The sequence below is a fragment of the Brachybacterium sp. GCM10030267 genome (assembly GCF_042666875.1).
In the GTDB taxonomy this organism is placed as follows: Bacteria; Actinomycetota; Actinomycetes; order Actinomycetales; family Dermabacteraceae; genus Brachybacterium.
The window spans coordinates 56,332-158,081 of the sequence record NZ_JBHTCX010000005.1; the positions used below are offsets into that span (position 1 = coordinate 56,332).

General features: G+C 70.0%; 98 protein-coding genes, 6 tRNA genes, 1 other RNA gene and 2 pseudogenes (1 of these 107 running past the window's edge). 61 read left to right on the plus strand and 46 right to left on the minus strand.

Going from position 1 to position 101,750, the window contains the following annotated elements; genetic code table 11:
• From ACFQS2_RS04310 to ACFQS2_RS04365, 12 genes are all read left to right on the plus strand, one after another.
• Positions 1 to 412, plus strand: the 3' end of a protein-coding gene (locus tag ACFQS2_RS04310) for a type II secretion system F family protein (protein ID WP_377792845.1). The gene continues 533 nt to the left of window position 1, outside the view; only the last 412 of its 945 coding nucleotides appear in the window; its start codon lies off the left edge, out of view; the stop codon is at positions 410 to 412.
• 121 nt (positions 413 to 533) lie between these two features.
• Positions 534 to 818: a hypothetical protein gene (locus ACFQS2_RS04315; RefSeq protein WP_377792898.1), complete on the plus strand. Its 285-nt coding sequence runs from the start codon at positions 534 to 536 to the stop codon at positions 816 to 818.
• Positions 819 to 957: 139 nt separating this feature from the next.
• Complete coding sequence (locus tag ACFQS2_RS04320; protein WP_377017416.1) at positions 958 to 1,302, plus strand: TadE family protein; 345 nt, start codon at positions 958 to 960, stop codon at positions 1,300 to 1,302.
• Complete coding sequence (locus tag ACFQS2_RS04325) at positions 1,299 to 1,733, plus strand: hypothetical protein (protein WP_377017418.1); 435 nt, start codon at positions 1,299 to 1,301, stop codon at positions 1,731 to 1,733. Before ACFQS2_RS04320 ends, ACFQS2_RS04325 begins: the two co-directional genes overlap by 4 nt.
• A 68-nt stretch (positions 1,734 to 1,801) precedes the next feature.
• A complete protein-coding gene (locus tag ACFQS2_RS04330; RefSeq protein WP_377017420.1) occupies positions 1,802 to 2,209 on the plus strand; it encodes a pilus assembly protein TadG-related protein in 408 nt (135 codons plus the stop codon).
• Positions 2,206 to 3,411 (plus strand): glycerate kinase, encoded by a 1,206-nt coding sequence (locus tag ACFQS2_RS04335; RefSeq protein WP_377017422.1) that lies wholly within the window; start codon positions 2,206 to 2,208, stop codon positions 3,409 to 3,411. The genes ACFQS2_RS04330 and ACFQS2_RS04335 overlap by 4 nt, the downstream gene beginning before the upstream one ends.
• A gap of 72 nt (positions 3,412 to 3,483) precedes the next feature.
• Entirely contained in the window at positions 3,484 to 4,599 is a 1,116-nt protein-coding gene (gene prfB / locus ACFQS2_RS04340) for a peptide chain release factor 2 (RefSeq protein WP_377017424.1), read from the plus strand.
• Positions 4,600 to 4,847: 248 nt separating this feature from the next.
• On the plus strand, positions 4,848 to 5,756 hold the full coding sequence (gene ftsE, locus ACFQS2_RS04345) for a cell division ATP-binding protein FtsE (RefSeq protein WP_377792846.1): 909 nt from the start codon (positions 4,848 to 4,850) through the stop codon (positions 5,754 to 5,756).
• Positions 5,753 to 6,670, plus strand: a complete 918-nt coding sequence (gene ftsX, locus ACFQS2_RS04350; RefSeq protein WP_377017428.1) for a permease-like cell division protein FtsX — start codon at positions 5,753 to 5,755, stop codon at positions 6,668 to 6,670. Before ftsE ends, ftsX begins: the two co-directional genes overlap by 4 nt.
• A gap of 2 nt (positions 6,671 to 6,672) precedes the next feature.
• Complete coding sequence (locus ACFQS2_RS04355; RefSeq protein ID WP_377017430.1) at positions 6,673 to 7,980, plus strand: murein hydrolase activator EnvC family protein; 1,308 nt, start codon at positions 6,673 to 6,675, stop codon at positions 7,978 to 7,980.
• A gap of 189 nt (positions 7,981 to 8,169) precedes the next feature.
• Complete coding sequence (smpB, locus tag ACFQS2_RS04360) at positions 8,170 to 8,676, plus strand: SsrA-binding protein SmpB (RefSeq protein ID WP_377017615.1); 507 nt, start codon at positions 8,170 to 8,172, stop codon at positions 8,674 to 8,676.
• A gap of 70 nt (positions 8,677 to 8,746) precedes the next feature.
• Positions 8,747 to 9,721, plus strand: coding sequence for a hypothetical protein (locus ACFQS2_RS04365; RefSeq protein WP_377017432.1), 975 nt, complete (start codon positions 8,747 to 8,749; stop codon positions 9,719 to 9,721).
• A 12-nt stretch (positions 9,722 to 9,733) separates the two neighbouring features.
• Here the strand turns inward: ACFQS2_RS04365 and ACFQS2_RS04370 are convergent, their stop codons facing one another.
• Complete coding sequence (locus ACFQS2_RS04370; RefSeq protein ID WP_377017435.1) at positions 9,734 to 10,297, minus strand: hypothetical protein; 564 nt, start codon at positions 10,295 to 10,297, stop codon at positions 9,734 to 9,736.
• Positions 10,298 to 10,509: 212 nt separating this feature from the next.
• Between ACFQS2_RS04370 and ssrA the strand changes: the two genes are divergently transcribed.
• Positions 10,510 to 10,880, plus strand: a transfer-messenger RNA (tmRNA) gene (ssrA, locus tag ACFQS2_RS04375).
• Between the two features lie 110 nt (positions 10,881 to 10,990).
• Here the strand turns inward: ssrA and ACFQS2_RS04380 are convergent.
• Positions 10,991 to 11,860 carry a sugar phosphate isomerase/epimerase family protein gene (locus tag ACFQS2_RS04380; RefSeq protein WP_377017437.1) on the minus strand — a complete coding sequence of 290 codons (870 nt, stop codon included), beginning with the start codon at positions 11,858 to 11,860 and terminating at the stop codon, positions 10,991 to 10,993.
• Between the two features lie 246 nt (positions 11,861 to 12,106).
• Between ACFQS2_RS04380 and ACFQS2_RS04385 the strand changes: the two genes are divergently transcribed.
• The 3 genes from ACFQS2_RS04385 (at position 12,107) to ACFQS2_RS04395 (ending at position 14,971) form a co-directional block, all read left to right on the plus strand.
• A complete protein-coding gene (locus ACFQS2_RS04385; RefSeq protein WP_377017439.1) occupies positions 12,107 to 13,318 on the plus strand; it encodes a Gfo/Idh/MocA family protein in 1,212 nt (403 codons plus the stop codon).
• A gap of 84 nt (positions 13,319 to 13,402) precedes the next feature.
• Complete coding sequence (locus ACFQS2_RS04390) at positions 13,403 to 13,939, plus strand: hypothetical protein (RefSeq protein WP_377017441.1); 537 nt, start codon at positions 13,403 to 13,405, stop codon at positions 13,937 to 13,939.
• Positions 13,940 to 14,065: 126 nt separating this feature from the next.
• The gene (locus ACFQS2_RS04395; protein WP_377017443.1) at positions 14,066 to 14,971 is read left to right on the plus strand and encodes an endo-beta-N-acetylglucosaminidase H; all 906 of its coding nucleotides are present in this window, start codon (positions 14,066 to 14,068) and stop codon (positions 14,969 to 14,971) included.
• A 133-nt stretch (positions 14,972 to 15,104) separates the two neighbouring features.
• Here the strand turns inward: ACFQS2_RS04395 and ACFQS2_RS04400 are convergent, their stop codons facing one another.
• Positions 15,105 to 16,319 carry a glycine C-acetyltransferase gene (locus tag ACFQS2_RS04400; RefSeq protein ID WP_377017445.1) on the minus strand — a complete coding sequence of 405 codons (1,215 nt, stop codon included), beginning with the start codon at positions 16,317 to 16,319 and terminating at the stop codon, positions 15,105 to 15,107.
• A gap of 37 nt (positions 16,320 to 16,356) precedes the next feature.
• Entirely contained in the window at positions 16,357 to 17,421 is a 1,065-nt protein-coding gene (gene tdh, locus ACFQS2_RS04405) for an L-threonine 3-dehydrogenase (protein ID WP_377017618.1), read from the minus strand.
• Between the two features lie 174 nt (positions 17,422 to 17,595).
• On the opposite strand from tdh, the gene hrpA reads away from it, so the two are divergent.
• From hrpA to ACFQS2_RS04420, 3 genes are all read left to right on the plus strand, one after another.
• Entirely contained in the window at positions 17,596 to 21,480 is a 3,885-nt protein-coding gene (gene hrpA / locus ACFQS2_RS04410; protein ID WP_377017447.1) for an ATP-dependent RNA helicase HrpA, read from the plus strand.
• A gap of 496 nt (positions 21,481 to 21,976) precedes the next feature.
• Positions 21,977 to 22,624 (plus strand): hypothetical protein, encoded by a 648-nt coding sequence (locus ACFQS2_RS04415; protein WP_377792848.1) that lies wholly within the window; start codon positions 21,977 to 21,979, stop codon positions 22,622 to 22,624.
• 85 nt (positions 22,625 to 22,709) lie between these two features.
• Positions 22,710 to 24,167, plus strand: a complete 1,458-nt coding sequence (locus tag ACFQS2_RS04420; protein WP_377017451.1) for an NAD-dependent malic enzyme — start codon at positions 22,710 to 22,712, stop codon at positions 24,165 to 24,167.
• A 31-nt stretch (positions 24,168 to 24,198) separates the two neighbouring features.
• Here ACFQS2_RS04420 and ACFQS2_RS04425 read toward each other — a convergent pair whose 3' ends face one another.
• Complete coding sequence (locus tag ACFQS2_RS04425) at positions 24,199 to 24,681, minus strand: VanZ family protein (RefSeq protein ID WP_377792849.1); 483 nt, start codon at positions 24,679 to 24,681, stop codon at positions 24,199 to 24,201.
• 89 nt (positions 24,682 to 24,770) lie between these two features.
• On the opposite strand from ACFQS2_RS04425, the gene ACFQS2_RS04430 reads away from it, so the two are divergent.
• Both ACFQS2_RS04430 and ACFQS2_RS04435 read left to right on the plus strand, forming a co-directional pair.
• Positions 24,771 to 25,145 carry a DUF3039 domain-containing protein gene (locus ACFQS2_RS04430; RefSeq protein WP_377792850.1) on the plus strand — a complete coding sequence of 125 codons (375 nt, stop codon included), beginning with the start codon at positions 24,771 to 24,773 and terminating at the stop codon, positions 25,143 to 25,145.
• Positions 25,146 to 25,216: 71 nt separating this feature from the next.
• A complete protein-coding gene (locus ACFQS2_RS04435; protein WP_377792851.1) occupies positions 25,217 to 27,022 on the plus strand; it encodes a DEAD/DEAH box helicase in 1,806 nt (601 codons plus the stop codon).
• Positions 27,023 to 27,043: 21 nt separating this feature from the next.
• Here the strand turns inward: ACFQS2_RS04435 and ACFQS2_RS04440 are convergent, their stop codons facing one another.
• Positions 27,044 to 28,423, minus strand: coding sequence for a nicotinate phosphoribosyltransferase (locus ACFQS2_RS04440; protein ID WP_377792852.1), 1,380 nt, complete (start codon positions 28,421 to 28,423; stop codon positions 27,044 to 27,046).
• A 112-nt stretch (positions 28,424 to 28,535) separates the two neighbouring features.
• Here ACFQS2_RS04440 and clpS point away from each other — a divergent pair, with 112 nt between their 5' ends.
• The 7 genes from clpS to ACFQS2_RS04475 all read left to right on the plus strand — a co-directional run bounded on the left by clpS (position 28,536) and on the right by ACFQS2_RS04475 (position 33,820).
• The gene (clpS, locus tag ACFQS2_RS04445) at positions 28,536 to 28,859 is read left to right on the plus strand and encodes an ATP-dependent Clp protease adapter ClpS (protein ID WP_377017462.1); all 324 of its coding nucleotides are present in this window, start codon (positions 28,536 to 28,538) and stop codon (positions 28,857 to 28,859) included.
• Positions 28,859 to 29,491 (plus strand): DUF2017 domain-containing protein, encoded by a 633-nt coding sequence (locus ACFQS2_RS04450; RefSeq protein WP_377017464.1) that lies wholly within the window; start codon positions 28,859 to 28,861, stop codon positions 29,489 to 29,491. Before clpS ends, ACFQS2_RS04450 begins: the two co-directional genes overlap by 1 nt.
• 220 nt (positions 29,492 to 29,711) lie before the next feature.
• Positions 29,712 to 30,524: a glutamate racemase gene (gene murI, locus ACFQS2_RS04455; RefSeq protein ID WP_377017466.1), complete on the plus strand. Its 813-nt coding sequence runs from the start codon at positions 29,712 to 29,714 to the stop codon at positions 30,522 to 30,524.
• Positions 30,521 to 31,303 carry an MBL fold metallo-hydrolase gene (locus ACFQS2_RS04460; protein WP_377792853.1) on the plus strand — a complete coding sequence of 261 codons (783 nt, stop codon included), beginning with the start codon at positions 30,521 to 30,523 and terminating at the stop codon, positions 31,301 to 31,303. Before murI ends, ACFQS2_RS04460 begins: the two co-directional genes overlap by 4 nt.
• Before the next feature lie 22 nt (positions 31,304 to 31,325).
• Complete coding sequence (gene rph, locus ACFQS2_RS04465) at positions 31,326 to 32,093, plus strand: ribonuclease PH (protein WP_377792854.1); 768 nt, start codon at positions 31,326 to 31,328, stop codon at positions 32,091 to 32,093.
• Entirely contained in the window at positions 32,090 to 32,728 is a 639-nt protein-coding gene (rdgB, locus tag ACFQS2_RS04470) for an RdgB/HAM1 family non-canonical purine NTP pyrophosphatase (RefSeq protein ID WP_377792855.1), read from the plus strand. Before rph ends, rdgB begins: the two co-directional genes overlap by 4 nt.
• Before the next feature lie 6 nt (positions 32,729 to 32,734).
• Positions 32,735 to 33,820: a phosphotransferase gene (locus tag ACFQS2_RS04475; protein WP_377792856.1), complete on the plus strand. Its 1,086-nt coding sequence runs from the start codon at positions 32,735 to 32,737 to the stop codon at positions 33,818 to 33,820.
• Positions 33,821 to 33,859: 39 nt separating this feature from the next.
• Here the strand turns inward: ACFQS2_RS04475 and ACFQS2_RS04480 are convergent, their stop codons facing one another.
• The 7 genes and pseudogenes from ACFQS2_RS04480 to ACFQS2_RS04510 all read right to left on the minus strand — a co-directional run bounded on the left by ACFQS2_RS04480 (position 33,860) and on the right by ACFQS2_RS04510 (position 37,367).
• Positions 33,860 to 34,402: a DUF4916 domain-containing protein gene (locus ACFQS2_RS04480; protein ID WP_377792857.1), complete on the minus strand. Its 543-nt coding sequence runs from the start codon at positions 34,400 to 34,402 to the stop codon at positions 33,860 to 33,862.
• Positions 34,399 to 35,073 (minus strand): histidine phosphatase family protein, encoded by a 675-nt coding sequence (locus ACFQS2_RS04485; RefSeq protein WP_377792858.1) that lies wholly within the window; start codon positions 35,071 to 35,073, stop codon positions 34,399 to 34,401. The genes ACFQS2_RS04480 and ACFQS2_RS04485 overlap by 4 nt, the downstream gene beginning before the upstream one ends.
• A 163-nt stretch (positions 35,074 to 35,236) precedes the next feature.
• Positions 35,237 to 35,386: pseudogene (locus tag ACFQS2_RS04490) on the minus strand (integrase core domain-containing protein); the annotation flags it as partial.
• A gap of 79 nt (positions 35,387 to 35,465) precedes the next feature.
• A complete protein-coding gene (locus ACFQS2_RS04495; RefSeq protein WP_377792859.1) occupies positions 35,466 to 35,738 on the minus strand; it encodes a hypothetical protein in 273 nt (90 codons plus the stop codon).
• 47 nt (positions 35,739 to 35,785) lie between these two features.
• Positions 35,786 to 36,157 (minus strand): nuclear transport factor 2 family protein, encoded by a 372-nt coding sequence (locus tag ACFQS2_RS04500; RefSeq protein ID WP_377017489.1) that lies wholly within the window; start codon positions 36,155 to 36,157, stop codon positions 35,786 to 35,788.
• A gap of 74 nt (positions 36,158 to 36,231) precedes the next feature.
• Positions 36,232 to 36,711 carry a GNAT family N-acetyltransferase gene (locus tag ACFQS2_RS04505; RefSeq protein WP_377792860.1) on the minus strand — a complete coding sequence of 160 codons (480 nt, stop codon included), beginning with the start codon at positions 36,709 to 36,711 and terminating at the stop codon, positions 36,232 to 36,234.
• Between the two features lie 29 nt (positions 36,712 to 36,740).
• On the minus strand, positions 36,741 to 37,367 hold the full coding sequence (locus ACFQS2_RS04510; protein ID WP_377792861.1) for a dihydrofolate reductase family protein: 627 nt from the start codon (positions 37,365 to 37,367) through the stop codon (positions 36,741 to 36,743).
• Between the two features lie 244 nt (positions 37,368 to 37,611).
• On the opposite strand from ACFQS2_RS04510, the pseudogene ACFQS2_RS04515 reads away from it, so the two are divergent.
• The 4 genes and pseudogenes from ACFQS2_RS04515 to ACFQS2_RS04530 all read left to right on the plus strand — a co-directional run bounded on the left by ACFQS2_RS04515 (position 37,612) and on the right by ACFQS2_RS04530 (position 40,296).
• Positions 37,612 to 38,799, plus strand: a pseudogene (locus tag ACFQS2_RS04515) (IS3 family transposase).
• Positions 38,800 to 38,999: 200 nt separating this feature from the next.
• A complete protein-coding gene (locus tag ACFQS2_RS04520) occupies positions 39,000 to 39,185 on the plus strand; it encodes a hypothetical protein (RefSeq protein WP_377017496.1) in 186 nt (61 codons plus the stop codon).
• Between the two features lie 221 nt (positions 39,186 to 39,406).
• Complete coding sequence (locus ACFQS2_RS04525) at positions 39,407 to 39,886, plus strand: DUF4383 domain-containing protein (RefSeq protein WP_377792863.1); 480 nt, start codon at positions 39,407 to 39,409, stop codon at positions 39,884 to 39,886.
• A 269-nt stretch (positions 39,887 to 40,155) separates the two neighbouring features.
• Complete coding sequence (locus ACFQS2_RS04530; protein WP_377792864.1) at positions 40,156 to 40,296, plus strand: hypothetical protein; 141 nt, start codon at positions 40,156 to 40,158, stop codon at positions 40,294 to 40,296.
• A gap of 203 nt (positions 40,297 to 40,499) precedes the next feature.
• Here the strand turns inward: ACFQS2_RS04530 and ACFQS2_RS04535 are convergent, their stop codons facing one another.
• The gene (locus ACFQS2_RS04535; RefSeq protein ID WP_377792865.1) at positions 40,500 to 40,715 is read right to left on the minus strand and encodes a hypothetical protein; all 216 of its coding nucleotides are present in this window, start codon (positions 40,713 to 40,715) and stop codon (positions 40,500 to 40,502) included.
• Between the two features lie 157 nt (positions 40,716 to 40,872).
• Positions 40,873 to 40,954 (minus strand) — tRNA-Leu (locus ACFQS2_RS04540).
• Positions 40,955 to 41,100: 146 nt separating this feature from the next.
• Here ACFQS2_RS04540 and ACFQS2_RS04545 point away from each other — a divergent pair.
• Both ACFQS2_RS04545 and ACFQS2_RS04550 read left to right on the plus strand, forming a co-directional pair.
• Positions 41,101 to 41,856, plus strand: coding sequence for an SDR family oxidoreductase (locus tag ACFQS2_RS04545; RefSeq protein WP_377017502.1), 756 nt, complete (start codon positions 41,101 to 41,103; stop codon positions 41,854 to 41,856).
• A 104-nt stretch (positions 41,857 to 41,960) separates the two neighbouring features.
• Positions 41,961 to 42,485 carry a hypothetical protein gene (locus tag ACFQS2_RS04550; protein WP_377017504.1) on the plus strand — a complete coding sequence of 175 codons (525 nt, stop codon included), beginning with the start codon at positions 41,961 to 41,963 and terminating at the stop codon, positions 42,483 to 42,485.
• A 102-nt stretch (positions 42,486 to 42,587) separates the two neighbouring features.
• Here ACFQS2_RS04550 and ACFQS2_RS04555 read toward each other — a convergent pair whose 3' ends face one another.
• Complete coding sequence (locus ACFQS2_RS04555; RefSeq protein WP_377017506.1) at positions 42,588 to 43,004, minus strand: YchJ family protein; 417 nt, start codon at positions 43,002 to 43,004, stop codon at positions 42,588 to 42,590.
• A 136-nt stretch (positions 43,005 to 43,140) separates the two neighbouring features.
• Between ACFQS2_RS04555 and ACFQS2_RS04560 the strand changes: the two genes are divergently transcribed.
• Both ACFQS2_RS04560 and ACFQS2_RS04565 read left to right on the plus strand, forming a co-directional pair.
• Positions 43,141 to 43,596 carry a GNAT family N-acetyltransferase gene (locus tag ACFQS2_RS04560; RefSeq protein ID WP_377017508.1) on the plus strand — a complete coding sequence of 152 codons (456 nt, stop codon included), beginning with the start codon at positions 43,141 to 43,143 and terminating at the stop codon, positions 43,594 to 43,596.
• 74 nt (positions 43,597 to 43,670) lie between these two features.
• The gene (locus tag ACFQS2_RS04565; RefSeq protein WP_377017510.1) at positions 43,671 to 44,255 is read left to right on the plus strand and encodes a sugar O-acetyltransferase; all 585 of its coding nucleotides are present in this window, start codon (positions 43,671 to 43,673) and stop codon (positions 44,253 to 44,255) included.
• A 57-nt stretch (positions 44,256 to 44,312) separates the two neighbouring features.
• On the opposite strand, the gene ACFQS2_RS04570 is transcribed toward ACFQS2_RS04565, so the two are convergent.
• Positions 44,313 to 45,209, minus strand: a complete 897-nt coding sequence (locus tag ACFQS2_RS04570) for an NAD-dependent epimerase/dehydratase family protein (protein WP_377017512.1) — start codon at positions 45,207 to 45,209, stop codon at positions 44,313 to 44,315.
• A gap of 196 nt (positions 45,210 to 45,405) precedes the next feature.
• Between ACFQS2_RS04570 and ACFQS2_RS04575 the strand changes: the two genes are divergently transcribed.
• The 7 genes from ACFQS2_RS04575 to ACFQS2_RS04605 all read left to right on the plus strand — a co-directional run bounded on the left by ACFQS2_RS04575 (position 45,406) and on the right by ACFQS2_RS04605 (position 50,833).
• Positions 45,406 to 45,479 (plus strand) — tRNA-Lys (locus ACFQS2_RS04575).
• A gap of 239 nt (positions 45,480 to 45,718) precedes the next feature.
• Positions 45,719 to 46,288, plus strand: a complete 570-nt coding sequence (locus tag ACFQS2_RS04580; RefSeq protein ID WP_377017514.1) for a hemerythrin domain-containing protein — start codon at positions 45,719 to 45,721, stop codon at positions 46,286 to 46,288.
• Positions 46,289 to 46,517: 229 nt separating this feature from the next.
• Positions 46,518 to 47,006, plus strand: a complete 489-nt coding sequence (locus ACFQS2_RS04585; RefSeq protein WP_377017516.1) for a substrate-binding periplasmic protein — start codon at positions 46,518 to 46,520, stop codon at positions 47,004 to 47,006.
• A gap of 53 nt (positions 47,007 to 47,059) precedes the next feature.
• Positions 47,060 to 48,016, plus strand: coding sequence for a cation transporter (locus ACFQS2_RS04590; RefSeq protein WP_377792897.1), 957 nt, complete (start codon positions 47,060 to 47,062; stop codon positions 48,014 to 48,016).
• Between the two features lie 61 nt (positions 48,017 to 48,077).
• A complete protein-coding gene (locus ACFQS2_RS04595; protein ID WP_377017518.1) occupies positions 48,078 to 49,274 on the plus strand; it encodes a zinc-dependent alcohol dehydrogenase in 1,197 nt (398 codons plus the stop codon).
• Positions 49,275 to 49,433: 159 nt separating this feature from the next.
• Entirely contained in the window at positions 49,434 to 50,333 is a 900-nt protein-coding gene (locus ACFQS2_RS04600; protein WP_377017520.1) for an SDR family oxidoreductase, read from the plus strand.
• 263 nt (positions 50,334 to 50,596) lie between these two features.
• Positions 50,597 to 50,833, plus strand: coding sequence for an acyl carrier protein (locus tag ACFQS2_RS04605; RefSeq protein WP_377017522.1), 237 nt, complete (start codon positions 50,597 to 50,599; stop codon positions 50,831 to 50,833).
• A gap of 181 nt (positions 50,834 to 51,014) precedes the next feature.
• Here the strand turns inward: ACFQS2_RS04605 and ACFQS2_RS04610 are convergent, their stop codons facing one another.
• Positions 51,015 to 53,327 (minus strand): heavy metal translocating P-type ATPase, encoded by a 2,313-nt coding sequence (locus ACFQS2_RS04610; protein WP_377792866.1) that lies wholly within the window; start codon positions 53,325 to 53,327, stop codon positions 51,015 to 51,017.
• An 80-nt stretch (positions 53,328 to 53,407) separates the two neighbouring features.
• Complete coding sequence (locus ACFQS2_RS04615; RefSeq protein ID WP_377792867.1) at positions 53,408 to 53,623, minus strand: heavy-metal-associated domain-containing protein; 216 nt, start codon at positions 53,621 to 53,623, stop codon at positions 53,408 to 53,410.
• Positions 53,624 to 53,921: 298 nt separating this feature from the next.
• Between ACFQS2_RS04615 and ACFQS2_RS04620 the strand changes: the two genes are divergently transcribed.
• A complete protein-coding gene (locus ACFQS2_RS04620; RefSeq protein WP_377792868.1) occupies positions 53,922 to 56,126 on the plus strand; it encodes a heavy metal translocating P-type ATPase in 2,205 nt (734 codons plus the stop codon).
• 28 nt (positions 56,127 to 56,154) lie between these two features.
• Here ACFQS2_RS04620 and ACFQS2_RS04625 read toward each other — a convergent pair whose 3' ends face one another.
• From ACFQS2_RS04625 to ACFQS2_RS04640, 4 genes are all read right to left on the minus strand, one after another.
• Positions 56,155 to 56,940, minus strand: a complete 786-nt coding sequence (locus tag ACFQS2_RS04625) for an NAD-dependent epimerase/dehydratase family protein (RefSeq protein ID WP_377792869.1) — start codon at positions 56,938 to 56,940, stop codon at positions 56,155 to 56,157.
• 129 nt (positions 56,941 to 57,069) lie between these two features.
• Positions 57,070 to 57,885, minus strand: a complete 816-nt coding sequence (locus tag ACFQS2_RS04630) for a GTP pyrophosphokinase family protein (RefSeq protein ID WP_377792870.1) — start codon at positions 57,883 to 57,885, stop codon at positions 57,070 to 57,072.
• Between the two features lie 103 nt (positions 57,886 to 57,988).
• Positions 57,989 to 58,807, minus strand: coding sequence for a methylenetetrahydrofolate reductase (locus ACFQS2_RS04635; protein WP_377792871.1), 819 nt, complete (start codon positions 58,805 to 58,807; stop codon positions 57,989 to 57,991).
• Between the two features lie 25 nt (positions 58,808 to 58,832).
• Entirely contained in the window at positions 58,833 to 60,071 is a 1,239-nt protein-coding gene (locus tag ACFQS2_RS04640) for a glycine cleavage T C-terminal barrel domain-containing protein (protein ID WP_377017536.1), read from the minus strand.
• A 149-nt stretch (positions 60,072 to 60,220) separates the two neighbouring features.
• On the opposite strand from ACFQS2_RS04640, the gene ACFQS2_RS04645 reads away from it, so the two are divergent.
• On the plus strand, positions 60,221 to 60,994 hold the full coding sequence (locus ACFQS2_RS04645) for an IclR family transcriptional regulator (protein ID WP_377017538.1): 774 nt from the start codon (positions 60,221 to 60,223) through the stop codon (positions 60,992 to 60,994).
• Between the two features lie 28 nt (positions 60,995 to 61,022).
• On the opposite strand, the gene ACFQS2_RS04650 is transcribed toward ACFQS2_RS04645, so the two are convergent.
• Positions 61,023 to 63,539: an FAD-dependent oxidoreductase gene (locus ACFQS2_RS04650; protein ID WP_377792873.1), complete on the minus strand. Its 2,517-nt coding sequence runs from the start codon at positions 63,537 to 63,539 to the stop codon at positions 61,023 to 61,025.
• A gap of 60 nt (positions 63,540 to 63,599) precedes the next feature.
• Between ACFQS2_RS04650 and ACFQS2_RS04655 the strand changes: the two genes are divergently transcribed.
• Positions 63,600 to 64,340: a GntR family transcriptional regulator gene (locus ACFQS2_RS04655; protein ID WP_377792874.1), complete on the plus strand. Its 741-nt coding sequence runs from the start codon at positions 63,600 to 63,602 to the stop codon at positions 64,338 to 64,340.
• Positions 64,341 to 64,400: 60 nt separating this feature from the next.
• On the opposite strand, the gene ACFQS2_RS04660 is transcribed toward ACFQS2_RS04655, so the two are convergent.
• The 3 genes from ACFQS2_RS04660 to ACFQS2_RS04670 form a co-directional block, all read right to left on the minus strand.
• Entirely contained in the window at positions 64,401 to 64,721 is a 321-nt protein-coding gene (locus ACFQS2_RS04660) for an MmcQ/YjbR family DNA-binding protein (RefSeq protein WP_377017545.1), read from the minus strand.
• A gap of 18 nt (positions 64,722 to 64,739) precedes the next feature.
• The gene (locus tag ACFQS2_RS04665; RefSeq protein WP_377792875.1) at positions 64,740 to 65,120 is read right to left on the minus strand and encodes a nuclear transport factor 2 family protein; all 381 of its coding nucleotides are present in this window, start codon (positions 65,118 to 65,120) and stop codon (positions 64,740 to 64,742) included.
• A gap of 146 nt (positions 65,121 to 65,266) precedes the next feature.
• Positions 65,267 to 65,342, minus strand: a tRNA-His gene (locus tag ACFQS2_RS04670).
• A 128-nt stretch (positions 65,343 to 65,470) separates the two neighbouring features.
• Here ACFQS2_RS04670 and ACFQS2_RS04675 point away from each other — a divergent pair.
• Positions 65,471 to 65,821: an MTH1187 family thiamine-binding protein gene (locus tag ACFQS2_RS04675; RefSeq protein ID WP_377792876.1), complete on the plus strand. Its 351-nt coding sequence runs from the start codon at positions 65,471 to 65,473 to the stop codon at positions 65,819 to 65,821.
• Between the two features lie 54 nt (positions 65,822 to 65,875).
• Here ACFQS2_RS04675 and orn read toward each other — a convergent pair whose 3' ends face one another.
• Positions 65,876 to 67,768: an oligoribonuclease gene (gene orn, locus ACFQS2_RS04680; RefSeq protein ID WP_377792877.1), complete on the minus strand. Its 1,893-nt coding sequence runs from the start codon at positions 67,766 to 67,768 to the stop codon at positions 65,876 to 65,878.
• Positions 67,765 to 68,052 carry a hypothetical protein gene (locus tag ACFQS2_RS04685; RefSeq protein ID WP_377017554.1) on the minus strand — a complete coding sequence of 96 codons (288 nt, stop codon included), beginning with the start codon at positions 68,050 to 68,052 and terminating at the stop codon, positions 67,765 to 67,767. Before ACFQS2_RS04685 ends, orn begins: the two co-directional genes overlap by 4 nt.
• Positions 68,053 to 68,337: 285 nt before the next feature.
• On the opposite strand from ACFQS2_RS04685, the gene ACFQS2_RS04690 reads away from it, so the two are divergent.
• A complete protein-coding gene (locus ACFQS2_RS04690; protein WP_377792879.1) occupies positions 68,338 to 69,171 on the plus strand; it encodes an SDR family oxidoreductase in 834 nt (277 codons plus the stop codon).
• Here ACFQS2_RS04690 and ACFQS2_RS04695 read toward each other — a convergent pair.
• Positions 69,119 to 70,021, minus strand: coding sequence for a sigma-70 family RNA polymerase sigma factor (locus ACFQS2_RS04695; protein WP_377792880.1), 903 nt, complete (start codon positions 70,019 to 70,021; stop codon positions 69,119 to 69,121). The genes ACFQS2_RS04690 and ACFQS2_RS04695 overlap by 53 nt on opposite strands.
• 79 nt (positions 70,022 to 70,100) lie before the next feature.
• Between ACFQS2_RS04695 and ACFQS2_RS04700 the strand changes: the two genes are divergently transcribed.
• Both ACFQS2_RS04700 and ACFQS2_RS04705 read left to right on the plus strand, forming a co-directional pair.
• Positions 70,101 to 70,397: a hypothetical protein gene (locus ACFQS2_RS04700; RefSeq protein WP_377792881.1), complete on the plus strand. Its 297-nt coding sequence runs from the start codon at positions 70,101 to 70,103 to the stop codon at positions 70,395 to 70,397.
• A 7-nt stretch (positions 70,398 to 70,404) separates the two neighbouring features.
• Entirely contained in the window at positions 70,405 to 70,758 is a 354-nt protein-coding gene (locus tag ACFQS2_RS04705) for a DoxX family protein (protein WP_377792882.1), read from the plus strand.
• 10 nt (positions 70,759 to 70,768) lie between these two features.
• On the opposite strand, the gene ACFQS2_RS04710 is transcribed toward ACFQS2_RS04705, so the two are convergent.
• Positions 70,769 to 70,841 (minus strand) — tRNA-Arg (locus ACFQS2_RS04710).
• Positions 70,842 to 70,928: 87 nt separating this feature from the next.
• Here ACFQS2_RS04710 and ACFQS2_RS04715 point away from each other — a divergent pair.
• On the plus strand, positions 70,929 to 71,369 hold the full coding sequence (locus tag ACFQS2_RS04715; protein WP_377017566.1) for a hypothetical protein: 441 nt from the start codon (positions 70,929 to 70,931) through the stop codon (positions 71,367 to 71,369).
• A 13-nt stretch (positions 71,370 to 71,382) separates the two neighbouring features.
• On the opposite strand, the gene ACFQS2_RS04720 is transcribed toward ACFQS2_RS04715, so the two are convergent.
• The 3 genes from ACFQS2_RS04720 to ACFQS2_RS04730 all read right to left on the minus strand — a co-directional run bounded on the left by ACFQS2_RS04720 (position 71,383) and on the right by ACFQS2_RS04730 (position 78,290).
• Positions 71,383 to 72,234 (minus strand): ABC transporter permease, encoded by an 852-nt coding sequence (locus tag ACFQS2_RS04720; protein WP_377017568.1) that lies wholly within the window; start codon positions 72,232 to 72,234, stop codon positions 71,383 to 71,385.
• Complete coding sequence (locus ACFQS2_RS04725) at positions 72,231 to 73,238, minus strand: ATP-binding cassette domain-containing protein (RefSeq protein ID WP_377017571.1); 1,008 nt, start codon at positions 73,236 to 73,238, stop codon at positions 72,231 to 72,233. The genes ACFQS2_RS04720 and ACFQS2_RS04725 overlap by 4 nt, the downstream gene beginning before the upstream one ends.
• 201 nt (positions 73,239 to 73,439) lie before the next feature.
• Positions 73,440 to 78,290 (minus strand): DEAD/DEAH box helicase, encoded by a 4,851-nt coding sequence (locus ACFQS2_RS04730; protein ID WP_377792884.1) that lies wholly within the window; start codon positions 78,288 to 78,290, stop codon positions 73,440 to 73,442.
• Between the two features lie 152 nt (positions 78,291 to 78,442).
• Here ACFQS2_RS04730 and ACFQS2_RS04735 point away from each other — a divergent pair, with 152 nt between their 5' ends.
• Both ACFQS2_RS04735 and ACFQS2_RS04740 read left to right on the plus strand, forming a co-directional pair.
• Positions 78,443 to 79,072: a superoxide dismutase gene (locus ACFQS2_RS04735; protein WP_377792886.1), complete on the plus strand. Its 630-nt coding sequence runs from the start codon at positions 78,443 to 78,445 to the stop codon at positions 79,070 to 79,072.
• 279 nt (positions 79,073 to 79,351) lie between these two features.
• A complete protein-coding gene (locus tag ACFQS2_RS04740) occupies positions 79,352 to 79,843 on the plus strand; it encodes a single-stranded DNA-binding protein (RefSeq protein ID WP_377792888.1) in 492 nt (163 codons plus the stop codon).
• A gap of 52 nt (positions 79,844 to 79,895) precedes the next feature.
• Here ACFQS2_RS04740 and ACFQS2_RS04745 read toward each other — a convergent pair whose 3' ends face one another.
• A complete protein-coding gene (locus tag ACFQS2_RS04745) occupies positions 79,896 to 80,450 on the minus strand; it encodes a PPA1309 family protein (protein WP_377792889.1) in 555 nt (184 codons plus the stop codon).
• Positions 80,451 to 80,631: 181 nt separating this feature from the next.
• Between ACFQS2_RS04745 and ACFQS2_RS04750 the strand changes: the two genes are divergently transcribed.
• The 3 genes from ACFQS2_RS04750 (at position 80,632) to ACFQS2_RS04760 (ending at position 84,723) form a co-directional block, all read left to right on the plus strand.
• The gene (locus tag ACFQS2_RS04750; RefSeq protein WP_377017625.1) at positions 80,632 to 83,721 is read left to right on the plus strand and encodes a UPF0182 family protein; all 3,090 of its coding nucleotides are present in this window, start codon (positions 80,632 to 80,634) and stop codon (positions 83,719 to 83,721) included.
• 176 nt (positions 83,722 to 83,897) lie between these two features.
• A tRNA-Met gene (locus tag ACFQS2_RS04755) sits at positions 83,898 to 83,971 on the plus strand.
• Positions 83,972 to 84,075: 104 nt separating this feature from the next.
• On the plus strand, positions 84,076 to 84,723 hold the full coding sequence (locus ACFQS2_RS04760; RefSeq protein WP_377017580.1) for an SGNH/GDSL hydrolase family protein: 648 nt from the start codon (positions 84,076 to 84,078) through the stop codon (positions 84,721 to 84,723).
• Between the two features lie 27 nt (positions 84,724 to 84,750).
• Here ACFQS2_RS04760 and ACFQS2_RS04765 read toward each other — a convergent pair whose 3' ends face one another.
• From ACFQS2_RS04765 to ACFQS2_RS04790, 6 genes are all read right to left on the minus strand, one after another.
• Positions 84,751 to 85,530 (minus strand): C2 family cysteine protease, encoded by a 780-nt coding sequence (locus tag ACFQS2_RS04765; protein WP_377017582.1) that lies wholly within the window; start codon positions 85,528 to 85,530, stop codon positions 84,751 to 84,753.
• 49 nt (positions 85,531 to 85,579) lie between these two features.
• Positions 85,580 to 86,800, minus strand: coding sequence for a pyrophosphate--fructose-6-phosphate 1-phosphotransferase (locus ACFQS2_RS04770; RefSeq protein WP_377017584.1), 1,221 nt, complete (start codon positions 86,798 to 86,800; stop codon positions 85,580 to 85,582).
• Positions 86,801 to 86,885: 85 nt separating this feature from the next.
• On the minus strand, positions 86,886 to 87,680 hold the full coding sequence (locus ACFQS2_RS04775; protein ID WP_377017587.1) for an inositol monophosphatase family protein: 795 nt from the start codon (positions 87,678 to 87,680) through the stop codon (positions 86,886 to 86,888).
• 123 nt (positions 87,681 to 87,803) lie between these two features.
• Positions 87,804 to 88,847, minus strand: coding sequence for a ribosome small subunit-dependent GTPase A (gene rsgA, locus ACFQS2_RS04780; RefSeq protein WP_377792890.1), 1,044 nt, complete (start codon positions 88,845 to 88,847; stop codon positions 87,804 to 87,806).
• A complete protein-coding gene (gene aroA, locus ACFQS2_RS04785; RefSeq protein ID WP_377017591.1) occupies positions 88,844 to 90,172 on the minus strand; it encodes a 3-phosphoshikimate 1-carboxyvinyltransferase in 1,329 nt (442 codons plus the stop codon). The genes rsgA and aroA overlap by 4 nt, the downstream gene beginning before the upstream one ends.
• A gap of 4 nt (positions 90,173 to 90,176) precedes the next feature.
• A complete protein-coding gene (locus tag ACFQS2_RS04790; protein ID WP_377792891.1) occupies positions 90,177 to 90,776 on the minus strand; it encodes a hypothetical protein in 600 nt (199 codons plus the stop codon).
• Between the two features lie 404 nt (positions 90,777 to 91,180).
• Between ACFQS2_RS04790 and ACFQS2_RS04795 the strand changes: the two genes are divergently transcribed.
• The gene (locus ACFQS2_RS04795) at positions 91,181 to 91,966 is read left to right on the plus strand and encodes a sigma-70 family RNA polymerase sigma factor (protein WP_377792892.1); all 786 of its coding nucleotides are present in this window, start codon (positions 91,181 to 91,183) and stop codon (positions 91,964 to 91,966) included.
• The gene (gene rsrA / locus ACFQS2_RS04800) at positions 91,963 to 92,307 is read left to right on the plus strand and encodes a mycothiol system anti-sigma-R factor (protein ID WP_377792893.1); all 345 of its coding nucleotides are present in this window, start codon (positions 91,963 to 91,965) and stop codon (positions 92,305 to 92,307) included. Before ACFQS2_RS04795 ends, rsrA begins: the two co-directional genes overlap by 4 nt.
• 88 nt (positions 92,308 to 92,395) lie before the next feature.
• On the opposite strand, the gene ACFQS2_RS04805 is transcribed toward rsrA, so the two are convergent.
• From ACFQS2_RS04805 to ACFQS2_RS04825, 5 genes are all read right to left on the minus strand, one after another.
• A complete protein-coding gene (locus tag ACFQS2_RS04805) occupies positions 92,396 to 92,470 on the minus strand; it encodes a 50S ribosomal protein bL37 (RefSeq protein WP_377017627.1) in 75 nt (24 codons plus the stop codon).
• Positions 92,471 to 92,604: 134 nt separating this feature from the next.
• Entirely contained in the window at positions 92,605 to 93,249 is a 645-nt protein-coding gene (locus tag ACFQS2_RS04810) for a GDSL-type esterase/lipase family protein (protein ID WP_377017601.1), read from the minus strand.
• A gap of 79 nt (positions 93,250 to 93,328) precedes the next feature.
• The gene (locus ACFQS2_RS04815; RefSeq protein ID WP_377792894.1) at positions 93,329 to 97,162 is read right to left on the minus strand and encodes a multifunctional oxoglutarate decarboxylase/oxoglutarate dehydrogenase thiamine pyrophosphate-binding subunit/dihydrolipoyllysine-residue succinyltransferase subunit; all 3,834 of its coding nucleotides are present in this window, start codon (positions 97,160 to 97,162) and stop codon (positions 93,329 to 93,331) included.
• 123 nt (positions 97,163 to 97,285) lie between these two features.
• A complete protein-coding gene (locus tag ACFQS2_RS04820) occupies positions 97,286 to 98,395 on the minus strand; it encodes a sensor histidine kinase (protein WP_377017605.1) in 1,110 nt (369 codons plus the stop codon).
• Positions 98,392 to 99,228, minus strand: a complete 837-nt coding sequence (locus ACFQS2_RS04825) for a response regulator transcription factor (RefSeq protein ID WP_377017607.1) — start codon at positions 99,226 to 99,228, stop codon at positions 98,392 to 98,394. Before ACFQS2_RS04825 ends, ACFQS2_RS04820 begins: the two co-directional genes overlap by 4 nt.
• A gap of 319 nt (positions 99,229 to 99,547) precedes the next feature.
• Here ACFQS2_RS04825 and ACFQS2_RS04830 point away from each other — a divergent pair, with 319 nt between their 5' ends.
• The 3 genes from ACFQS2_RS04830 (at position 99,548) to ACFQS2_RS04840 (ending at position 101,620) form a co-directional block, all read left to right on the plus strand.
• Positions 99,548 to 100,420, plus strand: coding sequence for a M23 family metallopeptidase (locus ACFQS2_RS04830; RefSeq protein WP_377792895.1), 873 nt, complete (start codon positions 99,548 to 99,550; stop codon positions 100,418 to 100,420).
• Positions 100,417 to 101,469, plus strand: a complete 1,053-nt coding sequence (gene tsaD / locus ACFQS2_RS04835; protein WP_377792896.1) for a tRNA (adenosine(37)-N6)-threonylcarbamoyltransferase complex transferase subunit TsaD — start codon at positions 100,417 to 100,419, stop codon at positions 101,467 to 101,469. The genes ACFQS2_RS04830 and tsaD overlap by 4 nt, the downstream gene beginning before the upstream one ends.
• A 78-nt stretch (positions 101,470 to 101,547) precedes the next feature.
• Positions 101,548 to 101,620: transfer RNA gene (locus ACFQS2_RS04840), tRNA-Arg, on the plus strand.
• Positions 101,621 to 101,750 lie beyond the last annotated feature (130 nt).

Genomic DNA, 101,750 nt, shown 5'->3' on the forward strand with positions numbered 1-101,750 from the left:
CGATCTCCTGGCCCTCGCGGTGGCAGCCGGGGAGAGCCCGATCGCCGCCATGGAGCGTGTCGCCCGCACCTCCTCCGGAGCCCTGCCGGACGAGTTCGCCGCCACCGTCGCCGACATCCGGGCCGGCACGACCATCTCCCAGGCGCTCACCTCGCTGGGCACTCGTACGCCGCTGCCATCGCTGGGGCGGTTCGGTGAAGGTGTCTCGATCGCCATCGAGCGTGGGACGCCTCTGGCCGACGTGCTGCGCGCCCAGGCGCAGGATGCCCGTGAGTCCTCCAAACGCGAGCTCATGGAGACCGCGGGCCGGCGCGAGATCTACATGCTGATGCCCGTCGTGTTCTTCGTGCTTCCCCTGGTGATCGTCTTCGCCATCTTCCCGGGCCTCGCCGTGCTGGAGATCTCGCTGTGACCGCCTCCGGGGCCTGCCGCCACCCATCCGCCGTTCAGGTCAAGCGCCTGAGCCCGACGACTGACTTCCCATCCGTCATCCCATCCGGGCGCTCTGCCCGGCCCAGCCCGAGGAGGCACGCATGACCATCCACCGCACCACGCTTCACCGCCGCGCCCGCCCGGCCTGCGAAAGCGACCCCACCCGCGCGATCCCGCGATCGGGCCCCCAGGTCGATCGGAGCCGGCCCACGCTCACCGCCCGGCTGCTCGCCCGGCTCAGCTCCACACGCGGGGACGTACCGGGCTGGGTTCTCATCACGCTGATGACTGCCGGCATCGTGGTGGCGCTGTGGGCCGTCGCCTCCGAGCAGATCGTCCAAATCTTCCAGAACGCCATGGCCCCGTTCCTCGACGGGTCCATGTGACCGACCAGAGCGAACTCTCACCAGCGTGAACGCCTCGGCCCGCTCTCTCCCTGACCTGCCCTCGCACCGACGGCAGGGCCGTTCTGCACGCCCTCGGCAGCACGTGGCGGAGCGGCTGCGAGCAGAGCACGGCGCCGCGGTGGCCGAGTTCCCCATGGTCGCCGTGCTGGTGATCATGATCGCGCTGGGAGTCGTCCAGGCTGCACTCATCGTCCACACCCGCAACACGCTCATCGACGCAGCCGTGCAGGGAGCGCACCACGCCGCTCTGGTCGGTTCGACGCCCCAGGACGGTGCCGATCGCACGGAGCGCTTGATCGAGGATCGTTTCGGCTCAGCACTCGAGGCGGAGTCCACCGCGGTCCAGGACCCCGACGGCACCATCCACGTCGAGGTCACCGCGGAACTGCCGCTGGTGGGGCTCTTCGGACCGTCTGCGGGCCTCACCGTCCAGGGCCGCTCGATCGACGAGGAATCGTGGTGAGCGTCGGCCGGCCGGCCGACGAGGACGGCAACGCTCTGGTCGAATTCGTCGTGCTCGCCGCAGCTCTCCTGATCCCGTCGCTCTATCTCGTGCTCACACTCGGCTCGGTCCAGTCCGCTGTGTTCGCAGCCGACACGATCGCACGGGACGCTGCCCGCATCCACGCGACCCAGTCCGACCCCCGGGTCGCGGCGGCCCGCAGCGAAGAGCACGCTGCGCTGGTGCTGGGGGACTACCGGCTCGCCGCGAGCGACGTGGTGGAGATCAGCTGCAGCGAGGACCCGTGCGCGACGCCGGGAGGGACCGTGACCGCACAGGTGCGGATCCCCGTCCAGGTGCCAGGGCTCGGCCCGGTGCTCGGCAACGACGGCCCGGTCGCCGTGGGAGCAGCGCACGCCGTCCAGGTCGACCGGTACCGGGCGGGGTCCTGATGGCGGGGCACGGCCGGACGGGCCCGGGCACATGCCTCGCCGCCCGGTTGCGGGATGCGAGAGGATCGATGACCGTCCTGACCACTGGAGTGCTGGTGGTCATCCTGATGGTGACCGGCGTCGGCGCAGCGGTCACAGGGGTCCATCTCGAGCGCAACGGGCTCCAGGACGCCGCGGACAGCGCGGCCCTGGCCGCGTCCCAGGCGGTCGACCCCGCCCGCATCTACGATCCCGATGACGGCGCGGCCATCCATGCCGGCTCCGCGCGCCGGGCCGCGCAGGACCAGCTGCGCGACTATCCGCTGCGCAGCGACCGGACCGAGGACCTGCACGTCGCGGACGTCTCGGTCGATGCGGACGGCACGGTCCGGGTCACGCTGGTCGCGACCACGAACCCGCCTCTGGTGGGATGGTTCACCCGGGGGACCGGGACGTCCATCCCCCTGAGAGTCGAAGGAGAAGCCAGAGCCCGATGACCGCCGTGCCGCCCCGACCTCCCGCCCCCACCGTTCTCATCGCCCCGGACAAGTTCAAGGGAAGCCTTAGCGCCGCCGACGTCGCGGACGCCCTCAGCCTCGGGATCACCGAGACGGCACCCCGAGCGACGGTTCTGCGCTGCCCCATCGCCGACGGCGGGGACGGCACCGTCGACGCCGCCATCGCCGCCGGTGCGCAGCCTCGCATCACCACCGCGACGGGACCGACCGGCGAGCTGCGCCCGGCGCAGTGGGCACTGCACGGGGACGATGCCGTGGTCGAGCTCGCCGAGGTCGTCGGCCTGCGCGCCCTGCTGGGCGGGACGCTCGCACCGCGCACCGCGTCCACCAGGGGGTTGGGCGAGCTGATCCTCGCGGCCGTCGACGCCGGAGCTCGCACGATCACCGTCGGCCTCGGAGGGAGCTCCTCGACCGACGCCGGAGCCGGGATGCTGCAAGGCCTCGGGGCACGCCTGCGCACCTCCGCGGGGCTCGAGATCGGCCCTGGCCTCGACGGCGTGGCCACCCTCGCCTCGGTCGATCTCGGCCCGGCGCGCGCCGCTCTCGACGGCGTCACCCTCGTCGCGGCGAGCGATGTCACCAACCCCCTGCTGGGGCCGGACGGCGCTGCCGCCGTCTACGGACCGCAGAAGGGCCTCTCGGCCGCGGACATCGAACACGCCGACGGGATCCTGGCCCGCGCCGCAGCCCTGCTGGACCCTGAGCACACCCGTCTCGACCTGCCCGGGGCCGGCGCGGCGGGCGGGACCGGGTACGCCCTGTTCCTGCTGGGCGCCGAGCAGCGCTCCGGAGCCGACGCCGTGTTCGAGCTGGCCGGGGTCGACGGCCTCCTGGAACGCGCAGACGTCGTGATCACCGGCGAGGGAAAACTCGACGCACAGACCCTGCAGGGCAAGGGGCCCGCCGAGGTCGCGCGCCGCGCCCGGGACAGAGGCCTGCCCGTGGCCGCCGTGGCCGGTGCCATCACCCTGAGTGCCCACGAATTGCGGGAGGCGGGCATCACCCGGGCCTGGGACCTGCTCTCGCGGGCCGGCTCGGCGCAGCAGGCGATGGAGAATGCGCCGGTATGGCTGGTGGAGGTGGGCCGCGACGTCGGAGGATGGCTGTCCAGCGGCTCGGTCTCCGACTCCGGCGACGGGGACGCGAGCTCGGCGCCGGATGCGGAGCCGGGCAGGACATGAATCACGGCGGACACTGCTGAACAGGGCGATCGCCTCGGCCCGATCCGGACCTCTGCCGTAGACTCACCCCTCGTGGCTTCCATCAACTTCTCCGAAGAGATCCCCCGTCTGCGGTCGACCCTGTCGTCGATCGAGCAGGTGACCGACATCGAGGCGCTCGACGCCAAGATCGCCGACCTGGAGAAGCAGGCCTCGGCCCAGGACCTCTGGGACGACGTCGAGAACGCGCAGCGGGTCTCCTCGAATCTCTCCCACGCCCAGTCCGAGCGGCGCCGCATCAGCGAGCTGTCCCAGCGCATCGAGGACATCGAGGTGATGGTCCAGCTCGCCGAGGAGGAGGACGACGCCGACACCCTCGCCGAGGCCGAGCGCGAACTCACCTCGATCCACCGCACCCTCGACGAGCTCGAGGTGCGCACCCTGCTCTCCGGCGAGTACGACGAGCGCAGCGCCGTGGTGACCATCCGCGCCGGCGCCGGCGGGGTGGACGCGGCGGACTTCGCCGAGATGCTCATGCGCATGTACCTGCGCTGGGCCGAGCGCCACAACTACCCGACCAAGGTGATGGACACCTCCTACGCGGAGGAGGCCGGGCTGAAGTCCGTCACCTTCGAGGTCACCGCTCCGTTCGCCTACGGGACCCTCTCCGTCGAGGGCGGCACCCACCGCCTGGTGCGCATCAGCCCCTTCGACAACCAGGGCCGCCGCCAGACCTCGTTCGCCGCCGTCGAGGTGATCCCGCTGATCGAGTCCACCGACTCCATCGAGATCCCCGAGAACGAACTGAAGATCGACGTGTTCCGCTCCTCCGGCCCCGGCGGGCAGTCCGTGAACACGACGGACTCCGCAGTCCGCATGACCCACATCCCCACCGGCACCGTGGTCTCGATGCAGGACGAGAAGTCCCAGATCCAGAACCGCGCCGCCGCCCTGCGCGTCATGCAGTCGCGGCTGCTGCTGCTGAAGAAGGCCGAGGAGGCCGCCGAGCGCAAGGAGCTGGCCGGCGACGTCAAGGCCAGCTGGGGCGACCAGATGCGCTCCTACGTGCTGAACCCGTATCAGATGGTCAAGGACCTGCGCACCGAGCACCAGGAGGGCAACCCCTCCGCAGTGTTCGACGGGCAGATCGACGAGTTCATCGACGCGGGCATCCGCTGGCGCGCCGAGCAGGGCAAGCTCGCCGACTGAGGCGGGCAGACCCGCCGCCTGCCCCGAGCCCGACGAGATCCACCGGACCGACGGGCTCCACCGGCCCGGCGAGCTGTACGGGGCCGGTCAGCTGCCCGGGCCGGTGAGGCCCCGGATCGGCGACGGTGAGCGCCCGCACCCGCCTTTGACCAGGTTTTGACTCGTCAGCTCATCGCGCCTGCGGCGCGTCGCGGCAGTGCGGCCCTACTCTGGAACGGCACCACGTTCCCCCGATGTGACAGGCTCCCGTGATCCGTTTCGACAACGTCACCAAGACGTACATGCGAGGTCAGCACCCCGCGGTGGAGAATCTCGACATCGAGTTCACCCGCGGGGAATTCGTGTTCCTGGTCGGGGCCTCCGGATCCGGGAAGTCGACCATGATGCGGATGGTCCTCAAGGAGACCGCGCCCAGCCGCGGCACGGTGTACGTGGCCGGCAAGGACCTCTTGCGCATCCCGTCATGGAAGGTGCCGTCCCTGCGCCGGGATATCGGCATGGTCTTCCAGGATTTCCGGCTGCTGCCCTCGAAGACGGCCTACCAGAACATCGAATTCGCCCTCGCGGTGATCGGCACGCCTCGCAAGGTCGTGCGCCGCCTGGTCCCCGAGATGCTCGAGATGGTGGGCCTGGAGGACAAGGGGCGTCGGATGCCCCACGAACTCTCCGGTGGTGAGCAGCAGCGTGTGGCCATCGCTCGCGCCTACGTGAACCGGCCCTCGATCCTGCTTGCCGACGAGCCCACCGGCAACCTCGACCCCTCGACCGCCGAAGGAATCCTCGACCTGCTCGCCGAGATCAACGAGCGCGGCACCACCGTGGTCATGGCCACGCACGACCAGGCGGCCGTGGACCGGATGCGTCGCCGCGTGGTCGAGATGGTCGGCGGCAGGGTGGTTCGCGACGAGGCTGCCGGGCTGTACGAGACCGTCGTGCCCCACAGCGTCATCTCCGGCAACCTGCCGGACGACTCCAGTCGTCGCGGCGAGCATTCGCTGAGCGATGACGCCATGGCGACCGGTGAGGACGCGCGCTCCGGCGACGTCCTGGAGGAGGAGCTGATCGACGAGCGCGACGCCCGCCGCGCCCAGGAGGAGGATCCCTTCGCCGAGGACGGACACGAGCATGAGCACGAGGACGAGGGGAGGCGGCGATGAGGGCGCGGTACATCCTCGGCGAGATCTTCACGGGCCTGTGGCGGAACATCGCCATGGTCATCTCCGTCGTCATCGTCACCGCGGTCTCGCTGACCTTCGTCGGCACCGGATTGCTGATGCAGAAGCAGATCATGGACATGAAGTCGACCTTGGTCGAGCAGTCCCAGGTGACGATCTTCCTGTGCTCGCCGCATTCGACCTCCTCCTCGTGCGCCGGTGGCGCGGCGACCGATGCGCAGATCGACTCCGTGCGGCAGGCGCTGGAGGGCGATGTGCTCTCCCCGTACATCTCCTCGTACACCGAGCGCAGTCAGGACGAGGCGCTGTCGATCTACCAGGAGCAGTTCGCGGGGGAGGGATTCGTCTCCAACTTCACCGCGGAGGACATGCCCGTCTCCTTCCACATCACCCTCGAGAACGCCGATGAATCCGCTGCGGTGGTCGAGTTCTTCCAGGGCCGCGACGGCGTCGACGAGGTCACCGACCTGCTCAGCGCATTCGCGCCATTCATCGACGTGCTGAACCAGTCGACCATGTTCGCGCTGGGACTGGCCGTTCTCATGCTCATCGCCGCCCTGCTGCTGGTGGCCACGACGATTCGCATGTCCGTCGCCAACCGGCGCCGGGAGATCGCGATCATGCGCCTGGTCGGCGCCTCCAACCTCTTCATCCGTCTGCCGTTCCTGCTGGAGGGAGCCGTCGCCGCGATCATCGGCGGGGTGATCGCCTCCGGGATGCTCTGGGTCGGCTTGCACTACATCGTCCAGGGCTGGCTCGCTCCGACCCTCGGTCAGCAGCTCGTCACGGTCGGCGCCGAGGACCTGATCTGGGCCGCACCGATCCTGATCGCGCTGGGCGCCGTCCTGTCCATCGCCTCGTCCGTGGTCTCCCTGAACCGCTATCTGAAGGTGTGAGCATGTCCCAGAACATCCTGCGGCGTCCGGCCGGCTTCCTCGCGGTCGCGGCCCTGGCCCTCGTCCCGCTGCTGTCCCCTCTCCCGCCGGCCGCGGCCGACGGGGACAAGGACGAGAAGATCGCCGAGCGCGAGGAGGTCGATCAGCAGCTCGAGGACCTGCGCCTCGAACTCGAAGGTGTCAACGAGGACCTGGCCGACACCTACCTCGCGCTCGCCGAGACCGAGCTGCTGATCCCTCAGGCTCAGCAGGATCTCGAGGATGCTCAGGAGGAGCTGGAAGCGGCGCGCGAGGAGGACCGCGAGACCGGGGAGCGGCTGGACGCGGCCCAGGAGGAGGAAGAAGAGCTCTCGGGCGAGGTCAAGTCCGGTCAGGAAGAGGTCGACCGCAGCGATGAGGAACTCGCCGAGGTCGCGATCGCCGCGTACAAGGGGGGCGGCGTCCCCAACCCCTCCAGCGTCTACGTCGGCGGGCAGGAGCCGCAGGACACCGTCGACCGCTCGATGAACTACCGGCTGACGCTCTCCTCGCAGGGGTCGCGGCTGGACACGCTGCGCACCGACCAGTCCGTCACCGAGAACTCGGCGGACCGGCTCACCGCGGTGCGCGAGGAGATCGACGACCTCAAGCAGGAGGCCGAGGAGGCCGTCCAGCGCCGCGAGGACGCCGAGGATGAGGCCGCGCAGGCGAAGCAGGACCTCGATGACCTCTACGCGGACCAGAAGCGCCAGCGGGACGAGCTCGAGGACAAGAAGACCGAGTACGAGGACCAGGAGTCCGAGCTCGAGACGCGCAGCAGCACGCTGGACGACGAGATCGAGGAGCTCGCGCAGCAGGAGCGCGAGCGTGAGGAGCGGGCGCAGCAGAAGGCACAGAGCAGCGGAGGCGACTCCTCCAGCGGCTCTGCGAACACCGGCGGCGCCTGGCAGCACCCGGTCGGCGGCCGACTGAACTCGAACTTCGGCTGGCGCGTCCACCCCATCTACGGCACCCGCAAGCTCCACGCCGGTGTCGACTTCCCGTCGGCCTGCGGAACCCCGGTGGGAGCCACCCACTCCGGGCGCGTCATCCAGCGCACCTGGAACAGCGGGGCCGGGAACAAGATCATCCTCAGTCACGGCATCCACAACGGCCACCTGATCACCAGCTCCTACCACCACCTGCAGAGCTACGCCCTGCCCGTGGGCGCGCAGGTCTCCGCCGGGGACACGGTGGGGTACGTGGGCACCACCGGCTCCTCGACGGGTTGCCACCTGCACTTCGAGATCCATGAGGACGGCAACGCCGTCAATCCCACCAAGTACATGTGAGGCGTCCCGTCGGCCCGGAAGCTCAGGCGGCGGTTCCGGCCCGATCGGCCCGGCCCTCCGGCCGGGCGTGACTGACCGGCCATATTCGCTCGCGTCGCACAGACGCCACGGCGTAAGCTGGGACGTCCGGTTGCACCCAGAGCGCAGCCGGGCATGCACAGTGGATCGATGGCAGGTCGGAGGGACATCATGGCGGCGAAGAAGGCTGCGGCGAAGAAGACCGGCACGGCCGACGGTCCCGAGAAGAAGCTCATCGCCTCGAACAAGCGGGCACGTCACGACTACTTCATCGATGCCACCTGGGAAGCCGGGATCGCGCTGACGGGCACCGAGGTGAAGTCGCTGCGTGAGCGGGGAGCGTCTCTGGTCGACGGCTACTGCTACGTGGACGGCGGCGAGGTGTGGATGGACGCTGTGCATATCGCGCCGTACGTGAAGGGCACCTGGACGAACCACGCCACCCGCCGCAAGCGCAAGCTGCTGCTGCACAAGCAGGAGATCGTGAAGCTGGCGAGCAAGTCCCGCGAGAAGGGATTCACGATCGTGCCGCTGGAGCTGTACTTCCTCGGATCGCATGCCAAGGTGCTCATCGGCCTGGCACGCGGCAAGAAGGAGTACGACAAGCGCCAGACGCTGCGCGAGAAGCAGGACATGCGTGAGGCCGAGCGCGCGATGCGGCGACGCGAGCTCGCCTGAGCCGAGCTCGCCTGACGCGAGGCTTTACCCTCTTTTGACTTTGATCGTGTCCGCTGGATAGCGTCGCGATGTGTCGGTGATCACCGACGCCACCGATGCATCGCGGATCTTCCTGCGGTCGATCACGAGAGGCCTGTCCATGCGTTCGAGCCTGCCCCTGCGTCGAGCTCTGGTCGCCGCCGCTGCCCTGGCGCTGGCAACCACCAGCGCCGCCTGCACATCAGCCGGCGAGGACGCGGCCCCGACCTCGAACGACGGAACCTCGGCCAGCGATGGCCAGGACCCCGCTGCGAGCGGCGAGGACACCGAGCCGTCGGACGGAGAGGAGGGCGCGGAGCCCTCCGACGGGGACGGGGCCGGTGGCGCGGCGATGAACCGCCCACCCGCAGTGCTGTATATCGTCGACGGCGTCTCGGACGTGGTCGACACGGACCAGGAGACCTGGAGCGCCGCAGCAGGAGACATCGCGGAGATCCTCGCCGACCACACCGCGGTCGACGGGGCATCCGAACCCTCGTGCGACGGGGACCTCACCTACGAGGACGGGGCGTCCGTCGACTGCACCGCGGAGTTCGCGATCGAAGGCCTGGACGGGCAGCAGGACCTGACGGTCATGGCCGTCCGGGCGCCCTCCGGGTACGATCCCGCCGGCTCGCCGGCGCTCTTGGTCAGCGTGGGCGAACCCCCGTCCGACGACGCCCTCGAGGTCTTTACGGATCAGGGCAGCAACCTGGTCGGCGTCGGCCAGGGCTCGATGTTCAACGCGGAGGAGGTCCCCGCCGACGAACTCGCCGCCACGGTCGAGTCCACGGTCAACAGCCAGAACGGTTACGGGGTGCTGGATGCACCCATGGTCGCCCCGGAATGCTCCGAGCCGCTGCCGGCAGGATCGACCGAGCCCGTCGAGTGCACCGTCGCCTGGGAGCACGACCCCGAGGTGACCTTCGGGGCCGAGGCGATGGGCGTGTGGTACCTCGACTCGGAGCCCGGCCTGCTGGTCGCGCTGGACGTCGCCGAGGCCGATGCCGCCGGTGACGAGGACTGATCTCCGCTGCTCTCAGTCAGCGCGCTCGAGCCGCGCGACGACCTGCCGGCTGGCGTCCAAGGATGCGTCATCGGTACCGCTGAGGTTCTCCCGCATCAGCAGAGCACGCCGGGCGTCCTCGAGCGCACGCTGTCTCAGCATCCCCGCGGCACGCGGCCGGTCGGCCGCCAGCTCGTGCGCGGCATGCTCGAACCGGCACTTCGCACGGTGCTGGAAGACGGAGGCGAGGACCGACAGCGACGACGGGGACGTCGGATCGTCGAGCCCCGTCTCCTCCGCGGCGAGGTCGAACTGCTCCTCGGCGGGGACGAAGGCCCCCTGCCACTGCAGGACGTGCCCGTAGCGCACCCGCCGGACGGCTCGGACCAGCGGTGGGAGGCCGGTGCTCTCGAGACTCCGGCGTGCCGCGACGGCGGCCTCCTCGAGCCGGCCGAGCATCCGCAGGTAGGCGGCAGTGCGGGGATCCTCCGGGTTCGACGCGCACCACTGGGCCAATGCCGTCGGATCCTCCACGACCTCCCGCAGGGTGTCGTCGTCGAGCCGAACCTGCACGCCTGCCGCCGAGAACCCGATCATCGCCGTATCGTCTCGCGGGCTCGGCTGCGCCGTCCAGCCCGGCCGCAGTTCGCCGTGAGCTGAGGAATAAACTCTTCGGCTGCGGGGTTGGGCCCTGTAGAGTAGATGCACGACGCACGGGGAGACCCGTCGTTCGTGGGTGTTTGACAACTGCAGAGTGAGTGCATGGGCGGCCTTCGAGGCCGTCACAATCTGTGCTGCCACCCACGCTGGGGGACGATCGGTTTCGACGGTAGTTGTCCAGCGAGGGGAAGCGGGTCGAGAACCCAGAGTCATCTCGTTAATGTCCTCTGGAAACCAATAAGTGCCGAACCCAAGCGCACTGACTTCGCTCTCGCTGCCTGATCAGCGATAGCAGTCTGGAACCCCGGGCTTGCTCCTGACCCGGGTCGTTCCATCATCTAAGGAGCCACTGCTTCCGGCCCTCGTCATCGGGGTCGGGTGAACAACTCAGAGTGACTGAGTCCGCCGACGACGTGTCCGTGCGAGCGTCGGGACTGAGAAAGCGTTACTACGGACTGCGCCCGGAGAAGCCCTCGCTCCGCACTATCGGACGCGGGTTCGATTCCCGCCGTCTCCACCATTGCACTCACGATGAAAGGCCCCCTCACCTGCACTGACGTGCGGGGGAGGGGGCCTTTCTCATGCCCGGCTCTCATGCCCTGCTCGCATGCCCTTCGGCCAGCCTCGCCGTCAGCCGGTGATGAGCTCTTCGTAGCCGAGCTCGACCAGGTGGGCCCGGCTCATCGCCAGCGACTCGAAGATGTCTCGCCCGTAGGTCTGATCCTGCTCGATCAGCAGGTGCTGCGCGCCGGAGGCGATGCCCTGCTCGATGACCGGCTTCCAGTCCAGCGTGCCCTGACCGACCTCTGCGAACTGGACGATGTCGCGGGCCCAGTACTCGCCCCAGGCGGCGCCGTCGCCGCTGTCCAGCCGGTCGAAGAGCTCCTGACCGGGCAGCACGATGCGGTAATCCTTGAGATGGACGAGGTCGAGGACGCCCTCGAAAGCCGCCAGGGTGCGCTCAGGATCCCGCCCGCCGCGCTGGACCCAGTGGCAGTCGATCTCGAAGCGCAGATGCGGGGCCTGCTCGCGGATGATGTCGAGCACCGTCGTGCCATCGATCATGGCGAACTCGACGTGGTGATTGTGATAGCTGAGGCTGAGCCCTTCGTCCGCGAGGCGCCGCGCGTAGTCGTCGGCCTCCCGGCAGAAGGCCAGGAGGGCGTCGCGGGAGCGCATCGCCTCCCGCGGCATCATCCCGATGCGGATCAGAGAGGTGCCCAGGCGCCGCGCATCCTCGATATGACGATCGAAGTTCTCGGCGAGGCTGAGGTCGTCGCTGCCGGCGGGGACGGACGTCTTGCCGGAGATCGCGGCGTACTCGATGCCCAGACTCTCGCGCGCGGCCTCCATGCCGGCCACGTTGTCCTCGGTCATCGGGATCTGCGAGACCTCCACGACCTGGAATCCGGTGTTCTTCACGCGCTCCAGGACGGCCGTGATGCCGTCGCGGGCGACGTGGTCCTTGAGCATCATGAGCTGGATGCCGATTCGTGCCATGGGAACCTCCTGGGTCGGTCCGGGCCGCATCGCCCGGGGACGGCGGTCCGACCGCCGCTCATCGCCGCCACGGTATCCAGTGGCGCGGGTCATATCGGAGGTTTGCCGCAGGTTGCCCGTGCAACGGCGTGCAACTGCTGTGGAATCCTGCGATGTGACCCCAGTCTCGGGTCAGTCCTGCAGGACTCTGGTTGATGGCGGCCTGCTCCGGTCGCTGCGGCAGAGGCGAGATGAAAGGCGCAGCACATGACGACGACGTCCACTTCCGGTGCGGAAGCCCCCCGAACCGAGCCGGTGGTGCGCCTGGGCATCCTCGGAACGGGCACGCAGGGCTCCGCCTACGCGCGGTTCATCGCCGAGGGTCTCGTGCCGCACATGAGCCTCGGCGCCCTGAGCGACACCGATCCGGCAGCACGTGCCGCGGCGAGCGAGACGCACCCCGGGGTGCCGACGTTCGCGACCCTGCACGAGATGCTCGCCTCGGGGTCCGTCGACGCGGTCGTCACGACCATCCCGCACTACGAGCACCCCGCGGCCGCGATCACGTCGATCGAGGCAGGCTTTCCGACCCTGGTGGAGAAGCCGGCCGCCGTGCACACGAGCCAGGTGCGGAGGATGAACGAGGTCGCGGCCGCGCACCCGGAGGTGCCGTTCGCGATCATGTTCAACCAGCGCAACAACCCGCTGTACCGGCGCATCAAGGAGATCGTGGAGGCCGGCGAGATCGGTGAGGTGCTGCGCTCGACGTGGATCATCACCACCTGGTGGCGTCCGCAGGGCTACTTCGAGCAGTCCGCGTGGCGCGCCACCTGGGGCGGAGAGGGCGGCGGGGTCCTCGTGAACCAGTCGCCGCACCAGCTGGACCTGTGGCAGTGGATCTGCGGCATCCCGAAGTCCGTGTTCGCCAAGGCCGGCTTCGGATTCCGCCGCGACATCGCCGTCGAGGACGAGGTCACGGCGCTGGTGGACTACGGCGACGGCCGCACCGGCACCTTCATCACCTGCACCCACGACATGAAGGGGACCGACCGGCTGGAGATCCTCGGCAGCCGCGGCAAGATCCTCGTCGAGGGATCGAAGACGGCCACCGTGCACCGCTACGCCAAGAGCGAGAAGGAGATCTCCGACGCCACCACCCCCGAGAGCGCCCGCGAGCTGATGCGCGGGAACACCGCCGGGCAGGGCGACCTGGTCAGCACCGAGACGATCGAGGATTCCTCGGTCTGGGGCGGCCAGCATGCCGGCGTGCTGGAGAACTTCGCCCGCCACGTGCTCTTCGGAGAGGATCTGCTCGCTCCCGGCTCCGACGGCATCCATGGGGTGCGCCTGGCCAACGCGATCCACCTTTCGGCCTGGACCGGGCGCGAGGTGCCCTTGGATTTCGACGAGAGTGAGTACCTCGCCGAGCTCAACAAGCGGATCGCCGCCGAGGGCAAGTACCCCCAGCAGCAGGGCTGAGTCGATCGGGCGGAATCAGCCTCCCCGAGCCTCGCCCGGCCCTACACTGCCGCGGAGGACTACTCACTCGACCAGGAGACGTTCATGCCCCGCCCCGGTGACCCGGCACTCGCCAGCCGCCCCGACCGCTTCGAGCTCGCCACGCACCCGCAGTCGCGCTTCTTCCTCCTCAATGCCCTGCTCTCCGCCGTCATCATGCTCGCGCTGGTGATCTGGGGCCTGGTGGAGGGGATGTGGCCCCTGGTGATCGGTGCCGGCGTGCTGCTCGTGGGCTCCCCGGCGACGATGCTGTGGCTGGCGGGGCGCAACCGAGTGTGGCGGCTGCGTGACGGCCGGCCGCTCGAGACCCTGATGCTCGACCTGCGCGAGGACCCGGGGGAGGCCTGGCGCCGCCTGTCCACCGGCGACCCGGCGGTATACACCCCGCTGGAGGTCCGGGACGCCACCGAGCACACGCAGCAGACCCTCGAGGCGTACTGGCCCGAGGACGAGCCGGTCACCTACGTGGTCATCGTCGACGGCCGCAACGACCGGGCTACCGAGATCATCGAACTGCGGGACGATCGGCACGAGGCCTTCCACGCCGCCAAGGACAAGGGGCTGGCCACTCAGTACAGCTGAGCGGAGGCGCGGAGACGTTCCCGCGGGAACGCTCTCGCGCGCGGTTGCTACTGTGCTTCCACCCATCGCGCCGGGACCGCCGCGCTGCCGCGGACCGGTCGGACACGTCGAGAGGTCATCGTTCCCATGCTGCATCGCCGAACACTGCTCGCCGGACTGGGGGGAGTCGCCCTCGGAGGCGCGGCGCTCTCCGCGCCCGCCCTCGCCGCCCCGCCGCGTCGGGATCCGGGCCGCATCGCCTCGGTCGCCTACATCGAGGTCAACCACAACAATCTGGAGAACGCCGGCGCGTACACCCTCGATGACGGCACCGCGGCCTTCGACATCGCCTCCATCTTCGCGGCCAACATCAACTACGACGGCACCTCCGCCTACCTCCACTGCAACGAGAACGTGCAGCACGTGCTCGACGAGGCCGAGACCACGATCCGCCCGCTGCAGGAGAAGGGGATCAAGGTAGTTCTCTCGCTGCTGGGCAATCACCAGGGGGCGGGTTTCGCGAACTTCCCGGACCGGGCCGCCGCGGACCGCTTCGCCCAGCAGGTCGCCGGGACGGTGCGCCGGTACGGGCTGGACGGCGTGGACATCGATGACGAGTGGTCCCGGTACGGCGAGAACGGGACCGGTCAGCCCAACGACCACTCCTTCGTGCACTTCGTCCAGGCTCTGCGCAAGCGACTGCCGAACCGGCTGATCACGTTCTACGTCATCGGGCCCTCCGCCGAGCGCCAGGAGTACCAGGGCGTGCGCGTCGGCGACATGATCGATTACGCGTGGAATCCCTATTACGGGGCGTACCGCGAGTACCCGGTGCCGGGCCTGCCGCGCGATCGCTACGGAGCGGCAGCCGTCGACCTCACCCCCGGTTCCGGCTCGGACGAACCGGCGTTCGTGCGGGACCTGGCCGAGCGGACGGCGGCCGACGGGTTCGGGGCGTTCGTGACCTACCAGCTGCAGGCGGGGGACCGCAGTGACCAGGTCTCCGCCTTCACCGAGCCTCTGTACGGCAGCGCGGCGCACTACGAGGGCTGACCCGGGGACCACGAGCCCGTGGCACGTGGAGCCCGGCGCCCGCTCAGGGGCCACGACCGCGGCGAGACGTTCCCGCGGGAACGATCCGTGAGGCTGCCGAGGCGTTCCCGCGGGAACGTCCTGCCGGGGACGGTCAGCCCTGCACCGCCGCCCGGGAGTCGACGAACGCGGCCACGGCGGCCTCGACGTCGGCCTCGCTGTGAGCAGCGGAGAGCTGCACGCGGATGCGGGCCTTGCCCCGGGGGACGACGGGGTAGGAGAACGCCGTGACGTAGACGCCGCGCTCGAGCATGGCGTCGGCGATCCGGCCGGCCAGCGCGGCGTCGCCGAACATCACCGGGACGATCGCGTGCTCGCCCTCGAGCAGGTCGAAGCCCTCCTCGCTCATCCGGCGCCGGAAGAGCTCGGTGTTGCGCATCAGCGTCGCCCGCAGGTCCGCGCTGCCCTCGACCAGCTCGAGCGCGGTCAGGGTCGCGGCGACGATCGAGGGGGCCAGAGAGTTCGAGAAGAGGTAGGGCCGTCCCTTCTGCCGCAGCAGCGCCACGATCTCGGCCCGCCCGGAGACGTAGCCGCCGCTGGCCCCGCCGAGGGCCTTGCCGAAGGTCCCGGTGTAGAGGTCGATCCGGTCGGAGACCCCGAAGTGCTCGGGCGTGCCGGCGCCGGTGGCTCCCATGAACCCGACGGCATGGGAGTCGTCGACCAGCACCAGGGCGCCGTACTCGTCGGCGAGGTCGCAGATGCCCGGCAGCGGCGCGAGGTAGCCGTCCATCGAGAACACCCCGTCGGTGACGATGATGGTGCGCCGTGCGCCCGTGCCATCGTTCTGGGCCCGCGTCGCCTCGAGCTGGGCGCGCAGATCCTCCAGGTCGGCGTTGCGGTACCGGTAGCGAGCGGCCTTCGACAGCCGGATGCCGTCGATGAGGGAGGCGTGGTTCAGCTCATCGGAGATGATCGCGTCCTGCGCGCCGAACAACGGCTCGAAGACGGCGCCGTTGGCGTCGAAGCAGGAGGAGAACAGGATGGTGTCCTCGGTGCCGAGGAATCCGGACACGGCGCGCTCGAGCTCGAGATGGAGATCCTGCGTGCCGCAGATGAACCGTACCGAGGCCATGCCGAATCCGCGCTCGTCCAGGGCTCGCTTCGCGGCCGCGATGATCTCCGGATGATCGGCCAGGCCCAGGTAGTTGTTCGCGCAGAAGTTCAGCACCTCCGCGCCCTCCTGCCCGAGCGGGCCGGCGGTGATGCGGTTGCTCTGCGGGCTCGAGATCACCCGTTCACGCTTGAGCGTGCCGGCCTCGTCGATCTCGGCGAGCTCGGCGGTCAGCTGGTCCTTGAGGTCCGAGTACACGGTGCTCCCTATCTCTCGGCCGCTCTTCAGCGGCACGTCAGTCGAGGTTCTCCCAGTCCAGCAGCACCTTCCCGCCGCTGCCGGACCCGGCGATGTCGTAGGCGCGCTCCCACTGCGAGGCGGGCAGCACGTCCGAGACGGTCGCCAGAACGCGTTCGCGCAGCAGGGGGCTGGTCGAGATCATCGCGCTCATCGCGTTCCAGGTCTCGAACATCTCGCGCCCGTAGATGCCCTGCAGCGTGAGCATGTGGGTGATCACGGTGGTCCAGTCCAGCTCGAAGTGCCGCGAGGGCAGCCCGAGCAGCGCGACCCGGCCGCCGTGGTTCATGTTGGCGATCATCTCCTGCAGGGCGCTGGGCTGGCCGGAGATCTCCAGGCCCACGTCGAAGCCCTCCTTCATGCCCAGCTCCCGCTGCGCCTGGGTCATGGTGGTGCGGCCGACGTTGACCGCCAGGTCCACGCCCATCGAGCGCGCCAGTTCGAGGCGGTGCTCGTGCAGGTCGGTGATCGCGATGTAGCGGGCGCCGGCGTGGCGGGCGACGGCAGCCGCCATCAGACCGATCGGCCCCGCGCCGGTGATCAGGACGTCCTCACCGATCAGGGGGAACTTCAGGGCCGTGTGGACGGCGTTGCCGAACGGGTCGAACACCGCTCCGAGCTCCGGGGTGATGACCTCGGTGCCTGCGTCGTGCTCATGGACCCACACGTTCAGGTGCGGGACCACGACGTACTCGGCGAACGCGCCGTCGCGCTGGACGCCCACCGAGCGGGTGCGGATGCACATCTGCTTGCGCCCGGCGCGGCAGTTGCGGCACGTCCCGCACACCACGTGGCCCTCCCCGGAGACCCGGTCGCCGACCCGCACGTCGCTGACCTCCTCGCCGACCGCGGTGACCTCGCCGTAGAACTCGTGGCCGGGCGTGAAGGGGACGGTGTCGCACATGGCTTCGGCCGAGGAGTCCCAGCTGAGGATGTGCAGGTCGGTGCCGCAGATGCCGGCGCGCAGCACGCGGATCTTCACGTCCCAGGGGCCGCACTCCGTTTCGGGCAGCTCCACCATGGTCAGGCCCGGGCCGGGCTCGGTCTTGCGCAGGGCACGCATCATCGCGGCAGCAGTCCTCCTCGGGTCATGGCCCGCCGCCGCGGGCCCGCCCGTCGATGGTAGACCGCGTCGGGGCATCCCGGCGCGCGGCGGCTGCTCGCGGGTCGAGGCGTCGACGGGCCGACGAAAATCACGAGGGCCTGCAGGCCTTCCGCCCCGTAGAGTGGAGGCGCCATGACCACGCCCTCCACCGCCGCCGGCCCGCGCCTGTCCTATCCCGCCGAGCTGCCCGTCTCCGGGCGCCGCGAGGACATCATGACGGCGATCCGCGAGAACCAGGTCGTCGTGATCGCGGGCGCCACCGGCTCCGGCAAGACCACCCAGATCCCCAAGATGCTGCTCGAGCTCGGCTACGGGCAGGGCAAGCGCCTGATCGGCCACACCCAGCCACGACGCATCGCCGCGCGCTCGGTCGCCCAGCGCATCGCGAGCGAGATGGGCGAGAAGCTGGGGGAGGGGACCGTCGGCTTCCAGGTCCGCTTCACCCGTGAGACCGGTCGCGGCACCCGGCTGAAGCTGATGACCGACGGCATCCTGCTGGCGGAGATCGGCCGCGACCGGCTGCTGAAGCGCTACGACGCGATCATCATCGACGAGGCCCACGAGCGCTCGCTGAACATCGACGTGATCCTCGGGTACCTGCGGCAGATCCTCCCGCAGCGCCCGGATCTCAAGGTCATCATCACCTCGGCGACCATCGACCCCGAGCGCTTCGCCGAGCACTTCGGGCAGCGCCTACCCTCCGGCGAGACGGAACCGGCTCCGATCATCGAGGTCTCCGGGCGCACCTACCCGGTCGAGGTGCGCTACCGGCCGCTGGTGCTGGAGGCGGAGGTCGAGGAGGACGACGAGCTCGAGGACGTCCACTCGATCGAGCGCGACCTCACCCAGGCCGTCATCGACGCCGTCGACGAACTCGCCGCCGAGGGCCCCGGCGACATGCTCGTCTTCCTCCCGGGAGAGCGCGAGATCCGCGAGATCTCCGATGCCCTGAGCACGCACCTCGATCGCGGCACGAGGGGCCGCAGCGCCCTGCCGGTCGAGGTGCTGCCCCTGTTCGGGCGGCTGTCCGCGCAGGACCAGCAGAAGATCTTCTCCCCGCCGCCTTCGGGCACCTACCGTCGGATCATCCTGTCGACCAACGTCGCCGAGACCTCGCTGACGGTCCCGGGCATCACCTACGTCATCGACTCGGGCCTGGCCCGCATCTCCCGCTACTCCCAGCGCACCAAGGTCCAGCGCCTGCCGATCGAACCGATCTCGCAGGCCAGCGCGAACCAGCGCTCCGGCCGCTCCGGCCGTACCGCCCCCGGCATCGCGATCCGCCTCTACTCCGAAGAGGACTTCGAGGGACGGCCCGAGTTCACCGAACCGGAGATCCTGCGCACCTCGCTCGCCTCCGTCGTGCTGCTGATGACCAGCCTCGGGCTGGGGGACGTGGAATCCTTCCCGTTCGTCGAGCCGCCCGCTTCCCGCGCCATCACCGATGGCGTGCGTCTGCTCGACGAGCTCGGCGCCCTCGAAGCCGCCCCCGATCAGCCCGGCGGGCGGCAGCTGACCTCCGTCGGCCGCACCCTCGCCCGCTTCCCGCTGGATCCGCGGATGGCCCGCATGCTGATCGAGGCGCACCGTCTGGGCGCCCTGCGCGAGGTGCTGATCATCGTGGCGGCACTGTCCATCCAGGATCCGCGTGAGCGGCCGCTCGGCCAGGAGCAGCAGGCGAAGGAGAAGCACAAGCGCTTCGAGGACGAGACCAGCGACTTCCTGGCTTTTCTGAACCTGTGGAACCATCTCCAGGCGCGCCGCAAGGAGCTCTCCGGCAGCGCGTTCCGCCGCGAGGTGCGCGCCGAGCACCTCCACTACCTGCGCATCCGCGAATGGTGGGATCTGCACTCCCAGCTGCGGGACATGGCCAAGGACGTCGATCTCTCGGCGAACGACAACGACGCCTCCCCGCAGGCCATCCACCAGTCCTTGCTGGCCGGGCTGCTCTCCCACGTCGGCCTCCACGACGAGCGCACCCGGGAGTACAGCGGCGCCCGCGGCGCGAAGTTCGCCGTGTGGCCGGGATCCGCGCTGGCCAAGAAGCGCCCCGACTACGTGATGGTCGCGGAGCTCGTGGAGACCTCCCGCCTGTGGGGCCGCACCGCCGCCCGCATCGATCCCGCCTGGGCCGAGGAGACGGGCGCGCACGTGGTCAAGCGCTCGTACTCTGCCCCGCACTGGTCCTCCAAGCGTGCCAGCGCCATGGCGCACGAGAAGGTCACCCTGTACGGGGTGCCCCTCGTCGCCGATCGCGTCGTCGGCTACGGCCGCATCGACCCGGTCGCGGCCCGCGAGATCTTCATCCAGAACGCGCTGATCGAGGGGGACTGGCGCACCCGCCACCACTTCTTCCGTGACAACCGCGCCCTGATCAGCGACCTGGAGGAGCTCGAGGCCAAGACCCGCCGCCGGGATCTCCTGGTCTCGGACGAGCAGCTGTTCCGCTTCTACGACGAGCGGATCCCCGCTCACGTCGTCTCCGGTAGGCACTTCGACTCCTGGTGGAAGAAGCAGCGCCACGAGACCCCGGACCTGCTCACCCTCACCGAAGGGGACCTGCTGGCCGCGGACGAGGATGTCACCGAGGCGATCCGCGCGGACTTCCCCGACACCTGGGTCCAGGGCGACATCACCCTGCCGCTGAGCTATTCCTTCGGCGAGCTCGGTGCGAAGGGCGCCGACGGGGTCACCGCCACCGTGCCGCTGGCAGTGCTGAACCGCCTCGAACCGCGCGGGTTCGACTGGCTTGTCCCGGGGATGCGCGAGGAGCTGGTCACCGAGCTGATCCGTTCCCTGCCCAAGCAGATCCGTCGCCATCTCGTCCCGGCTCCGGAGCGGGCGAAGGCGGTGGCCGCGAAACTCCACGACGACGATCCCGACAGCGGTGAGCCGTTCGTCGAGGCCGCGGCCGACGAACTCGTGGACCTGCCGGGCGTCCCCGACGACCTCCCGCTGTACGGACCGGAGTTCGACCTCACCAAGCTGCCGGCCCACCTACGGATGCATTTCCGAGTGGTCGATTCCAAGGGCCGCGAGATCGGCTCGGGCGATGACCTCGAGGCTCTGAAGCAGCGACTGCAGAAGCGGGTCGAGGCCTCCGTCTCGTCCCAGGGCGATGACCTCGCCCGGACCGATCTGCCCACGTTCCCCGAGCAGGGGATCCCGGCCGTCCACGAATCCACCGTCGGCGGGCTCAAGGTCACCGGGTACCCCTCCCTCGTGGCGCGGCGGGGCGCCGACGGGCGGCTCGAGCGCGTGGACCTGGCGGTGCTGACCACCGCCGACGAACAGGCACTCGCCCATCGCGAGGGCGTGATCGCGCTGCTGGACCGCGAGCTGGGTGCGGATCTCTCGTCCGTGCTGAACGCGCTGCCCAACCCCACCAAGCTCGCCGTCTCCGGCTCCGACTACTCCTCGACGGCGTCGATGCTCGCCGACGCGTCCCGCGCCGCCACCTCGCATCTGGCGGGTGAGGCCCAGGTGCGCACGCGCGCCGAGTACGACCAGCTGCTGGACCGGGTGCGCAGCGAGCACGACGCTCTGGCCGCCCAGGCGGTGAAGGATGCCGCCTCGGCCCTCGCCGTCAGCGCGCGCCTGCACAAGGAGCTCAGCCGGGTCCCGTCCCTGGCCGTGCTCTCCCACCTCACGCAGATCCGAGAGCACGCCGCCTCGCTGCTCGGTGACGGGTTCATCTCCCGCACCGGCATCGATCACCTGCCTGACCTGCGCCGGTACCTCGAAGCCGATGCGATCCGCCTGGAGAAGCTGCCGGAGAACCCGCGCCGCGACGAGCAGCTGGCCTGGCAGATCGCCGATCTGACGAACTACTGGCACACCGAGCGGGCCAAGCTCTCGCCCCGTCGGCGCGCCCAGCCCGACGCCCGCGAGATCGACTGGATGCTCGAGGAGCTGCGCGTGAGCCTGTTCGCCCAGCAGCTCGGCACCAAGCAGACCGTCTCGGACAAGCGGATCCGCAAGGCGATCGCCGAGCTGTCCACCGGCGACGGTCGCTGACCGCAGGCGCGCTCCGGAGCCGCCGCCCCCGGAGGCCTCACCGTCCCCGTGGGGCGTTCTCGCACGGCTCGGCATCGACCCGAATGCCGCGGCGACTCACGGGCATATGCCCGAATACGCCGCACTCGGGATCCCGGCGCGGAGATATGACCTCCAGTGTGCCGGAGCGCATATATCCGCCGTGGTGCAGACCACCTCGGCGGCGTGTTCCACGACGCATTCGGAAGCTTTGCCTTTTTGTGCGAGTGGTGACGGCGGTGCCGGAACTTCTGGGCCGGGGGGTCGGTGCAATCACCGCATGGCCTGCCCAGACGTCACGTGATGAAAGTGTGCAGGAGTTTGTCCCACGGTCATGGGAAGGGAAACTCGAGGTCGCGGTGAAAACCCTGGCGCTGCGCCGGGTATTCACACCCCGTGATCATCCCGTTACGTTGGCGGAGCTCGGAAGGTGCCGAGCGCCTTCCACTGTTGTTCGAGCCCGAAGGGTGCCGCTCTCTTGTCTTCTCTGTCTTCGTTCCTGCCTGCTTCGTCCTCCGCCGGCCGGTCCGCCGCGGCCTCCGCACCGCTGTCCCGCCGCGGCCTGTTCGCCGCCGGGACGGTCGGGCTCGCCTCGCTGACCTCTCTCGCCGTCGCCGCACCCGCCTCCGCGCAGGGCGAGACGTGGACAGAGGCGTTCATGACCCGTGAGGAGACCCGCGAGGGCTTCGAGATCGGTGCCATGGACCAGTGGCAGGTGGAGAACGCGCAGTTCATCATCGCCGTCTGCAAGGGCCACGGCCTCGAGGAGGCGGTCACCACGGTCACGCTGATCACCGCCATCGTGGAGTCCTGGCTGTACAACTACGAGCCCGCCGTCGACCTCGACTCCGGCGGTCTGTTCCAGCAGCGGCCCTCGATGGGCTGGGGGAGCGCGGCCGATGTGCGGCACAAGAAGAAGGCCATCGACGCCTTCCTCGGCCTCGGCGAGATCTCGTCCGCGCCGGGCCTCCTCCAGGCGGTGCCGGACGTCGCGAGCTGGGAGCCCGGTCAGGCTGCTCAGACGGTGCAGGCCTCGGCCCACCCCGAGCGCTACGCCGAGCAGGTCACCAGCGCACGGACGATCATGGACCGGTACTCGCGCAAGGTCGCGCCGTTCACCGCCTGAGATCGTGAGCGGCGGCCGGAATCGTCGCTCCGCCGCGGGTCGGTGCGTGCGCCGCTGAGCCGCCGACATCGTTAGGCTGTGCCTCATGTCACCGATGCCCTCCGTGAGCTACTCCATCACCATCCGCCTCGAGTTCGCGGCGCGATCCGCCGCGGTCAGCGACATCACCGGGCGCATCGAGAGACACGGCGGTTCCGTGACCGCGCTCGATGTCTCCGCCTCCGGGCCGGAGCGCATGCGCGCCGACATCACCGTGCTGACCGCCGGCCATGACCACGCCATGGAGGTCGTCGATGATCTCCGGACGATCGAGGGCGTCGAGCTCGGCAAGGTCTCGGATCGCACCTTCCTGGCCCACCTCGGCGGCAAGCTCACCGTCGAGTCGAAGATGCCGATCCGGCATCGCGACGACCTCTCGATGGTCTACACGCCGGGCGTCGCCCGCGTGGTCAAGGCCGTCGCCGAGAACCCCGAGGACGCCCGGCGACTGACCATCAAGCGCAACACCGTCGCCGTCGTCTCCGACGGCTCCGCGATCCTCGGGCTGGGAGACCTCGGCCCGCTGGCCGCGATGCCCGTGATGGAGGGCAAGGCCGCGCTGTTCAAGCGGTTCGCCGGCATCGACGCCTTCCCGATCTGCCTGGACGCGCACTCGGTCGACGACATCGTCGCCCATGTCAAGGCGATCGCCCCCGTGTTCGCGGGCATCAACCTCGAGGACATCTCCGCCCCGCGCTGCTTCGAGATCGAGGACCGTCTGCGCGCCGAACTGGACATCCCCGTCTTCCACGACGACCAGCACGGCACTGCGATCGTCGTCGTGGCCGCCCTGCGAAATGCCCTCCGCGTCGTCGAGAAGGACCTGACCACCGCTCGCATCGTCCTGGCCGGGGCCGGCGCGGCCGGTACCGCGATCCTGCGCCTGCTGCGCGCCGCCGGCGCGCGCGACGTCGTGGTCACCGACATCGACGGCATCATCCATGAGGGCCGTGAGAACCTCGCCGGTCGCCTGCCGTGGATCGCGGAGGTCACCAATCCTCGCGAGCTCACCGGGACCATCGGTGACGCGATCGAGGGGGCCGACGTCTTCATCGGCGTCAGTGCCGGCAACATCCTCACCGCACAGGACGTCTCGACCATGGCCGAGCGCTCGGTCGTCTTCGCGATGGCCAACCCCACCCCGGAGATCGACCCGTCCGAGGCCGCGAAGTACGCCGAAGTGGTCGCCACGGGCCGCAGCGACTTCGCCAACCAGATCAACAACGTGCTCGCCTTCCCCGGGGTGTTCCGCGGACTGCTGGACGCCCATGCCACGCGGGTCACCGACCGGATGCTGCTGGCGGCGGCCAACGCGCTGGCCGACGTCGTCACCGCCGAGGAGCTGAATCCGACCTACATCGTGCCCAGCGTCTTCCACGACGGGGTCACCAAATCCGTCGCGGGGGCGGTGGAGCAGGTGGCCCGGGAGGACGCCGGAACGGTGGACACGATCACGGGCGCGATGCCCACGGTCTACGCGGACGAGATCACGCTGAACGGCTGAGCTGCCGAACGGCTGACCCTCCGCCGAGGCGTCAGTGCTGGGAGGCGGTCTCCCCGCGCTCCTGGTCCCTCTCGCCGAGAGGATCGTGCTCCGCGGCGTCCCGGTGGCGCCGACGCTCTGCGAGCCACAGGCCCACGCCGAGGGCGATGCCGATGACGTCGGCGAGGAGGTCGCCGCCCTCCGCGGCGCGTTCGGGCAGGGCGATCAGCTGGATGAGCTCGATCAGCAGCGCGTGGACGAACGCGGCGATCACCACCCATCCGATGGGGAATCGTCTGTGCGGTGCCAGCAGGCGGCCGGCCGCCCAGACGAGCAGGGCGAAGAGCAGCAGGTGAACTGCCTTGTCCAGGCCGGGGACGCCGGCGCCCGGGGTGCCCGCGGGAATCGAGGGCAGATAGAAGCTGACGTTCGCCACGATCGCCAGGGCGAGCAGACCGACGCGCCACGGCAGGGAGCCGCCCACCCGTCGGACCTCGTGCGGGAGACGGCGGAGGAACTCGGCGACAGCGTCCATGGCGGGCATTGTTCCAGGGGTGACGCCTGTCTCCGTGGAGGCTGGGCCGCTAAGCTCGCCCCAGCACGACATCGACCGAGGGAGTTGCCATGTCCTCCAGCACGTCCGATCCGTCCCGGATGGACCCGTACAGCGATGACCCGGGCGCGTCACCGGGCAGCACCGCGGTCCTCGACCGGCAGCTGCAGGAGCAGGAGCAGACCACCGACGACGGTGACCATGACCGGTTCGCCCACTACGTGCGCAAGGACAAGATCACTCAGGCGGCGCTGGACGGCACGCCCGTGATCGCGCTGTGCGGCAAGGTGTGGGTCCCCGGGCGCTCGCCCGACAAGTACCCGGTGTGCCCCGAGTGCAAGGAGATCTACGAGGGCATGCGCGAACCGCAGGACGGCGGCGGCGACGGCAGGGGCGGCTCCGGGCGCGGCGGCGGCTTCCGGGGCTTCTTCGGCGGGCGGCGCTGAGGGAGAGCTGACTTCCTCACATCGGACCCGGCGGCGGGTCGTCGTACCGCGGCGGTACCGTGGTGCACGCTGTGAATACCTCCCCCCTGTTCTCCGCGAACGATCCCCGCCAGCCCTCCGAGGCGGCCGCGCGATCGCTGCCGCCGGCCTACCCCGAACGCGCCGCCTGGGGCACGGTTCCCAAGCTGCGCGCCTGGCAGTCCGAGGCGCTCGAGCTCTACCGCAGCACCGCCCCGAAGGACTTCCTGGCCGTCGCGACCCCGGGCGCCGGTAAGACCACCTTCGCCCTGCAGGTCGCCGCCGGCCTGCTCTCCGAGGGCACCGTCCGGCGCATCACGGTGGTCGCGCCGACGGAGCATCTGAAGACGCAGTGGGCCGACGCCGCCGCCCGCGTCGGCATCTCCCTGGACCCGAACTTCACCAATGCCCAGGGCGCTCACGGCTCCCACTACCAGGGCGTCGCGGTGACGTACGCCCAGGTGGGCATGCATCCCGCGCTGCATCGGGCCCGCACCGAGGCCGATCGCACCCTGGTGATCCTCGACGAGATCCACCACGCCGGCGACTCACTGACCTGGGGCGACGGCGTGCGCGAGGCGTTCGACCCCGCGACGAGGCGCCTGGCGCTGACAGGTACGCCCTTCCGTTCCGACTCCTCGCAGATCCCGTTCGTCACCTACGAGGACGACGGCCAGGGCTTTTTGCGCTCCAAGGCGGATTACGTCTACGGATACGGGGAGGCGCTGCGCGATCACGTGGTCCGCCCCGTGCTGTTCATGACCTACTCGGGCCGGATGCACTGGCGCACCAAGGCCGGTGACGAGGTCTCCGCGCAGCTCGGGGCGATGGAGACCAAGGACATCACCCAGCAGGCCTGGCGCACCGCGCTGGACCCCAAGGGGGAGTGGATCCAGTCGGTGCTCTCGGCCGCGGACCGGCGGCTGACCGAGCTGCGCCGCCATGTCCCCGACGCCGGCGGCCTGGTGATCGCGACCGACCAGAAGGCCGCCCGCGCCTACGCCGCGACCCTGCAGGAGATCTGCGGCCAGGAACCCACCGTCGTCCTGTCCGACGATGCCGGCGCCGGCCGGCGCATCGAGGCCTTCTCCGAGTCCGACGATCGCTGGATGGTCGCAGTGCGCATGGTCTCCGAGGGCGTGGACGTGCCGCGCCTGGCCGTGGGCGTCTACGCCACCTCCACGGCGACCCCCATGTTCTTCGCCCAGGCCGTGGGCCGCTTCGTGCGCTCTCGGACCCGCGGCGAGACGGCCAGCGTGTTCCTGCCGACGGTGCCGATCCTGATGGCCCACGCCGGCGAGCTCGAGGCCGAGCGCGACCACGTGCTGGACCGTCGGCCCGACGAGGGCGACGAGGTCACGGGCCTCGACGAGAGCCTCATCGAGCAGGCGAACCGCTCCGAGAAGGCCAGCGAGGACCTCGAGATGTCCTTCGAGGCGCTGGAGTCCGAGGCGTCCTTCGACCGGGTCCTGTTCGACGGCGGCGAGTACGGCGCCGGGGGCATGGCCGGCAGCGAGGACGAGCAAGGATTCCTCGGCATCCCGGGCCTGCTGGATGCGGACCAGATGCGCACCGTCCTCCAGCAGCAGCAGGCCGAGCAGCAGGCCCGCCGTCAGCGCAGCGGGCCCGCCGAGCAGCCGCAGACGCCGGGCGTGGTGGATCATCGCCGGCTCATGGAGCTGCGCAAGGAGCTCAGCACCCTGGTCTCGGCCTGGTCGCGGAAGTCCGGCACTCCCCACGGATCGGTGCACAACACGCTGCGCAGCCGCAGCGGCGGGCCGGCGGTCGCCCAGGCCAGTGCCGAGCAGATCCAGGCGCGCATCGACATCGTGCGCGGCTGGTTCGTCGGCCGTCGCTGAGGGGCGCTGCCGGTCAGCGCGTCAGCGCAGAACCCGTGCCGCCTCGACGCCGTCGGTGACGGTGGGGATGGCGATCGGGCCGTCGGGCCCGTCGTCGGCCGGCAGATCCAGTTCGCGGATCGAGTCCGCGTGCCGCTGACGCGCCTTCTCGACCCGCTCCGGGGGACGCAACGGGTCCGTCGGCTCGCCGCCGAGGATCATCGGGACCTGCAGGGGGCGCAGATTCGTGCGGCTCCAGTCCGGGTTGGCCTCGGCCGCCAGCAGCTCCGCGGTCAGCTCCCGTTCGAACTCGGCGATCTCCGCCTCGCCGGGCAGCACCAGCTCCGCGTGGGCGCGGTCGCCCACCAACATCCGGAAGGCACGCTTGCCGGCGCCGAGCGTCGCCTTGTCCAGCGACTGCTTGCCGACGGGGTGCATCTGCCCGTCGGCCCCCTCGCGCTCGACCAGCTTGTACACGAACCCGGGCGCGGGGTGGCCGCCGCCGGTGACCAGGCGGGTGCCGATGCCGTAGCCGTCCAGCGGGGAGGAGGCCAGCTCCTCGACGCGGTACTCGTCCAGATCCCCGGTGGCGGTGACGCGGGTCGTCGTCGCCCCGAGCGAATCGAGCAGTCGACGGACCTCGCCGGCCTGCTCGGCGAGATCGCCGGAATCCAGTCTCACCGCTCCGAGCTCCGGCCCGGCGAGGTCCACCGCGGTGCGGATCGCGGTCTCCACGTCGTAGGTGTCCACCAGCACCGTCGTGCCGGTTCCCTGGGAGACCAGCTGGGCGCGGAAGGCCTCCTCCTCGCTGTCGAACAGCAGCGTGAAGGAATGCGCCGCGGTGCCGGCGACGGGGATCCGGTAGTGCGCGCCGGCCGCGAGGTTCGAGGTGGAGGCGAAGCCGACGACGTAGGCGGCGCGGGCGGCGGCGATGGCGGCGTCCTCGTGGACGCGGCGCCCACCCATCTCGATGCAGGGGCGGCCGCGGGCCGCGGTGATCATGCGCGAGCCGGCCGAGGCGATCCCGCTGTCGTGGTTGAGGATCGAGAGCACCACCGTCTCCAGGATCACCGCGTCCTCGAAGGTGCCCTCGACGCGCAGCACGGGGGAGCTGGGGAAGAACAGCTCACCTTCCTCGTAGCCGTGGACGTCACCGGAGAAGCGGTACCGGGCCAGATGCTCCAGCGTGTCCTCGTCCAGCACGCCCGCCCCGCGCAGATAGCGCAGATCGGCGTCGTCGAAACGGAAGTCGGCGATCGCGTCGAGCACGCGGCCGGTGCCGGCGAGAACGCCGTAGCGGCGGCCCTCGGGCAGGGAACGGGTGAACACCTCGAAGACGCAGCGTCGCGACGCGGTGCCGGCCCGGCGGGCAGCTTGCACCATCGTCAGCTCGTAGAGGTCGGTGAGCAGGGCGGAAGTCACAGTGTCCACCGTAATGCGTGCCGGGCCAGCAGATCGTCGGGCGCGCCCCGTAGACTCGACGGGCACCGCGTCCCGGCAGATCGGGACGTGGCGGGACACAGGAGGAGCACGAATGCCGGTCGAGCTGCCGCGGGCTGAGCCCGACACGGGCTCGCTGACCGATCTCTCCCACAGCAACCAGCTGACGATGGATGCCGAGGGGCCCTGGTGCACGGTGGTCTGGAACGACCCCGTGAACCTGATGAGCTACGTCACCTTCGTCTTCCGCCGCTACTTCGGGTACTCGCGCCTGGTCGCCGAGCAGCTCATGACACAGGTCCATGAGGAGGGACGGGCGATCGTCTCGCGCGGGTCCCGCGAACGCATGGAGACCGACGTGCAGGCCATGCATTCCTACGGCCTGCGGGCCACGCTGGAGAAGGCGGAGGAGGACTGATGGCGCATGCGTTCCGCCGTCGGCCCGACGGCTCCCTGGCCTGCCGGCTCGACGGCGAGGAGAAGGCGATCATCGCCCAGGTCGCCCAGGAGACCGCGGAGCTGATCCGCGGCGACCTCGGGATCGACTCGGACGCCGATCCGCTGCGTCGTGCCGCCGAGAGCGAGGACCCGCTGCGCCGGCTCGAGGCCGAGTTCGCAGGCCGCGATGCCCGCGAGCCCGCGGACTCCGCCGTCAAGCGCCTGTTCCCGGCGGCCTCTGAGGATCCGACGCTCGCCGCCGAGTACCGCCGGCTGGGTCAGCAGGACCTCGCCGACGGCAAGCTCGCCGACCTCCGCCGCGTGATGGCGATCCTGGACGCCAGCGGCAGCGAGCACAGCGAGGTCGTGCTGGACGATGACGACGCCCTGGCGGTGCTGCGCGCGCTGAACGACGTGCGGATCGTGCTCGCGGACCGTCTGGACCTCCAGCGCGACGGCGACTTCGACACCGTGCGGATGCTGCAGCAGATCGGCGAGCGCGTGGAGGGGGCGAGCGAGACCGACGACGACACCGTCGGCTCCGACATCGTCATCGCCGTCTACGAGCTGCTGTCGTGGCTGCAGGAGAGCCTGCTGCGGGCATTGGACTGAACGACGACCGGCGAACCCGCAGTGGTCCGCGAGGAACGAGCGGGCCGCGCAGGGTGAGCGGGAGGAGTTCAGTCGGTTGGATAGTGGACTGAGCGACGACCGGTGAGCCCGTCGTGGTCCGCGAGGAACGAGCGGGTCGCGCAGAGGCGCGACTGTGAAACTGCACCCAGTGAGCGCGCCACGAGTGTTTCGGGGACCCCGCGACACTAGCCTTGCCGGGATGAACAACGCGCCGATCGGGATCCTCGACTCCGGGGTGGGCGGGCTGACCGTGGCCCGAGCCATCCTCGACCAGCTGCCGCAGGAGGAGCTGGTCTACATCGGCGACACCGCGCACAGCCCGTACGGGCCCCGCCCCATCGCCGACGTGCGCGCGCTGGTGCTGGGGATCATGGACGATCTCGTCGAGCACGGCGTGAAGCTGCTGGTGATCGCCTGCAACACCGCCTCGGCCGCCGTGCTGCGCGATGCCCGCGAGCGCTATCAGCTGCCGGTGGTCGAGGTGATCCAGCCCGCCGTGCGCCGCGCCGTCGCCGCCACCCGCAACAACCGCATCGGCGTGATCGGCACGCAGGGCACGGTGACCTCCCGTGCCTACGAGGACGCGTTCGCCGCGGCGCCCGATCTGGAGATCGTCACCCAGGCCTGCCCCCGCTTCGTCGAGTTCGTCGAGAACGGGGTCACCATGGGCGACGTCGTCGCGGAGGTCGCCGAGGAGTACCTGGCCCCGGTGCGCGAGGCCGGCGTGGACACCCTGGTGCTGGGCTGCACCCACTACCCGATGCTCGCCGGCCCCATCAGCTACGCGATGGGACCGGACGTCACCCTGGTCTCCTCCGCCGAGGAGACCGCGCTGGACGTCTACCGCCAGCTGCGCGGCACCGACCAGCTGCGACAGTCGGAGCGCTCGCCGCGCCACGTCTTCGCCCAGACGGCCGACGGGGACGGCAGCGAGTCCTTCGCCCGCCTCTCGCGCCGCTTCCTCGGGCCGACGCTCGACATGACCGCCTCCCTGCCGGTGGTCTCGGCATGAGGCTGACCGTCATCGGCTGCAGCGGCAGCTTCGCCGGCCCCGACAGCGCCGCCTCCAGCTACCTCATCGAGCAGGAGGACTCCAGCGGCCGCCTCTGGCGGGTGCTGATGGACCTCGGCTCCGGCGCGTTCGGCCCGCTCCAGCGCGTGATCGACCCGGCGGAGCTGGACGCGGTGATCATCTCCCACCTCCACCCCGATCACTACCTCGACCTCACCGGTCTCGAGGTGTTCTGGGCCTACCACGAGCGCGACGACCTCCCGCAGCTGCCGATCCACGCCCCGGAGCCGCTGCCGGACCGGCTCTCAGCGGTGCTGTGCCGTGAGGGGTACGTCCCCGCCGGCGTCGACGGCGTGCCATTCGCCTACCACGCCCTCGCCGACCGCCGGGACTTCTCCATCGGCCCCCTCGACATCGAGGTGCGCGCGGTGACCCACCCCGTCGAGGCCTACGGCTTCCGGATCACCGGCGGGGGCGGCGTGCTCGCCTACTCCGGGGACACCGACTCCTGCCCGGCCCTGGACGACCTGGCCGCCGGCGCGGACCTCTTCCTGTGCGAGGCCGGGTACATCGAGGGCCGCGACGACCGCTTCAGCGGCGTCCACCTCACCGGCCGCCGCGCCGGGCAGTGCGCGACCCGCGCCGGCGTCGGGCAGTTGGCGCTGACCCACATCCCGGCCTGGACCGAGCCCGCCGTCACCCTCGCAGAGGCCCGCGCCGCCCACGACGGCCCGATCCAGGTGGTCCGTCCCATGGATATCCTCGACGTGTCCGCCTGAACATCCCCACGAAGGGAGCTCCGTGAGCTCACAGACCCAGACCGAGCCCGCGCCGGCCGGTGACCGCGTCGACGGCCGCACCCCGGATCAGCTGCGCGAGGTGCGCATCACCCGCGACTGGCTCGACCACGCCGAGGGCAGCGCCCTGATCGAGTTCGGCCGCACCCGTGTGCTGTGCGCCGCCTCCTTCACCGAGGGCGTGCCGCGGTGGAAGCAGGGCTCCGGCTCGGGCTGGGTCACCGCCGAGTACGCGATGCTCCCGCGCGCGACCAACTCCCGGTCCCAGCGCGAGAGCGTCAAGGGCAAGATCGGCGGCCGCACCCACGAGATCTCCCGCCTGATCGGCCGCTCCCTGCGCGCGGTCATCGACCTCGACGCCCTGGGGGAGAACACGATCCAGCTGGACTGCGACGTGCTCCAGGCCGACGGCGGCACCCGTACCGCCGCGATCACCGGCGCCTACGTCGCCCTGGCAGACGCGATCGCCTGGGGCAAGCGCCACACCTCCCTCCCCGCCGCCCGGGAGATCCTCACCGACTCCGTCAGCGCCATCAGCGTCGGCATCGTCGGCGGGCGTCCGCTGCTGGACCTGGAGTACCGCGAGGACGTCGAGGCCGAGACCGACATGAACGTCGTGGTCACCGGCGCCGGGTCCTTCGTCGAGATCCAGGGAACCGCCGAGGGCGCCCCCTTCGACCGCACCGAGCTCGGATCCCTGCTCGACCTGGCCACCGGCGGGTGCACCACCCTCGCCGGCATCCAGCGCGAGGCCCTGGACCAGCCGCGATGAGCGCGAGCGTCGCCGGCGTGCCCGAGGGAGCCCGGGTCATCCTGGCCACCCACAACGCCAAGAAGCTGCACGAGCTGCAGCGCATCCTGGTGGCTGCGGTCCCCGGCCTGGAGGCCGAAGCCGTCATCTCCTCGGCGGGGATCGACCTGCCGGACGCGGTGGAGGAAGCGGTCACCTTCCAGGGCAACGCCCTGCTGAAGGCGCACTCCGCCGCCGAGGCGACCGGCCTGCTGGCGGTGGCCGACGATTCCGGTCTCTCCGTGGATGTGCTGGGCGGCTGCCCGGGCATCTTCTCGGCTCGCTGGAGCGGGCGCCACGGTGACGACGAAGCCAACAACGACCTGCTGCTCGCCCAGCTCGCGGACATCCCCGACGAGTACCGCACGGCACGGTTCGTGTGCGCGGCGGCGCTGGTGGCCCCCGACGGCACCGAGATCGTCGAGCGCGGCGTGATGACCGGCCGGCTGCTTCGCGAGCGCCACGGCGAGGGCGGCTTCGGGTACGACCCGATCTTCCTGCCCGACGGGGAGGGACGCTCGGCCGCCGAGCTCGCCCCCGAGCAGAAGGATGCGATCTCCCACCGCGGCGAAGCCTTCCGCGCCATCGCCGAGCACGTCGCCCAGCTCCTGGGCTGAGAAGTCATGGCGCACGGCGTGAACCCAGCGGAGGCGCCGTGGCGCGAGGCCGTCGCTGCCATGGTCGGCGCCTCGAGCGTCGATCTCGAGGACGTTCGACGCGAACCCCTGGACTACGACGCGTTCCTGGCCCACCGTGACGTGCACCGGCTGCGCGGTGCGGCCGTCACCGGCACCGGACGCCGGCCCTGGTCACTGATCGAGAAGGTGACAGAGGGCCCGGCGACGGCCTCGCCGTACCTGCTGGACAACGGCCGACGCGAGCACGCCGCCTACACCTCCGGCCTGCTCGAGGACCTGGCACCGTCGCTGGTGGCGCCGCGCCTGTACGGCTCGCAGGTCGAGGCCGACGGCCGGATCACGCTGTGGCTCGAAGAGATCCGCGACGAGGCGCCCCGGCCCCTGGAGGCCGAGTCGCTGCTGGCGATCTCGCGAGATCTCGGCGCGATGGCGGGACGATGGCTGGACCGGGTCCCGTCTCACCCCTGGCTGTTCACCGGCTGGATCGACCGGCACGCGCAGCCGGAGGCGATGGAGGCCGGACTGGCCACTCTGGAGCGCGCGAAGACGCCATCGAGCCTCTCGTGGACCGGCCGCGAGGGCGAGTCACAGGAGCTGATCCGCGCGCAGCCCCGCGTGCGCGCGATTCTCGAGGCGCTCCCGCAGACGCTGTGCCACCACGACGCGGTGGGCGCGAACACTCTGCGCAGCGGCGGTCGCAGCGCGCTGATCGACTGGGAGTCGGTGGGACCGGGCCCGGTGGGCGCGGATCTCGCGTCCGTGCTGTTCGCCTCCGTCCGGCGCGGCGACGCGTCGGCGCACGTGGTCCGCTCGCTCGTCGAGGACGCCTTCGACGCCTACGTCGAGGGGCTGCGCTCCGAAGACGCGGAGGCCGACGTCGCTGCCGCTCGCCGTGGATGCGACGCCGCGATCTGCCTGCGCTGGAAGCTCGCCGCCGACGTCGCCGAGACGGCCCTGGAGGGCCGCCCGGCGCGGCGGGGGAGCGCGCCGGAGGAATCTCCCGAGCAGGCGCTCGAAGAGCTCACGCAGCTGGTCGGCATCCTGCTGGACGCGGCCCGACGCGTTCTCTAGAGGGTCGAGGTCAGCTCCCGCGAGCGGGCCGTCAGCGCCTCAGGTGGCGCCGACGTAGGCGAGGGCACGGCGCACGATCAGGTCGCGGCCACCGGTCATCTCCTCGAGCGGAGAGGGCTCCGCCAGCAGCTCGTCGAGCCCGAACCACGCCATCTCCAGCGCGTCCTCCTGCGGGGCCGTCTCCCCGTCGATCGGGACGATGTAGGCCATGGAGATGGCGTGCTGGCGCTGATCGTGGAACGGCGAGATCCCCGGGGTGGGGAAGTACTCCGCGACCGTGAAGGGCACGGGGGAGACCGGGATGCGCGGCAGCGCCATCGGCCCCAGGTCCTTCTCGATGTGCCGGGAGATGGCCTCGCGGACCGTCTCGTGGATCAGCACCCGCCCGGAGACGATGGCGCGCACGATCTGCCCGCCCCCGTCGGCCCGCAGCAGCAGTCCGACCTCGACGACGCTGCCGTCCAGGTCGGTGCGCACCGGCACGATGTCCACGTACGGGATCGGGAGACGGCGACGCAGTTCCTCGATGCCCTCGGGTTCGAACCATGCGCCCTCGGTGTCCACGGCGGTGCGGTTGGTCATCGGGTACCTCCCTGGAGAGCGTCGGTCGGGTCCTGGTCGGCGACGGCCTGGGCCGCCTCGGGCTTCTCGGCGAAGAATCGGGGGTTGCGGTCGCGGGAGGGGACTTCCACCTCGTTGTCGACCGCCCTGCCCGCGATCATGCGGATCCGCCAGGTGGTGTCCTCGAGCTCGATCACCGAGAGGGTCGCGTTCGGGATCGAGGGCAGGGGCCGCTCGATGATGCCCGACAGCAGGAACCGGATGAGCGTCCCGTGCGCGACGACGAGCACCTTCTGACCGGGGAAGCGCTCCTCCAGCGCTTCGAGCGCGTCATAGCCGCGATCGGCGACGGCCTGGTAGTCCTCGCGGCCCGGGAAGGACCGGTCGGGGTAGAGCTCCTGCATCTCCTCGACCGGCCGGCCCTCGGCCTCGCCCCAGTCGATCTCCACCAGCTTCGCCTCGGTGCCGCCGAAGGGGATGCCGTGGTCCGCCGCGATGATCCGCGCCGTGTGCTCGGCTCGCTGCAGCGGCGAGGAGACGACCACGTCCCAGACCATGTCGGGCAGCTCGTCGAAGGCGCGGTGGGCCTGTTCGACACCGGTCTCGTTCAGCGGCATGTCCGAGGAGCCCTGGAACAGGTTGTGGAGGTTGTAGTCCGTCTGCCCATGGCGGACGAGCCCGAACAGGGTCATGAAGCGTCTCCTCGGAAAAGGGGTGTGTTCCGTGCGCGAGAAGGGACTCGAACCCTGCTCCCACATCGTCGGGACCAGCGTATACGCACGGCACCGTGGGTTCACGCCTCCCTGCCGTTCCCCCGGCTTCTCCGTGAACCGGCCGGGTTCTCTGCCACTGGTTTGCGGGTTCGGGCCCTCGGGTGAAGGCCTCGTAGTAAAGCGTCTCGAACTCTATCGGGGTGAGCATCCCGAGAGAGCCGTGGAGGCGCCGGTTGTTGTACCAGTTAACCCATCCGGCCGTTGCGTTCTCGACGCCTGCGAGGGTGCGGTAGTTGAAAAACCGCGATCTCGCCGGTTCGGGGGTTGACCTTGATGAGGTGGTAGACCTCGCGGATGACGTAGCGCTTCAGTCAACGGACGACGTCGCGCTTGCTCCTGCCTTCGGCCGCCCGACGGGCGACGTAAGCGGCATAGATCCCGTAGCGAGCCGCACGAGCGGTGAAGCCCGGCAGATCCTCGACGAAGAGCGTGACCCGAGAGCGCCCCGCACCTTCTGGATCGAGCTCGGTGTAGATGTGACATAGATCAGACATCGTCCAGACGCGCCCGGTCTCATTCGGCGCGAATGCCGGAGCACCAAAGAACGCCTCGAACCCGCTTTCAGCGACATCGAGGTCGCTCACGGCCAAGCCTGCGAACAATCGCGCGCCGGAGAGTTCGGGTGCCACACTCACCAGACGTCCCCCTCGGCCAGCGGAACGACCCAGGCCCGGCGCTCACAGATCAGACCTTCTCGCATCACGAAGACCTCTGCCATGGCCAACCGCTTCATCGATCCATCCGGTTGGGGCACACGCCCCCGAAGCTCAGCCATGATCGTCTCGTGCTCTTCCACCATCCGCACCACCTCCAGCTCGGGGTCTCCAGCAAACCCCGGGCCCTCGATGGCGGCATCATAGGCAGCCTTTCCTTCCAGTACGAAAGCGCCAAATACCGTCCAACGGATGTCATCGGTCAAGCAGGCCAAGATCTGATCATGATCCGTGCGCCGGAAACCATCGAGATAACGCTCTACGGTCTGCTTGTTAGGACTCGTTTCCATGTGATTCTTCCTCCTCGTCGCAGCGATTATGCTGCCTCGTCGTCACCGGGCTGCCGAAAGGTGTCCGGCACAACTCATGCGCCGTTCAAATCGACATGCATCTCGAAGTTTGGCACCAGGATGCCACGGACTATGTTGATACGGTTCTCACGGTTAACCACGAAGCCGCTCCGCGCGAAGGCAGCTCGTGCGCCACGACTCGCTCGGGTGGTGACGCGCGTGCACCCACGCCGTCGCGCTTCAGCCAGCGCCGCCGCGATCAGCTCCTGGGCGACGCCGCGTCCGCCGACTCGGGGAGCGACGAACAGCATGTCCACCTCGGCTTCGTCGGTTAGGTCGCAGAAAGCCACGAGCGCGCCCTCCCACTCGGCCACGATCGTCCAGGCACGCGAGCGAGCAGGGGCCCAAGTTGCCACATCCAGTTGTGGAGGACACCATGCGTTGATCTGATCGGGGCGGTAGTGTGCCGACGCGGTCTCTCGGATGGCGCGCACGTAGACCTTGAGGGTGTGCTGTGCATCCGCGCCGCGATATCGTCTGATCTTCAGCGGCAACTGAGCACCGTGAGCGGCTTCGAGACAACTCACCCTACTGCCGAGACACCCTCGTAGGCCGCGAAATCCGGCCTCCCCCGCGTCTCGAAGACCTGGATGGTCAGCCCCTGAGGTGTCGTGCGGCTGCTCATGAGTTCGAAGCCGAGCGGGGCCGCGCCATCGGGGAACAGCCGTCGGCCCTGCCCTACGACCACGGGCGCTACGACCAACCGCAGCTCGTCGACGAGGCCGGCCGAGAATAGGCTCTGGGCCAGCGACGAGCTACCGTGCACCTGCAGGTCGCGGCCTGGTTGGGCTTTGAGGCCAGCGATCTGCGCCTCGACATCCCCGGTCACGATGGTGGTGGGATTCCACTCGCCGTCAGCAAGGGTCTGCGTAGCGACATACTTCGGCAGATTGTTCATCCGCACTGCGAAGGGGTCCGCGGGATCAGTGATCTGGGGCCAGTCACGGGCAAACGGCTCGTAGGTGCGTCGGCCGAGCAGGAGCGCATCGGCATGCTCCAACCAGTCGGAAGCCTGATCCACGAATGTTGCGTCCATGTGCGGTACCAGCCACCCGCCTCGTGTGAATCCTCCGCTGGGATCCTCCTGCGGCGAGCCTGGGCCTTGCGAGACCCCGTCTAGACTCACGAACCGCATAACGGTCAACTTCATTGTGGAACTCCTTCTGGATGAGAGCCGTGCCGTACACCATGCCGCGATCGCCGCAGCGACACAACGGACGTCGCTCCTAGACTTTGAGGCAAGCGACGCACCGGAACATCCGCCATCAAGGTCGATCAGCATCACCCAATCGGGCGATAGTGAAGCACTGCTGGGACTGCCGCACGGGACTGCTGCACGGATAGGTGACATCTGATCTGGCTTGCCCGCTGGGCGGCCAGGAAGGATGTGCACCGTGCCCGCTCCCTATCCCCAGGAGTTCCGCGACGATGTCGTGCGAGTGGCCCGGTCCCGCGAGGACGGCGTCACGATCGCGCAGATCGCCAAGGACTTCGGCGTCCACGAGATGACGCTGCAGAAATGGCTGCGCCAAGCCGACATCGAGGACGGCAACCGGCCCGGCAAGACCCGCGAGGAGTCGGCCGAGCTGCGTGATGCCCGTAAGCGGATCCGGCTGCTGGAGCAGGAGAACGAGGTCCTCCGCCACGCAGCGGCCTAGCTGTCCCAGGCGAACCTGCCGTCAAAGGCTCTACCCGCTCGTGAGCGAGCTCGCCGCCGACAAGATCCGTGTCGCGGTGTCCCTGCGGGTGCTGAAGCTCTCCCGCCAGCCCTACTACCGCTGGCGGAAACAACAGGTCACCGAGACCGAGCTGATCGAGGCCTACCGTGCGAACGCGCTGTTCGACGCGCACCGCGACGACCCCGAGTTCGGGCACAGATTCCTCGCCGGTGAAGCGGCCGAGCGTGGCGAGGTCGTCTGTGAGCGGACCGCGTGGAGGACCTGCCGGGACAATCAGTGGTACTCCGCCTTCGGGAAAAGCGGGGGAAGAATGGCAAGAGGCCGGGCCCGCCCGTGCACGATGACCTCGTCAAGCGGGACTTCACCGCCGATGACGTCAACGAGCTGTGGCTGACCGACATTCTCCCGCAAGCGGGAGGTGCCCCCTCCGAGCACCCCACCGATGAGGGCAAGCTCTACCTCTGCGCGATCAAAGACGCGTTCTCCGGGCGGATCGTCGGCTACTCGATGGACTCGCGGATGAAAGCCCGCCTCGCAGTGAACGCCCTGGACAGCGCCGCATCGCGACGCGGTGACACAGTGGAATGCATCGTGCATTCCGACCGCGGGTCGCAGTTTCGGGCGCGGAAGTTCGTGCGCGCTCTCAACTGTCATCACCTCATCGGATCGATGGGCCAAGTCGGTGCCGCCGGGGACAACGCGGCCATGGAATCGTTCTTTGCTCTACTGCAGAAGAACGTGCTGAACCGGCGTCGCTGGCGGACCCGCGAGGAGCTCCGGATCGCGATCATCAGCTGGATCGAACGCACCTATCACCGACGCCGCCGGCAGGCCCGCCTGGGCCGATTGACCCCCATCGAATACGAGACCATCATGAACCCGACCGTCACCCTGGCGGCATAACACCGCAACTGTCACCTATCCGTGCAGCAGTCCCTTCCAGCGATGATCAAGCACCAGCAGAGCGGTGAGGACGGAGCCGTTCTTGCGGGTGCGACTCGTCTCCCCCCTCGACGACCGAGTCGTTCTCCGGGAAGCCCCCGCTCTCCGAACCCCCGCCGGGAGAGCGGGGGTGTCCTGCGTGGTGGAGCTATGATCGCGTCATGGATCCCGCACTCGTAGGGGCACTGACGATGTTGCTTGTCTGGGCGATCGTAGTGCTCGGTGCTGTGCTGCTACTGATCGAGGCGTACTGGCTCGCCCGAGGGGCCGCCGCTGGACGATTCCAGCACGTGATCTCGTGCGTCCACCCGAAGGGCAACGACCTGGACCCTGTCGGCTTGCAGTGAGGTCTCCCGGCCGCCCCAGATCTCCAGTCTTCCGGCTCGTTTTCATTCCGATCGGTCGGCTCCTTTGAGCCCACCGCCCACCTGGGGCTAGGTTGTGACTCAGTACACGCAGTCGACAGGATGATCAGTGTGCACTCGCTGTCATCGAAGCTCCCGTAGACGTCACGCTTCTCGTGCCCTCGCGGCACCTGAGCGAGGCTCACGCGATCGGAGGATTGTTGATGAATACCCCTGACCGCTCTCCCACTGTGAATGATCTCGGCCGTACTCCAGTACAGATCGCGGCTCTGGTGTACGGTGCCGTGTTTTTCCTCGTCGGGATAGCCGGGTTTATTCCCGGCCTGACCACCGACGTCGGCTCGATGCAGTTTGCGGGGCATCATTCTGAAGCGATGCTACTGGGCATTTTCCAGGTATCGATCCTGCACAACGTCGTGCACCTGCTGTACGGTGTCGCAGGGGTCGCCCTAGCCAGCCGCGCATCCCTCGCCCGCCTCTATTTGCTGATCGGCGGCATCGTCTACCTGGTGCTGTGGATCTACGGCCTCGTCATCGGCGAGGAGTCGATGGCCAACTTCGTGCCGCTGAACACCGCCGATAACTGGCTCCATTTCGTCCTCGGCGTCACCATGATCGCGCTGTCGTTCCTCCCTCGCCGTCGACCAGGCCGCGCCGTCACCGCGACCCAGCACGACGGGTAATCGAGAGGGTTTCGACGCCTGAGCCCACCGACCCGCTCTGCGTCTCTCTGGCACCGCGGAACGGCTCAACCGGGTCGAGTAGGCCGCCGAGCCGCGACAGGCGCGTTGAACAAGCAATATGGCCCGCCCGTTTGACAACCGCACCACCACACTGAATGGAGAACATCATGCTGAAGATGCTGAGTGACCTCGGGTTGAGGTCGGATCATATGTACACCGCTGGTTTTGCGTCGATCGGCCTGACGGTCGCCCAGTGGACAATGTCCGCCATGAAGTCCAGTGACTCGCGCGCTCAGGCCGACCGCTGGGGGCTATTCGTCGGTCAATGGGCGCCAACATTTTTCGTGCTGGGCGTCGCTATGAAGCTCGAGGAGCAGCGCTCACTGCCCGCCCTCGGCAAGAAGGGCTAGCAGCTACCGCGCGTCGTAGCAGTGGAAGGTGGGGGCGAAACGAATTGCCCCCACCTTCCGCTCGTCCGCAGCAGTCCAAGACTTCGCCGCAAGGCAGTCCGATGTGGCAGTCCGCGGCACCCCTTTGGTCCGCGGCACCCCTTTGGTGCCCGGGAGTCGCTATGTCTCGATAACAACGGATTTATCCTCTGATCCCAACCCGTTCAGGCACCGGCGCAGAGCCCAGCGCGTCGGCATTCAAACCCGTTCACCAGCGAGTAATTTGCAATCGGCCCCGGCTCGCTGAGGCAACGTCGTGTCGAGCTTGAAGTGCACCGAACGGGCATCGGGCCCTCGACCGTGAGCTGATACTGGATCACCAGCCCGTGCACGATCCGCACGGCGGCCTGATGCGCGGAGAAGACAGCGAGGTCGCTCATGGGGGCCAGCATGCAGCGAGTGTCAGACGACCATGAGTGCCCATCGCGGTCGTACCCCAGGGGGCGCAGTGCCCATTCCGTGCCCACCACACCTGTACAGGCCCGACTGAAGTCCGAACGTGGGAGGTCAGGGCTGAGTCAGGGCTGAAAGGATGCGTGCGCGAGAAGGGACTCGAACCCTCACGCCCTCAGGCACTGGAACCTAAATCCAGCGCGTCTACCAGTTCCGCCACTCGCGCGCCCGCCCAGCTTATCGGCCACCGGGGGATGCTCCGGTAGGCTCGGGGAGCTGGTGGCGCGATGCACTCGGCCCGTCCCCGGAGGGTGCGGCCGCTCGCCCCTCGTCATCTCGAATCCTCACCACGAATCATCACAGGAGTTGCTCATGAGCGCCCTCGCAGGCAAGACCGCCGTCGTCACCGGATCCTCCCGCGGAGTCGGCGCCGCCACCGCGAAGCTGCTCGCCGAGCAGGGCGCCAACGTGGTCATCAACTACCGCCAGAAGGCACCCCGCGCCAACAAGGTCGTCGGCGAGATCGAGCAGGCCGGCGGCTCGGCAATCGCCGTCGGCGCCGACCTCACCGAGACCGAGGGCGTGCGCGCCCTCATGCAGGCCGCGGTCGACACCTACGGCAGCCTGGACCTGCTGGTCCTGAACGCCTCCGGCGGCATGGAGGCCGACCTCGGCGAGGATTACGCGATGCGCCTGAACCGCGACGCCCAGAACGACGCACTCAGCGCCGGCCTCGAGCACCTCTCGACCGGCGGCCGGGTGGTCTTCGTGACCAGCCACCAGGCGCACTTCATCGACGACGTCGAGACCATGCCGGAGTACGAGCAGGTCGCGCGTTCCAAGCGCGCCGGCGAGACCGCGCTGACCGCACGGATCGACGAGATGTCCGCCCGGGGCGTCTCCTTCGTCGTCGTCTCCGGCGACATGATCGAGGGCACCGTCACCGCGACCCTGCTGAACCGTGCCCGCCCGGGCGCCCTGGAGCAGCGCCGCGAGGCCGCCGGCAAGCTGTACTCGGTCGAGGAGTTCGCCGCCGAGGTCGCGCGCATGGCCACGGCGGACGTTCCGACGGGGCACATCGAGCTCGTCGGTGGGGCAGAGGACTTCCTCGCCCGCACCCGCGGCTGACCCGCGCCCTCGGCTGACCAGTCACGCGGCGGAGGATTCCGAGCGGCACGCCTGCTCGCGATACGATCGGCGCAATCAAGCCCTGACGACCCCCGGAGGCAGTGGTGGCCAAGAAGAAGAGCCTGGACGACATGCGCGACGAGGCCTATCGCCGGCAGGACAACCTCGCGTCGGACATCGATGAGCTGGTCGACCGTGTGAACCCCAAGAACGCGGTCACCCGCTGGAAGAACGAACTCGTCGGTTCGATGAAGGGTTTTTCCGCCGCCGGTGACGAGAAGACCCCCGTGACGCTCCCGGTAGCGATCGCGGGCGGCGTCATCGGCGTGGTCCTCATCGGTGCAGGCGTCACGGCGGCGATCGTCCTGTCCGGCGGCGACGGGAAGGCGCCCGAGGCGGCGCAGAAGAAGGCCGGCACAGCGGCCACGAAGAAGACAGCGGCGGCCAGGCGTGACGTCGCCGGTGCCAAGAAGGCCGTGACGAAGAAGGCTGCTCGCACCACGGGGAAGGCCAAGGCGACGACGGCCGCCACGGTCGCACCCGTCAGGACGAAGGCAGACCGCGCTGCGCGGAAGACGCGTGCCGCCGCGAAGCACGGCGCGAAGCAGGCCCGCAGAGCGCGTCGCTGAACCGGCCCGACCACCGGGCCCGACCCGCTGATATCCGGCACTCGGCGCCGGCCGCCCCGCGCGGCCGGCGCCGATGAGTCTCTGCAGCCTCGACGGCTGCCTCTACAGCGCACCGTCGACGTACAGCCAGCTGCCGTCCTCCCGGACGAAACGGGAGACCTCGTGCTGCTCCTGGCGGCCCTGTGGCGTGCGCGCGATGGCGGTGAACTCCACGGTCCCCTCGCGGTCGAACGGGCCGCCCCCGGTCGTCTCACCGAGCTCCAGCCGCAGCCATCGCACGTCGGCCGCGACGGACTCCGCGAGGTCGCCGCGGTCGGGGCGCCGGGTGGGATGCCAGGTACGCAGCAGATGGTCCACGTGCCGTATCGCGAAGGCCGTGTACCGCGAGCGCATCAGCGCCACCGCCGTGGCTGCTCGCCGCCGCTCGCTTAGCACGGGCCCGCAGCACGCACCGAAGGTGTCACCGGTGCCGCACGGGCAGCGCGAATCGTCGGCCGGGGGAGTGGACGGAGCGCTCATCCCACGAGTATCGCCGAGACCGCCATGCGCCGATCCCAGCGAGTGCCGGTGGCAGTGCGTGCCTGTGTCCGGTGTGACCCGGCCGAGCTGCACCGGTGCCCGCAGATCGCGGGATCGCGGATGGCAGGATCGGAGCATGCCCGAACGTCACTCCGCACCAGGCGAGCACCACCACGTCGACCTCCCCTCCGGGTACCGCCTCCTGAACGAGCCGCCCACGAGCGATGAGTACGTGCGCCTGCGGCAGATCGTCGGGCTGAGCCCACGCACCCATGCACAGGCCGCCGGTGCGCTGAGGGCCAGCTGGGCCTGGACCACCGTGCGCACCGACGACGACGCCCTCGCCGCGATGGGCAGGGTGCTGAGCGATGGCACCTGGTACTTCCACCTCGCCGACATCGCCACGGACCCCGACCATCAGCGTCAGGGCCTCGGCCGCGCCGTGATGGAGGAGCTCATCGCCCGGATCGATGCCGCCGCGCCGCCGAATCCGTACATCACCCTGCTCGCCGATCCGCCCGGGCAGAAGCTCTACCGCTCCCTGGGCTTCGTGGACTCCGCGCCGAGCCTGGGGATGCGCCTGCCGCGCTGATCCCGGTGCCGTGCCGGCCGCGCGGAGCATCCCGACCGGTACGACCGCTCGCTGCTTCCGCCTAGGCTCGGATCATGCAGAGCTTCCATGTCGACGAGGACGACCAGCGCTCGCCGCTGGAGAAAATGAGGGCCGGGGACTGGTACCTCGCCGATGATCCTGCGATCCAGACGGCCTACCGCCGGGCACTGGCCCTCTCGGCGCGCTTCAACCGCGACTACGCCGAGGACCCCGACACAGCCCAGGAGATCCTCGGTGATCTACTCGGCACGTTCGGCAGGGGCGCGCATGTGCGAGCCCCGCTGTACCTCGACTACGGGAGCAACCTGCATATCGGTGCGGGCACCTTCGTCAACTACCACCTGACGGCACTGGACGTGGTCGAGATACGCATCGGTGACAACTGTCAGCTCGGGCCCAACATCCAACTGCTCACTCCCGTCCACCCGCTCGAACCCGAGCCGCGTCGCCAGGGATGGGAGGCGGCCGAGCCGATCACCGTCGGCGACAACGTCTGGATCGGCGGAGGCGCGACCATCCTGCCGGGAGTCAGCATCGGCGCGGACTCCGTGATCGGGGCGGGAGCGGTCGTCACCAGGGACGTCCCTGCCCGCAGCGTCGCCGTCGGCAGCCCGGCGCGGGTCGTGCGGACGCTCTGACCGGCTCCGGCGCACGACGGCGGAGGCGTTCGATACCGAGGCTCCGATCGGGCCGCGTCAGCGGCGGGACCAGCCCGGGGTCGAGGGGCCGATCGTCGGCCACCATCCGGTCTCCGACATGAAGCGCACCGAGGAGACGCGCAGCGAACGCCGCTGCGTGTCCAGCCGGGTGCCGACGATGGCCTGGGTGATCTCCGGGTAGAACTTCGCGGGCTGATCGACACCGGCCTCCATGGCCAGGTCCTTCGCCCAGCGCCGACGGGGGATCGGCTCCCCGCCGACGTTGTAGAAGCCGCTGTCCGCGCGCAGGGCCGCCACGAAGGCGCGGCCGGCGTCGGTGTGGTGCAGCAGCGTCACGTATCCATCGGGCCGGCCCAGCAGGATCGGGTCCCCCGAGCGGGTGGCCTTCAGCGCGTAGGTGGTGTGCGGGTCACGGCCGAACAGCTGGCCCAGGCGCAGCACCACGCTGCTGCGACCGGAGGTCGCGAAGTCCACCGCGGCCCGCATCTCCTTCACCCGCGGGCGGAACGCCTGGTTGTGGACGCTGAGCGGCTGATCCTCGGTGATCCAGTCCGACCCGTTGTCCGGGTACAGGAAGATCGTGGACTCCTGGATCAGCTTGCGCACGCCGGCCTCGGCGGCCGCCTTGGCGATCGCGACGGACGCCTCGAGGTGGAGCTTGTCGTCTTCCCGCCAGGCCAGGGGGCGCAGCCCGGCCATGCCGACGGGCACGTGGGCGAGGGTGTTGATGACGACATCGTGACCGCGGAAGGCACGGGCGAGGTCGGAGGCGTCGAACACGTCGGCGACGACGGCCGCGCCGCCTCGTCCCTCGACGATCGGTACGCCGGAATCGCGGCGGGTGATCCCGGTGACCTCGTGTCCGGCGGCGACCAGAGCCTCCACCGCCTCCTGCCCGAGCACACCCGTGGCACCGGTGACCGCGATCCTCACTCCGACCTCCTCCGCCGAGCGTCCACCGGACCCTCGCGCGCCGACATTCCTGGGATGGTCGAGTCTAGGCGATTCCTGGATGCCCGGCCGCTCCGTCTGGCCGAGGCGGAACCAGCCGGTGACCTGTTCGCTCGCTCACAGAGCGCCCGCCCACCTTGGACGTGAGGGGATGAGCGGGTAAAGTCTCCATCTGTTCGCGCCATTAGCTCAGTTGGTTAGAGCAGCTGACTCTTAATCAGCGGGTCCGGGGTTCGAGTCCCTGATGGCGCACCCGCGAGAGAGGCCCCACCGGATCGGTGGGGCCTCTTCGCGTCTCTACCGGTCGACCTGGCCCGAGGGCGGCGCCGATCGATCCGCGCCCCGTGCGTCCGATGATGGGCCTGCGCCCGAACGACCGCCGGGTCGGGAAGGTGTTCTTCACGCCACACGGGCGTTAACGTCGGCCACGAGAGTCCGGCCCCGTCAGCGGGGCCCGGTCGTGCCCGCACACCACCCGACGGAGGGACACCGTGACCGAGACGCAGAGTTCGCAGCAGGACGTCGTCGACGTTCTCACCGCCGACCATCACGCCATGCTGGACCTGCTGCGGCAGATCCAGGGAAACCCCGACCCGCAGGAGCGCCGGGACACCGCCGACACCGTGATCGCCGAGGTCATGCGTCACTCGGTGGCGGAGGAGATGATCGTCTACCCCGCGGTGCAGAAGCACGTCCCCGGCGGCGACGAAGAGGTCGAGCACGACAAGCAGGAGCACGACGAGCTCGTCGACGTGATGAAGCAGCTCGAGGACGTCGACGCCTCCGGCGCCGAGTTCCTCGACCTCATCAAGACCTTCGAGGACAAGCTCGACCACCACGTCCACGACGAGGAGGACGAGCAGTTCCCCAAGCTGCGGGAGAACATCCCCCAGGGCGAGCTCGTGGAGATGGCGGAGAAGGTCGAGAAGGCGAAGCAGGCCGCTCCGACCCGGCCGCACCCGAACGCACCGCACTCGGAGCTGTTCCACAAGTCCGTCGGCCCGGGTGTCGGCATGGTCGATCGCCTGCGCGACAAGCTCACCGGCCGCAACACCGACTGACGACCCCACGGCGCCCGCCTCCGACGCGGCCTGACCGGGCGCGTCGGAGGCGGGCGTGCGTCCGGCGAGCCTTCGCTCCGGTGCGGGCCTCGCGATGCGTGGACCCGGCTCGTGGATCTACCTCCCGGTCCGTCCCGCCGCTGAGGGGCGCAGCAGCGACCGTGGTGTGCCTACAGTGTCCCGGTGCAGGGCCGGTCGGGGCATGACCGGCCGCATCGGAGGAGATTTCATGCTGAGCACACGGATCACACGATTCCTGGTCCTCATCGGGATGCTGGTCATCGCCGCGACCGGATGCCAGGGCCACTTCCCCGCAGACGCGCAGGGAACGCTCGACCGCGCCACCGGCGGTGAGCTGCGCGTCGGTATCAGCGAGAACCCGCCGTTCACCGAGGTCGGTCCCGAGGGGGAGGTCAGCGGCTCCGAGGTGGAGCTGGTGAGCGAGTACGCCGAGTCCATCGACGCCGAGATCACCTGGGTGCCGGCGGGGGAGAACACCCTTGCCGAGAAGATGAAGGCCGGCCAGCTCGACCTCGTCGTCGGCGGCCTGTCCTCGAAGGCACCCTGGTCCTCGAAGATCGCCCTGACCCGGCCCTATACGACCACCGAGGGTCCCGAGGGCAAGACGGTGAAGATCGTGATGGGTGTACAGCCCGGTGAGAATGCCCTGATGGTCGATCTCGAGCGGTTCCTCGCGAAGGAGGCTGGTGAGCTGTGAGCGAGCATGATGGTGAAGGCGGCGAGGAGGACACCGGTTCGGGCCGCGATGCGATGGGCCAGGAGCAGCGCAAGGTGCTGCAGCGCGCCATCCGCCTGGAATGGATCACGCTGGCGTGGATGTCGGCCACCGTCGCCCTGGTGGCCCTCGTGGCAGGCCAGTCCCAGGCGATGCGGGCGGCCTGGGCCGAGGACATGCTCTCTCTGCTGCCCCCGATCGCCTTCCTGATCGCCACCCGCCGTATCCGCAAGCAACCCGATCGCCTGCACCCCTACGGATTCCACCGCTCCATCGGGGTCGCCCATCTGGTTGCCGCGCTCGCACTGCTGGTGATGGGCGCGTACCTGTCCATCGACTCGGTCAAGACGCTGGTCACGGTCGAGCGACCCCCGATGGGGCTGACCGTGATCGCCGGTCACGGCATCTGGTCGGGCTGGCTGATGGTGGCCGTCATGGCCGTCACCAGCATCGGACCGGTGGTGCTGGGCCGGATGAAGCTGAAGCTGTCCGAGCCGCTGCACGACAAGGTGCTGTTCGCCGACGCCGACATGAACAAGGCGGACTGGACCACCGCTGTCGCGACCATCGGCGGTGTGCTGGGCGTGGGCCTGGGCCTGTGGTGGGCGGACTCGGTGGGCGCACTGATCGTCTCCGTCTCGATCCTCCGCGACGGCCTGAAGAACCTCCGCTCCTCGATCGGCGGTCTCACCGACACCGAGGCTCGCACCTATGACGACTCCGAGCCGCACCCGCTGACCCTGGAGATCGAGCAGCATGCCGACGCGGCGCCGTGGGTGCGCGAGGCGCGCGCTCGGGTGCGCGACGAGGGACACGTCTTCCACGCCGAGGTGTTCGTCGTCCCCCATGAGCAGCATGGGGGAGGGGCCGGGAACTGCGCGGAGCTTCGCGATCGGATCCGTGACCTGGACTGGAAGGTCCACGACGTGGTGGTCGCGCCGGTGCCGGAGCTGCCGCCGACCCAGACCTTTCGGTCGACCCTGCGGACGTGAACGCCCCAGGCCTCTACCGTGGAGACCTCCGCACGGATGACATCGAGGCGAGGACACGATCATGAGAGCAGTGACCTGGCAGGGTACCGAGCACGTGAGCGTGGAGGATGTTCCCGACCCCACGATCCAGCAGCCCACCGACGCGGTGATCAGGGTGACCTCCACCGCGATCTGCGGCTCCGATCTCCATCTGTACGACGTGCTCGTCCCATTCATGAGCCCCGGGGACGTCATCGGCCACGAGCCGATGGGGATCGTCGAGGAGGTCGGCCAGGACGTCACCCACGTCCGGCCCGGTGATCGCGTCGTGGTCCCCTTCAACATCGCCTGCGGCCACTGCGGCATGTGCTCGAGCGGGCTGCAGTCCCAGTGCGAGACCACCCAGGTCACGGAGTACGGCTCCGGGGCGGCCCTGTTCGGCTACTCGAAGCTGTACGGACAGGTCCCCGGCGGCCAGGCCGAATACCTCCGCGTTCCGCACGCCGACTACGGGCTGGTCAAGGTCGGTGCGGAGCTGCCCGACGAGAACTACCTCTTCCTCAGCGACATCCTTCCCACGGCCTGGCAGGGCGTGAAGTACGCCGACGTGCCCGACGGCGGGACCCTGGCCGTGATGGGGCTGGGTCCCGTCGGCCAGCTGGGCGCGCGGATCGGGCGCCATCTCGGTGCTCGTGTGATCGGCGTCGATCCCGTTCCTGAGCGGCGCGCCATGGCCGAGCGTCACGGCATCGAGGTGTTCGACCTCGGCGAGGACACCGTCGACGAGATCCGGGAGCAGACCGGTGGCCGCGGACCCGACGCCGTGCTGGACGCGGTCGGGATGGAAGCCGAGGGGAGCCCGTTCGCCGGCCTGGCCCACTCGCTCGTCGCGAAGCTGCCCAAGGCGATCTCCGGGCCGATGATGGAGCGCGCCGGCGTCGACCGCCTCGCCGCCCTGCACACCTCGATCGACCTCGTCCGCCGGGGCGGGACCGTGTCGCTGTCCGGCGTCTACGGCGGCACCGCCAGCCCGATGCCGCTGCTGACCATGTTCGACAAACAGGTCCAGATGCGCATGGGCCAGTGCAACGTGCGCTCGTGGACCGATGACCTGCTGCCGCTGGTCGAGGACCCCGCCGATCCGCTCGGCGTCGGGGACCTGGTGACGCATCGCCTGCCGCTCGAGGAAGCACCCGTCGGCTACGACCTCTTCCAGAAGAAGCACGACGGGTGCATCAAAGTCGTCCTCGACCCCTCCGGCGCCGCACCGTCCAGCTGATTCGCGACCGGCGGCCGGGCCCGAACCGGCGGCCACCTGCGGTCCGGCACGTGGTCCCACAGCAGCGTCCCGCGACCGCCCGTCGGGCCCTCTCAGACCGGCGGCCACGCACACCGTGGCCGTCACGCACAGATGAACCGCACCGAGGAGAGGATCCATATGGCCTCGAACGACCAGCTCGCACTCGTCAATCCCGTCGACCGTTTCCCCGACGTCTCGCCGCCGAAGCAGGACCAGCCCGAACCCGGTCTCGACGCCGAACTGATCCCCGGCACCGACCGCGGTGAGGACACCTACCGCGGCACCGGCCGTCTCGAGGGTCGCAAGGCACTGATCACCGGCGCCGACTCCGGCATCGGCTCCGCCGTCGCCATCGCCTTCGCCCGCGAGGGCGCGGACGTGGCCATGAACTACCTTCCGGCCGAGCAGAAGGATGCCGAGCACGTCGCCGGCGTCATCGAGCAGACCGGTCGCAAGGCGGTGCTGCTGCCCGGTGATCTCTCCGACGCGGCGTTCTGCGCCCAGCTGGTCGAGGACGCCGTGCGCGAGCTCGGAGGCCTGGACGCCCTGGTCAACAATGCCGGGCGCCAGATCGCCATCGAGAGCCTCGAGGATCTCGAGGACGAGCAGTGGGTCAGCACCTACGAGGTCAACATCCACGCGATGTACCGCATCACCAAGGCTGCTCTGAAGCACCTCCCCGCCGGGGGCACGATCGTCAACAGCACCTCCATCCAGGCGTACCAGCCCTCGGAGACGCTGATCGACTACGCCTCGACCAAGGCCGCGATCAACAACTTCACCAAGGGCCTGGCCCAGCAGCTCGCCCCGCGCGGCATCCGCGTCAACGGTGTGGCGCCCGGGCCGATCTGGACGCCGCTGCAGGTCTCCGACGGGCAGCCCAAGGAGGCCCTGCCCGAGTTCGGCAAGAGCACGCCGCTGGGCCGCGCCGGTCAGCCCACCGAGCTGGCCCCGGCCTACGTCTTCCTCACCTCCCCGGAGTCCAGCTACGTGCTGGGGGAGACGCTGAACGTCAACGGCGGAATGCCCTCGCCGTGAGGCGCTGCGGATTTGTGGAATGTCGATGAGGCCGCCCGAGAACGGCGCGCCCCGGGGGAGTCGGAGAACGCCGGGGCCACCCGATGGCTTTCGCGAACAAGCAGGCACTGACCACTCGGCAAGGCCTGTGACCTCGATTCGCGGGGCGGGGCTTGTCCGTTCCCGGCGGCGGTGTTAAGCCTGTATCAGCCGGGTTTACCGGTGACACGTCGCTGGAGGTGAATCGCCTGGTGCGCCCTCCGGCCGATCTGAAGGAGGAATGCATGCCTGCTGGACAGACTGGTTTCGACGACGTCACGTTCGACCTGATCTCCGTGCAGTACCACGCACTCAAGGCCGGCCATGATTACGGCCAGTACGTGCGCGATGCGCGAAATGCGGAGCAGGAGGAGATCGCAGCCTTCTTCGAGAAGGTCATGGAACAGGACGCCGAGCGTGCGAAGGAATGCCATCGGTTCCTCCGCGAGCTCGGCGGGACCGACAACACGAGCCCCAACTGAGGGGCAGCCCGAGACTCAGCGGGGAACGCTCATCGGCTTCCGCGATGACGTGACCCCCGGACCGGGCCCGCCCGATCCTCACCACGAAGGCCCTGCCGGCATCCCGGCGGGGCCTTCGCCGTGCCGGCACCGCGATGCAGAGCGCACGCGCAGCGGCAGCTGGGGCCACCTGAGCGCTCGCTCAGCGAGACGCCGGGAGCGAGTCCCCGGCCCGACCCGCGAAGCCGCGCAGGCGCAGGCTGTTGATGACCACGAAGACGCTGGAGAACGCCATCGCCGCCCCCGCCAGCATCGGGTTCAGCAGCCCCAGCGCGGCCAGTGGGATGGCCGCCACGTTGTACGCGAAGGCCCAGAACAGATTGCCCTTGATGACGGCGAGGGTGCGCCGGGAGAGGCGGATGGCGTCGGCCGCGCTGCGGAGATCTCCGCGCACCAGCGTGAGGTCGGCCGCCTCGATCGCGACGTCGGTGCCGGTGCCCATCGCCAGGCCCAGGTCGGCCTGGGCGAGCGCGGCGGCGTCGTTGACGCCGTCACCGACCATCGCCACGACCTTGCCGTCGTTCTGGAGGCGGGAGACCACGTCGATCTTGTCCTGAGGCAGCACCTCGGCGATCACCTCGTCGATGCCGACCTCCGCGGCGATCTGCTGCGCGGCGGCGCGGTTGTCCCCAGTCAGCAGGATCGGTGTCAGTCCCAGCGCGCGGAGCGAGCGGATCGCCTCCGCACTGGTGGGCTTGACAGTGTCGGCGACGACGAGGACTCCCTGCGCCTGTCCCTCCCAGCCGACGATCACGGCGGTGCGGCCCTGACGCTCGGCGTCGGCCTTCGCGGTGGTGAGGGCAAGATCCAGGAGCCCGGCATCCAGCCCGTGCGAGCTCTCGCCCGGGACCGGCTCGGCGAACAGGCCCTCGCGACCGACGAGCACGGTCTTCTCCTCGACGGTGCCGCGCACGCCGCGGCCTTCGAGGTTCTCGAACTCGGCCGGCGTGGGCAGCGTGCCGATCTCCTCGGCGGCGCCGCGCGCGATCGCCCGGGCGATGGGATGCTCGGAGGCGTCCTCGACGGCACCCGCCAGGCGCAGCAGCTCCGCGCGGTCCACGCCGGCGGCGGGGACGACGTCGAGGAGCGTCATGGTGCCCGTGGTGACGGTGCCGGTCTTGTCCAGCACCACGGTGTCGACCCGGCGCGTGGACTCGAGGATCTCAGGGCCCTTGATGAGGATGCCCAGCTGGGCGCCGCGGCCGGTCCCCACCAGCAGCGCGGTCGGGGTGGCCAGGCCCAGCGCGCACGGGCAGGCGATGATCAGGACCGCCACAGCGGCGGTGAAGGCGGCCTCGACGGGGAACCCCGCGACGAGCCAGCCGATCAGCACCAGGACGGCGAGCGTGAGGACGACGGGGACGAAGACCGCCGAGACCCTGTCCGCCAGTCGCTGGACCTCGGCCTTGCCGGACTGCGCCTCCTCGACCATCGCGGCCATCCGCGCCAGCTGGGTGTCGGAGCCGACCCGCGAGGCCCGCACCAGCAGACGGCCGCCGGCGTTGACGGTGGCTCCGGTGACGTCGTCACCCTCGCCCACCTCGACGGGGACCGCTTCGCCGGTCAGCATCGAGACGTCGACCGCGGAGCGCCCGGAGACCACCGTGCCGTCGGTCGCGATCTTCTCGCCGGGACGGACCACGAACTCATCGCCCACGGCCAGCTCGGAGACCGGGATGCGGCTCTCCTCGCCGCCTCGCAGCACGGCCACGTCCTTGGCGCCCATGTCCAGCAGGGCCCGCAGTGCGGCACCGGCCTGTCGTTTGGACCGCTTCTCGAGGTAACGGCCCAGGAGGATGAACATCGTGACCCCGGCGGCCACCTCGAGGTAGATGTTCGCCGCCCCGTCGGACGGCGCGATGCTCAGCTCGAAGCTGTGCCTCATGCCGGGCATGCCTGCCGAGCCCAGGAACAACGCATACAGCGACCACAGGAACGCCGCGGCGGTGCCGACCGAGATCAGCGTGTCCATGGTCGCCGCGCCGTGGCGGAGGTTGACCCAGGCGGCACGGTGGAACGGCCAGCCGGCCCAGACGATGACGGGGGCGGCCAGGGCGAGCGAGGCCCACTGCCAGTAGGTGAACTGCAGCGCCGGGATCATCGCCAGGAGGATGACCGGCACCGAGAGCACCACCGATCCGATCAGCCGCTGCCGCAGCGAAGCGAGTTCCGGATCCTGCTGCTTCTCGCCGTGCGGGTCCTCGTCGGCGGCCGCTGGCTGCGGAAGCGTCGCGGTGTACCCGGTCCGCTCCACTTCGGCCACCAGGTCCTCGGGGGAGTAGCCCTCAGGCGCCGTGACCCGCGCCTTCTCGGTCGCGTAGTTGACCGAGGCGGTCACACCATCGAGCTTGTTGAGCTTGCGCTCGATCCGGTTGGCGCACGAGGCGCACGTCATCCCGCCGATCTCGAGCTCGATATCGGCGCCGAGGGGCAGCTGGGACGGTGACGTGGGCATGGGGCTCTCTCTCGGGACGTGGGGTCGACTCGGGCGTCCGGCCGTGCCGGGTGACCGGTCGGTTCGCCAGGCTTCGGCTCTCAGGCCCGGGTCGCGGAGTAGCCGGCTTCCTCGACCGCAGCCAGGACGTCGCCGTCCTCGACGGGCTGATCCGAGGTGACGACCAGGTCGCCGGTCTCGTGGCTGACCTCGATGTGCTGGACCCCGGGAATCTCGCCGACCTCCTCACGCACCGACATCTCGCAATGTCCGCACGTCATTCCGGTGACCTGGAATCGGCTCGTGGTCGCGCTCATGAGGCTCTCCTTCGTGTTCTCGGGCGCCGACGGGGTCTCCGGTCGGCGGTCGTCTCTCCACGATTTATACCCCTGGGGGGTATAAAAGGTCAAGCGTGACGAGATTGATCGCGCGGAGCGTGGCGCCAGCTCCTGCCGGGTGCGAGACCTTTCGGGGCCGTTGCCTACGATACCCCTGGGGGGTACGGTGGCGTCGTCGCGGCCGGCGGTCCGACGCCGTCACGCCTTTCGACGCCGTGCCGCAGCCCAGCACTACCCACTGCCCTGCAGGTCCGCGTCGATCAGGAAGGACATGACGATGAGCAGCGTCCCGACCCCCGATGGCGATGCCCGGGCAGATCTGCGCGAGCACGACAGCCACGGGTCCCACGGAGGCAGCGGAGCCCATCACGGGTCCGGCGGCCACGACGAGCACAAGAGCCAGGAGAGCCGTGGGAGCCGCGAGCACCACGGGGATCACCAGGATCACGGGAACCATGGAGGCCACGGCGGACACGGCGGCCACGGCGGGCACGGCGGGCATGAGGACCACGTCGCAATGTTCCGTCGGCTGTTCCTGATCAGCCTGGTTCTCTCCCTCCCGACAGTCCTGCTCAGCCGCACGTTCGCCGACCTCATCGGCTACACCCTGCCGGCCCTCCCGGGCCTGGCCGCGGTGCCGCCCGTGCTGGGCACGATCATCTTTCTCTGGGGCGGCAGGCCGTTCCTGACCGGAGCGGTCTCGGAGCTCCGCTCCCGCACCCCCGGGATGATGCTCCTGATCGGCATGGCGATCACCGTCGCCTTCGTCGCCTCGCTCGGGGCCAGCCTCGGCCTGCTCTCCTCCGAACTGGACTTCTGGTGGGAGCTGGCCTTCCTCGTCGTGATCATGCTGCTGGGCCACTGGCTGGAGATGCGCTCCCTCGCCCAGACCTCCTCGGCCCTGGACTCCCTGGCCGCCCTCCTGCCCGACGAGGCGGAGAAGCTGGTCGGAGACGATGATGTGGTCAGGGTCGCCCCCTCGGAGCTCCAGCGCGGAGACCACGTCCGGGTCCGTCCGGGCGGGCGCATACCGGCCGACGGCACCGTCGTGGACGGCGAGGCCGATGTCGACGAATCGATGATCACCGGCGAATCCCAGCCCGTCCACCGCGAGGCCGACGCGACGGTGGTCGCCGGCACCGTCGCGACCGACAGCGCCCTGACGGTGCGCATCGACGCCGTCGGTGACGACACCGCGCTGGCCGGCATCCAGAAACTGGTCGCGGACGCACAGTCCTCGAGTACGCGAGCACAGCTGCTGGCCGACAGGGCCGCCGCCCTGCTGTTCTGGTTCGCGCTCGGCGCCGCGCTCCTCACCGCGATCGTGTGGACGCTCGCCGGCAGCCCGGACCTCGCGCTCACCCGGACGATCACCGTGCTGATCATCGCCTGCCCCCACGCCCTCGGCCTGGCGATCCCCCTGGTCGTCTCGATCGCCACCGAGCGCGCCGCCCGCGCCGGGGTGCTGATCAAGGACCGTGCGGCCCTGGAGCGGATGCGCACGGTCGACACGGTCCTGTTCGACAAGACCGGTACCCTGACCAGGGGTGAACCCGCCCTGGCCGACCTCGAGGCGATCGACGGGGACGACGGCGAGCTCCTCGCACTGGCAGCGGCGGCCGAGTCCGAGAGCGAGCATCCGCTGGCGCGCGCAATCATCGCCGCCGCCCGGGAGCGGGAGCTCGAGGTGCCCCGCGCCGAGGATTTCCGCGCCTCCACCGGGGTCGGCGTCACCGCCGACATCCGCGGACGAGCGGTGGCCGTCGGCGGCCCGAAGCTGCTCGAGGAGAACCGGCTCGAACCGATGCCACAGGCCGACCAGTGGTCGGATCGCGGCGACACCGTGCTGCACGTGGTCCTCGACGGTCAGGTCGCCGGCGCCCTCGGCCTCCGCGACCAGGTGCGCGAGGAATCGCGAGAGGCGATCTCAGCCCTGCACGACCGCGAGGTCCGGGTCGCGATGATCACCGGCGACGCACGTCCGGTGGCGGAGGCGGTCGCCGGCGAGCTCGGCATCGACGAGGTCTTCGCCGAGGTCCGTCCGGAGCACAAGAGCGAGAAGGTCGAGGAGCTGCAGCGGCAGGGCCGGACGGTCGCCATGGTCGGAGACGGTGTCAACGATGCGCCGGCACTCGCCCAGGCGGACGTCGGGATCGCGATCGGCGCCGGGACGGATGTCGCGATCTCCTCGGCCGGCGTGGTCCTGGCCTCCGACGACCCTCGCGCAGTGCTCTCGGTCCTGCGTCTGTCCACGGCGGTCTACCGCAAGATGACGCAGAACCTCTGGTGGGCCGCCGGCTACAACATCATCGCGGTGCCGCTGGCCGCGGGCGTGCTCGCCCCGATCGGGTTCATGCTGCCGATGGCCGTCGGCGCTCTGCTGATGTCGGCCTCGACCATCGTGGTCGCCGCCAACGCGCAGCTGCTGCGCCGCCTGGATCTCGACCCACAGGCAGTCGTCGCGGGGGAGACGAAGAGCTGAACGGCGCGACCCGCAGCGGCGAGGAGCGTCAGGACCCCTGGGGCCAGGTGTCGCGGACGTCCGCTCCGCCTTCGACGACCTTCTCCGGGGTGTCGGTCAGATCCGTCCAGGAATCCTGGGGACGGTAGCCCAGCTCGAGGGTCGTGTTGGTCAGCGACCAGCGCCGGTTGGGGTTGTCGGAGATCGCGTAGTACAGCCCGAACCGCACCTCGGCCTCGATGGCGCGTCGCACCACGCGGGCGCAGTCGGCAGGGCTCAGCCACATGGCGCGCAGGACGTCCTCGTCGGCCTCGAGCGGATCCTCCGAGACCCAGCCGATGCGCAGCGCGATGAAGTCCAGGCCGTGCTCGTCGTAGTAGAAGCGGCCCAGGGCCTCCCCGAAGATCTTGGAGACGCCGTACAGGGAATCGCCGCGCTGGATCTGATGGGGGTAGACCGGCCACTCCTCGTGGCGGTCGTACATGCCCATCGCGTGGTTGGAAGAGGCGAAGACGATGCGGCGCACCCCGGCCTCACGAGCGGCTTCCAGGACGTTGCGCAGCCCGATGAGGTTCGCCTCCAGCACCAGATCCCAGCTGGACTCGGGGGAGGCGGCGCCGGCCAGATGCACCACGGTGTCCACGCCGTCCATCATCGCCACCAGCTTGTCGTACTCGGCGAGGTCGGCGACCTGCAGCTCGGTGCCCGGCGGGGCCTTCTCGGCGCTGCGGCCCTGCAGCACCAGGTCGTAGTCCTGCTTCAGGTCCTCCGCCAGGTGGGAGCCGACGCCCCCGGTCGCTCCGGTGATCAGTACGCGCTTCGTCGAGTCACTCATGCGGCCATTATGGGTCGCGGGGCGCCGGCACGGAACCGCGCCGACCGTGCGGATCGGAAGCGTGCGGACCGAGGGGCGTGGGGTCCGCCGCTGCGCGGACCGCAGGGGCGAGCGGGGGAAAGGGGCTGGTCAGGCGCCGGGGGCCCGGCCGTCGCGCGACTCCTCGGGCTCGTCCCCGCGCCGGCCGCTGTCGGCATCGCCGTCCGTATCGCCGTGCTCGGGCATTGGCCGGATCTCGCGGCGCATCCGCTCCATGCGGGCATCGAGATCGGTGGCCACGCGGGCGGCGTCGTCGAGCTCCGCACGCAGGTGGGCCGGGAGCTGCCGGCGGTACTTGTAGGAGAGCTTGTGCTCGGTGCTGGCCCAGAAGTCCATGGCGATCGTGCGCAGCTGCATCTCCACCGGCACATGCTCGGTGTGCTCGGAGAGGAAGACGGGCACGCGCACCAGCAGGTGCAGCGAGCGGTACCCGTTGGGCTTCGGCTCGGCGATGTAGTCCTTGACCGTGAGCACCTCGAGATCCGGCTGCCGGCTGAGCATGTCCGCGATCCAGTACACGTCCGAGACGAAGCTGCAGGTGATGCGGATCCCGGCGATGTCGTGGACCCGTTCCCGGATGGCCGCGATGGTCATGTCGCCGCCGGTGCGGACGGCCTTCTCCAGGAGGCTCTCGGTCGACTTCAGGCGCGAGCGGACGTGCTCGATGGGGCTGTAGTCGTGGATCTGCTCGAACTCCTGGCGCAGCACGTTGACCTTCGTCTCGACCTCGTCGATGCCGAACTGGTAGTGCATCCGCAGCCTGGTGAACTCCTGGTGGACCTGCTGGAGCTGCGCGGTCAGGAGCTCTGGATCGTCCTGGCTCTGCAGCACGCGGTCCTGCCGCGCACGCACGAGGTCGCGCACCGTCTCGGTGGGGTCGTCGGCGCCCGGGTCCAGCTGTTCCATCCACGTGGTCCCTTCGGGGGAGGTCTGAGCCCTCCCGACCCTGCCAGATCCGCCTGAGCGAGTGGTGGGACGGTCCCGGTCGCCGCGTCGATGGGGACGCCGCTCAGCTCGCGGGCCGCCTCTGCTCAGGGCTTTGACCGGCCCACCATGTGCCCGTGGTCTCCAGCGAGTTGAACGTGTACACGTGCAGGCCCTCGAGCCGCAGAGCCGGATCCTCGAACGCCGGGGCCAGCTCGGTCAGCAGCGCATCGGGGCTCCAGGACCCCGGACCCAGCAGGTGCCGGATCCCGGATCGGTGGCTGCCCAGCAGGCGCAGCGATGGCCCGACGCCGACCTTGCCCGCGATCCGCAGCAGCCGTTTCATGCCCGTCGGCGCCGCCACCCCGGGACGCACCGGCAGCTCGATGCCGTGCTCACGGACCTGCCGCGTCCAGCGCAGCAGCGGCTGCGCGGAGAAGCACATCTGGGTGACCAGGTAGGAAGCGGTGGCCGCCTTCTCCTGGAGCAGACGTATCGCCTCCTCCTCGTCGACGAACGGGTGGCCCTCCGGATGCGCGCCCACGCCCGCCGTGAACCCGTGCCCGGTGCCGGCCATCGCGGCCAGCAGGTCCGAGGCCCCGGTGAAGCTCCCGGCGGGCTCGGCCGCGTCCCCGGCGATGACGAACACCTCCCCGATCCCGTCGGACTCCAGGCCCGTCAGGATCGTCTCCAGAGCGGACTCGCCCGGCACCTGCCGCGCGGCCAGATGCGGGATGGCGGTGAATCCGAGAGAGGAGAGTTCCCGCGCCGTGGCCAGCGTCGCCTCCAGGCCGTGGCGCCCCGAGGCCGTCACGGTCACCCGCGAACCGGCCGGCAGCTGCCGGGCCGCCTCCTCGGCGACGCCCGGCAGCGGGATCACCTCGAACTGCGGGGCGTCCGTCATGGCCGCCGGCCACGGCGCGGAACTCTCAGGCTGCTGTGGCGCCACTGCCGGACAGCTCCTTGACGTCGCTCTTGGGCAGCTCCTTCGTCGGGTCGATGAACGGCTTGGGCACCACCACGGCTGCGACGGGCTCGGAATCCGAGACGCCTCCGGCCCCGGTGGGTTCGCCGGTCTGGACGGTGAACTCGGTGCCCAGGTCCGAGAGTCCGGCCGGGACCAGTGCGAGGCCGATGTTCTTGCCCAGGCGCGGCGAGTGGCAGGCGGAGGTGACCTCGCCGACCCGTTCGCCGTCGTGATGGACGGGGAAGCGATCGATCATCGACCCGTCGTTGTACGAGCCCAGCTCCGGGCCGGCGATCTCGAGGCCGACGAGCTTGCGCTTCGGCCCCTCGGCCTTGATCCGGGTCAGGGCCTGCTTCCCGATGAAGTCCGCCTCCTGGTTCAGGTCGACCATCCAGTCGTAGCCCATGCCGACCTCGAAGGGGTTGGTACCCACGGTGATATCCGCACCGTGGGCGAGCATGCCGCCCTCGATGCGACGGATATGGCAGGGGCCGATCACCTTCATGCCGTAGGGCTCACCGGCCTCCCAGACCAGCTCCCACAGCCGCTCGGCATCACGGGAGGCGTTGTGGACGTAGATCTCGTAGCCGATCTCGCCGGTGTACCCGGTGCGCGAGACGGTCACGTCGATCCCGTCGATCTGGAAGTCGTGGAGGTAGTAGTACTTGATGTCGGCGACGGCGTCCCCGAGCAGATCCCGCAGCACGGCGTAGGACTTCGGGCCCTGGACCTGGACGGGACCGACGTCGATCTCCTCGATCTGCACGTCCATCCCGGCGTAGGTGGCGACGCCGCGGGCCCACAGCAGGATGTCGCTGTCGGCGAGGGAGAGCCAGAAGCGGTTCTCCTCGACCCGCAGCAGCACGGGGTCGTTGAGGATGCCGCCGTGCTGGTCGGTGAGGAAGACGTACTTGCACTGACCGACCTTGCACTTCGACAGGTCACGCGTGACGAGCAGGTTCGTGAAATCGAAGGCGTCCGGCCCGGAGATCTCGATCTGCCTCTCGACGCCGACGTCCCAGAGGGTGACGCCCTCCAGGAGCGCCCAGTACTCGGCGACCGGGTCGCCGTAGTGGCGGGGGTGGTAGGTGTGGTTGTAGACGCTGTACTTCGCGACCCCGTGACGCCTCGATGCGTAGAAGAACGGGGACTTGCGAAGACGCGGGTAGAGCAGCATGCCTGGGTTCTGGTTCACGGTCATCGTGTGCCTCCAATATGCGTCCGTACTCCACTGTGACACCATGGATGCGCTATACGCAATGCTTTGCGTATAGCGCAACGATCGCGGCGACGTCGGTCGGACGGGCGCTGCGAGCAGGCCGTATCAGCAGGAGGGATGGAAGGAATCGCATGCCGGGAACGGGAACGGTGCAGTCGGTCGAACGAGCGGCGCAGGTGCTGGAGATCCTTGCGCGCGACGGGCAGTCGGGCGTGGGGCAGATCGCGCGCGAGCTCGACGTCCACGTCTCCACGGCGTCGCGCCTGCTGGGGGCGCTGGAGAATCATGACCTGGTCGAACGTTCCGAAGCGGGCTCCGTCGTGCAGCTCGGGGTCGGCGTGCTGCGGCTGGCGGCCTCGACCCGCTCCGGGCTGGACCTCACCGACCAGGCGGGCCCGGTGTGCGACGCGCTGGCCGAAGAGCTCGGCGAGACGGTCAACCTCGCCGTCTACCGCTCCGGATCCGCCGTGAATCTCTACCAGGCGGAAGGGACCCGGACGGTCGCGCTGCACAACTGGGTCGGAGGACGGACGGTCCTGCACGCCACCTCCAGCGGGAAGATGCTGCTGGCTCATCTGCCTCGCGACGAGTCCGAGCCCTTGATCGCCGCCGACCTGGAGCGCTTCACCGAGCGCACCATCACCGCGCCCGACCTGCTGCGGCGGGAACTGCGGATCATCCGCGAGCGCGGCTGGGCTCAGGCCGTCGAGGAGTTCGAAGACGGGCTGAACGCCGTCGCGGCCCCGATCTACGGCCCCGAGGGCACCGTGATCGCCGCGCTCTCGGCCGCGGGGCCGACGTACCGGCTCGCCCCGGACGAGCTGCCCGCTGCCGCCGAGACCCTGCTGGGCGGGGCCCGGGAGATCTCCCGACGGCTCGGGCACCGGGTGGAGGTCACCGGCTGAGACGAGGAGTGCCCTCTGCGTGCCGCACTCAGGCCTTCATCCGGGTGTCCTCGGGGTCGAACGGGGGCGTGCGCCCTACGGTCAGCACCGAGACCGGGTGATGACCGCCGAGATACTCCACCTGCAGCCGCGTCCCCTCGCTGGCCAGCTCCGGCGGCAGGTAGGCCATCAGCAGATAGCGGCCCAGCGACGGTGCCGGGCCGGCGGAGGTGACGTAGGAGCGCCGCCCGCGGGCGTCGACGATCGGGGCGCCGTCCGGCGTGAGGACGGGCTCGCTGCCGGTCATGAAGCGCGGTGGCGTCCCGTCGGCCGGTGGCTCGAGGGCGAGGGTGCACAGTGTGGCCGCCGGGCCGCTCTCGCGTGCCTCGAGGTAGGCCTGCTTGCCCACGAAATCCGGTCGCTTGACCTTCGGCAGTGCCAGCCCGGCCTCGACCGGGTCGTACTCCGCCGTGAGCTCGGCTCCCATCAGTCGGTAGGCCTTCTCCATGCGGCCCGTGGTGCCGTACACCCCGATGCCTGCGGGACGGACTCCGTGCTCCTGGCCGGCCTCGAACAGCATGTCCCACAGGCGCAGACCGTGCTCGCTGGGGACATGGATCTCCCAGCCGAACTCGCCGACGTAGGAGATCCGCAGCATCGAGACGGGCACCGAGCCGAGCTCGACGTCCTGCGAGGTGCCGAAGCCGAAGGCGGCGTCGGACAGATCATGTGTCGTCAGCGACGAGACCAGCGCCCGTGCCCGCGGGCCCCAGACACCGACCGTGCTGAGGGCCGAGGTCCGGTCCTCCAGGTGCACGCTGCCGTCGGCCGGCAGGTGATCGCGCAGCCACTTCAGATCCCTGCTGCCCTCGGCGCCGCCGGTGATCACCCGGAACTCCTCGGGCCCGCGGCGCACGATGGTGAGGTCACAGCGGAACCCGCCGGCGGGGGTGAGCATGGGGGTGTAGACCACGCGCCCGACCTGCACGTCGACCTTCGCCATCGCGAGGTGTTCGAGAAGGGCGAGGGCGCCGGGCCCGGAGACATCGAAGATGGCGAAGGCGCCGAGGTCGATCATCGCGACCCGCTCGCGCATCGCCAGGTGCTCGGCCTCGATGATCGGGGACCACCACCGCGCGTCCCACTCGCTGTCGCGCCGGGTGATCTGCCCGGCGTACTCCTCGACCAGGTCGGCGTTGGAGGAGTACCACTGCGGTCGCTCCCACCCCGCGGCCTCGAAGTACTCGGCCCCCAGCGCGTCGGTGCGCGGATGGAACGGACTGGTGCGCAGGGGGCGATCGGAGAGCCATTGCTCCCGGGGATGGCTGATGCCGTAGATCTTCGGGAAGCCCTCCGCGGCGCGCGCGAGCACGTGGGCCTGGGTGCGGGCGGCGGGGTGGAAGCGGGCGATGTCGGATCCGTGATGGTCGATCTCGCTGACGCCGTCGGTGATCAGCTCGGCGAGCATGCGGCCCACCCCGGCGCCTTCCTTGATCCACACGGCCGCCGCCGACCACAGCCCGCGCACCTCCGGGGTCTCGCCGACCAGCGCGCCGCCGTCGGGTGTCACCGACAGCAGCCCGTTCAGGGCCGATTGACGGGGCGGCTCGGGGGCGGTCAGCAGCTGAGGGAACATCTCCCGTGCGTGCTCGAGCTGCTGGGTGAAATCCACCTCGGTGAACGGGAAGGAGGTCGGGGAGGCCTGACCCGGCGCTCCGTAGGGCGGGATCTCCTCGGGACGGTGCAGCAGCGGCCGGTGCGCGTAGGAGCCGATCTCGAGGTCGGGCCCGCGCTGGCGCTCGTACATCAGGCAGTCCATGTCCCGCAGCAGCGGGAAGCTGATCCACTCCTCGCTGCGCTCGAGCTCGGGGATGGGGCCGACGTCGATCATCTGGTGCACGGCCGGGGTGAGCGGGATCGATGCCCCGGCCAGCGCGGCGATCCGTGGACTCCAGACGCCGCAGGCCACGACGACGAGCTCGGTCTCGATCTCGCCGCGGTCGGTGACGACGCGTTCGACCCGGCCGGAGGTGACCTGGATGTCGGTCACCTCGGTCTCGGGACAGACGGTCAGCGCGCCGAGATCCTCCGCGTACTGGCGGAAGAGGGCGCCGGCGGCCAGCGGGTCGACGATCGCGCCGGTGGGCGTGTGGAACCCTCCGATCAGGAGGTCCGCGTTGCAGTACGGTACGAGTTCCTGGATCTCGGCCGGGCTGATCAGATGCGCCTCGACGCCCCAGGATCTCGCCGAGGTCATGCGGCGGGTGAGCTCCTGCATCCGTTCCTGGCTGCGGGCGACCTCGATGCCGCCGCAGATCGAGAGCACGCCGAGCTCCTCGTACTGCCGCAGCGAGTCCACCGTCAGGTCGGTGACCTCCTTGGAGTGGTCGACGGGGAAGACGAAGTTCGAGGCGTGCCCCGTCGAGCCGCCCGGGTCCGGCAGGGGACCCTTGTCGATCTGGACGATGTTGCGCCATCCGAGGTCGGCGAGATGCCGGACAGCGGCATTGCCCACCACCCCGGCCCCGATGACGACGATGTCTGCGCGGTCCGGCAACTGTGCCATGGCGTCCTCCCGAACTCTCCGTGGGTATCCTCAAGATATATCAGCGAGGGGAGTGACGCCATGGGGTCGGACGACGAAGACCGCGACGACCACGACCGCGACGGTCGGGACGGGGCGCTCGACGGCCTGACGGTGCTCGTCCCGCCCGGGGTCACCCCGGCGTCGCTGTCACAGATCGCCTACTACCGCATCCGAGATCTGCTGGTCACCCTGGCCCTGCCGCCGGGGTCCGGGCTCGATGAATCCGAGCTCCGTGACCGGTTGCAGCTGGGCCGGACTCCTGTGCGCGAAGCGGTGCGGCGCCTGGCCGACGAAGGGCTGGTCACCGTCTATGCCCGTCGCGGGATGGTGGTCGCGCCGGTGGAGGTGCGCGATCTCAAGCACGTCTCCGAGGTGCGGGTCGACCTCGAGGGGCTCGGCGCCCGCCTGGCGGCCGAGCGGGCCGACGTGGAGGACCGGCGCCTGGCCACGGAGCTGCTGGCGGAGATCGAGCAGGCCCGACATGCCCAGCAGGCCCAGACTATCCGCGCACTGATCCGCACCGACCAGCGCGTCCACCACTGCGTCCATCGCGCCACGCACAATCGCTACCTTCAGGACACCCTCGGCACCTACCTCACTCTGAGTCTGCGCCTCTGGTTCCTCGGCCTGGAACGGGTCCAGCGCCTGGACGAGGCGGTCGACGAGCACGTTGATGTCCTCACCGCGGTGATCGAGGGCGACGCGGACCGCGCGGAGCAGGCGGCGCGCGCCCACGTCACCGGCTTCTGGCAGGAGATGCGCGAGGTCCTCATCGAGTGACCCGCGCCTCCGGCTCTCATGATCGTCACAGCCGTGAGTGCGTGGGCATGGGGCAGGCGGTCATATCCGGCGACCGGTCCGGGCCTCCCAGGCTTCGGCCAGCAGCTCCGCCAGCTCGTCCGGACAGATACGCTCGAGGCGCACCAGCACGCTTGCGTGCCCGCGATAGTGCGGCGTGGTGAAGAACGCGGCGGGGTCGGCAGCCAGCAGCACCTCGCGCTGGTCGAGGTCGGAGCGCCAGCAGACCAGGACGCCGGGTTCCTCGTGCATCCGGGCGAAGATCTTCCCGGCCGCGTAGAAGGCCGGGGTGCCGTACGAGGTCTTCTCGGTGACCTGCGGCAGCGCCATCGCCAGGCGCCGCACGTCCGATTCGTCGCTCACCGGCGGATCCGTTCCGGATCAGGCCTGAGCAGATGTATCGGCGGGGACCGGTGTCTGCTGATAGAGGGCGAGCCGCCACCGGCCGTCCCGCCGCGTGTACGTGGAGGACATGAGGGCGTTGAAGGGTGCCTCGTCCCCGCGGAATGCGAGCGCCGAGTAGACCAGGATCGCTGTCTCCGCACCGGCGCCGATCAGCCGTTCGTCGCGAATCTCGTAGCGGTCCCACGTCGGGGCATCGCGCAGCGAGGAGATGACGCTCTGCCGGTCGAAGACGTAGCCGTGGGCCAGGATCATGACGCCGTCCTCGGTCATGATCTCGCCGTAGAAGTCCGCCCCGGTGCCGTCGCAGAGCGCGCCCCAGCCCTGGTGCTCGAGTTCGAGCAGTTCGTCGATGTCCATGCTTCATCATGGCCGCGCGCGGCACACAACGGCAAGAAGGCGTTCCTGGTGAGCGCGACGCTGGCGCCGTGAAGGCAGCTTGGGAGCAATCGTGCCGTCCAGAGCGATCTCCGGACGGCACGTTGGACCTGTTTCCGCAGGTCAGATGGGGTGATCGACGGGATTTGAACCCGCGACCGCCTGGACCACAACCAGGAGCTCTACCAACTGAGCTACGACCACCATGTGCGAACCGTGGCCCGCAACGAGAGACGAGCATACCGTCTCCGAGCCTCGAACACCGCCTCCAGAGCGCCGGTGAGCATGTGAGACGCATTGCACCGGGCGTTCACGGGGCGGAGACTGCATCCATGATCGTTGCCTTCTCCATCCAGCCCACCGGTGAACCCTCCGACCCCGCCATCGCACGCCGGCTCACCGACGACGCCGACAGTGCCAGCGTCCACGATGCCGTGGCCGCCGCCGTGCGCATCGTGCGCGACTCCGGCCTCCCGCATCGCACCTCCTCGATGTTCACCGAGATCGAGGGCGAGTGGGACGAGGTGATGGATGTCGTGCGGCGCGCCACCGACGAGGCCGCTCGCTACGGCTCCCGCGTCTCGTTGGTGCTCAAGGCGGATATCCGTCCCGGCCGCACCGGTGAGCTCGACGGGAAGATCGATCGCCTCCAGACGGCCATCGACCGGCTCGACGAGAGCTGAGACGACGCCGCCGGAGCGGCGTCGTCCTGTCGAGCGGCTAGCGCAGCGACCGGCTCAGAGGTTCGAATCGAGCTGGCCGTCGGCCAGAGCCGCCGCAAGCGTCGGCGTGACCGGCAGGCGGGGGATGAGCGTGGCCTGGAAGGCATGGTAGATGTCCGGCTTGCCGGGCCACGTCACGCCCTGGGGCTCGTTGTCCGCATCGAGCTCGTGGAACCAGGAGCCGCCGTCCGCGTCGAGCAGGTAGGTGGAGATGTACTCCCACCACTGCTCGTAGCGCTCGGCCCACACGCGATCGCCGGTGACCTGGTACATCACGGCAGCGGCGCCGACGGCCTCGGCCGCGACCCAGTGCATCCGCTCGCGGGCCACCGGGGTGCCGTCCCAGTCCACGGTGTAGACGAAGCCGGGCGCTCCGTCGGCGCCGAAGCTGGCGGCGGACTTCTCCATCAGCGCGGTGGCGGCCTCCAGCATCCACTCCGGCGCCTGCCCGTCGGCCGCGATCAGTGCGGCGCGCCCGTGCAGCACCAGGCGGGCCCACTCGATCCAGTGGCCGACGGTCGCGCCGTAGGGCCGGAAGGGGTGGTTCGGCTGGTCGCGGTTGTAGTCCAGCAGCGGGTTCCAGTCGGTGTCGTAGTGCTCCGGCAGGGCCCAGTCGTTGGCGCGGGCGAACTCGTCGATCGCGCGCGTCATGATGCCCACGGCGCGGTCCAGCCAGCGACGCTCACCGGTGACGTCGGCCGCCGCCAGCAGGGCTTCGACCGTGTGCATGTTCGCGTTGATCCCGCGGTACTCCTCGCACTCGGTGAAGGTGCGGTCGAAGGTATCGACGCTCATGCCGGCGGATTCCTCGAAGAACTTCTCGTCGAGCACCGCGAGGGCCTCGTCCAGCAGCTCCTGGGCACCGGGACGGCCGGCGGCGAGAGCGGAGGAGGCGGCCAGGACCACGAAGGCGTGCGCGTAGGCCTGCTTGGAGTCGTCGACGGGCTTGCCGTCGGCCACCGAGGCGAACCAACCGCCATGCTCGGCATCGCGGAAGACGCCCCGCAGCGAGGCGACGCCGTGGTCGGCGAACCGGCCGAAGTCGGGCCGACCCAGCAGGTGGCCGAGGGCGAAGCTGTGCGTCATCCGGCAGGTGATCCACAGCTCCGAGGGGCGCGAAAGATCCGGGGCGCCGTCCTCGTCGAGCCAGGCGAAGCCACCGTCCTCGCGGACCGATTCCGAGCCGAACACGAGCAGCTCATCGCCCTCGCCCTCCAGCCAGGTGCGGTGCGAGAGGCGGTCGAGCCAGGGGGTGTGGGGGCCGGGCGCAGGGGTCACGGACGTCTCCTCGGTGAGTTCGAAGGTGCGGGACGCCTCCTGCGCCTGGGCCGTGGTCGGGCCCGGCTCGGCGGTCAGCAGCACCTGGCGGTAGTACTTCAGCTCCTGGATGGACTCGCGGATGTCGGCGAGAGCGCGGTGGCCGCCGTGCTTGGCGGGGATGTTGTAGTAGACCCGAGGGAACCAGCGCTTAGCGAGCTCCTTGAAGCTGGAGACGTCGATCGTGCGGTACGACAGCCAGCCCGCGAACACCGGCAGGTCGCGGTCCAGGAAGACGCGGTCGGTGCCGACGCTGTTGCCCGCCAGCGGTGCCTTGCCCGGCTCGGGGCAGAACTCCTGGACGTAGGCCAGACACAGCTCCTCGGCCTCCTCGAGGCTCATCCCGGCATCGAGCTCGTCGATGAGTCCCGAGGTGGTGTGCATGTTCACCACGAAGGGATCCATGCCCTCGACAGCCTCGGCCGGAGGCTTGATGACGAGGTCGATGCCCTCGCCGAGGATGTTCAGATCGGCGTCGGTGACGAGGACGGCGATCTCGACGAGCGCGTCGCGCTCCCTGTCGAGGCCGGTCATCTCGCAGTCGACCCAGATGATGCGGTCGTTGATGGCGCGGGAGGAGGTGGATGTCACCGGACCACACTATCGCGGGCGCGCGAGGGCGGGTCGGCTCTGCGACGGGCACGCCGACGGATCTCCTCGACCGCGCTGAGCACCAGCAGGACGGCGACCACCACCAGCAGCACCCACGCCTCGAAGATCACCGCGAGGGCAGCGGCGAGCACCAGCGCCAGGAGATAGACCACGTTCAGGACGCGGACAGAGACCCCGAGCAGGCGGGCCCCGAAGCGTCCCCGCAATAACCGGAGCGCGAGCAGGAGGGCGATGCCGCCGACCGTGAGGGCCTTGATGATCATGGGGGCTCCTCGGGAGTCGAATGCTCGGGCTGATGCTCGGACGCTGGACGCGCCCGCCCGCTCGCAAGAGCTGCGCGGTGCCTCGACGCCTCAAGCCATGGACCGTCCTCGAGCGTAGTCCTCCTCCGCCACGGTGCTGACATGGTGACGACGTCCGGTGCCGACCGGGCCCGACGGGCTGTGCGGTCGGAGATCTCCGTGGCTCTCGGGCACCCTTGACTTCAACCATTGTTCAACCCTCAGTGTGAGTCAGTGCATGAAGACGATCACCACGGAGGAGAGACGATGACACCCTTGATCCTGGTCACCGGCGCCACGGGAAACACCGGCCGGCACGTCGTAGCAGGGCTCCTCGCCGAGGGGTATCGCGTGCGAGCGCTGACCCGCGACCCGGAGCGAGCGGCTCTTCCTGAGGGGGCGGACGTCGTGGCGGGCGACGTGAGGCGTCCCGCCGACGTGGCGGCCGCGGCGCGGGGCGCGACAGCCGCCTACCTGATCTGGCCGGGAACGGACGACGAGGCCGCCGGCGCGGGAGAGGTCATCGAGGCCCTGGCTCGTCGCGTCGGACGCGTCGTCTACCTGTCCGCGACCGAGGCGGAGGAGGGCGGCGTCTGGGGTGCAGTGGAGCGAGCCATCCGGGACTCGGTTCCCCAGTGGACCTTCCTGCGGGTCTCCGGGCTGGCGGTCAATGCCCTGGCGTGGTCCGACCAGATCCATCGCGGAGTCGTGCGGGCGCCGTTCGGCCGCATGCGCCGCTCGCTCGTCCACGAGCAGGACGTGGCGGCGGTTGCCGTGCGAGCTCTCGTCGACGACGGTCACGCGGGCCGCTCCTATGTCCTCACCGGACCGGAGGCGATCAGCCAGATCGATCAGGTCCGCGTCATCGCCGAGGAGGCTGAGCACGACGCCGTCTGGGAGGAGCAGACGGCGGCTGACGCGCGGCCCGCTCTGGCCGCAGAAGTGGGAGAGGACTTCGCCGACATGATCCTGGCGGCCTGGGCTGCAAGTGCCGACACTCCTGAACCGGTCTCGCAGGACGTCGCTCGGGTCCTGGGCAGGCCGCCGCTCACCTTCCGTCAGTGGGCGCGAGACCACCGCGCGGACTTCGCGGCATCTTGACCACACCCGACGTCGTGCCCGGCACACGGAGATGCTCGCGACGGTACGGGGCCAGATCGACGCGGTGGACGGCACCGCCATCGATGGTCAGCCTGACGGTGATCAGCGGGATGCCGCCGGGCGCGATCACCGCGCCGGGAACACCGTCGATGAGGAGCGGGACGCCCATGAGGATGCGGTGGCGGAACGAGCGGGTCTCCTTCGCGACGGCTCGCGCCCCGTGCACGACGGTCGGAGTCTGAGACGGAAGCAGAGTGCGATCTGCGACGCGCACGGCATCGGGAGCGAGGAGGCGGGTGAGCCGCTCGAGATCCCCACTGCCGGCCGCCTCGAGGAAGGCGGCCACGACGCGCGTGTGCTCCGCGTGCACGGCCGGATCCGCCGGCTGCTCGGGATCGATTCGATGACGAGCACGGCTGGCCAGCTTCTTCGCCGAAGCGGGTGAGGTCTCGAGCACCGAGGCCACCTGCTCGAAGGGGACGCCGAAGATGTCATGGAGGACCAGCGCGACGCGCTGGGGCGGGGTGAGCTGGGTGAGGACGACCAGCAGTGCCCGGGAGACGTCGTCGCGCCGGAGCGCGTGCTCCTCGGGCGCGAGCGCCTCGTCGGCGGGATCCTTCTCGGGCAGGGGAAGCTCCCGGTGGCGCCGCTGGGAGCGGAGATGGTCGAGAGACAGTCGCGCGGTGATCGTGGTCAGCCATCCCTGCGGGTTCTGGATCTCAGCGGAGTCGGCCCGTCGGGCACGCAGGTAGGCCGATTGCACGATGTCTTCCGCATCGTGCACGGAGCCGACGATGCGGAGGGCGACGGCGAGCAGATGGGGCCGAACGTTCTCGAAATCCTCGAGCATGGGTCACCTTTGTCGGGGGCGGGACGTCAGAAGGAGTGAGGAAGCCCCACCTGACGACCCCCGCACGAGAGGCCTGACCATGACTCTACAGATCGTTCGCTTCCGACCTCACGCGCACCGTCTGGCGGACATCGAATCAGCGCTCCACGAGCTCTTCGTCGCCCTTGCTGCAGCTGCCCCGGACGGCGTGGAGTACACGGCCATCCGGGTAGGAGAACCTCCGGAGATACTGCTGCTACTGGATCTGCGCGATGCCGCTGAGAATCCCCTGACCAGCCTGCCCGAGTCTCTGGCTGTCCGGGAGAGGATCGCCGACTGGGCCGGGCGACCGGTGCCGCCGCAACCGGCGACGGTTCTCGGGCACTACGAGGCATGAGCGCGCCATGCTGATCACGGTACTGAACGTCCTCCTGGTCGTGTGCCTCGCCGCGAACATCGCCATCGTCGTGGCGGATCTCCTTCCCGCGAAGTTCGTGCTGGAGAACTCCGACGAGGTCGGCCTGAGCAGATCCGTGCTTCCCCTCCTCGCGGCTCTGAAGGCGGCCGGGGCTCTCGGCCTCGTCGTCGGGCTGCTCTGGCTGCCCTGGGTAGGCCTCGTGGCAGCCACCGGCCTGGTGCTGTTCTACGTCGGCGCCGTCTGGAGGCATGTGAGCCAGCGCGTGCTGCACAACATCGCGTTTCCGCTGGCCTACCTCACCCTCGCGGTCGCGGCGGCGGCACGCTTCACCCTCGGGTGAAGCTGCGGAGCGCCCCCAGCAGGACTCGAACCTGCAACCTACGGATTAGAAGGCCGTTGCTCTATCCATTGAGCTATGGAGGCTGACGGCCCCGGAGTCTACCGAGGATCCGACAGGCCGATCGTACGGACGAGCCCCACGGTGACCGGGGCAATGGTTGTCTGGTCACCATGGCGGAGAACACATCGCGCTCCCGGCGCCGGCAGCTGCAGGTGGCAGCTGTGCTGCTGCTGGTCCAGGGCGTCCTCATGGAGGCCTCCGCCGCCCTCGGCCTGCTGGCGCTGCTGGCCCTGCGCATCCCGCCGGAGGTGATCACGGAGCGCACCGAGATCTTCGCTCTCGCGTATCTCCAGGACAACCTCTACTCGATGATGGCTCTCAGCGGAGTCTTCGCCGCGCTGAGGATCATCGGCGGCATCGCGCTGCTGCGGAACCGGCTCTGGGGGCTGGTGCTGTCTCTGGTCAACTGTGCGGTCACGCTGGTGCTGACGGTCCTGCTGCTGCCGGTGGGGATCGCCGACGGGGTCCTCTCCGGCGCCGCGCTGGTGCTGATCCTGCGGGGCTGGCTGGGCACGGACGAGGCGGGGGCACCGCGTCGGATCGTGCCCTGAGGGATCGTGCCGCTCAGGACTTGCGGTTGTAGATCACCATCGAGATCGGCCCGAACACGGCCACCAGGGCGGCGCAGTAGATGAACACTGTCAGCAGCGACCCGCCGTCGTACGTCCCGCTCATCAGCTCACGCACGGTGCCGACCACCACGGAGATCGGGTTGACCTCGACGGCCGCCCGCAGCCAGCTCGGCATCGTCTCGGGGCTGACGAAGATGTTCGAGGCGAAGGTCAGCGGCATCAGGATGAACATTGAGACGCCCATCGCCGCCTGCTCGCTGCGCACCATCAGCGCGATCATCGTCCACACCCAGGACAGGCTGAAGGAGAACACCAGCAGCAGGGCGAAGGCCGCCAGCACCCCGATCAGGCCGCCGTCGGGACGGAATCCCATCACCACGCCCACCAGCAAGATGATCACTCCCGCCAGCGCATAGCGCACCTGATCCCCGAGCAGCGCGCCCACCAGCTGCGAGGGCCTCCACACCGGCAGGGAGCGGAACCGGTCGAAGACCCCCTTGGAGATGTCACGGTTCAGGGTGAGCCCGGTGTACATCGTGATCATGATGAGGGTCTGGACGAAGATGCCCGGGATCAGGAACTGCACGTACTGACCCACCGACCCGGCCAGCGCCCCGCCGAAGATGTAGGTGAACATCACCGTCATCATGATCGGGAAGATCGTCACGTCGAACAGCTGCTCGGGGACGTGCTTGATCTTCAGCAGGGCACGCCAGCCGTAGGTGAGGCAGGCGCTGAGCGCCGAGGCGCGGCGGGGACGATCCCCGGGGGCGACGAGGACGCTGCGGATCCGGTCCGGGGCCGTCGCGGTCGCGGTGCCCGGTGAGACGGTGGCCTGGTTCATGACGTGCTCACACTCTCCTCGTCGGCGCGGGTTCCGTCATCGTCGGTGCTGCGGGCTGTGTCGGCGTGCTCACCGGTGAGCGCCAGGAAGACCTCGTCCAGGCTGGGATGGCCCAGAGCGAAGGACTCGACCTCGACATCGGACTCCTCCAGCGCTCGCAGTGCGCCGGCGGCGCCGCTGGTGGACTCCAGTCGCACCACCAGCGCCGAGGGATCCGGCTCCCGCGTGGCCTCCGCCGAGGTGGCGCGGGTGAGGACGTCGGCCGCCAGTTCCCGCTGCGCGGGGTCGGCGACCCGCACCTTCAGTGCCCCGGCGCCCACCTGGGCCTTCAGCTGTCCGGAGGTTCCCTCCGCGATCACGCGGCCGTGATCGATGACGGCGAGGCGGTCGGCGAGCTGATCGGCCTCTTCGAGGTATTGGGTGGTCAGAAGCACGGTCGTCCCGGCGGAGACCAAGGTGCGCACGATGTCCCACACTTGGTTGCGGCTGCGCGGATCGATCCCGGTGGTCGGCTCGTCGAGGAAGATCAGCTCGGGGGTGACCAGCAGGGACCCAGCGATATCGAGGCGGCGGCGCATCCCGCCGGAGTACTTCTTGACCTGGCGGCCGGCGGCGTCATCGAGACCGAAGGCGTCGAGCAGCTCGAGGCCGCGGGAGCGGGCGCGGCGATTGCTGTAGCCCAGCAGGCGTCCCAGCAGCATCAGGTTCTCGATGCCGGTGAGGTCCTCGTCCAGCGACGCGAACTGTCCCGTCAAGGCGATCTTCTCGCGCACGGTGCGGGCCTCGGCGACGACATCGTGGCCGAGCACCTGGGCGTGGCCGGCGTCGGGCCGCAGCAACGTCGCGAGCATGCGGATGGCGGTGGTCTTGCCGGCGCCGTTGGGGCCCAGCACCCCGTATACCCCACCGCGGGGGACGACGAGGTCGATACCGTCCACCGCGACGTTGTCGCCGAACCGTTTGACCAGGCCCTCGGTGCGGATTGCTTCACGGTCGGCGTTCACGGGGGCGCCTCCTGGACGTGGACGTGGACGTGGTCGGCGGGGGCGGACGAGGATGTGCTCGGCCCGGGCAGCTGGGCCGGGCCGTCGGACGAGGCGCCCGCAGGGCGTCACCCGCCATCGTCGACGGCCCGAGCCGGTCGGTCCAGTGCTTTTCGGACATCGTGACCGCTCAGAGATACTCAGCGGCCGACGGTCGCTCTCCTACCGCCCGTGGAAGCGGAGGCTCTTGGGGGAGCGGGAGAAGCCGGCGCGCAACAGGGCGTCCACGGCTCGGCGGGACGCGGCGGTCTGCTCGGCCTCGGGGGCGGTGACGGCCACGCCATCGATCTTCTCGATCGCGACGCGTCCCAGGCGCCCCGCATCGGCCGCCTGCGCGAGGGCCGAGGCCGCCTCGTGCGCGCAGCCCTCGTCGTGCTCGAGCCACCACCGCAGCGACCTGCCACCGGCTTCGAGGTAGGCGGCCGCCTGGCCACGGACGATCACCACGTGCGCCCCGGCGCGACGCTGTGGCCGCCCCGCCGCGCGGGACTCCGGCCACGGGAGCACCGCGCCGAAGGGGTTCGCCGGGTCCAGCGCGGAGAGGACCACCGTGGGGCCGCCGGGCTGGGCCGAGCGCAGTCGGTCCACGGCAGCGGCCTGGGCGAACTGGGCGGCGCCCAGGCCCTCGACGAAGTAGCCGCGGCGCACAGAGCCGGAGTCCTCGAGATCGGCCAGCTCGCGGAACACCGAGGACCAGCCGCCGGGGACACCCTCCTGGGTGACCGCGCCGCGGGTCAGCAATCCGTGGCGATCGATCAGCAGAGCGACCCGTGCCGCACGGCGGGCCGACGGGTCGACATCCGGGATCCGCACCGCGCTCCAGCGCCCCCGGGCGGCCGGTCCCGTCAGCGACGCCAGCGCCGAATCCTCGCTCTCCGCGCGCAGCAGGGAGGCCGACAACCGGGCGGCACCGCGTCGGCCTCGCCGGGAGGCGGACCCGCCGCGGCGGCCGGGAGACCGAGCGGGCGCGGGACGGGAGGCGGCCTGCTGGCCCGGCAGCGCGGTGAGCGAATCAGGGGTCGCCAGGCCCGCCAGGGCCAGCTCCTCGAGCGCCGCGGCCACCTGGGCCAGCGACAGGGAGGAGTCATCCCCGCGCCGTCGGCGCACCGCGGCGGCCAGGTCGGACAGACGCACCGGGCCGACGGCATCATCCAGCGCGTCCAGGACCAGCCGAGGAAGGGACCCCGCCTCCAGGGCGGCTCGGGCCCCGGCGATCTCCTCGCCATCGATCCCCAGCGCCATCGCGTCCGCGAGATGGAGCTTGACCAGAGGCTCTCGTGATCCGCCGCCCCCGCGGGCGGTCAGGACCACCTCGCCGCGCGACAGGGACTCCTCGAGCAGACGCTGGGCGGAGGCCCCCAGTCGCACGGGCAGCAGATCCTCCCGCCACACGCTCAACGGCGCCTCCAGTCCGGTGAGCTGGTCGATGACGTCCGCCAGCGCGTCCGCGGCAGCATCCGGGTCGGTTGCTGGGGTTGCTGGGGTTGCTGGGGTTGCTGGGGTTGCTGGGGTTTCCGGCTCCGTCCCCACGCCGTGCCATCCCAGCGTGAAGGTGGCGAAGGCAGTGGGCGAGACGGGCGCGATGTCACGGCGGGAGGCGGTCAGCGAGGCCCGTCGGATCCGCCGCAGCACGTCGGCATCGACCCACTCCTCGCTCTCGCGGCCCGGGAGGAACCCGCCCCGGGAGAGCACCCGCCGCGCGGAGAGCTCCGCGAGGGTCGACCGCACGGTCTCGGGCGGCAGCGGAAGGTCCTCGATGAGTTCCTCGGCCGTGAACGGGCCGTGCGAGCGAGCCCACCGCGCCACGACCTGCACCGCGGCGTCCTCGACGGGGTCGAGCACCACCGGCGGCAGCTGTCCCTCAGCGCCGCTGGGCAGCACCTCGCTCCCGGCGGCGTCCCGCCACAGGCCTGCCTCCTCGACCAGGGCGAGATGCTCGTCGTCGTGCCAGTGCAGTCGCAGAATCCTGCCCGCCGCTTCGAGCTCCGCGACAGCGCCGCGGACGGTGGCGGGGTCGGGCGCGGGCGCAGTATCGGTATCGGCCTCCGCGACCGGGCCGGTGCGCGAGAAGCGCGCGAGCACCTGCGCCTGGGTCAGCGGCCCCAGTCGGCGCAGGGCGTCGGCCAGATCCTCAGCGTCCCGGATCGCGCGCTCGGGGCTGAGCAGCTGCGCGTCCGCGCAGACGCGGGCAATCGCCTCCGGCACCAGCAGCTCGCGCAGCGACACGGTCCCCAGCAGCTCCGCCAGGACCGACTGATCCAGGGTCAGGGCCGCGGTGCGGCGCTCTGCCAGCGGGGCATCGGCGTCGTAGATGAAGGTGCCCTCGTACCCGAACAACACGGCGCGGGCGATGGGGCTGGGCTGGTCGACGTCGACCTCGACCAGCTCGATGCGGCTGGCCTCGAGGTCATCGAGCAGTGCGGTCAGGGCGGGCACGTCGTACTCGTCCTGCAGGCACTCCCGCGCCGCCTCCAGCATCATCGGGAAATCCGGATGGTCCCGGGCGGCGTCCAGCAGGGTGGCCGAGCGCTGTCGCTGCTGCCACAGCGGCGCCCGCGAGGTCGGCACCCGGCGCGGCAGCAGCAGCGCCCGCGCCGAGCACTCGCGGAAGCGGGAGGCGAAAAGGGCCGAGGAGCCCACGAGGTGGTGGACCGTCTGTTCGATGACGTCGGGGGAGAACAGCACCAGGTCCGCGGTCGGTGCGGCCGCACCCTGCGGCAGCCGCAGCACGATGCCGTCGTCCGTGGCGACGACCTGGACCTGCGAGCCGCCGGTCTCCCGCAGCCGGTCGCTGATCGCCAGTGCCCACGGGGCGGTGACCCGCCGGCCCAGCGCGCAGTGCACCACGATCCGCCAGTCGCCGAGATCGTCGATGAAGCGCTCGAGGACCAGGCGCCGGCTGCTGGGGATCACCCCGGCGGTCTGGTTCTGCCGCTCCAGCAGCTGGTGCACCTGGGCGCGAGCATGGGGATCCAGACCCAGGCCCGTGAGCGCCTGCTCGCGCTCGCCGGGATCCTGCTCGGCGAGCTCCTCGAGGTACTCGCCGATCGCCTGACCCAGGGTCGGGGGCCGGGTCGCGTTGTCGGCGTGCCAGAACGGGAGCCGCCCGGAGAATCCGGGGGCGGGGGAGACGGTGACCCGCTCATGGGTGATCTCCTCGATCCGCCAGCTCGAGGTGCCCAGCGTGATCACATCACCACGGCGGGACTCATAGACCATCTCCTCGTCCAGCTCGCCGACCCGGCGGGGCTGCTCCGCGCCGGCTTCGAGGAACACCGGGAACAGGCCACGGTCGGGGATCGTGCCGGCATTGGTGACCACCAGGCGCTGCACGCCGGGCCGGGCCGTCAGCACGCCCCGCTCGCGATCGTGGATCAGCCGGGGCCGCAGCTCGGAGAAGGCGGTCGAGGGGTATCGCCCGGTCAGCATGTCGACAACGGCATCGAACGCGCTGCGGGGAAGCTCCGCATAGGGGTGGGCGGACCGGGCCACCTCCAGCCACCGACCGACATCCAGCTCGTCCAGGGCGGCGGCTGAGAGCGTGTGCTGGGCCAGCACATCCAGGGCGTTGCGAGGCACCTCCAGCGGCTCCAGCCGGCCCGCCGCCGCCTCGCGCACCATGAGCGCCGAGTGGACGACGTCCAGCGCATGCAGTGGATGCAGCCTCCCGCGGGAGACGTCGCCGACCCCGTGGCCGGCCCGGCCCACGCGCTGCAGCAGCGAGGCGACCGCGAACGGCGCGGAGACCTGCACGACGCAGTCCACCGCCCCCATGTCGATGCCCAGCTCGAGCGTGGAGGTGGCGACGACGCAGCGCAGCGACCCGGCCTTGAGCAGGTCCTCCGTCTGCCGGCGCGCCTCCTTGGACATGGAGCCGTGATGGACGCGGGCGATCTCGCCGGCCTCAGCGCTACCGCTGTCGCCCTGGAGGTCGGCACGTTCGAGGATCGCCTCGGGCTCGCTCGCGCGCAGCCGTCGATGCAGGAGGTTCAACCGCTCGGCGATCCGCTCGGCCTGACGCCGGGAGTTGGAGAAGACGATCGTGGAGCGGTGCGCCTCGACCTCGGCCAGGACGGCCCGCTCCACGTGCGGCCAGATCGTGCCGGAGACGTCCTCCTCGTCGACCGCGTCGGCCGGGGGAGCGACGTCGTCCATGTCCGGTACGGGCACCGTGACGCCGAGGTCCCACTGCTTGGCGCCCGGCGGGGAGACCACCCGTGCCCTGGTTCCGGCGGGGGAGAGGAAGCGAGCGACCTCCTCAGCGGGCTCCACCGTCGCCGAGAGGCCCAGTCGCTGCGGCCGACGGCGCTCGCCGGGCGCGTCGCCACCCGTGATCAGGGCATCCAGCCGCGCCAGGGACAGGGCCAGATGCACGCCGCGCTTGCTGCCGGCGACCGCGTGGACCTCGTCGAGGATGACGGTGTCCACGTCCATCAGCGTCTCCCGCGCGGCGGAGGTCAGCATGAGGAAGAGCGACTCGGGCGTGGTGATCAGGATGTCCGGCGGGTGAGCGATCAGCCGTCGCCGCTCGGAGGAGGTGGTGTCCCCGGAGCGCACGCCCACTCGGACCGGTGCCGCCTCGTGTCCGGAAGCCTCCGCCAGCGCGGCGATGCCGGCGAGCGGGCGGCGCAGATTGCGCTCGACGTCGACGCCCAGCGCCTTCATCGGGGAGATGTACAGGACCTGGGTGCGCTCTCTGCGCTGCTCCTCGGCCGACGGGGCGAACATGAGATCGTCCAGCGCGCGCAGGAAGGCCGCCAGCGTCTTGCCGGAACCGGTCGGTGCGATCACCAGGGCATCCTCGCCCGAGGCCACGGCGTCCCAGGCGCCCAACTGCACAGGGGTGGGCGCACCGAGATCCCGGGCGAACCATGCCCGCGTGGCCGGGTGCAGGCTCTCCGGCAGCTCGCGGTGCTGTGGTGCGTCGACCGACCTGTCGAACGTCCGGTCGGTGCCGACGCCCTCCGCGCTCTGCACGGAGGGCGTGATCAGCCGCTGGTCATCGTCGCTCACCCGCCCATTGTCCCGCGGGCGGCTGCCGAGCGGAGCGGATCGAGGATGATCCCGGCCCTGCCACAGGCGGCGAAAAGTGGAAGGATGAGAGGCGATGCGCTTCGAACGCGGAGCGCGCGAGCACGACCGAACGTCTACCGAAAGGGAACGACATGGCGGAATACACGCTTCCGGATCTCGATTACGACTACGGGGCTCTCGCGCCGTCCATCTCGGGGCAGATCATGGAGCTGCACCACTCCAAGCACCACGCGACCTACGTCAAGGGCGCGAACACGGCGCTGGAGCGTCTGGCGGCGGCCCGGGAGTCGGGTGACTTCACCTCGGTCAACCAGTTCTCCAAGGATCTGGCGTTCAACCTCGGTGGTCACACGAACCACTCGATCTTCTGGAAGAACCTCTCCCCGGAAGGTGGGGACAAGCCCACCGGTGAGCTGGCCTCCGCGATCGATGAGTACTTCGGCTCCTTCGATGCGTTCCGCTCGCACTTCACCGCTGCGGCGCTGGGTATCCAGGGCTCGGGCTGGGCCGTGCTGGCCTACGAGCCGGCCGGTGGCAATCTGGTGATCGAGCAGTTCTACGATCAGCAGAACGGGGTGCCGGTGGCGACGATCCCGCTGTTCCAGCTGGATATGTGGGAGCACGCCTTCTACCTCGACTACCAGAACGTCAAGGCGGACTACGTCAAGGCGATCTGGGACATCGTGAACTGGGCCGATGTGGCCAAGCGGTTCGAGAACGCCCGCTCCAGCGCCTCCGGTCTGGTCGTCCCCCAGGCCTGATCGCGCGCGTCGATCCCGAGGGGATCGACACACCATCGCCGGCGGCCGGTCCCCACAGCGGGGGCCGGCCGCTTCGCATGGGCGGCGTCTGCCTGCGCGCGGTTCCGACGAAGATCGAGCCGGCCGGCGTGGCCGGCGCCGCCACCGTTCCTCCCCACGGCCGCTTCGTCCACAGAACCGGCGGAGCACTGGAGGTCAGCGGAGGTCGCGGCAACGCTGGGGAGGGTCGGCACGGAGCCGACGCCGGGACGTCCCCGGAACCTCAGGAAGGACATCACCATGCGCGACCTCAACACAGTTCTCATGGGCAATGCCACCGCTGACCCCAGCGAGCGGCTCCAGAGCGACGGCAGCGTCACCGCGATCGTGCGCATCGCGGTGACCGGCCGCTACTACGACGCGGCCAAAGGCGACTTCACCGACCGCAAGACGGAGTTCATCTCGGTGTTCGCACGCCGGGCGCTGGCCCGCAATCTCATGCGATCGGTGAGCAAGGGCCATCCGCTGGTGGTCTCCGGCCGCCTCGGCAGCTCCGAATGGACGGCGGAGGACGGCACGATCCGTCACTCCCTGACGCTCCAGGCCGAAGCCATCGGCCACGACCTCACCTTCGGGACGGCTTCGTTCACCCGGCCGCTGAAGAACAGCGACATTCCCGACCACGACCCGCACACCGGCGAGATCGCCTCCGAGGCCGTGGACGACGCGGACGTGGACTCGGCGCTGACCGGGGAGGCACCAGTGGAAGGGGCGTTGACAACCGCCTCCTGACGTCGCCGCCTCTCGAGGCCGGCGCTGTCCGAAGCAGTTCGTGGGAAGGAGCTCAGGCGTCGGAGGCCAACGTCTGCACCAGAGCCGCAGAGAGGTCGGGGAGCAGCGCGGCGCCGAGGACATAGCCCTCCTCGTCGCCGCGGTGCACCGCCGACCACGTGGTGCCATCGGCCAGCGCTGCGACCACCACGCGCAGGGGGCGCCCCGCGGGGAGCTCGGTCTCGCCGACCCCGTCGCGCAGCGCCCACGCACTGGGCGCCAGGTCGCACGCCAGGGCTCCGCCTGCTGCCAGGTCCGGCCACTGCACCTCCTGCAGCGCGGCGAGGGGGTCCTGTCGCGGCGCCGAGTCCGCCGGCTCACCCGTGGGGCCCTCGTCGAGATCGATCGGTGTCAGGTGCAGGTCATCAGGGGCGTCCGCGTCGGCGCCGTCGGCGCCCAGCAGTGCTGCGAGGGCGGGCGAGGCCGCCGTCAGCTCCGCACTGCGGGCCAGGGCGAAGAGCCTGGGAGCGGGAAGGTGCTCATCCTCGAGATGGCGGGCCACCTCGAGGACCGCGGCGGCGAGGGCGGCCGTGGGAGCATCGAGCGGGTCCGCGTCGGGAGTCGTCATCGGATCGAGAGGTCCCTTACAGCTTCGGCCTGACAGAATAGAGGGGTCACCGCCATGAGCGGCGGCGCCCACTGTACCCGGAGACCCGACGTTGCTCCCTGCGTAGCTGCAGGTGGTGCCGCCGGCTCCGACCCCGAGGCACCCGAGGTTATCCGTGAGTTTCTCCGCCCCATTCGGCGACATGCCCCGGCCGCGCCCGCGCCCGGCTTCCGACCCGAACACGACGGACCGGCGGAGGATCTCCCCGTTGGCGATCGCCGCGATCGCGGTCGCGGCCCTGATCCTGCTGCTGCTCATCGCATCGGAGCTGTGGACGAAGTATCTCTGGATGGATCAGCTCGGCTTCACCAGCGTGCAGGTCGTCCGCTGGGTCACGCAGGGCATCCTGTTCGTGCTCGGGTTCCTCGTGTTCTCGGTGCCGCTGTTCCTGAGCCTGCGGATGGCCTACACCAAGCGCCCGGTCTACCCGCCGGTCACGCGTGAGCAGGAAGCCCTCGAGCAGTTCCGCTCCGCGGTCGATCCTCTGCGCCGCGGCGTGACCATCGCAGCACCGCTGATCATCGGGGCATTCGGCGGGCTGGCGGCCTCGCGCGGCTGGCAGGACGTCCAGCTGTTCCTGCATCCCCAGCCCTTCGGCGAGGTCGATCCGATCTTCGCCAACGACATCTCGTTCTACGTCTTCACGCTGCCCGTGATCGACATGATCATCAACTTCGGCAGGTTCGTCCTGCTGGTCACGATCGTGGGCGCGGTCATCGGCCACTTCATCTACGGCGGCGTCGCCTGGGGGCAGGAGAGCGGGCTCGAGGTCACGCGCGCCGCGCGCCGGCACCTCGGTGTCCTGGCCGCGATCTACGTGCTGATCCTCGGTGCGGGGCACTGGTTCCAGCGCTATGACCTGCTGACCGCCGAGCACGACCGCTTCCACGGTGCCTCGTACGCCGACGAGAACGCCATCCTGCCCGCGCAGACCATCCTGGCGATCGCCGCGGTGGCGGTCGCGGCCCTGTTCGTGCTGTGGATCTTCCGGTCCGACTGGCGGATCCCCGCGATCGGCGCCGGCCTGATGATCCTGTCCACGCTGGCCGTGGGGAACCTCTACCCCTGGGCCATCCAGCAGTTCCAGGTCCAGCCCAACGAGCGTGCGCTGGAACAGCCCTTCATCCAGCGCAACATCGACGCCACCCGCGCCGCGTTCGACATCGACGACGTCAACGAGGTCTCCTACACCGCGACCACCGACGCCGAGCCGGGCGCTCTGCGCGAGGACGCCTCGACCACCGCGCAGATCCGCCTGATGGACCCCAACATCATCTCGCCCACGTTCGAGCAGCGCGAGGCGAACCGTCGCTACTGGGGCTTCGACGACGTGCTCAGCGTGGACCGCTACGAGATCGACGGCGAACTGCAGGACACCGTCATCGGCGTGCGTGAGCTGCGACCGGACAAGTTCGGCCTCAACGAGCGCTCATGGGTGGATCAGCACATCATCTACACCCACGGCTACGGCACCGCCGCCGCCTATGGCAACCAGCGCAACGCCGATGGAGAGCCCAGCTTCCTGCAGTCCGGTGTGCCCGGCGATGGTGCCTTCGGCGACTACGAGGAGCGGGTCTACTTCGGCCGTCACTCTCCGGACTACTCCATCGTCGGCGCCCCCGAAGGCCATGAGCCCGAGGAGTTCGACTACCAGTCCGGGACCGATGACGAGGAGGGCGGAGACCAGGTCTACAACACCTTCCAAGGTGATGGCGGCCCCTCCGTCGGCGGCTTCTTCAACCAGCTGCTGTACTCGATCAAGTTCCGCGACCCCAACATCCTGATCTCGGGGTACCTCAACGAAGAGTCGCAGATCCTCTACGACCGCGACCCGCAGGAGAGGGTCCGCCAGGTCGCGCCGTTCCTCTCGCTGGACTCCCAGATGTACCCGGCCGTCGTGGACGGGGAGATGGTGTGGGTCATCGATGGGTACACGACCACCGACGAGTACCCGTACTCCCAGTCCGCCGAGCTGGACGGGGTCGTCGATGATTCGCAGACCAACCCCAACGAGACCGCAGCTGCCCGTGACCGCGAGGCGAACTACATGCGCAACGGCGTCAAGGCGACGGTCAACGCGTTCGACGGGTCGGTGACCCTGTACTCCTGGGACACCGAGGACCCGATCCTCAAGGCGTGGTCCGAGGTGTTCCCCGATGCCCTCCAGCCCGCCTCGGAGATCAGTGGTGAGCTGATGAGCCACCTGCGCTACCCGGCGGACTACTTCAAGGCACAGCGCGAGATGCTCTCGAAGTACCACGTCACCGACGCGGACGACTTCTTCGGCCAGCAGGACTTCTGGCAGGTCTCGCCGGATCCGACCGTTCCGGCTCCGGAGAATCCGGATGGCAGCTCCGGCGAGCAGCCCGCCCAGCCGCCGATGTACCTGTCCATGCAGATGCCCAACGCGGACGAACCCAGGTTCACGCTCTCCTCGAGCTATATCCCGACAGAGGGCCAGAACGTGCTCACGGGCTACCTGGCGGTGGATTCCGAGACCGGCAGCACGGAGGGCAACCCTGCGGACTCCTACGGTGACAAGACGCTGCTGGTGCTGCCCGCATCGAACCCGGTCAACGGGCCGGGGCAGGTGCAGGCCACGTTCAACGCCGAACCGAACGTCTCCCAAGCCCTGAACCTGCTGAAATCGGGCAACTCCGAGGTGATCAACGGCAACCTGCTCACCCTGCCCGTCGGCGGCGGTCTGCTGTACGTCCAGCCGGTGTTCCTGCAGTCCTCCGCCTCCGGCGGCGGCACGCAGTACCCGCTGCTGCAGATGGTGCTGGTCTCCTTCGGCGACAAGATCGGCTTCGCCCCGACGCTCGACGAGGCCCTGGATCTGGTCTTCGGCGGTGATTCCGGCGCCACCGCCGGCGACGCCGAGGTCACCGACCCCGACGGTGTCGCCGGTACCGCCGACACCGAGACCGGCGAGGGCACGGTCGAGACGCCGGACGGCGAGGAGGCGCCGGCGGACGGCGAGGAGCCCCCGGCCGACGAGGAGCAGCCCGCAGACCAGGGAGGCTCCGCCCAGGAGCGTCTCGACCAGGCCCTGGCGGATATGGACGCCGCCGTGAAGGACTCGGAGGAGGCCATGGCAGCGGGGGACTGGGCGGCCTACGGCGAGGCCCAGGAGCGCGTCGCCGACGCCCTCCAGCGCGCCGTCGAGGCCAACGAGGAGCTCGGCGGGTCCGGCGTCCCGGCTCAGCCGTCCGATGGCGGGGGCGGCTGAGCCTCGGCTCCTGACTCCTGCCTGATCAGGACGCCCGATCGCTCCGGTGCCATGCCGCTGCGGTCGGGCGTTTTGACGTTCGCGCAGGTGAACGGGCCATGAACGTGTGATGGCACACGTTGGACGGCGATGAGTTGGACGCCGGCGGGCGGTGCCCGTAAAGTTATGGATGTCGCCGCGGGGTGGAGCAGTTCGGTAGCTCGCCGGGCTCATAACCCGGAGGTCGTAGGTTCAAATCCTGCCCCCGCTACGAGATAGGGCCCCTGGTCCGGTGGAAACACCGACCAGGGGCCTTTGTGCTGTGCCCTCGAACGGCACCGCAGGTCAGCACCTGGCTCTGGCAGGATATCGACCATGACGACGCCATCTCTGCCCGAGCCCCGGACCCTGCTCTTCATCGGCGACTCCATCACCGACTGCCAACGCCGCGAGGATCCCGAGGAGCTGGGATACGGCTACGTACGCCTGATCGCCGAGCACTTCGCCGCCCACGAGCCCACAGCTCGGGTCATCAACCGCGGGATCGGCGGGCACAAGGTCGCGGACCTCGTCGGCCGCTTCGGTCCGGACTGCCTCGACCTCGATCCGGACGTCGTCACGATCTATGTCGGTGTCAACGATGCCTGGCACCGCTTCACCCGGGGCGAGGAGATCACGCCCGAGGAGTTCGAAGAGGGCTACCGCTTCCTGCTCGACCAGCTCTCGGCCACCCGGCCCGCCGTGCCGGTGCTGCTGGTGATCCCGTTCGTCGTCGACGTCGACGAGGACAAGACGATCATCCACACGGACCTGGACGTGAAGGTCCGGATCATCCGCGATCTCGCCCGCGAGTTCGGCCATGCCGTCGTCGACCTCGAGGCGGTGCTCCAGCGCGCCTGGAGCGTCGGTCACACCCCGCTCAGCATCGCCGAGGACGGCGTGCATCCGACGATCGCCGGGCACCGACTCATCGCCGACGCCTGGCTGGAGACGTTCGCCCAGGTCGATACGGCCCGCCGCTGACAGCACCCGTCCGAACCGGTCGCGTCCTCAGCGTAGCGGCGGCGTCACGTCCAGCGAGAGGAAGCCGCGGCGGAAGGTGCGGGCGTCGACCACCAGCAGCCGGCCCGGACGCACCGGGTTGCGCAGCCGCACGTGCCCGCTGCGGGGATCGGCGCCCACCACCGCGAACACGTGGTTCGGCGGCAACCGGCCGTGGGCGGTGGTGACGAGCCCGCTGAGCGGATGCGTAGAGGCGGCGACCGCCCTGCCCTCGTCGGTCCAGGCCGCCAGCTGGGCAGCAGGCGGCAGGCGCAGCAGCGTCCGCACTCGCATCCCCAGCAGCAGTTCGAACCCGAAGCGCGCGAAGCCGCGCTGGATGTAGCCGTAGCCGCCGGCCACATACGCGGTGATCGCCTTCTCCAGGGCGCCCGCCCAGCCAGGATTCGCACCGTCGCGCCTCGCGTAGAGGAACTCGCCGGCGTCGTCGACGGGCATCATCCGATCCACGCGGATCGGGTGGCCCAGCGCGGGAAGATGCATCTCGACAGTTCCGTCGGGCAATGCCGACAGCAGCTGGGCGAGACGCTCCGGGGCGGTCTCGTGGATCGCCAGCATCGCGGCGAGCAGCCAGCAGTCCCCGAGGCGTCCCTGCCGGGGCCGCAGCAGACGCGGGGGAGCCAGGGGACCGGTGTCCTGCCTCCATCCGGCGGCGCGGGGACCGAGGCCGGGTGTTGCCGGCACATATGCCTCGCGCGCCCGCCCGGTCAGGGCGAGCGCGCGAAGGGTGCGGCGCCAGGTCCGCACGCGGGGCCGCGAGTCGGGCGCCATCAGGATCGTGCCCGGTGGGATGCTCGCGGTCTCGTACGGTCCTCGGCGATCAGTGGGCCTCGGCGGGGACGATCTTCTGCCCGGTGTGCTCCATGACCTCGTGGAACCAGGGCTGGGAGATGTCGAAGGCCTTGTGGCCGGCGATGCGCTCGAACTCGATCGCGCGCAGCACGTCCTCGTTGCCCTCGTCGTGGCCGATCACGCCCGATCCACCCTCGAGGGCGGTCTGGACGGCGAGGTCGGTCATGGACTTGATCAGACGCAGGTCCTCGGCGTTGGCCTTGGCCGAGCGGGAGAAGTAGCCGGACTTCTGGACCATGACCTTCTCGGCGCCGAGCTTGGCGGCGAACTGGTCGGCGAACCACTGGCCGGGGTTGATCTTGTCGATCTTGACGTGGCCGAAGGGGTCCTTCTCGGGCTCCACGCCGCGGGCCTGCATCTCGGCGATGATCTCCGGGATGCCGGCGCCCTCGGACAGGAAGATGTTCACGCAGCCGACCTCGTCCATGACGCCCTTGAGCCGCTCGGCCTCGGCGTCGATGTCCAGCGCCAGCTCGGGCAGGAACACCGCGTGGACGTCCCAGCGCTCGGCGCGGTGGCCGATCGAGGGCAGCCACTCCTGCTGGGCGTGCCAGCGCTGGTAGAAGCGTGCGGCCTCGGCGGTGAGGTACCCGCAGGCGCGGCCCATGATCTCGTGGACGATGAGCATGCGCGGGTTCGAGCCGTGCTCGGCGATGATGTTCTGGGCGAAGATGCTGGTCTGCTCGGCGGCGCTCTGGGCGCCGAGGGACTGGCGGATCGGCACGATGTCGTTGTCGATCGTCTTGGGCAGGCCGACGACCTGGAGGTCGTGGCCGTTGTCGTGGAGGTACTTCGCCAGGTCCGCGGCGGTGGTGTTGGTGTCGTCGCCGCCGATGGTGTGCAGGACGTCGACGCCGTCCTCCTGGAGCTTGGTGGCCGCCACCTCGAGGGCGTCCTGGCCCTCCTCGATCAGGCCGCGCTCGACCAGGTTCGCGGTGTTGGTGAGCTTGACGCGGGAGTTGCCGATGGGGGAGCCGCCGTAGTTGTGCAGCAGGCCCGCCTTGGCGCGCACCTCGTCATCGACGACGATCTTCTCCCCGGTCAGCAGACCCCAGTAGCCGTGCTTGTACGCGATGATCTCGACATCGGGCACCAGCTCGTTGTAGCGCTCGATGAGGCCGCCGACGGCGGAGGACAGGCAGGGGGCATAGCCACCTGCGGTCAGCAGGGCGACGCGCTTGACGGTCATGGAGAGGGGGTCCCTTCACGGTTCGGGGTCACGACTCGACGAGTCTACCGATGCCCGGCCCCTCCGCCGCGCGGCGTCCGTCCCCTCAGACGGCCTCGGCGGCGAGCGCGGTGAGGATCTCCTCGTGCAGTAGCCCGTTGGTGGCCACGGCGTTGCCGCCGAAGGGACCGTCCTCGCCGTCCAGCGAGGTGAATCGCCCGCCCGCCTCGGTGACGATCGGCGCCAGGGCGACCATGTCGTGCAGAGCGAGCTCGGGCTCGCAGGCGACGTCGACAGCGCCCTCGGCGACCAGCATGTACGACCAGAAGTCGCCGTAGGCGCGGGTGCGCCAGAAGCGCTGCATGAGGTTGAGCATCTGCGGGAGCCGGTCGCGCTCGGCCCAGCCGTGCAGGGAGGAGTAGGACAGCGAGGCCTCCTCCAGCCGGTCGATGCCGGAGACGCTGAGCCGGGTGGCGCTGTTGATCCGCGAACCGGTCCATGCCCCGGCGCCGGTGCCTCCCCACCATCTGCGGCCGAGCGAGGGGGCGGAGACGAGGCCGACGACGGGCCGGCCGTCCTCGATCAGACCGATCAGGGTTCCCCACACCGGGACCCCGCGCACGAAGTTGCTGGTGCCGTCGATGGGGTCGATGACCCACTGGCGCGGTGAGGAGCCGGTGGTGCCGAACTCCTCGCCGATCACCTGGTCCCGGGAGCGGGCACGGGCCAGCTGCGCGCGCACCAGCTGTTCGGCGGCCTTGTCGGCGTCGGTGACCTCGGTGAGATCGGGCTTGGTGGTGACCTCGAGATCCTGCGCCTTGAAGCGGGACAGCGTCAGCTGGTCCACAGCATCGGCGAGCACATGGGCGAGGCGCAGGTCGTCGGCATAGCGGCTGGACATGGAGCCCACCCTAGAGCTCCGGGGGCCCGCAGCCGCGCAGCGACGCGGAACCACGGGGCGGAGCCGGGCGTCCCGGTGCGGAGAATCCGCCCTGCGCGATTCGGGCCCGGCCGCGGGGCGCGGTCACACGTCCCAGGGGTCGTTCTGGCGCAGCGTGACCGCCAGCCTGCGATAGGAGGCCAGACGGGCCGGTCCCGCGCTGCCGGCCGCTCCGGTCTCGACCAGCTCGTCGAGGGCGCAGTCCGGAGCGTCCTCCAGGTGGCTGCAGCCCCGGGGGCAGGACTCGGCGAGGCCGGCCAGATCCTCGAAGGCATCCAGCAGCTCGTCGGGATCGACGTGCCCCAACCCGAAGGAGCGCACCCCCGGGGTGTCGATCACCCACCCGTCGGCGCCCGGCAGCTGCATCGCGAGCGCCGAGGAGGAGGTGTGGCGGCCACGGCCGGTGACGTCGTTGACCTCGCCGATGGCCCGGTCGGTGCCGGGGACCAGCGCGTTGATCAGGGTGGACTTGCCGACGCCGGAGTGGCCGATGAGCACGCTGATGCGGCCGGAGAGCCGCTCGCGCAGCTCCTCGAGACCCTCGACCTCCCCATCGGGGCGGCGATGGGTCACGACGTGGTCCAGGCCCAGCGGGGTGTAGCTGCGCAGGAACTCCTCGGGGGAGCGCAGATCGGCCTTGGTCAGCACCAGCAGGGCATCCACCCCGGCGACGTAGGCCGCCACCAGGCAGCGGTCGATCATCCCGCCGCGCGGCTCCGGTTCGGCGACGGCGGTCACCATCACCATCAGGTCGACATTGGCGACCAGCGGGCGCTCGGTGGAGTCGTCGTCGTCGGCGCTGCGGCGCAGGAACGAGCTGCGCTCGTGGATCCGCACGATCCTCGCCAGCGTCCCCTCGCGACCCGAGGTGTCACCGACCAGTCCCACCAGGTCGCCGGGGACGACGGGGGAGCGGCCCAGCTCCCGGGCGCGCATCGCGGTCACGGTGCGCTCCTCGTCCGTGCCCGCGCCGACCACGGTCCGCCAGCGCCCGCGGTCGACCGAGACCACGCGTGCGGTGATCGCGTCGGCGTGCGCCGGGCGGTCCTTCGTGCGGGGCCGCGACCCGCGACGGTTGGGCCGGACGCGGACGTCGGCCTCGTCGTAGTCGCGCGGTGATCGGCTCACGCGTCCTCGCCGGCGGGCGGGTCGGTGTGCAGCATCGACAGCCACATCCCCACGAAGTCCGGCAGGGTCTTCTGGGTGGTGCCGATGTCGACGACCCGCAGGTCGGGCACACGCAGACCGAGGATGGCGGCGGCGGTGGCGAGCCGGTGGTCCTCGTAGGTCTCGAACGTGTCCCCGTGCAGCTCGCCCGGGTGGATCTCGAGACCGTCCTCGTGCTCGAGAGTGCGTGCGCCGACCTTGGTCAGCTCCGTGGCCAGGGCCTTCAGCCGGTCCGTCTCGTGGCCGCGCAGATGCCCCACGCCCCGCAGCCGGGACGGCGAATCGGCCAGGGCGGCGACGGCGGCGATCGTCGGCACCAGCTCGCCGACGGCGGACATGTCCGCGTCGATGCCCTGGACGGCGCCGGTCCCGCGCACGGTGAGAGTGCGGCCCTCGCGCCAGACCTCGGCGCCCATCCGGCTGAACAGGTCCCGATAGGCGTCTCCGGGCTGTGTGGTGACCTCCGGCCAGTCGTCCACGGCCATGGTGCCGCCGGTGACCATCGCGGCGGCGAGGAACGGGCCCGCGTTCGAGAGATCGGGTTCCACCGTGGTGGCGACCGGTTCGATCTCGCCGCGGGCGACGGTCCACACCGGCCTGCCCGTCCCGTCCCTGTGGTGCGCGGTCTCGACGCCGGCCTGGCGCAGCGTCTCCACGGTCATCTCGATGTGCGGCAGGGACGGGAGCGTCTTGCCCACGTGGACGAGCTCGAGGTCCGCCTCACCACGGGCCCCGACCAGTAGCACGTTGGAGATGAACTGGCTGGAGGCCGAGGCATCGATCTCGACCCGGCCGCCGCCGAGGCGCCCGGTGCCGTGCACGGTGAGCGGCAGGTGGCCGGGCACTCCGTGCTCGGTGACCCCCACGCCCTGCTGCCGAAGGGCCGCGATCACGGCGCTCATGGGCCGTGCCAGGGCCGCATCGTCCCCGGTGAACCGCACGTCCCCGTGGTGCAGCGCCGCCAGCATCGGCACGAAGCGCATGACGGTCCCTGCCAGACCCGTGTGGATCTCGATCGGATCCGCAGGATGCGGCGAAGGCGGCGGGAGCGGATGGATGCGCAGCGAGTCCTCATGGACCTCGAGGGTGGCCCCGAGGCGTTCGAGCGCATCGCGCATCAGGCGGGTGTCCCGCGAGACCAGGGCCCCGCGCAGATCGGAAGGTCCCGCCCCGGCGGCCGCCAGCACCATCCAGCGGGCGGTCAGCGATTTCGATCCCGGGACCCGCACCAGGGCATCGACGGGTCTGTCGGCGACCGGTGCCGTCCACAGGACCTCGGGGGACACGGCCTCAGCCCCGCTGCGAGGCGAGCTGCTTCTGCGCGGAGCCCGCCGTGGCCTTGGCGCGCTTCTGGGCCTTGCCGGCCTTCTTCTGCAGGTCCCGCTGCGTGGAGCCGGCCTTCTTCTCGAGCTCGCGCTGCTTGGCGGCGGCCCTCTTCTGGCTGGTCTCGACGAACTTGTTCACCTGGTACCCGAGCGAGGGGCGGCCCTCGTGATCGACCACGGCCAGCAGCACGCCGCCGAGCAGGCCGGCGTCGGTGAGGATCGACTGGACCTCCTGCAGGAGCTCCTCGCCGCGCAGCTCCCACACCTTCTTGCGACCGGCCCAGCCGACCGACGTGGTCAGCAGCAGCGCCGCGGCCGCGGCGCGGGGGCAACGGTTGGTGGCGTACAGGACGCCGGCGCCGGCGGCGACGGCGCCGCTGACCCGGATGATCGTGCGCACGTCCACGAAGTCGGGGGTCGAGGACTTGGCCAGAGCGGAGTCGACCGCCTCGAACGCCTCGGGGTAGACATCGATCTCGCGCTCGGGGCGCTGGGCGGTGCGCACGCCTTCATAGATGAAGGGAGCGGCGAGCAGGGGACGGGCGATACGGCGGACCAGGGCCATGGTGTCCTCACGATCTTGACGAGTGTCAGCAGGTCCGGTGACCGATGTCGGGCAGGTCACCGACGTCCAGACTACCGCGCAGGGAACAAGCGCCGCGCCCGGCGCGTTGAACCATCCGGTCCCGACGCGCGCCGCTGGCCCGCGGGTGGCCGCACGGCAGCGATGAGCCGACAGATCGGTAGACATCGGTGGACCCCGACAACGGTCGATGGACGGCGACAGATACCGACACACGACGGCAGGCATCGACACACGACAGCAGACGACGACCGGCGACGACAGACGACAGCAGACGACAACAGACCAGGCAATGCGCGAAGGCGACCCCGGCGCAGGGAAGGCGGACGATGACTGCACTGCTCACACAGGCCCCTGCCCGCCGTTCTGGCGTAGGTTGGACGGCAATGATCCAGACAGATTCCGCCCCGAGCCCCGACGCGGGCCTCCCGGAGACCCCGGCCGCCTCCTCCGCCACCACGGGGCCTGAGGGCGGCGGCGGTACCGCGCCCGAAGCGGCCGGCGACGAGCAGTCCCAGCGCCTCGCGCAGTCCTCCGGTCCCGACGGGGCCGCGGACGCCTTCGACTTCGAGAGCGAGGCGCTGTCCCATCTGGACTCCCTGTACGGCGGTGCCCTGCGGATGACGCGCAACCCGCACGACGCGGAGGACCTCGTCCAGGAGACCTTCATGAAGGCCTTCCGCGCCCGCGACCGCTTCACGCCGGGCACCAACATGCGCGCGTGGCTGTACCGGATCATGACCAACAGCTACATCTCGACCTACCGTCAGAAGCAGCGCCGCCCCCAGGAGGCCTGGAACGAGAACGTCGAGGACTGGCAGCTCGCCGAGGTCGCCTCGCACACCAGCAGCGGGCTGCGCTCCGCGGAGGCCGAGGCGCTGGACCACCTGCCGGACTCCGCGGTCAAGGACGCCCTCAGCGAACTGCGCGAGGACTACCGGCTGGCGGTGTACCTCGCCGATGTCGAGGGGTTCGCCTACAAGGAGATCGCCGAGATCATGGACACCCCGATCGGGACCGTGATGTCCCGGCTGCACCGGGGACGCCGCCAGCTGCGCGACATGCTCTCCGGCTACGCCTACCGCAGCGGCTTCCTGCGCGCGGACCCCTCGGCCGCGGCCGGGGCGGACGATGACACCACCGGCTCGAGAGATCGGGAGGAGGAACGATGACCCAGAACGACATGACCGCGACCGGCGGCGCCGATCAGCCCCGCCGCGACCTGCGCTACGGCCTCGAGGAGGCGCTCGACGGCGAGCTGCCCCCCGAGGTGGTGGCACGGATGGAACGCCACACCGAGGGCTGCCCCGAGTGCGCCGAGGAGTGGGAGCAGGTGCGCCGGATGAAGGAGCTCGTGCGCCGCAGCTGTGCGGATCGCGCGCCGTCCTCCCTGCGCGAGCGGATCGCGGTGCAGTACCGCAGCGTCTCGGTGACCCGGACCACCGACGCCGACGGCAGCACCAGCGTGCGCATCACCACGACCAGTACCCGCCGGCAGCTGCCCGACTGCTGACCCGCGCCGACGGCATCCGCAGACGACAGGAGGCCCCTCCCCGAACGGGGAAGGGCCTCCTGTCAGTTCGCGCCGAGCGCGATCACGGTCAGCTGTTGGGGCGCTTGCCGTGATTCGCGCTGTTCTTGCGGCGAGCCTTGCGCTTGCGTCCTCGCTTGCTCATCACGTTCTCCTTCCTTCGCCCGGTAACCCGACGATTGTGCCACAGCCTCGCTGATCGAGGCGGGCAGCGACGGCCGGGCGGTCACAGCTGAGGGGGAGGTCACTCCGGCCGTGGAAGCGCTCGGGCCCGGAGGCTCACGAGGAGGTGCCCAGCCAGGATCCGAAGCCGCCGTGGAGGACGAGCCAGGCCATCAGCCCGTAGCCGGTCTGGCCGGGGTGGTCACCGGGGGAGCGCGCCACGTCGGACTCCCACTGATCGTGCCCGGAGAGCCCGCTGACCGTGTTCACATAAGGGATCCGGCGCCGCGAGCAGACGTCCTCGAACGCGCCGGAGAGCTCCTGGATCGTGGCGGTGACCTGGGAGTCTCTGCTGGGAGGCGGGCCCACCACGAACGCTGGGATCCGCAGTCGCTCCAGGCCGTCCAGGATCTTGGCGAGGTTCAGCCGGGAACGGGCCAGGGAGATCCCGGCCTCGACGTCGGCGCGGCCCATGGCCAGGACGACGCGGTGGTCGACCCTGCCCTCGGCCTGCGCCGTGAGGTCCATCCGGCGCCTGACGTCCTCGTCCCACCGGTCGGCGAGCTCCGCGGTGGTCTCTCCAGGAAGCGCCGAGGTGAACACGTCGATGCGGTTCTCGGCGCCCTGCTCACTGGCCACGGCACGACCCAGCCACCCCAGGGCGCGAGCATCGCCGATGCCGGCGAGGAGCTCGTCACCGAGCGCGATGACCCGGATCCGGCAGTCCGAATTCGGGGTGGTCGATGTGGACACGGTGTGCACCGGGGCCTCCTGAGGGACGGGAACGTCAACTGTATCGGCGAGGAGGGTCGGGGGCGAACCCGCGGCCCGGTGGCGCCGCTCAGGATTCGAAGGCGCGGGTGAGCAGGTCCTCCTGCTCCTCCTTGTGCGTCGTCGCCGACCCGGTGGCCGGGGAGGCCGACGCCGGACGGGCGACGACCTTCAGCGTGCGCCCCACCTCGACGGCGAAGTTCAGGGCCATGAAGCCCCACGCGCCCTGGTTCAGCGGCTCCTCCTGGACCCACGTCAGCGAGGCCTCGGGATAGGCATCCAGCACCTGGGTGAGCTGCTCCGTGGGCAGCGGGTAGAGCTGTTCGAGACGGACGATCGCGGTATCGGTCAGCTCCTCCTTCTCGCGGCGGGCCGCCAGATCCCAGTACACCTTGCCGGAGGCCAGCAGCACCCGGCTCACGCCGGAGGCGTCGACCGTGGAATCCGCCAGCACCGGCTCGAAGCTGCCGGTGGTGAAGTCCTCCACCGAGCTGACCGCGGCCTTGTTGCGCAGCATCGACTTCGGCGTGAACACGATCAGCGGCTTGCGCGGATCGGTCTTGGCCTGCCGGCGCAGGAGATGGAAGTAGCTGGCCGGGGTCGACGGCATCGCCACCCGCAGGTTCTCCTCGGCGCACATCTGCAGGAACCGCTCGATGCGCGCGGAGGAGTGGTCGGGCCCCTGCCCCTCGTAGCCGTGGGGCAGCAGCAGCACGACGCTGGAGTTCTGCCCCCACTTCTGCTCCGAGGCCGAGATGAACTCGTCGATGACGACCTGTGCGCCGTTGACGAAATCGCCGAACTGCGCCTCCCACAGCACCAGCGACTCCGGGTTCTCCACGGAGTAGCCGTACTCGAAGCCCAGCGCCGCGAACTCCGAGAGCGAGGAGTCGTAGACGTTGAAGCGCGCCTGGTCCTCGGAGAGGTTCGCCAGCGGCGTCCAGGTCTCGCCGGTCTCGTGGTCGATGAGCACGCTGTGGCGCTGGACGAAGGTACCGCGGCGGGTGTCCTGACCGGTCAGGCGCACCCGCCGGCCCTCCATCAGCAGCGACCCGAACGCGAGCAGCTCACCGTAGGCCCAGTCCACGCCGCCCTGGGTGGACATCTGCTGGCGCCGGGCCAGGAGCGCGCCGAGCTTGGGATGGACGGTGAAGGAGTCCGGGACGGCCCCGTGCACCTCGCCGATGCGCTCGAGCACGGAGGCGTCCACGGCGGTCTGGACCGGGCCGCGGTCGCTTCCCGAGCGCTGCGAGGCGGGCAGATCAAGACCCTGCACGCTGGAATCGGGATCGGCGTCCGACCCCGAGCGGGTGGAGGCGAACGCTTCGTCCAGGTGCTCCTGGAAGTTGCGCACCAGGCCCTCGGTCTCCTCCTCGGTGAGGTCGCCCCGTTCGATGAGCGCTTCCATGTACAGCTTGCGGGCGCTGGGCTTCTCCTTGATCAGCGAGTACATCTGCGGCTGCGTCATCGAGGGGTCGTCGCCCTCGTTGTGACCGCGGCGGCGGTAGCAGACCATGTCGATGACCACGTCGCGGTGGAACTTCTGGCGGTAGCGGAAGGCGATCTCGGCGACCCGCACGCAGGCCTCGGGATCATCGCCGTTGACGTGGAAGATGGGCAGCTGCGTCGACTTCGCGACGTCGCTGGAATAGAACGACGAGCGCGAGGAATCCGGCAGCGTCGTGAAGCCGATCTGGTTGTTGATGATCACGTGGATGGTGCCGCCGGTGCGGTATCCGCGCAGCTCCGAGAGGTTCAGCGTCTCGGTGACCACGCCCTGGCCGGCGAAGGCCGCGTCGCCGTGCAGGAGGATGGGCAGCACCGGGAACTCCCCGGGGCGCTCGAGCTGGTCCTGCTTGGCCCGCGTGATGCCCTCGAGAACGGGATTGACCGCCTCCAGGTGCGAGGGGTTCGCCGCGAGATACACCTTGGTCGGCTCCCCGTCGTGGGAGGTGTAGGTGCCCTCGGTGCCCAGGTGGTACTTCACATCGCCGGAGCCCATGGTCTGGCCGTAGTTGCCCTCGAACTCCTGGAAGATCTGTCCGTAGCTCTTGCCGGCCAGGTTCGCGAGCACGTTGAGGCGACCACGGTGGGGCATCCCGATGCAGACCTCGTCGACGTCGTCGTGCGCGGCGCCGTGCAGCACCGCGTCGAGCATCGGGATCACGGACTCCCCGCCCTCGAGCGAGAACCGCTTCTGGCCGACGAACTTGGTCTGCAGGAAGGTCTCGAACGCCTCGGCGGCGTTGAGGCGCTCCATGATGTGGGTGTGCTCGACCTTGTCGAACGGCCGGCGCGGAGTCTCCATCTCCCGCTGCAGCCAGGCGCGCTCCTCCGGATCGGAGATATGCATGTACTCCACACCGATGGTGCGGCAGTACGCGTCGCGCAGGACCCCGAGGATCTCGCGCAGAGTCATCTCGTCCTTGCCGCCCAGCCCGCGGGTGGGGAAGATGCGGTCGAGGTCCCACAGCGTCAGCCCGTACGTCTCGACGTCGAGATCCGGGTGGGTGCGGATCTTGTACTGCAGCGGATCGGTGTCCGCCATCAGATGGCCGCGCACACGGTAGGAGTGGATCAGGTCCATGACCCGCGCGAGACGCTCGGACTTGGAATCCTTGAACGGATTGTCCGGCACCCAGCGGATCGGCTGGTAGGGGAGCCGCAGGGAGGCGAAGACGCGGTCGTAGAAGCCGTCCTTGCCCAGGAGCTTGTCACCCATGAGCTTGAGGAACTCGCCGGAGGCGGCGCCCTGGATGATCCGGTGGTCGTAGGTGGAGGTCAGCGTCATGACCTTCGAGACCGCGAGGTCCGCGAGGGTGGCCGGGCTGGCTCCCTGGAACTGGGCGGGGTAGTCCATCGCGCCGACGCCGACGATCGTGCCCTGGCCCTGCATGAGCCGCGGGATGGAATGGACGGTGCCGATGCCGCCGGGGTTCGTCAGCGACACCGTGGTGTGCGAGAAGTCCTCCATGGTCAGCTTGCCGGCGCGGGCCTTGCGCACCACTTCCTCGTAGGCCTTCCAGAAGCCGAGGAAGTCGAAGCGCTGGGCGGCCTTGATGTTCGGCACGACCAGGCCGCGCGAGCCGTCGGGGCGAGGCATGTCGATGGCGAGGCCGAAGTTGACGTCCTCGCGCTTCAGCAGCAGCGGCTTGCCCTTCTCATCGACATCGAACCCGTTGTTCATGTCGTTGACCTCGGTGATGGCCTCGACCATCGCCCAGCCGATGAGGTGGGTGAAGGAGACCTTGCCGGCGCGGTTGCGCTTGAGGTGGTTGTTGATCACGACGCGGTTGTCGAACAGCAGCTTCACCGGCACGTCGCGCACGGAGGTCGCCGTCGGCACCCCGAGCGACTCGTCCATGTTGCGCACGACGGCAGCGGCCGGGCCGCGCAGCTTGACCCGCTCCGGCTCCTGCAGCTCGACCACGGGGATCTGCGCGGTGGTGGTGGGGATCTTGGCCGGGCGGTCCGACGTGGTCGAGACGGCGGGCTTCTTCTGTTCGTCCTTCGCGGATGCGTCGTTCACGGGAGCAGATTCCTTCGCGGACTGAAAGGGTGCCGCGTTGCTCGCGGCAGGAGGAGTGGGAGCGTCGGAGGAGGGGGCGTCGGACGGCGGGGAGCTCTCGGCCTCGTCGGCCTGCCGGGGCTGCTGCTCGGCCTCGCCGGTCGGCGTCCGCTCGTCGGCCTCTTTCGAGGGGGACGAGTCGGTCTCCTCCGGCGCGCCGGAGGAAGCCTCCGGGGCGGGGTCCGGTGATGTCTCTGCTCGGTGGGAGGAGAAGTACTCCGCCCAACTGGGGTCGACGCTCGAGGGATCTTGCTGCCACTGCTCGCGGAGTGCGTCCACGAGCCATTGATTCGGACCGAACTCCGAGGTCCCGGAGTCCTGTGTCTGCTGTGACACTCTGAGATCGCCAGCCTTCTCACAGTCGAGTGATGCGGATATTGACAGCCTAACGGAGCAGGGCCGATGGATTGGGCCGCTCGCGCGGTCTGCGGGAGATTGACCGCCTGGTCGTGGGTGACATCACGTCGGCGGTCCGACCCGCGGCAGGACCACCCGGATCAGGGACGAGCGGCCGTCCTCGGCGACCTCGGTGCGCGGGTCGTCGAGCACCTCGATCGTGCCGCCGTGGAGCCCGACGGCCCACCGTGCGATCGCCAGTCCCAGGCCGGTGCCGCCGGAGCTGTCCGCGTAGCCGCCGCGCTGGAACCGCTCGAACACGCGCGAGCGGTCCTCGCGGGCGATGCCCGGTCCTTCGTCGTGCACGTCGATCCGCACGCCGGCGTCGTCGCCGGTGGGCGCTGCGCGGATGTGGATGCGTCCGCCGGCGGGGGAGTGCCGCGCCGCGTTCTCGAGGAGGTTGTGGATCACCTGGTGGATGCGAGCGGCATCGGCGGTGACGGTCAGATCCGGCGGCTCGACGTCGACGATCCACCGCGCGTCACGGCCTCCGGAGGCCAGCGCCGCCGAGTCGACCACTTCGTGCAGGAACGGGGTGAGCTCGATGTCCTCGAGGTCGAGATCGACGACGCCGGCGTCCAGCCGCGAGAGGTCCAGCAGATGGTCGACCAGGAGGGAGAGGCGCTCGGTCTCGGTGAGCGCGACCGACAGCGCGGCCGGGTCCGGCTCGGTGACTCCGTCCACGATGTTCTCGAGCTGAGCGCGGAGCCCGGCGACGGGGGTGCGCAGCTCGTGGGAGACGTTCGCGACGAGGTCCCGTCGCATCCGGTCGGTCTCCTCCAGCTCCGAGGCCATGGTGGAGAAGGCCGAGGCGAGCTGCCCCACCTCGTCCCGGCTGGTGGCGCGGATGCGCTGGGTGTAGTCGCCGCGGGCCATGGCCCGGGCGGCGGCGGTCATCTCCCGCAGCGGGGACGTCATGCCGCGGGCCAGCAGCTGGGTGACGACCAGAGCCGCGATCACGACCAGCGGGATGGCCAGCAGCGGCTCGATGCCGGCCCGGATGCTGACCTGGGTCAGCAGCGCGGCGGCGGTGACGACCACGCCCACCAGGACCCCGAGCTTGACCTTGAAGGACCGGAAGCTGTCCAGCGGGCGCACATCCAGCCGGTCCGGCACGCGTCTGCGCTGCGGGTGCGCGGAGCCCGGGTCCGCGCCGTCGTGCTCGGAGCTCACGATGCCGGGTGCGACTCGTCAGGTCCGGACTCGTCGGCCGGGTCCGCGGCGGCTGAGTCCTGGTCCCGGTCGTCCCCGGCGTCACCGCCGTCCGGATCCTCCTCGTCGTCCGGGATCTCCAGCGCGTAGCCGACGCCGTGGACCGTGCGGACCAGATCGGCGCCGAGCTTTCGCCGTAGCGCCTTGACGTGGGAGTCGACCGTCCGCGTGCCGGTGGCATCGACCCAGTCCCATACGTCGGCCAGGAGCTGCTCGCGGGTCAGCACCGTGCCCGGGGCGTTGGCCAGGCACAGCAGCAGGTCGAACTCGGTGGGCGTGAGGTGGGCGGGCACGCCCGCCCGCATCACGCGGCGGCCGGCCCGGTCGATGACGAGGTCGCCGAACTGCAGGGCGACCTGCTGCTCGCTCTCCGTGGTCGCCGGCGCCGCGGCGCGGCGCACCCGTCGCAGCAGAGCCTTCAGACGGGCGGCGAGCTCGCGCATGGAGAAGGGCTTGGTCATGTAGTCGTCCGCGCCCACACCGAGACCGACGAGCATGTCGGTCTCATCGTCCCGGGCGGTGAGCATGAGCACCGGGACGGGTTCGTCGGCCTGGATGCGCCGGCACACCTCGAGGCCGTCGAAGCCGGGCAGCATGACGTCCAGGACCACCACGTCCGGGCGCACCTCGGCGACCGTGCGCACGCCCGAGGGGCCGTCGAAGGCGGTGGAGACCTCCCAGCCCTCCGCGGTGAGGCGGTCGGCGATGGCGCGGGTGATCGTCATCTCGTCCTCGATCACCACCACGCGCACGGGCGAGGAGGGAGCGGATGATGCCTGGTCCGGGGTCGACATGGCGCCACTGTAGACCGCAGCGCCTGAATCCTCGGGAATCCTCGGGCACCGGAATCCTCCGGCATCCGCGCGAGAGGCGTCGCTGCCCTGCGGTGCTCCGCCCCACTCGTGGCGGGCCCGCCCCGTCAAGCGCCGGCAACCTTTGGGGCGTGAGGGCAAAAACTTGGCAATGACCCGGTTGACCTAGCCGTCCACGCCCAGGTCCGACCGTAGATTGACGGAGGTTGTTCGGCGACGCGTACTTCCCCTGTCCGGCGTCGCGCTCGGACAGACGCAGGAACCCGGAATGTGCAGTCGTACTGGAAGCAGGTCGAGATACGTGGCGAATCATCGCGCTGACGGACGCGCCACGGTGCGCAAGCACCGTGCCATCGGAGGTACTCATCGCGACGCGACCCTCCCCGCCGGTGTGGTGAAGGTCAGCGTGCTCGGAGCACTCGCGACCGCCACGATCGCCGCACCGCTGGCCGCTGCCGCGGCCGGGGTCGACGAGGACATGCCCCAGAGCGCGTCCCAGGCGTCCGAGGCCGGCTCCCGGGGCCAGGGCGACTCCGCGAAGCAGGCCGGCCCCGCCGCCGAGGCCCCGCCCGTCGCCCTCCCGGTCGCCGAGGCCGCCGGCTCGGCGCAGCAGGCCGCGGCCGAGACCCGTGCGGACGAGGACAGCGCCAGCCGGAGCGAGGAGCGCACCGCTCCCGCCGAGGAGGACGCCGCGTCCGAGGAGCCCGCAGAGGATCTCGGCATCGAGGTGGAGCTCCCCGAGCCCGAACCCGCGGTGAGCGAGAGCTCCGCCGGGACAGCCGGCAGCAGCGGGTACGTCCGTCCCGTCAGCGGCCCCATCACCTCCGGCTTCGGCGGTCGCATGCACCCCGTGCTGGGCTACTTCAAGGGCCACGACGGCGTCGACTTCGGTGCCAGCTGCGGCACCCCGGTCCACGCCGCGAAGGGCGGGACCGTCGTCGCCGTCGAGTACCACCACGCCTCCGGCAACCGCGTGAAGATCGACCACGGCAACGGGGTCATCACCGGCTACTACCACCTGCAGGGCTTCAACACCTCGGTCGGTGCCACGGTCGAGGCCGGCGAGGTCGTCGGCTACGTCGGCACCACCGGGCGCTCCACCGGCTGCCATCTCCACTTCGCGAAGATGGACGAGGCGGGCAACTACTCCAACCCGATGTCGCTGCTGCAGTGAGCCGCACCCCGGTCGTCCTCGGCGTCGAGTCGTCCTGCGACGAGACCGGATTCGGGATCGTCTCCGACGGCGTCCTACTCGGTCAGGGACTCGCCTCCAGCGCCTCCCAGCACGCCGAGTTCGGGGGAGTGGTCCCCGAGATCGCCGCCCGCGCGCACCTGGACGCCGCGGTCCCCACCCTGCGCATCGCCCTCGCCGACTCCGGTGTCGAGGCCGAGGACATCACCCACGTCGCCGTCACCTCCGGACCCGGGCTGGCCACCGCCGTCCACGTCGGCCTCGCCGCCGCGAAGTCCGTCGCCTGGGCCCTGGACAAGCCGCTGTTCGGGGTCCACCACCTGGCCGGTCACGCTGCCGCGGACACCCTCGAGCACGGGCCGCTGCCCGAGCGCAGCATCATCCTCATCGTCTCCGGCGGCCACACCTCGATCCTCGCCGTCGGCGATCTCGTGCGCGACCCGATCGAGCATCTCGGCGACACCCTCGACGACGCCGCCGGTGAAGCCTTCGACAAGGTCTCCCGACTGCTCGGCCTGGGCTACCCCGGCGGGCCCGCCATCTCGCGCGCCGCGGCAGGCGGCGACCCGGGGGCCTTCTCCTTCCCCCGCGCCCTGCTGCGCCCCGGCGATGCGCCCTTCACGTTCTCCTTCTCGGGTCTCAAGACGGCCGTGGCGCGCACGGTCGAGACCCTCGAGCGCGCCGGTGAGCCGGTGCCGGTCGCCGATATCGCCGCCTCCTTCGAACAGGCCGTGGTGGATGTGCTGGTGACCAAGTCGCTGCGCGCCGTCCGCGAGCGGGAGCTGAACACCCTGGTCATCGTCGGCGGCGTGGCCGCGAACGCACGCCTGCGGTCCGTGGCGCAGGAGCGCTGCGATGCGGCGGGCGTCGAGCTGCGGATCCCGCCGCCGCGGCTGTGCACCGACAACGGCGCCATGATCGCCGCCGTCGGGGACCTGCTGGTCCGCTCCGGCGCCGACCCCAGCGGGCTGCGCATCGCCGCGGATCCGTCCGCGGTCCTGCACGGGGCCCAGCTGCCGCTGCCGCGGTGAGGTCCCTCTCACACCGGCGCCGCCTGCCCGGTACGGATGGTCATCCCGGCGCGTGGTGTTGCTAGACTTCCGTGGTCGGCCCGCGTAGCTCAGTGGATAGAGCGTCTGCCTCCGGAGCAGAAGGTCGTAGGTTCGAATCCTGTCGCGGGCACTGTGTGATGTCGCAGGACATCGGCATGGCCCGAACCCACGCAACGTGGGTTCGGGCCTTTGTCATCTCTGCTGTGGTTGGTAGTCGCGGGTGGGGTCGATGATGAGCTCTCTGAGGACTTCTCCGGTGG

What these genes read in the sequence shown, in the direction of transcription:
- ACFQS2_RS04600 (WP_377017520.1), top strand. Translation starts at nt 49,434, where the DNA reads ATGGCCTCGAACGACCAGCTCGCACTCGTCAATCCCGTCGACCGTTTC.
- ACFQS2_RS04630 (WP_377792870.1), bottom strand. Translation starts at nt 57,885, where the DNA reads ATGGAACAGCTGGACCCGGGCGCCGACGACCCCACCGAGACGGTGCGC.
- ACFQS2_RS04750 (WP_377017625.1), top strand. Translation starts at nt 80,632, where the DNA reads ATGCCCCGGCCGCGCCCGCGCCCGGCTTCCGACCCGAACACGACGGAC.
- rdgB (WP_377792855.1), top strand. Translation starts at nt 32,090, where the DNA reads ATGAGCGCGAGCGTCGCCGGCGTGCCCGAGGGAGCCCGGGTCATCCTG.
- ACFQS2_RS04395 (WP_377017443.1), top strand. Translation starts at nt 14,066, where the DNA reads ATGCTGCATCGCCGAACACTGCTCGCCGGACTGGGGGGAGTCGCCCTC.
- ACFQS2_RS04510 (WP_377792861.1), bottom strand. Translation starts at nt 37,367, where the DNA reads ATGAAGTTGACCGTTATGCGGTTCGTGAGTCTAGACGGGGTCTCGCAA.
- ACFQS2_RS04745 (WP_377792889.1), bottom strand. Translation starts at nt 80,450, where the DNA reads ATGACGACTCCCGACGCGGACCCGCTCGATGCTCCCACGGCCGCCCTC.
- ACFQS2_RS04610 (WP_377792866.1), bottom strand. Translation starts at nt 53,327, where the DNA reads ATGCCCACGTCACCGTCCCAGCTGCCCCTCGGCGCCGATATCGAGCTC.
- ACFQS2_RS04720 (WP_377017568.1), bottom strand. Translation starts at nt 72,234, where the DNA reads ATGAACCAGGCCACCGTCTCACCGGGCACCGCGACCGCGACGGCCCCG.
- ACFQS2_RS04675 (WP_377792876.1), top strand. Translation starts at nt 65,471, where the DNA reads ATGATCGTTGCCTTCTCCATCCAGCCCACCGGTGAACCCTCCGACCCC.
- ACFQS2_RS04770 (WP_377017584.1), bottom strand. Translation starts at nt 86,800, where the DNA reads ATGACCGTCAAGCGCGTCGCCCTGCTGACCGCAGGTGGCTATGCCCCC.
- ACFQS2_RS04665 (WP_377792875.1), bottom strand. Translation starts at nt 65,120, where the DNA reads ATGGACATCGACGAACTGCTCGAACTCGAGCACCAGGGCTGGGGCGCG.
- ACFQS2_RS04695 (WP_377792880.1), bottom strand. Translation starts at nt 70,021, where the DNA reads ATGCTCGAGGATTTCGAGAACGTTCGGCCCCATCTGCTCGCCGTCGCC.
- ACFQS2_RS04700 (WP_377792881.1), top strand. Translation starts at nt 70,101, where the DNA reads ATGACTCTACAGATCGTTCGCTTCCGACCTCACGCGCACCGTCTGGCG.
- ACFQS2_RS04690 (WP_377792879.1), top strand. Translation starts at nt 68,338, where the DNA reads ATGACACCCTTGATCCTGGTCACCGGCGCCACGGGAAACACCGGCCGG.
- ACFQS2_RS04590 (WP_377792897.1), top strand. Translation starts at nt 47,060, where the DNA reads ATGGGCCAGGAGCAGCGCAAGGTGCTGCAGCGCGCCATCCGCCTGGAA.
- ACFQS2_RS04635 (WP_377792871.1), bottom strand. Translation starts at nt 58,807, where the DNA reads ATGACGGACGCCCCGCAGTTCGAGGTGATCCCGCTGCCGGGCGTCGCC.
- ACFQS2_RS04425 (WP_377792849.1), bottom strand. Translation starts at nt 24,681, where the DNA reads ATGGACGCTGTCGCCGAGTTCCTCCGCCGTCTCCCGCACGAGGTCCGA.
- ACFQS2_RS04790 (WP_377792891.1), bottom strand. Translation starts at nt 90,776, where the DNA reads ATGGCCCTGGTCCGCCGTATCGCCCGTCCCCTGCTCGCCGCTCCCTTC.
- ACFQS2_RS04685 (WP_377017554.1), bottom strand. Translation starts at nt 68,052, where the DNA reads ATGATCATCAAGGCCCTCACGGTCGGCGGCATCGCCCTCCTGCTCGCG.
- ACFQS2_RS04355 (WP_377017430.1), top strand. Translation starts at nt 6,673, where the DNA reads ATGTCCCAGAACATCCTGCGGCGTCCGGCCGGCTTCCTCGCGGTCGCG.
- ACFQS2_RS04620 (WP_377792868.1), top strand. Translation starts at nt 53,922, where the DNA reads ATGAGCAGCGTCCCGACCCCCGATGGCGATGCCCGGGCAGATCTGCGC.
- rsrA (WP_377792893.1), top strand. Translation starts at nt 91,963, where the DNA reads ATGACCCAGAACGACATGACCGCGACCGGCGGCGCCGATCAGCCCCGC.
- ACFQS2_RS04645 (WP_377017538.1), top strand. Translation starts at nt 60,221, where the DNA reads ATGCCGGGAACGGGAACGGTGCAGTCGGTCGAACGAGCGGCGCAGGTG.
- tdh (WP_377017618.1), bottom strand. Translation starts at nt 17,421, where the DNA reads ATGCGTGCCCTGCGCAAGACCGAGCCCGGCCCGGGCCTGACCATGGTG.
- ftsX (WP_377017428.1), top strand. Translation starts at nt 5,753, where the DNA reads ATGAGGGCGCGGTACATCCTCGGCGAGATCTTCACGGGCCTGTGGCGG.
- ACFQS2_RS04560 (WP_377017508.1), top strand. Translation starts at nt 43,141, where the DNA reads ATGCCCGAACGTCACTCCGCACCAGGCGAGCACCACCACGTCGACCTC.
- ACFQS2_RS04650 (WP_377792873.1), bottom strand. Translation starts at nt 63,539, where the DNA reads ATGGCACAGTTGCCGGACCGCGCAGACATCGTCGTCATCGGGGCCGGG.
- ACFQS2_RS04385 (WP_377017439.1), top strand. Translation starts at nt 12,107, where the DNA reads ATGACGACGACGTCCACTTCCGGTGCGGAAGCCCCCCGAACCGAGCCG.
- ACFQS2_RS04370 (WP_377017435.1), bottom strand. Translation starts at nt 10,297, where the DNA reads ATGATCGGGTTCTCGGCGGCAGGCGTGCAGGTTCGGCTCGACGACGAC.
- ACFQS2_RS04315 (WP_377792898.1), top strand. Translation starts at nt 534, where the DNA reads ATGACCATCCACCGCACCACGCTTCACCGCCGCGCCCGCCCGGCCTGC.
- ACFQS2_RS04715 (WP_377017566.1), top strand. Translation starts at nt 70,929, where the DNA reads ATGGCGGAGAACACATCGCGCTCCCGGCGCCGGCAGCTGCAGGTGGCA.
- ACFQS2_RS04740 (WP_377792888.1), top strand. Translation starts at nt 79,352, where the DNA reads ATGCGCGACCTCAACACAGTTCTCATGGGCAATGCCACCGCTGACCCC.
- hrpA (WP_377017447.1), top strand. Translation starts at nt 17,596, where the DNA reads ATGACCACGCCCTCCACCGCCGCCGGCCCGCGCCTGTCCTATCCCGCC.
- ACFQS2_RS04555 (WP_377017506.1), bottom strand. Translation starts at nt 43,004, where the DNA reads ATGAGCGCTCCGTCCACTCCCCCGGCCGACGATTCGCGCTGCCCGTGC.
- ACFQS2_RS04595 (WP_377017518.1), top strand. Translation starts at nt 48,078, where the DNA reads ATGAGAGCAGTGACCTGGCAGGGTACCGAGCACGTGAGCGTGGAGGAT.
- ACFQS2_RS04450 (WP_377017464.1), top strand. Translation starts at nt 28,859, where the DNA reads ATGGCGCATGCGTTCCGCCGTCGGCCCGACGGCTCCCTGGCCTGCCGG.
- ACFQS2_RS04520 (WP_377017496.1), top strand. Translation starts at nt 39,000, where the DNA reads ATGGATCCCGCACTCGTAGGGGCACTGACGATGTTGCTTGTCTGGGCG.
- ACFQS2_RS04530 (WP_377792864.1), top strand. Translation starts at nt 40,156, where the DNA reads ATGAAGTCCAGTGACTCGCGCGCTCAGGCCGACCGCTGGGGGCTATTC.
- ACFQS2_RS04330 (WP_377017420.1), top strand. Translation starts at nt 1,802, where the DNA reads ATGACCGTCCTGACCACTGGAGTGCTGGTGGTCATCCTGATGGTGACC.
- ACFQS2_RS04500 (WP_377017489.1), bottom strand. Translation starts at nt 36,157, where the DNA reads ATGGAAACGAGTCCTAACAAGCAGACCGTAGAGCGTTATCTCGATGGT.
- ACFQS2_RS04390 (WP_377017441.1), top strand. Translation starts at nt 13,403, where the DNA reads ATGCCCCGCCCCGGTGACCCGGCACTCGCCAGCCGCCCCGACCGCTTC.
- murI (WP_377017466.1), top strand. Translation starts at nt 29,712, where the DNA reads ATGAACAACGCGCCGATCGGGATCCTCGACTCCGGGGTGGGCGGGCTG.
- ACFQS2_RS04795 (WP_377792892.1), top strand. Translation starts at nt 91,181, where the DNA reads ATGATCCAGACAGATTCCGCCCCGAGCCCCGACGCGGGCCTCCCGGAG.
- ACFQS2_RS04735 (WP_377792886.1), top strand. Translation starts at nt 78,443, where the DNA reads ATGGCGGAATACACGCTTCCGGATCTCGATTACGACTACGGGGCTCTC.
- ACFQS2_RS04655 (WP_377792874.1), top strand. Translation starts at nt 63,600, where the DNA reads ATGGGGTCGGACGACGAAGACCGCGACGACCACGACCGCGACGGTCGG.
- ACFQS2_RS04380 (WP_377017437.1), bottom strand. Translation starts at nt 11,860, where the DNA reads ATGGCACGAATCGGCATCCAGCTCATGATGCTCAAGGACCACGTCGCC.
- ACFQS2_RS04485 (WP_377792858.1), bottom strand. Translation starts at nt 35,073, where the DNA reads ATGACCCTGTTCGGGCTCGTCCGCCATGGGCAGACGGACTACAACCTC.
- ACFQS2_RS04335 (WP_377017422.1), top strand. Translation starts at nt 2,206, where the DNA reads ATGACCGCCGTGCCGCCCCGACCTCCCGCCCCCACCGTTCTCATCGCC.
- ACFQS2_RS04640 (WP_377017536.1), bottom strand. Translation starts at nt 60,071, where the DNA reads ATGACCGTGAACCAGAACCCAGGCATGCTGCTCTACCCGCGTCTTCGC.
- ACFQS2_RS04460 (WP_377792853.1), top strand. Translation starts at nt 30,521, where the DNA reads ATGAGGCTGACCGTCATCGGCTGCAGCGGCAGCTTCGCCGGCCCCGAC.
- ACFQS2_RS04585 (WP_377017516.1), top strand. Translation starts at nt 46,518, where the DNA reads ATGCTGAGCACACGGATCACACGATTCCTGGTCCTCATCGGGATGCTG.
- ACFQS2_RS04625 (WP_377792869.1), bottom strand. Translation starts at nt 56,940, where the DNA reads ATGAGTGACTCGACGAAGCGCGTACTGATCACCGGAGCGACCGGGGGC.
- ACFQS2_RS04765 (WP_377017582.1), bottom strand. Translation starts at nt 85,530, where the DNA reads ATGGCGCCCGACTCGCGGCCCCGCGTGCGGACCTGGCGCCGCACCCTT.
- ACFQS2_RS04825 (WP_377017607.1), bottom strand. Translation starts at nt 99,228, where the DNA reads ATGTCGACCCCGGACCAGGCATCATCCGCTCCCTCCTCGCCCGTGCGC.
- ACFQS2_RS04535 (WP_377792865.1), bottom strand. Translation starts at nt 40,715, where the DNA reads ATGAGCGACCTCGCTGTCTTCTCCGCGCATCAGGCCGCCGTGCGGATC.
- ACFQS2_RS04475 (WP_377792856.1), top strand. Translation starts at nt 32,735, where the DNA reads ATGGCGCACGGCGTGAACCCAGCGGAGGCGCCGTGGCGCGAGGCCGTC.
- ACFQS2_RS04775 (WP_377017587.1), bottom strand. Translation starts at nt 87,680, where the DNA reads ATGTCCAGCCGCTATGCCGACGACCTGCGCCTCGCCCATGTGCTCGCC.
- ACFQS2_RS04615 (WP_377792867.1), bottom strand. Translation starts at nt 53,623, where the DNA reads ATGAGCGCGACCACGAGCCGATTCCAGGTCACCGGAATGACGTGCGGA.
- ACFQS2_RS04705 (WP_377792882.1), top strand. Translation starts at nt 70,405, where the DNA reads ATGCTGATCACGGTACTGAACGTCCTCCTGGTCGTGTGCCTCGCCGCG.
- ACFQS2_RS04565 (WP_377017510.1), top strand. Translation starts at nt 43,671, where the DNA reads ATGCAGAGCTTCCATGTCGACGAGGACGACCAGCGCTCGCCGCTGGAG.
- ACFQS2_RS04420 (WP_377017451.1), top strand. Translation starts at nt 22,710, where the DNA reads ATGTCACCGATGCCCTCCGTGAGCTACTCCATCACCATCCGCCTCGAG.
- smpB (WP_377017615.1), top strand. Translation starts at nt 8,170, where the DNA reads ATGGCGGCGAAGAAGGCTGCGGCGAAGAAGACCGGCACGGCCGACGGT.
- ACFQS2_RS04525 (WP_377792863.1), top strand. Translation starts at nt 39,407, where the DNA reads ATGAATACCCCTGACCGCTCTCCCACTGTGAATGATCTCGGCCGTACT.
- ACFQS2_RS04545 (WP_377017502.1), top strand. Translation starts at nt 41,101, where the DNA reads ATGAGCGCCCTCGCAGGCAAGACCGCCGTCGTCACCGGATCCTCCCGC.
- ACFQS2_RS04480 (WP_377792857.1), bottom strand. Translation starts at nt 34,402, where the DNA reads ATGACCAACCGCACCGCCGTGGACACCGAGGGCGCATGGTTCGAACCC.
- ACFQS2_RS04605 (WP_377017522.1), top strand. Translation starts at nt 50,597, where the DNA reads ATGCCTGCTGGACAGACTGGTTTCGACGACGTCACGTTCGACCTGATC.
- clpS (WP_377017462.1), top strand. Translation starts at nt 28,536, where the DNA reads ATGCCGGTCGAGCTGCCGCGGGCTGAGCCCGACACGGGCTCGCTGACC.
- ACFQS2_RS04430 (WP_377792850.1), top strand. Translation starts at nt 24,771, where the DNA reads ATGTCCTCCAGCACGTCCGATCCGTCCCGGATGGACCCGTACAGCGAT.
- ACFQS2_RS04760 (WP_377017580.1), top strand. Translation starts at nt 84,076, where the DNA reads ATGACGACGCCATCTCTGCCCGAGCCCCGGACCCTGCTCTTCATCGGC.